The 115,343-nt window shown below is 71.2% G+C and carries 102 protein-coding genes, 1 tRNA gene and 1 pseudogene (1 of these 104 cut by a window edge); 50 read left to right on the plus strand and 54 right to left on the minus strand.

All coding sequences use genetic code 11. The features are described from left to right. Together CP967_RS19585 and CP967_RS19590 are read right to left on the minus strand one after the other, a co-directional pair. Positions 1-260, minus strand: the 5' portion of a protein-coding gene (locus tag CP967_RS19585; protein ID WP_150489205.1) for a Mut7-C RNAse domain-containing protein. The gene continues 478 nt to the left of window position 1, outside the view; the window shows 260 of its 738 coding nt (coding positions 1-260); the start codon lies at positions 258-260; the stop codon falls past the left edge of the window. 80 nt (positions 261-340) lie between these two features. Next, complete coding sequence (locus tag CP967_RS19590; RefSeq protein WP_150489206.1) at positions 341-1,153, minus strand: helix-turn-helix domain-containing protein; 813 nt, start codon at positions 1,151-1,153, stop codon at positions 341-343. 123 nt (positions 1,154-1,276) lie between these two features. Here CP967_RS19590 and CP967_RS19595 point away from each other — a divergent pair, with 123 nt between their 5' ends. Further along, the gene (locus CP967_RS19595; RefSeq protein WP_150489207.1) at positions 1,277-1,849 is read left to right on the plus strand and encodes a TIGR03086 family metal-binding protein; all 573 of its coding nucleotides are present in this window, start codon (positions 1,277-1,279) and stop codon (positions 1,847-1,849) included. 58 nt (positions 1,850-1,907) lie between these two features. Here CP967_RS19595 and CP967_RS19600 read toward each other — a convergent pair whose 3' ends face one another. Further along, positions 1,908-2,648: an esterase/lipase family protein gene (locus tag CP967_RS19600; protein WP_150489208.1), complete on the minus strand. Its 741-nt coding sequence runs from the start codon at positions 2,646-2,648 to the stop codon at positions 1,908-1,910. Positions 2,649-2,750: 102 nt separating this feature from the next. Next, positions 2,751-3,980 (minus strand): cation:proton antiporter, encoded by a 1,230-nt coding sequence (locus CP967_RS19605; RefSeq protein ID WP_150489209.1) that lies wholly within the window; start codon positions 3,978-3,980, stop codon positions 2,751-2,753. A 458-nt stretch (positions 3,981-4,438) separates the two neighbouring features. Here CP967_RS19605 and CP967_RS19610 point away from each other — a divergent pair, with 458 nt between their 5' ends. Continuing rightward, positions 4,439-4,924: a DUF1269 domain-containing protein gene (locus CP967_RS19610; protein WP_150489210.1), complete on the plus strand. Its 486-nt coding sequence runs from the start codon at positions 4,439-4,441 to the stop codon at positions 4,922-4,924. Between the two features lie 495 nt (positions 4,925-5,419). Here CP967_RS19610 and CP967_RS19615 read toward each other — a convergent pair whose 3' ends face one another. The 4 genes from CP967_RS19615 to CP967_RS19630 all read right to left on the minus strand — a co-directional run bounded on the left by CP967_RS19615 (position 5,420) and on the right by CP967_RS19630 (position 8,841). Further along, positions 5,420-5,800, minus strand: a complete 381-nt coding sequence (locus CP967_RS19615) for a hypothetical protein (RefSeq protein WP_150489211.1) — start codon at positions 5,798-5,800, stop codon at positions 5,420-5,422. Positions 5,801-6,123: 323 nt separating this feature from the next. Next, complete coding sequence (locus CP967_RS19620; RefSeq protein ID WP_150489212.1) at positions 6,124-6,753, minus strand: hypothetical protein; 630 nt, start codon at positions 6,751-6,753, stop codon at positions 6,124-6,126. A gap of 238 nt (positions 6,754-6,991) precedes the next feature. Beyond that, positions 6,992-7,561: a GNAT family N-acetyltransferase gene (locus tag CP967_RS19625; protein ID WP_150489213.1), complete on the minus strand. Its 570-nt coding sequence runs from the start codon at positions 7,559-7,561 to the stop codon at positions 6,992-6,994. Beyond that, the gene (locus tag CP967_RS19630) at positions 7,558-8,841 is read right to left on the minus strand and encodes an NsdA family TPR-like regulatory protein (protein ID WP_190175097.1); all 1,284 of its coding nucleotides are present in this window, start codon (positions 8,839-8,841) and stop codon (positions 7,558-7,560) included. Before CP967_RS19630 ends, CP967_RS19625 begins: the two co-directional genes overlap by 4 nt. Positions 8,842-9,067: 226 nt before the next feature. On the opposite strand from CP967_RS19630, the gene CP967_RS19635 reads away from it, so the two are divergent. From CP967_RS19635 to CP967_RS34730, 7 genes and pseudogenes are all read left to right on the plus strand, one after another. Continuing rightward, positions 9,068-9,514 carry an ATP-binding protein gene (locus CP967_RS19635; protein ID WP_150489215.1) on the plus strand — a complete coding sequence of 149 codons (447 nt, stop codon included), beginning with the start codon at positions 9,068-9,070 and terminating at the stop codon, positions 9,512-9,514. Positions 9,515-10,024: 510 nt separating this feature from the next. After that, on the plus strand, positions 10,025-10,204 hold the full coding sequence (locus CP967_RS19640; RefSeq protein ID WP_016825826.1) for an FxLD family lanthipeptide: 180 nt from the start codon (positions 10,025-10,027) through the stop codon (positions 10,202-10,204). Positions 10,205-10,430: 226 nt separating this feature from the next. Further along, on the plus strand, positions 10,431-13,385 hold the full coding sequence (locus CP967_RS19645) for a lantibiotic dehydratase (protein ID WP_150491949.1): 2,955 nt from the start codon (positions 10,431-10,433) through the stop codon (positions 13,383-13,385). Further along, positions 13,352-14,647, plus strand: coding sequence for a lanthionine synthetase C family protein (locus CP967_RS19650; protein ID WP_150489216.1), 1,296 nt, complete (start codon positions 13,352-13,354; stop codon positions 14,645-14,647). Before CP967_RS19645 ends, CP967_RS19650 begins: the two co-directional genes overlap by 34 nt. A gap of 21 nt (positions 14,648-14,668) precedes the next feature. Continuing rightward, positions 14,669-16,747: a methyltransferase, FxLD system gene (gene fxlM / locus CP967_RS19655; RefSeq protein ID WP_150489217.1), complete on the plus strand. Its 2,079-nt coding sequence runs from the start codon at positions 14,669-14,671 to the stop codon at positions 16,745-16,747. A gap of 85 nt (positions 16,748-16,832) precedes the next feature. Then, positions 16,833-17,957 carry a hypothetical protein gene (locus CP967_RS19660; RefSeq protein WP_167535413.1) on the plus strand — a complete coding sequence of 375 codons (1,125 nt, stop codon included), beginning with the start codon at positions 16,833-16,835 and terminating at the stop codon, positions 17,955-17,957. Between the two features lie 42 nt (positions 17,958-17,999). Next, positions 18,000-18,245 (plus strand): annotated as a pseudogene (locus tag CP967_RS34730) (site-specific integrase); the annotation flags it as partial. 48 nt (positions 18,246-18,293) lie between these two features. Here the strand turns inward: CP967_RS34730 and CP967_RS19670 are convergent. Beyond that, positions 18,294-18,878, minus strand: coding sequence for a hypothetical protein (locus tag CP967_RS19670; RefSeq protein WP_150489218.1), 585 nt, complete (start codon positions 18,876-18,878; stop codon positions 18,294-18,296). A 294-nt stretch (positions 18,879-19,172) separates the two neighbouring features. On the opposite strand from CP967_RS19670, the gene hemL reads away from it, so the two are divergent. The 7 genes from hemL (at position 19,173) to ccsB (ending at position 27,084) form a co-directional block, all read left to right on the plus strand. Next, on the plus strand, positions 19,173-20,480 hold the full coding sequence (gene hemL / locus CP967_RS19675; RefSeq protein ID WP_150489219.1) for a glutamate-1-semialdehyde 2,1-aminomutase: 1,308 nt from the start codon (positions 19,173-19,175) through the stop codon (positions 20,478-20,480). After that, entirely contained in the window at positions 20,477-21,181 is a 705-nt protein-coding gene (locus CP967_RS19680; RefSeq protein ID WP_150489220.1) for a histidine phosphatase family protein, read from the plus strand. Before hemL ends, CP967_RS19680 begins: the two co-directional genes overlap by 4 nt. Positions 21,182-21,556: 375 nt before the next feature. Then, positions 21,557-22,825: a polysaccharide deacetylase family protein gene (locus CP967_RS19685; protein ID WP_150489221.1), complete on the plus strand. Its 1,269-nt coding sequence runs from the start codon at positions 21,557-21,559 to the stop codon at positions 22,823-22,825. Positions 22,826-22,892: 67 nt separating this feature from the next. Then, on the plus strand, positions 22,893-23,498 hold the full coding sequence (locus tag CP967_RS19690; protein WP_150489222.1) for a TlpA family protein disulfide reductase: 606 nt from the start codon (positions 22,893-22,895) through the stop codon (positions 23,496-23,498). Between the two features lie 3 nt (positions 23,499-23,501). Next, complete coding sequence (locus CP967_RS19695) at positions 23,502-24,287, plus strand: cytochrome c biogenesis CcdA family protein (RefSeq protein WP_150489223.1); 786 nt, start codon at positions 23,502-23,504, stop codon at positions 24,285-24,287. 5 nt (positions 24,288-24,292) lie between these two features. After that, positions 24,293-25,999, plus strand: a complete 1,707-nt coding sequence (resB, locus tag CP967_RS19700) for a cytochrome c biogenesis protein ResB (RefSeq protein ID WP_150489224.1) — start codon at positions 24,293-24,295, stop codon at positions 25,997-25,999. Continuing rightward, positions 25,996-27,084, plus strand: coding sequence for a c-type cytochrome biogenesis protein CcsB (gene ccsB / locus CP967_RS19705; RefSeq protein ID WP_150489225.1), 1,089 nt, complete (start codon positions 25,996-25,998; stop codon positions 27,082-27,084). Before resB ends, ccsB begins: the two co-directional genes overlap by 4 nt. 89 nt (positions 27,085-27,173) lie before the next feature. Here ccsB and CP967_RS19710 read toward each other — a convergent pair whose 3' ends face one another. The 3 genes from CP967_RS19710 to CP967_RS19720 form a co-directional block, all read right to left on the minus strand. Beyond that, positions 27,174-28,490, minus strand: coding sequence for an aldehyde dehydrogenase family protein (locus tag CP967_RS19710; protein WP_150489226.1), 1,317 nt, complete (start codon positions 28,488-28,490; stop codon positions 27,174-27,176). After that, complete coding sequence (locus CP967_RS19715) at positions 28,487-29,182, minus strand: type 1 glutamine amidotransferase domain-containing protein (RefSeq protein WP_150489227.1); 696 nt, start codon at positions 29,180-29,182, stop codon at positions 28,487-28,489. The genes CP967_RS19710 and CP967_RS19715 overlap by 4 nt, the downstream gene beginning before the upstream one ends. A gap of 211 nt (positions 29,183-29,393) precedes the next feature. Next, the gene (locus tag CP967_RS19720) at positions 29,394-29,801 is read right to left on the minus strand and encodes a PLD nuclease N-terminal domain-containing protein (protein ID WP_150489228.1); all 408 of its coding nucleotides are present in this window, start codon (positions 29,799-29,801) and stop codon (positions 29,394-29,396) included. A gap of 91 nt (positions 29,802-29,892) precedes the next feature. Here CP967_RS19720 and CP967_RS19725 point away from each other — a divergent pair, with 91 nt between their 5' ends. Together CP967_RS19725 and mqnP are read left to right on the plus strand one after the other, a co-directional pair. Continuing rightward, a complete protein-coding gene (locus tag CP967_RS19725) occupies positions 29,893-31,350 on the plus strand; it encodes a menaquinone biosynthesis decarboxylase (protein ID WP_150489229.1) in 1,458 nt (485 codons plus the stop codon). After that, the gene (gene mqnP, locus CP967_RS19730) at positions 31,347-32,258 is read left to right on the plus strand and encodes a menaquinone biosynthesis prenyltransferase MqnP (protein ID WP_150489230.1); all 912 of its coding nucleotides are present in this window, start codon (positions 31,347-31,349) and stop codon (positions 32,256-32,258) included. The genes CP967_RS19725 and mqnP overlap by 4 nt, the downstream gene beginning before the upstream one ends. Here mqnP and CP967_RS19735 read toward each other — a convergent pair. Continuing rightward, on the minus strand, positions 32,248-32,850 hold the full coding sequence (locus tag CP967_RS19735; RefSeq protein ID WP_150489231.1) for a rhomboid family intramembrane serine protease: 603 nt from the start codon (positions 32,848-32,850) through the stop codon (positions 32,248-32,250). The genes mqnP and CP967_RS19735 overlap by 11 nt on opposite strands. 113 nt (positions 32,851-32,963) lie before the next feature. Here CP967_RS19735 and CP967_RS19740 point away from each other — a divergent pair, with 113 nt between their 5' ends. Next, positions 32,964-33,656: a UbiX family flavin prenyltransferase gene (locus CP967_RS19740; protein WP_150489232.1), complete on the plus strand. Its 693-nt coding sequence runs from the start codon at positions 32,964-32,966 to the stop codon at positions 33,654-33,656. A gap of 8 nt (positions 33,657-33,664) precedes the next feature. On the opposite strand, the gene CP967_RS34090 is transcribed toward CP967_RS19740, so the two are convergent. Then, positions 33,665-33,814: a hypothetical protein gene (locus CP967_RS34090; RefSeq protein WP_167535284.1), complete on the minus strand. Its 150-nt coding sequence runs from the start codon at positions 33,812-33,814 to the stop codon at positions 33,665-33,667. 122 nt (positions 33,815-33,936) lie between these two features. On the opposite strand from CP967_RS34090, the gene CP967_RS19745 reads away from it, so the two are divergent. The 5 genes from CP967_RS19745 to CP967_RS19765 all read left to right on the plus strand — a co-directional run bounded on the left by CP967_RS19745 (position 33,937) and on the right by CP967_RS19765 (position 38,622). Beyond that, positions 33,937-34,392 carry an Lrp/AsnC family transcriptional regulator gene (locus CP967_RS19745; protein WP_150489233.1) on the plus strand — a complete coding sequence of 152 codons (456 nt, stop codon included), beginning with the start codon at positions 33,937-33,939 and terminating at the stop codon, positions 34,390-34,392. 93 nt (positions 34,393-34,485) lie between these two features. Further along, positions 34,486-35,649, plus strand: a complete 1,164-nt coding sequence (gene mqnE, locus CP967_RS19750; RefSeq protein WP_150489234.1) for an aminofutalosine synthase MqnE — start codon at positions 34,486-34,488, stop codon at positions 35,647-35,649. A gap of 113 nt (positions 35,650-35,762) precedes the next feature. Further along, positions 35,763-36,290 carry a GNAT family N-acetyltransferase gene (locus tag CP967_RS19755; RefSeq protein ID WP_190175096.1) on the plus strand — a complete coding sequence of 176 codons (528 nt, stop codon included), beginning with the start codon at positions 35,763-35,765 and terminating at the stop codon, positions 36,288-36,290. Positions 36,291-36,537: 247 nt separating this feature from the next. Beyond that, complete coding sequence (locus CP967_RS19760) at positions 36,538-36,834, plus strand: DUF4229 domain-containing protein (protein ID WP_150489235.1); 297 nt, start codon at positions 36,538-36,540, stop codon at positions 36,832-36,834. Between the two features lie 432 nt (positions 36,835-37,266). Then, entirely contained in the window at positions 37,267-38,622 is a 1,356-nt protein-coding gene (locus CP967_RS19765; RefSeq protein WP_150489236.1) for a dicarboxylate/amino acid:cation symporter, read from the plus strand. Between the two features lie 72 nt (positions 38,623-38,694). On the opposite strand, the gene CP967_RS19770 is transcribed toward CP967_RS19765, so the two are convergent. Continuing rightward, a complete protein-coding gene (locus CP967_RS19770; RefSeq protein ID WP_150489237.1) occupies positions 38,695-39,909 on the minus strand; it encodes an alpha/beta hydrolase family protein in 1,215 nt (404 codons plus the stop codon). Positions 39,910-40,136: 227 nt separating this feature from the next. On the opposite strand from CP967_RS19770, the gene CP967_RS19775 reads away from it, so the two are divergent. Then, on the plus strand, positions 40,137-40,757 hold the full coding sequence (locus CP967_RS19775; protein WP_150491952.1) for a TetR/AcrR family transcriptional regulator: 621 nt from the start codon (positions 40,137-40,139) through the stop codon (positions 40,755-40,757). Between the two features lie 207 nt (positions 40,758-40,964). Here the strand turns inward: CP967_RS19775 and CP967_RS19780 are convergent, their stop codons facing one another. Together CP967_RS19780 and CP967_RS19785 are read right to left on the minus strand one after the other, a co-directional pair. Next, entirely contained in the window at positions 40,965-41,828 is an 864-nt protein-coding gene (locus CP967_RS19780) for a MaoC family dehydratase (protein WP_150489238.1), read from the minus strand. A gap of 3 nt (positions 41,829-41,831) precedes the next feature. Further along, positions 41,832-43,151: a 3-oxoacyl-ACP reductase gene (locus CP967_RS19785; protein ID WP_150489239.1), complete on the minus strand. Its 1,320-nt coding sequence runs from the start codon at positions 43,149-43,151 to the stop codon at positions 41,832-41,834. An 84-nt stretch (positions 43,152-43,235) separates the two neighbouring features. Between CP967_RS19785 and CP967_RS19790 the strand changes: the two genes are divergently transcribed. The 4 genes from CP967_RS19790 to CP967_RS19805 all read left to right on the plus strand — a co-directional run bounded on the left by CP967_RS19790 (position 43,236) and on the right by CP967_RS19805 (position 49,304). Next, positions 43,236-44,504 carry an acetyl-CoA C-acetyltransferase gene (locus tag CP967_RS19790; RefSeq protein ID WP_190175095.1) on the plus strand — a complete coding sequence of 423 codons (1,269 nt, stop codon included), beginning with the start codon at positions 43,236-43,238 and terminating at the stop codon, positions 44,502-44,504. 140 nt (positions 44,505-44,644) lie between these two features. Beyond that, a complete protein-coding gene (locus tag CP967_RS19795; RefSeq protein ID WP_150491953.1) occupies positions 44,645-46,561 on the plus strand; it encodes an AMP-dependent synthetase/ligase in 1,917 nt (638 codons plus the stop codon). A 268-nt stretch (positions 46,562-46,829) separates the two neighbouring features. Further along, a complete protein-coding gene (locus tag CP967_RS19800; RefSeq protein ID WP_150489241.1) occupies positions 46,830-47,675 on the plus strand; it encodes an LLM class F420-dependent oxidoreductase in 846 nt (281 codons plus the stop codon). 144 nt (positions 47,676-47,819) lie between these two features. Further along, a complete protein-coding gene (locus CP967_RS19805; protein WP_150489242.1) occupies positions 47,820-49,304 on the plus strand; it encodes a peptidoglycan D,D-transpeptidase FtsI family protein in 1,485 nt (494 codons plus the stop codon). A 62-nt stretch (positions 49,305-49,366) separates the two neighbouring features. Here CP967_RS19805 and CP967_RS19810 read toward each other — a convergent pair whose 3' ends face one another. The 4 genes from CP967_RS19810 to CP967_RS19825 all read right to left on the minus strand — a co-directional run bounded on the left by CP967_RS19810 (position 49,367) and on the right by CP967_RS19825 (position 51,819). Beyond that, positions 49,367-49,618: a type II toxin-antitoxin system RelE family toxin gene (locus tag CP967_RS19810; RefSeq protein WP_150489243.1), complete on the minus strand. Its 252-nt coding sequence runs from the start codon at positions 49,616-49,618 to the stop codon at positions 49,367-49,369. Next, entirely contained in the window at positions 49,615-49,869 is a 255-nt protein-coding gene (locus CP967_RS19815; RefSeq protein WP_150489244.1) for a type II toxin-antitoxin system Phd/YefM family antitoxin, read from the minus strand. The genes CP967_RS19810 and CP967_RS19815 overlap by 4 nt, the downstream gene beginning before the upstream one ends. Continuing rightward, positions 49,862-51,028 (minus strand): hypothetical protein, encoded by a 1,167-nt coding sequence (locus CP967_RS19820; RefSeq protein ID WP_150489245.1) that lies wholly within the window; start codon positions 51,026-51,028, stop codon positions 49,862-49,864. Before CP967_RS19820 ends, CP967_RS19815 begins: the two co-directional genes overlap by 8 nt. Before the next feature lie 146 nt (positions 51,029-51,174). Then, positions 51,175-51,819, minus strand: coding sequence for an HAD family hydrolase (locus CP967_RS19825; RefSeq protein WP_150491954.1), 645 nt, complete (start codon positions 51,817-51,819; stop codon positions 51,175-51,177). Between the two features lie 121 nt (positions 51,820-51,940). Here CP967_RS19825 and CP967_RS19830 point away from each other — a divergent pair, with 121 nt between their 5' ends. After that, entirely contained in the window at positions 51,941-54,523 is a 2,583-nt protein-coding gene (locus tag CP967_RS19830; RefSeq protein ID WP_150489246.1) for a bifunctional FO biosynthesis protein CofGH, read from the plus strand. 375 nt (positions 54,524-54,898) lie between these two features. Here the strand turns inward: CP967_RS19830 and CP967_RS19835 are convergent, their stop codons facing one another. Further along, positions 54,899-55,366, minus strand: a complete 468-nt coding sequence (locus CP967_RS19835) for a hypothetical protein (RefSeq protein WP_150489247.1) — start codon at positions 55,364-55,366, stop codon at positions 54,899-54,901. Positions 55,367-55,498: 132 nt separating this feature from the next. On the opposite strand from CP967_RS19835, the gene CP967_RS19840 reads away from it, so the two are divergent. Further along, on the plus strand, positions 55,499-56,944 hold the full coding sequence (locus tag CP967_RS19840) for an alpha/beta fold hydrolase (protein WP_150489248.1): 1,446 nt from the start codon (positions 55,499-55,501) through the stop codon (positions 56,942-56,944). A 263-nt stretch (positions 56,945-57,207) separates the two neighbouring features. Here the strand turns inward: CP967_RS19840 and CP967_RS19845 are convergent, their stop codons facing one another. The 10 genes from CP967_RS19845 to rfbB form a co-directional block, all read right to left on the minus strand. Next, complete coding sequence (locus CP967_RS19845) at positions 57,208-58,329, minus strand: winged helix DNA-binding domain-containing protein (protein ID WP_150489249.1); 1,122 nt, start codon at positions 58,327-58,329, stop codon at positions 57,208-57,210. A gap of 8 nt (positions 58,330-58,337) precedes the next feature. Then, a complete protein-coding gene (locus tag CP967_RS19850; protein WP_150489250.1) occupies positions 58,338-59,459 on the minus strand; it encodes an epoxide hydrolase family protein in 1,122 nt (373 codons plus the stop codon). 234 nt (positions 59,460-59,693) lie between these two features. After that, a complete protein-coding gene (locus CP967_RS19855) occupies positions 59,694-60,806 on the minus strand; it encodes a DegT/DnrJ/EryC1/StrS family aminotransferase (RefSeq protein WP_150489251.1) in 1,113 nt (370 codons plus the stop codon). Between the two features lie 55 nt (positions 60,807-60,861). Further along, positions 60,862-61,314, minus strand: a complete 453-nt coding sequence (locus CP967_RS19860) for a nuclear transport factor 2 family protein (protein ID WP_150489252.1) — start codon at positions 61,312-61,314, stop codon at positions 60,862-60,864. 37 nt (positions 61,315-61,351) lie between these two features. Next, complete coding sequence (locus CP967_RS19865) at positions 61,352-62,527, minus strand: macrolide family glycosyltransferase (protein WP_167535414.1); 1,176 nt, start codon at positions 62,525-62,527, stop codon at positions 61,352-61,354. A gap of 50 nt (positions 62,528-62,577) precedes the next feature. Further along, positions 62,578-63,180: a dTDP-4-dehydrorhamnose 3,5-epimerase gene (gene rfbC, locus CP967_RS19870; protein WP_150489254.1), complete on the minus strand. Its 603-nt coding sequence runs from the start codon at positions 63,178-63,180 to the stop codon at positions 62,578-62,580. Positions 63,181-63,193: 13 nt separating this feature from the next. After that, positions 63,194-64,108, minus strand: coding sequence for a glucose-1-phosphate thymidylyltransferase RfbA (rfbA, locus tag CP967_RS19875; RefSeq protein WP_150489255.1), 915 nt, complete (start codon positions 64,106-64,108; stop codon positions 63,194-63,196). Positions 64,109-64,287: 179 nt separating this feature from the next. Continuing rightward, the gene (locus CP967_RS19880) at positions 64,288-65,736 is read right to left on the minus strand and encodes an MFS transporter (RefSeq protein ID WP_150489256.1); all 1,449 of its coding nucleotides are present in this window, start codon (positions 65,734-65,736) and stop codon (positions 64,288-64,290) included. Between the two features lie 73 nt (positions 65,737-65,809). Beyond that, the gene (locus CP967_RS19885) at positions 65,810-66,835 is read right to left on the minus strand and encodes an MDR family NADP-dependent oxidoreductase (protein ID WP_150489257.1); all 1,026 of its coding nucleotides are present in this window, start codon (positions 66,833-66,835) and stop codon (positions 65,810-65,812) included. Between the two features lie 122 nt (positions 66,836-66,957). Continuing rightward, positions 66,958-67,926, minus strand: a complete 969-nt coding sequence (gene rfbB, locus CP967_RS19890) for a dTDP-glucose 4,6-dehydratase (protein ID WP_150489258.1) — start codon at positions 67,924-67,926, stop codon at positions 66,958-66,960. A 249-nt stretch (positions 67,927-68,175) separates the two neighbouring features. Between rfbB and CP967_RS19895 the strand changes: the two genes are divergently transcribed. From CP967_RS19895 to CP967_RS19910, 4 genes are all read left to right on the plus strand, one after another. Further along, complete coding sequence (locus tag CP967_RS19895) at positions 68,176-68,649, plus strand: carboxymuconolactone decarboxylase family protein (RefSeq protein WP_150489259.1); 474 nt, start codon at positions 68,176-68,178, stop codon at positions 68,647-68,649. Between the two features lie 183 nt (positions 68,650-68,832). Next, positions 68,833-69,381 carry a YciI family protein gene (locus CP967_RS19900; RefSeq protein WP_150489260.1) on the plus strand — a complete coding sequence of 183 codons (549 nt, stop codon included), beginning with the start codon at positions 68,833-68,835 and terminating at the stop codon, positions 69,379-69,381. 258 nt (positions 69,382-69,639) lie between these two features. Further along, complete coding sequence (argJ, locus tag CP967_RS19905; protein ID WP_150489261.1) at positions 69,640-70,815, plus strand: bifunctional glutamate N-acetyltransferase/amino-acid acetyltransferase ArgJ; 1,176 nt, start codon at positions 69,640-69,642, stop codon at positions 70,813-70,815. A 211-nt stretch (positions 70,816-71,026) separates the two neighbouring features. Next, entirely contained in the window at positions 71,027-72,145 is a 1,119-nt protein-coding gene (locus CP967_RS19910) for an ADP-ribosylglycohydrolase family protein (RefSeq protein ID WP_150489262.1), read from the plus strand. A 70-nt stretch (positions 72,146-72,215) separates the two neighbouring features. Here the strand turns inward: CP967_RS19910 and CP967_RS19915 are convergent, their stop codons facing one another. The 4 genes from CP967_RS19915 to CP967_RS19930 form a co-directional block, all read right to left on the minus strand. After that, positions 72,216-73,796 carry a sodium:solute symporter family protein gene (locus CP967_RS19915; RefSeq protein WP_150489263.1) on the minus strand — a complete coding sequence of 527 codons (1,581 nt, stop codon included), beginning with the start codon at positions 73,794-73,796 and terminating at the stop codon, positions 72,216-72,218. 660 nt (positions 73,797-74,456) lie between these two features. Beyond that, entirely contained in the window at positions 74,457-74,663 is a 207-nt protein-coding gene (locus CP967_RS19920) for a DUF397 domain-containing protein (protein ID WP_150489264.1), read from the minus strand. 217 nt (positions 74,664-74,880) lie between these two features. Continuing rightward, positions 74,881-75,738, minus strand: a complete 858-nt coding sequence (locus CP967_RS19925) for a helix-turn-helix domain-containing protein (RefSeq protein ID WP_150489265.1) — start codon at positions 75,736-75,738, stop codon at positions 74,881-74,883. Positions 75,739-76,013: 275 nt separating this feature from the next. Then, positions 76,014-76,736, minus strand: coding sequence for a GOLPH3/VPS74 family protein (locus tag CP967_RS19930; protein WP_150489266.1), 723 nt, complete (start codon positions 76,734-76,736; stop codon positions 76,014-76,016). 165 nt (positions 76,737-76,901) lie between these two features. On the opposite strand from CP967_RS19930, the gene CP967_RS19935 reads away from it, so the two are divergent. Together CP967_RS19935 and CP967_RS19940 are read left to right on the plus strand one after the other, a co-directional pair. Next, positions 76,902-79,577, plus strand: a complete 2,676-nt coding sequence (locus CP967_RS19935) for a D-alanyl-D-alanine carboxypeptidase (protein WP_150489267.1) — start codon at positions 76,902-76,904, stop codon at positions 79,575-79,577. Positions 79,578-79,801: 224 nt separating this feature from the next. Beyond that, on the plus strand, positions 79,802-81,628 hold the full coding sequence (locus CP967_RS19940; protein ID WP_150489268.1) for an MFS transporter: 1,827 nt from the start codon (positions 79,802-79,804) through the stop codon (positions 81,626-81,628). Positions 81,629-81,839: 211 nt separating this feature from the next. Here the strand turns inward: CP967_RS19940 and CP967_RS19945 are convergent, their stop codons facing one another. From CP967_RS19945 to CP967_RS19980, 8 genes are all read right to left on the minus strand, one after another. Then, complete coding sequence (locus CP967_RS19945; protein ID WP_190175094.1) at positions 81,840-83,942, minus strand: restriction endonuclease; 2,103 nt, start codon at positions 83,940-83,942, stop codon at positions 81,840-81,842. Positions 83,943-84,339: 397 nt separating this feature from the next. Then, positions 84,340-84,412, minus strand: a tRNA-Arg gene (locus tag CP967_RS19950). 1,093 nt (positions 84,413-85,505) lie between these two features. After that, positions 85,506-86,009, minus strand: a complete 504-nt coding sequence (locus tag CP967_RS19955; RefSeq protein WP_229888396.1) for a hypothetical protein — start codon at positions 86,007-86,009, stop codon at positions 85,506-85,508. A 10-nt stretch (positions 86,010-86,019) separates the two neighbouring features. Beyond that, positions 86,020-86,697 carry a hypothetical protein gene (locus tag CP967_RS19960; protein ID WP_229888395.1) on the minus strand — a complete coding sequence of 226 codons (678 nt, stop codon included), beginning with the start codon at positions 86,695-86,697 and terminating at the stop codon, positions 86,020-86,022. A gap of 117 nt (positions 86,698-86,814) precedes the next feature. Continuing rightward, entirely contained in the window at positions 86,815-88,467 is a 1,653-nt protein-coding gene (locus CP967_RS19965; protein ID WP_150489269.1) for an FG-GAP-like repeat-containing protein, read from the minus strand. A 407-nt stretch (positions 88,468-88,874) separates the two neighbouring features. Continuing rightward, positions 88,875-89,501: a VOC family protein gene (locus CP967_RS19970; protein WP_150489270.1), complete on the minus strand. Its 627-nt coding sequence runs from the start codon at positions 89,499-89,501 to the stop codon at positions 88,875-88,877. Positions 89,502-89,511: 10 nt separating this feature from the next. Then, positions 89,512-89,985 carry a helix-turn-helix transcriptional regulator gene (locus CP967_RS19975; RefSeq protein WP_150489271.1) on the minus strand — a complete coding sequence of 158 codons (474 nt, stop codon included), beginning with the start codon at positions 89,983-89,985 and terminating at the stop codon, positions 89,512-89,514. 146 nt (positions 89,986-90,131) lie between these two features. Further along, positions 90,132-90,542, minus strand: coding sequence for a VOC family protein (locus CP967_RS19980; protein ID WP_150489272.1), 411 nt, complete (start codon positions 90,540-90,542; stop codon positions 90,132-90,134). A gap of 198 nt (positions 90,543-90,740) precedes the next feature. Here CP967_RS19980 and CP967_RS19985 point away from each other — a divergent pair, with 198 nt between their 5' ends. Further along, entirely contained in the window at positions 90,741-91,379 is a 639-nt protein-coding gene (locus CP967_RS19985) for an RNA polymerase sigma factor (protein WP_229888394.1), read from the plus strand. Continuing rightward, positions 91,376-92,536, plus strand: a complete 1,161-nt coding sequence (locus CP967_RS19990) for a CU044_5270 family protein (RefSeq protein ID WP_150489274.1) — start codon at positions 91,376-91,378, stop codon at positions 92,534-92,536. Before CP967_RS19985 ends, CP967_RS19990 begins: the two co-directional genes overlap by 4 nt. A gap of 202 nt (positions 92,537-92,738) precedes the next feature. Here the strand turns inward: CP967_RS19990 and CP967_RS19995 are convergent, their stop codons facing one another. Then, on the minus strand, positions 92,739-94,016 hold the full coding sequence (locus CP967_RS19995) for a M6 family metalloprotease domain-containing protein (RefSeq protein WP_150489275.1): 1,278 nt from the start codon (positions 94,014-94,016) through the stop codon (positions 92,739-92,741). 248 nt (positions 94,017-94,264) lie between these two features. On the opposite strand from CP967_RS19995, the gene CP967_RS20000 reads away from it, so the two are divergent. Beyond that, entirely contained in the window at positions 94,265-94,927 is a 663-nt protein-coding gene (locus CP967_RS20000) for a TetR/AcrR family transcriptional regulator (protein WP_150489276.1), read from the plus strand. A gap of 543 nt (positions 94,928-95,470) precedes the next feature. After that, on the plus strand, positions 95,471-97,015 hold the full coding sequence (locus tag CP967_RS20005; RefSeq protein ID WP_150489277.1) for an MFS transporter: 1,545 nt from the start codon (positions 95,471-95,473) through the stop codon (positions 97,013-97,015). Positions 97,016-97,065: 50 nt separating this feature from the next. On the opposite strand, the gene CP967_RS20010 is transcribed toward CP967_RS20005, so the two are convergent. Continuing rightward, complete coding sequence (locus CP967_RS20010; RefSeq protein ID WP_190175092.1) at positions 97,066-97,578, minus strand: MarR family winged helix-turn-helix transcriptional regulator; 513 nt, start codon at positions 97,576-97,578, stop codon at positions 97,066-97,068. Between the two features lie 213 nt (positions 97,579-97,791). On the opposite strand from CP967_RS20010, the gene CP967_RS20015 reads away from it, so the two are divergent. The 3 genes from CP967_RS20015 to CP967_RS20025 all read left to right on the plus strand — a co-directional run bounded on the left by CP967_RS20015 (position 97,792) and on the right by CP967_RS20025 (position 100,580). Continuing rightward, a complete protein-coding gene (locus tag CP967_RS20015; RefSeq protein WP_150489279.1) occupies positions 97,792-98,574 on the plus strand; it encodes a dioxygenase family protein in 783 nt (260 codons plus the stop codon). Between the two features lie 118 nt (positions 98,575-98,692). Then, positions 98,693-99,223 (plus strand): GNAT family N-acetyltransferase, encoded by a 531-nt coding sequence (locus CP967_RS20020; protein WP_150489280.1) that lies wholly within the window; start codon positions 98,693-98,695, stop codon positions 99,221-99,223. Between the two features lie 355 nt (positions 99,224-99,578). After that, positions 99,579-100,580: a sigma-70 family RNA polymerase sigma factor gene (locus CP967_RS20025; protein WP_150489281.1), complete on the plus strand. Its 1,002-nt coding sequence runs from the start codon at positions 99,579-99,581 to the stop codon at positions 100,578-100,580. 110 nt (positions 100,581-100,690) lie between these two features. Here the strand turns inward: CP967_RS20025 and CP967_RS20030 are convergent, their stop codons facing one another. From CP967_RS20030 to CP967_RS20040, 3 genes are all read right to left on the minus strand, one after another. Then, positions 100,691-101,689: a helix-turn-helix transcriptional regulator gene (locus CP967_RS20030; protein ID WP_150489282.1), complete on the minus strand. Its 999-nt coding sequence runs from the start codon at positions 101,687-101,689 to the stop codon at positions 100,691-100,693. A gap of 242 nt (positions 101,690-101,931) precedes the next feature. After that, positions 101,932-102,678, minus strand: coding sequence for a DUF6227 family protein (locus CP967_RS20035; protein WP_150489283.1), 747 nt, complete (start codon positions 102,676-102,678; stop codon positions 101,932-101,934). A 119-nt stretch (positions 102,679-102,797) separates the two neighbouring features. Then, positions 102,798-103,877, minus strand: coding sequence for a P1 family peptidase (locus CP967_RS20040; protein ID WP_150489284.1), 1,080 nt, complete (start codon positions 103,875-103,877; stop codon positions 102,798-102,800). A gap of 302 nt (positions 103,878-104,179) precedes the next feature. Here CP967_RS20040 and CP967_RS20045 point away from each other — a divergent pair, with 302 nt between their 5' ends. From CP967_RS20045 to CP967_RS20070, 6 genes are read left to right on the plus strand one after another with little or no spacing between them, the layout of a single operon-like run. Then, complete coding sequence (locus CP967_RS20045; protein ID WP_150489285.1) at positions 104,180-105,343, plus strand: MFS transporter; 1,164 nt, start codon at positions 104,180-104,182, stop codon at positions 105,341-105,343. Next, positions 105,340-107,664, plus strand: coding sequence for a molybdopterin oxidoreductase family protein (locus CP967_RS20050; protein WP_150489286.1), 2,325 nt, complete (start codon positions 105,340-105,342; stop codon positions 107,662-107,664). The genes CP967_RS20045 and CP967_RS20050 overlap by 4 nt, the downstream gene beginning before the upstream one ends. Positions 107,665-107,671: 7 nt before the next feature. Continuing rightward, positions 107,672-108,274, plus strand: coding sequence for a 4Fe-4S dicluster domain-containing protein (locus CP967_RS20055; RefSeq protein WP_150489287.1), 603 nt, complete (start codon positions 107,672-107,674; stop codon positions 108,272-108,274). Then, the gene (locus CP967_RS20060) at positions 108,271-108,981 is read left to right on the plus strand and encodes a QcrA and Rieske domain-containing protein (protein WP_150489288.1); all 711 of its coding nucleotides are present in this window, start codon (positions 108,271-108,273) and stop codon (positions 108,979-108,981) included. Before CP967_RS20055 ends, CP967_RS20060 begins: the two co-directional genes overlap by 4 nt. Further along, the gene (locus tag CP967_RS20065) at positions 108,978-109,358 is read left to right on the plus strand and encodes a hypothetical protein (RefSeq protein ID WP_150489289.1); all 381 of its coding nucleotides are present in this window, start codon (positions 108,978-108,980) and stop codon (positions 109,356-109,358) included. The genes CP967_RS20060 and CP967_RS20065 overlap by 4 nt, the downstream gene beginning before the upstream one ends. Positions 109,359-109,379: 21 nt before the next feature. After that, positions 109,380-109,598, plus strand: a complete 219-nt coding sequence (locus CP967_RS20070) for a hypothetical protein (RefSeq protein WP_150489290.1) — start codon at positions 109,380-109,382, stop codon at positions 109,596-109,598. A 17-nt stretch (positions 109,599-109,615) separates the two neighbouring features. On the opposite strand, the gene CP967_RS35460 is transcribed toward CP967_RS20070, so the two are convergent. The 5 genes from CP967_RS35460 to CP967_RS20095 all read right to left on the minus strand — a co-directional run bounded on the left by CP967_RS35460 (position 109,616) and on the right by CP967_RS20095 (position 115,240). Then, a complete protein-coding gene (locus tag CP967_RS35460; protein ID WP_150489291.1) occupies positions 109,616-110,179 on the minus strand; it encodes an RcpC/CpaB family pilus assembly protein in 564 nt (187 codons plus the stop codon). Positions 110,180-110,546: 367 nt separating this feature from the next. Then, the gene (locus CP967_RS20080; protein WP_150489292.1) at positions 110,547-111,395 is read right to left on the minus strand and encodes an S-methyl-5'-thioadenosine phosphorylase; all 849 of its coding nucleotides are present in this window, start codon (positions 111,393-111,395) and stop codon (positions 110,547-110,549) included. A 133-nt stretch (positions 111,396-111,528) separates the two neighbouring features. After that, the gene (locus CP967_RS20085) at positions 111,529-111,858 is read right to left on the minus strand and encodes an FmdB family zinc ribbon protein (RefSeq protein ID WP_150489293.1); all 330 of its coding nucleotides are present in this window, start codon (positions 111,856-111,858) and stop codon (positions 111,529-111,531) included. Positions 111,859-111,924: 66 nt separating this feature from the next. Continuing rightward, on the minus strand, positions 111,925-113,205 hold the full coding sequence (locus CP967_RS20090; RefSeq protein ID WP_150489294.1) for an MFS transporter: 1,281 nt from the start codon (positions 113,203-113,205) through the stop codon (positions 111,925-111,927). A 484-nt stretch (positions 113,206-113,689) separates the two neighbouring features. Then, positions 113,690-115,240: a potassium/proton antiporter gene (locus CP967_RS20095; protein ID WP_229888393.1), complete on the minus strand. Its 1,551-nt coding sequence runs from the start codon at positions 115,238-115,240 to the stop codon at positions 113,690-113,692. Positions 115,241-115,343 lie beyond the last annotated feature (103 nt).

Raw genomic sequence — 115,343 nt, forward strand, 5'->3', positions numbered from 1 at the left:
GCCCCGGGGACGCGCTGCGGACGTTCCACGGCGCGTACCTCGACGTGTTCGCCCGCCCCGGGGACGTACGAGGCGGGCACGGGCCTGCCGTCCACCAGGAGCGAACCCGCCTCGGTGAGGGGGACGCCCAGGGACTCCACGACGTGGCCCAGCGTCGAGACGCCGTCGGTGACGACCCCGGTGCGCCCCCGGCGGCGCTCGTGCGGGACGAAGAGCCGTAGTTCCGGCGCCACTTCGAAGACGATCTCAGGTCCGTTCACCCGCACAGAATGCCATCGGGCGGGCTTGCGGGGCGAGGGAGCCGGTCTGCGGGGCGAGGGGGCCGGTCTGCGGCGGGATGTCAGTCCCGGGCGAACGCGGCCGGCGGGACGCCCACCGTCGCCGTGAAGTCGCGGACCAGGTGGGCCTGGTCGCTGTAGCCGAGGTCGGCGGCCAGCCCGGCCCAGTCGGCTTCCGGGCCGGCCGCCGCGCGTTCCAGCGCCTCGTGGATGCGGTGGCGGAGGATGACCCACTTGGGCCCGACCCCGACACGGGTGGCGAAGAGCCGCTGGAGCGAGCGCGCCGACATCCCGGCGGTCCGCGCGAGCGTGTCCACCCGGAGCAGGGCGCGGTCCGTGCGGACGAGCTCGGCGAGCGCCGTCACCTGGGCCGTACGCGGGTCGAAGGCGGGCACCAGAGGCAGCAGATACGCGTCGAGCGCGGCGACGCGGGCGTCCTCGCCGGGCGGGCCCAGCACCTCCCCGGACGGTGGGGCGGGCAGCAGCCCTGCCGCCGGGACATACCGCCCGGTCCACTCCGACACCGGCCGCTCCGGCGCGAACGGCCAGAAACCCCCGGGCCGGAACTTCACCCCGCACACCCTCCCCCGGCCCGTCAGGCGCCGGGTGAACAGCCCCCGCACGATGCCGTGGACCTCGGCGCGGTCGGCGGGCCCGGGGCCGCCGGGCTCCTCGTCCCGCTGGAAGACCAGATGGACGGACGGGTGCGGCACGACCCGCGAGGTGTAGGGCTCGGTGAGGTCCCAGTCGATCAGCCAGTAGTGCTCCACGAAGGGTCGCAGGGCGGGGGCCGGGTCACGGCGGCGGAAACGCACCCGGCTGAACAGAGCGGGTGCGTCGACGATGCCCCGTGTGTCACGTCGGGATCCGGCCATGGACGGATCCTAAGGGCTGTTCCGCCGGGGCCGCGGGGTCTTCGGGGGCTGCTCCGCGGGCCGTGCGGGGGCTGTCGCGTTTCTTCAAGACGGCCGGGCCTCCCCGGGGGCATCGTCGGCCGTATGAAGAAGATCAGTGAACTCCTGGAGACCGCCGCGGCGCTGACCTGCCCCGTCGTGCGGGGCATCGACGACGCCCGTCTGGACGCCCCCACACCGTGCGCCGAGTACGACGTACGCGCCCTGCTGAACCACCTCTTCCTCGTCGTCACCAACTTCCGGGCGCTGGCGGCCCGCGAGGAGGCCGACTTCAGCACCACACCGGACGTCGTCACGGGCGACTGGCGCGGCCGCTTCGAGAAGGAGACGGCGTCGCTGGTGGCGGCGTGGGACGCCTCCGGCGCGGAGGACGGCGTGGCCGGGAGGATGAACCTGCCCGCCCGGACGGTGGGCCTCATGGTGCTGGGGGACCTGGTCGTACACGGCTGGGACCTGGCGCGGGCGACCGGCCGTTCCTTCGACGCCGGCCCCGCCCTGGTGGAGGTGCTGGAGCCGGGCCTGGCCGGAATGGCCCCGCAGGCCCGCTCGATGAACGTGTTCGGCGAGCCCTTCCCCCTGCCCGCCGGCGCCCCGGCCTTCGACCGGGTGCTCGCCCTGACCGGCCGCGACCCGGGATGGAGCCCGGCGGGGGCATGAGGACGGGCACTCCGCCGGACGGCGGCCCGGCCGTCCGGCGGAGTGCCCACCGCCCTGGTCAGGAGGCGACGAAGCGGGCGATCTCGCCGAGCACGAGCGTGTCCGCGAGGAACCCGATGTGGGTCTGGCAGAGCACCGGGTTGTTCGTCGCACCGCTCAGCCGGGTGCTGGTGTACGGCAGGATGATGCCGTCGCACGCCGAGTACCAGCTGGCGTACCTGGTGCTGCCCGGCGTCTCGTCACCCGAGGTGATCTGCGCGATGAAGGAGGAGCCCGGGTACATCTGCTGGCAGGTCGTGTAGATCAGGCAGGCGCCGGCGAAGGTGGTCCCGTGGTTCGCGCCCGCGATCGAGGCGAGGTGGCTGACGCTGGAGTGGCCGCCCAGCACCTTCAGGTAGTACTGGCTGACCAGGCCGCCCATCGAGTGGTTGACGATCGCCACCTTGCTCGCACCGGTCCGAGACTTCACGTTGTCGACGAAGGAGGCGAGTCCCCGCGCGTTGCCGACGTTGTCGCCGTACGAGTCGTACTCGTAGGCGAAGAGGTTCGAACCGGACCAGCCGTTGAGCCGGAAGACGCTCATGGCGGTGACCCAGTTGGACGCGCTCCCCGTGTAGCCGTGGACGAAGACGACCGGTGTGCCGGTGGACAGCGGCGCGGCGGCCGAGGCGGAGGAGGAGACGGAGGAAGCGGCCGGGACCTCGGCCGCCCCGGCCGCCGACGCCGGGGAGAACAGGGTGAAAGCGATCGCGGCGGAGGCGAGGGCGCCGAGAAGCCGGCGCGGTGAACGACGACGCATGGGACTCTCCTGACGAGGAGGCGGGTGCCTGACCCGACCAGGGTCGTGGGACACCGCACGGGCGCCATCGGTGAAATCACCGGCGGCGCCCCGGCCACCGCCTCACCACGCCTCCGTCCCCTCCGCCGCGTCCGGACCGGGCCCCGGCTTCCTGCGGCCCGGACCGCCGAGCGCCGTCCGCAGCCGCGTCGCGGCCAGCGGGAGCACGAGCACGGAGATCATCGCGGCGCCGACGAGCGAGGCGGCCCGGTCGGTGCCCAGCAGTTCCTGGTCCACCCCGATGGCCGTGATCGCGACGACCAGCGGCAGACACGTCGAGGCGAACAGCGCGAGGGCGGCCCGGTCGCCCCGGCCCAGGTCCCGCGGGGCGAGCAGGTACACCGGCCCGCCGCGCACCAGCACGAAGAGCAGCAGGAAGACCGGCAGCAGCAGCAGGGCGACCGGATCGTGCAGCAACGCGTCCAGATCGAACTCGATGCCGGTGACGACGTAGAACAGCGGTACGAGGAAACCGAACCCCATGGCCTCCACCCTTCCCAGCACCTCCGCACTGCTCGCCGGGGCGGCCCGGTGGAGTACCAGGCGGGTGAGGACACCGGCGGCGAAGGCTCCCAGCAGCACGTCCAGGCCGAAGACCTCGGCCAGCCCCAGCATGCAGGCCAGCAGCAGCATGACGAACCGGACCGCGAACTGGCCGCTGCTGTGCAGGGTCCGTTCGGTGATCCGGCCGAACCAGGCCGGACGCGGCCGGAGCGCCCAGAAGACGGCCAGGACGGTGACCGCCCCGAACGCGGCCAGCAGAGCCGCCGACTCGGCCGGCCGGCGCCCGCTGAGCAGCAGCGCCATGGCGACGACGGGGCCGAACTCCCCGACCGCGCCGAACGCCGAGACCACCGTGCCGAAGCGGCCCCGCAGCTCACCGCTGTCCCGCAGCATCGGCAGGATCGTGCCGAGCGCCGTACTGGTCAGCGCGGTCCCGACGACGAACGCCTCGAACACCGCACCGCCGCTGATCAGGAAACCCAGTCCGATACCGAGGGCGAGTGAGAGCGGCCAGGCCCACAGCGAACGGCGCAGGGTGTCGCCGCGGACGGCGGCGAACTCGATCTCGTAACCGGCCAGGAAGATCAGCATGGACAGCCCGAGATCGGCGAGCGTGTCGATGACCTCGTCGGGATCCGCCCAGCCGAGGACCTGCGGGCCGATGAGGACGCCGAGCACGATCTCGAAGACGACCAGCGGTACGCGGACCCGGCTCCCGGTGGCATGGACGAGGAGCGGCGCCAGTGCGGCTGCCGCCAGGATCAGGACGAGGGTGCCGGGAGAGGCCATCGTGGACCGCCGGTCGCCGTGTCAGGGGGTGACGGTCGCGAAGCCGGGGCCCGGGGCTTTCGGAACACGCCCCAGGAGTACGGCCGGCTCCGCGGGCCCGGACCGTGTGGTGCTGGACATGGGCGTCTCCCTCGCCGGCGGTATGCGAAGACCGGTGGCCCGACGGCGCACACGGCCACCGCCACTCTCACCCGTGCGGGCGGCCGGGACGACCAGGCGTACGCCGTCGGGAGGAACGCCGCCGGATCCCGCCGCCGGTTTCCGCCGCCGGACCCTGCCGCCGGTTTCCGCCGCTGGTGAGAGCGGGGCGCGCGCGACGGCGCCGCGGCACGGCGTTCCACGGCGGCCCCTGGACGTACGTCCGCCGGGAAGGTCGGGAGTGTCCTGGAATGCGCAGGCGGTCGAGCCGACGTTTACTGGCGGTTCCCGTACCGGCCCGACCTGTTCCGGAGGTTCCCATGGCCACCCTGACCGTCTGGAAGTTCGACACGCCCGAGGGGGCGTCGGACGCCGAGGACACCCTGCTCCAGCTGCAGAAACAGGAACTGATCAAGGTCCTGGACGCGGCGGTCGCCACCTGGCCCGAAGGGGAGAAGAAGCCGAGGACCAAGCAGCTCCACGACCTGACCGGCGCGGGCGCGCTCTCGGGCACCTTCTGGGGGATGCTCTTCGGCCTGATCTTCTTCATGCCCCTGCTCGGTGCCGCGATCGGAGCCGCGGCCGGGGCGCTGGGCGGCAGGATGGCCGACATCGGCATCGACGACGACTTCATCGACTCGGTCAAGACGCAGGTCACGCCCGGGACGTCGGCGCTGTTCCTGCTCTCCCAGGACGCCGTGGTCGAACGCGTGCGGGAGGCGTTCCCCAGCGGTCACGCCCAGCTGCTCCAGTCGAACCTGGACTCCGCCCAGGAGGCCAGGCTGCGCGAGGTCTTCGCGGACTGAGCCGGGACCGGAGGTCTTCTGCGAGAGGGGCCGGGGCCACCGGTCCCGTGCCCCGTCGCGGCTCCCGGACAGGCGTGCGCCCGGGAGCCGCGCCCGTGCGCCGACCGCCCGTGCCGTTGCCGTCCGTGCCGTTGCCGTCCGTGGGCCGACCGTCCGTGCCGCTGCCGTCCGTGCCGGGCGGCCGCCGAGGGCGGTGAATCCCGGGACCCCGGGCTCAGGGCCAGACCAGGCAGTACGCCTGATGCCCCGCATCGTGCAGCCGGTGGGAGAAGTCCTGCCACTCGTGCAGCGATTGGGTGCGGGAGGGCACTGACCTGGGAGTTCTTCTGAGAGTGTGCGTTGACCTGGGAAAACTCCTCTCGGTAGTGCTCACGGATCAACGCCGTTTCCCAGGCTCATGTGCCCTGGATGCTCACTTTTTACCGACCTCTCTTGCTTGGAACGGGTCAGTGCGAGATCGGCGCCTGTGGTGACTGATGTTCTGCTTGTCGCGCCTCATGGCTGCTCCGGACAGCGGCTCTGACCGTCGCTCACTGCGTATGTCGAGACCTCTGCCGAGCGCACCGACATTACGGGATCGGGTCCGCCATGTTCCCGGACGCGCACCGGGTCCCATAGGTAGAGGACATCGCCCTCCGTGCTGAAAGCGAGCAGCGGACGATCGGTCGGGAGTGGTCCATTGTGCACGGAGAGCTTGCCTTTGAGCGGCTGTACGCAGATCCGCACTCCCTGGATGCCGAAGTAGGAATCCGGTGCAGTCGCGTTCACTACGTCACGGGCCGCGCGGTGGGCCGCATCGGAGGTCCGGCTCATGAACGCGACTCCTCCAGTGACGACGAGCACGACTGCGGCAACAGTGGACACGACGCTCACCATGCTCTTCTCCCAGGCCCAGTGGAAAAGGCGAGCCCAGCCGTAGAGAGCCAGAGGCGGCAGGAGTAGCCCCAAGCAGCCGAGAGTAGGGAGCAGTGCAGCTGCACCGGTCCAATAGACGGGGGCGGAGACCGAGTCAGCGGGGATTCCGAAAGCATCCTCCACGTACAGGAACTGCAAGAAAGAGCCGACGAACGGCAGGACCCACGGCAGGGGCAGGACGAGCACGGTAAGCAGGCCGACGGCGTGCCTGCTGATCCAGGTCTGGCGAACGGCGAACCAGCAGCCTCAAGGTACAGACCACAACGGGGGAAGGCCCGGCCGAGCTACCAGGGACTTTCGTCCTCATCCGTCTCATTGGCCTTGGGCCCCACGCTTTTGCGCACGCCGTGGCGCGACTCATCAAACTCGAAGCCTCCGAGCCGCTGTCGCCCAAGTAGCTCGCGGACCTCCGCTTCTTCGACGGATGGAGCAACACCGATGGTGCGCTGCTCGTCGGCGAGCCCTGACTGGGTACGCAGCGAGGCCAACCAGCCGAGGCCCCGCCTGTTTCGCCAGCTGGACTCCCGAAAGACGCGCCAAGTCACCATCGGGTCAGACGCCTCGGCACGGACGAGAGAGCCTCCCACGATGGTTACGGACACGTGCTTGCCCACAACCTCCAGCAGACGCTGGCGGGCACCGGTTTCAGCGCCCCTGCGCGAGCCGGGGAGCCGCACCTCTACGACGTATGTAATTTGGTCGTCCGGTCGTCCGGGATCTTCCTGCTCATCGGCCGGTCGGATGGCCCAACCTTGTTGCTCACACAACCCCTTGGCGAGCAACTGATCACGCCCACGCTTCGGGGCCCGAAAGACCAGATCTACCCGCTCGTCGAACCCCGCGGTCGGCAGAGGGACTTCCAACTCGCCGACAGCTGCGCTGATCGGAGACCCGCCGGACGGAGAATCGTCCATCGTCCTGCGTGGACCGGGAACCCCCCACCGTGTCTCCGTCCTCGTCCTCCGTTCACTATTCGACGACGTGAGACGGCGAATGAACAGCGTGTCGAACCGCATTGCTTTGACATTCCCTTTGTGGTCGGCGCTATGCCGGTGGATGGGGCGGGCGTGCATGGAGCCATGGCCGTCCCATAACCCAAGTGCGATTACGGTCGCACGGAGCACTGACAATGCCGCCCGACACTGCCGCCGCCTACTCCGCCATTCCCAACCTCCGCGGTGGTCGACGGTTGGTGTGGATCATGACGGTAAGCACAGGTGAGGCTGGCGATGGCTGGCTCTGCCCGATGTCCTCGTAACCCCACGACTTGTAGAGCGCGTGGACCTTTCCGTCGCCGGCGGCCCGGTTGACCATGAGCGTGACGTGCGGCTCGTCGCGGGTGGCGAGGAGGGCGTCGTGGATGCGGCGGGCCGTGCCGGTCTTGCGCCAGGCCGGGTGCACGCCGATCTCCTTCAGAGCCGTGGCCGGGCGCTTCGTGTACTTCTCCGCCGGCGCCGGGCTGGTGCGCTGCCAGTAGCGGTCCCCGTGCTCGATGGTGTTGCTGTACGCGTAGCCGACCGGTTGGCCGGCCGCGTACGCGAGGACGGCCGTAAAACCTGGTTCGGCGGAGTGCCGGTCGATGCGTTCGCCGAATGCGGTCACCGCGTAGTTCGGCAGGTGGAGCAACGGGGCGCGTACCTCGGCGTACACGTCGAGGAGGTCGCCGCGGATGGTGTCCAAGGTGGTGAAGGTGCGCAGCTCGGTGGCGGGTGCCGTGGTCATGCGGCCGTCCTCCAGGTGGTGGTGTGCTCGGTCCAGGTCTGGACGGTGGCGCTTCGCGGGGCGGTCGCGCGGAGCGCGGCCCCGAACTCTTGGAGCATGCGAGACACGCGGGCGTGGCGGGTGGCGGCGTCTGCGGGGACCTTCATCGCGGTGGCTGTTGCGGCCTCGGCGGCGCCCTGGGCGAGCAGGGCGTGTGCGAGACGGGTCGTGGTGATGGCCCGGGACCTGACCATGTGGGGCCGGAGCGAGGACAGGCAGCGGTGGGCGTGGTACTCGGCGGTTGGGTAGTCGCCGAGCGCCAGGTACGCAGAGAGGGCCAAGGAGTCCAGTTCGGCCTGGTCGTAGAAGGCGAGCAACCAGACCGGCCGGTGGTCGGCTGGATCGGCGCGCAGCATGGCGTCCTGCGCCTGCTCGAATGCGCGACGTGTATCGGTCCGGTTCTGGGCCGTACCGTGGATGGCGCCTTGGCGGGCCAGGCCGAGGGACGCGAACAGCGGGTCGCGACGGGTGAGGTGCAGGTTGCGGGCGACATCGTTGGCGGCGCATGCGTCGGCGGGGCGACCCATGTGGCGGTACATGGTGCCCGCGTGACTCCAGATACGGAACTTGATTGCTTGGTCCCCCGACATCTCGGCGAGGGCCTGGGCTTCGCGCATGTGCGCCTTCGCGACGTCGTAGCGCCGGCCGTCGATGGCGGCCCACATCGCAGACGAGCGGAATGCGGCTCCGGAGGCGTAGAGACTGCTGCGAACCCGCTGCGTGGCACTGCCGGCGTTCTGGAGGTTGAGCGCCTCGTCGGCGAGCGCGGCGGCCCGCTCCTCGATGCCAGGTTGCCCGCCGTGGCGGTGGTCGCTGGCGATGATCTCGGCGAAGCGCTTGTTCAGCCGGTTGACGTCGCTCATGCCGATTCGGCGCGGTGACGCGGTCCCTGGGGTTGCTGCTGCGGCAGCCGCAGCTGCGATGCCGCCGACGAGGGTACGGCGCTTCATGTCGGGCTCCTCCTGCTGCGATGGCGCTGGGGTGGGCGAAGGCCGGCCCCGTGGCACGAACCCTAAGGCGACGGCGGGTAATCCGGTGATGACCTCAAGTGCGGTACGTGTTGCTGACTTCGGCCAGGTGACTCGGCCCGCTTTCCACGCCCGGACCGATGACCCGTCGAGCCCGCCTACGCGTCCCGTCAGCTGTTCAACAGCTCTGTTCACGGCGTCGGCCAGGCTGTTTGAGCTGTATCCGTGCTCGGTCATCCACGCCTCAAGGACGGTGTTGCGGATCGCGTCCATGCGGGCACGGTAGCCCGCGCGCTCCCTGCCCACCAGGTAAAGAGCAGGTCAAAACGTCCTAGGACAGCCCGCCGGACGGGCACCTGAACGCCCTAACCGGCCCTCCAGGCAACGGAGTTATCTGGGTGTCAGCCACTCCCCGCGAGCGGCTGTTGACGGCTCGGTCCGCCCCTGAAAAGCCACAAGGGGTGGAGCGAGCGCCGAGACGACACGAAGGCTCCATCCCATGCCGATTCTGAAGAAAGCGGTTGAGACGGTCCTCGCCAGCCACCCCACGTACAGCGAGGTCTTCCCGTGCGTGCCGTCCACGGCCGAGACCGGACGCAGGCTCGTCCGGGGGGTTCTCGGGATGTGGCACCTCGATGTCCTCGCTGACCGCGCCGAGCTGATCGTCACTGAGCTGATCGCGAATGCCGCCAGGCATACCCCTTGCCCCGAGGTCCGTCTCGTTGTCGGGCGGCCAACTGCGACACGGGTACGCGTAGGGATCGTGGACGAGGAACCGTCGCGTCTGCCGGAGCTGAGCCACGCGGGCGAGGAGGACGAATCAGGTCGCGGGCTGTTCCTCGTCGAAGCTGTGGCCGACCGCTGGGGCTGTGACCTTCAGAGTGCAGGCGGACGTCTGCGGGGCAAAGAGGTCTGGGCCGAACTCCATACCGAGGGCGACGGGTGAGGGCCCGGACGCGATGCCCTCGCTTCTTCTGGGCCCTGCCCGCCCGCCCTTTCAGCTCTGGGCCGACACCGCCAGATACCAGGCTGCCGGATCGGCCGTATCGGTCAGCTGAGGGGAGGTCCGTTCCTCGATGAATTCATCGTGGATCACCGGTGACTGCCGGCTCGGCTGCGAACGGACCGGAGTGCGGGTGATCTGGCTCGGCCCGGTTCAGCGGGACGGGCAGCACGCCCCTTCTACGCATGTGAGCTGTGCCTTGATCGTCTCAAGGCACAGGCCCTCACCTACCTCATGGGGCATTGACGGGCCTCCGCTCGATCCGCCCCTCGTACATGACTTCCCAGCGTGAGCGGGCGGTCCGGCCAGCGCTTTCTGTGCGGGCCGCGCCCCCTCGTGCCGGGCGGCCAGGAGCTGGTCCGAGGGCCAGCCGTTCGGCATCGCTCTTCTGGCGGCTCCTGGTGGGCATTCCAGCCCAGCTCAGTAACAACCAACGATGAAGAGGAGTGCAGCATGACGCGCAGCACCGTGGTGCCCAGCCGTACCGAAGTACGACCGCAGATTCCGGGTGCATCAGACGGCTTCGACCTGGATGTCTCGCTCGTGGAGATCGCCGACCCGGCAGGTCTGGTCAACCTGACCGACGACAACTGCGGTTCCACCTGCGGCGCCTGCACCACCAACGTCGCCTGACGCCTGAATTGAAGCCCCAGGTCACCTTCGGTCTGGTGCCGTCGCGCTCCCGCGCGGCGGCACCAGCCGCCCATACCTTCGCCCATGGAGGTCATCGATGGTTGCTCAACCCACAGTGTTCCGGGCCGGTTCCACCGCTCTCGTGCGCGCCGTGGCCCGACTGTTTCTGCCGGTTCCTCCGTGCCCTGACCCGGATGACCACTCTTCCGACGGCTCCTCTGCCTGCGTGACGTGGCTTCGCGCGGTCTGGGCGGACCAGCACATCGCCGGCGCCGTGGAGCACTCCAGCCCAGCCTTGGCCATGCAGGTGCGGGTCGTGTGTACGACCGAGAATCCTCCCCTTCGAGACATACGGCGCGCGGCGCTGTCGGTGTCCCGTTACCTTCTGCGGGCCCAGCACCGGGCCACGCCCTTCGGCCTGTTCGCCGGAGTGGCTACTGTGGCTTTCGGCTCGCGGGCACGTGCGGAGTGGGGCAAGGCTCACGTGGCTGTGGGCCGCGCGGGTGCGGAGTGGCTCACCGCTGTGGTCGAACGGCTCGAGTCCTGCCCGGAACTCCTCGACCAGCTGCCCGTCGTCGTCAACAACACGGTGATGAGCCGGGGGGACCGGCTCATCGTGCCGTTCCAACCCGATCCGAATGACGACCGGATGCGCGCGGTCGAGGCATCCCTGGCTCTGACAGAGCCGGTGCGTGCGGTCCTCGCCGAGGCCCGGACGCCGATTCGCTGCGGAGCTCTCACGGAGAGGCTCCGGGCGGAGTTCCCCGAGGCCGATACGGAGAAGGTGCACCGTCTGCTTGCGGAGCTGGTCCGGAGGCGAGTGCTCATCACGAGCCTGCACGCTCCAAGTACCGAGACCGACGCCCTCGGGTATCTGCTCGACCAACTCGACACGATCGACGTCGACAACCTTGCGTCGGTAGCGGAGACGGCACGCGAGCTGCACGCGGTCCGAATGGGCTTGAAGGAGTGCGCCACGCGCGGCGGCCGGGACAGCACCGCAGCGCGGATGCGGGCCCTCGTGCCCGGCCTGCGGCGACACCCTGTTGCGCTTGACCTGCGGTTGGATGCGCGGCTCGTCCTACCGGAGGAAGTGGCTCGGGAGATCGAGCACGCCGCCTTCACCCTGACCCGGGTGAGCACCCGCCCGTACGGGACAGCCGCGTGGAACGCCTACCACCAGCGCTTCTACGAGCGGTACGGCATCGGCACGATGGTCCCGCTCGCGGAGGTCGTCGCGGACAGCGGGACTGGCTACCCCGACGGCTACCCGGGCAGTCCTGACGGTTCGCGTCGGCCCCGCGTCTCCGCTCGGGATGACGCCCTCGTACGCCTGGCGCAGGGTGCTGCGCTCGACCGCCGCGACGAGGTCGTACTCACTGACGGACAGATCGACGTCCTGGACGTGGGGCCCGACGAGCCACGACTGCCGCCGCACCTGGAGGTAGGGGTGCGAGTGCACGCCGCCAGTCTGGAGGACTTGCAGCGCGGACGATTCCAGCTGGAGGTCGTGAGCGTGTCGCGCGGGGCCGGCGTCTCGACAGGCCGGTTCCTCGACGTATTGGCGCCCTCCGAGCGTCAGGCCCTGGCCACGGAGCTGGCCGGTCTTCCGGCTGCGGACAGCGACACCGTGCCCGCCCAGCTCTCCTTCCCGCCGCTGCTCCCGGAGAGCGCTCATGTCACCCGCGCCCCGCAGGTCCTGCCTACCTTGATCAGCCTCCAAGAGCACTGCGCACCGAAAGACACCGTTCTCACCCCGAAGGACCTGGCCGTGGGGTGCGATGGCCGCCGCATGTACCTGGCCGCTCCGGAACGGGGGCACCGCGTCGAGGCCGTCGGCATGAACGCGCTGAACCTGCACACGCACACTCCGCCGTTGGCACGCTTCCTCACTGAACTGTCCCGTGCCCAGTGCGCGCAGGTCACCGCCTTTGACTGGGGCGTCGCAGCAGCGATGCCGTTCCTGCCGCGCCTGCGGTACGGGCGTACGGTGCTGACCCCGGCGCGCTGGCGTCTGGAGGCGTCCGAATTACCCGGCCGTGCTCGTCCTCGTGCTGAGTGGGACACCGCGCTCTCCGAATGGCGGGCACAGCGGGGATTGCCTCGCCGCGTGCTTCTTGTGGAAAACGACCGGCGTCTCTTCCTCGACCTCGACGAAGGCGGCCACCGGACGCTCCTGCTCCGACACCTCGACCGCGCTCACCAGGCCGTGCTCACTGAGGCCCCGGAACCAGAAGCGAACGGCTGGTGCGGCGGGCGAGCCCACGAGATCGTGGTGCCGCTCAAAGCGACCCGGCCGCCGTCCTGGCCGCCCCTGCCTGTTCCCACTGCGGCTCGCGCCCTCTCGTCGGCCCAACGGCAGACTCCCGCTGCTTCATCGGTGTTGCTCGCCGCCTTGTACGGAGATCCACGCCGCCAGGACCTCCTGCTTTCCCAACACCTCCCCGGACTCATCGAACGGCTGGGCAACCCGCGGTGGTGGTTCATCCGCTTCCGTGACCCGGACCAGCACCTCCGCGTCCGCATCGCTCTCCCTGACCGTAGAACTTTCGCTCAGACGGCGCGCACCGTGAGCGCGTGGGCCGACGACCTGCGCAACGCCGGCCTGCTGGCAGACCTGCGCTATGCCACCTCTTATCGAGAAATGGGCCGTTGGGGCTCCGGCGCTGCCTGGGAGGCGGCCGAGGATGTGTTTCGGGCAGACTCGCGCGCCGTTCTGGCCCAGCTCACAGAGCCGCAGAGGCCGACGCAACGCACGCTGGTGGCGGCCCACACCGTCGCCATCGTCTCCGCGTTCCTCGGCAGTGCCGAGGCCGCGATGCGCTGGCTGACCGACCACGTCCCGCCGACGGCGCCTGCGTCCGTTCCCCGCCCGCAGTTCAGCGAGGCCGTACGGCTCGCGAACCCAGCCGACGACTGGGCCGCCCTGCGTGAGGTCCAGGGCGGAGACGCCATCGTGTCGGGTTGGGCAGAGCGCGATGCGGCACTCGCCGCGTACCGGTTGCACCTTCCCGGCCCGGACACCCAGGGCATCGCCGTCGATGACGTCCTGACCTCTCTTCTGCACGTCCACTTCGTGCGGCACGTCGCGGTGAACTTCCCCGAGGAAGAGGTGTGCCTCTACCTGGCTCGCGCTGCTGCTCTGGCGTGGACTGCCCGCACCGCCAAGAGGCCGGCGTGACCGGGCTCCCGACGCTCGGCCTGGTCGATGCCGTTGCTGTGAGGCTCGCCGACCCCGGCACGGTGCCTTCCGTTCTCCAGACACATCGGCAACATCTCGCCTACGGCCCGCCCGGGATCGCGCTTCTCCACATCGAGCGGGCCGCGAACGGCCTCGGACCGTGGCAGCATGCGCACGGCTGGCTCGCTGCTGCGTCCCACGGATCCCTCACGAGTGGACCCGACAGCCACCCCTTCTACGGCGTGCCCGCCTTCGCCCACGCCCTTGCCTGCGCCGCCGACCATCTTCCTGGCTCCTACCAGCACGCCTTGGACTCGATGGACCGGCAGATCGGGCTCGACGTCAGACGCCGTCTCGACGTAGCGCATCGCCGCATCGATGCCGGATGCCTTCCGCAACTGGCCGAGTTCGACGCCATCCGGGGCCTGACCGGATACGGGGCTTACCTTCTACGCCGGAACCCAGACAGTCCTATGGTGCGCGCTGTCCTCGACTACTGCGTGCGCCTTATCGAACCGATCTGGGAATCTGGCGAGGACCTTCCGGGTTGGTGGACTGCGATGGGGCCCTCGGGCAGACCGGACGAACAATTCCCCGGTGGACATGCCAACACCGGCATGGCCCACGGCATCGCCGGAGTGCTCGTGCTTCTGGCCCTCGCCGCCCGGAAGAGCACCATTACGAACGGGCACCTCAGAGCGCTGCACACCATCCTGGCCTGGCTCGACCGCTGGCAGGAGGAGACAGGCCGAGGAGCAACCTGGCCGTACTGGATCACCCGGAGCGAGCTACGTACCGGTCGCTGCGCCGCGTCCGAACTCCGGCGTTCGTCATGGTGTTACGGAACCGCCGGCCTCGCCCGCGCTCAGCAACTCGCCGCGCTCGCTACCGGTGACACCGAACGCCAGATCACGGCGGAGAATGCGCTCGCCGCCGCCCTCTTCGACCCGGACCAGCTCGGAGCCATGACGGACCACGGCCTGTGCCACGGCTTCGCCGGCCTCACCCACATCGCCGTCCGCACGGCCGCAGACGCCCATCCCTCAACCGTCGGCCGACTCCGAGCCGCGATCCCGGGTCTTCTGGCCGCGATCTGCCCGGTGGACAACGACCTCGAACGCGCGGCCACGGCACTTGTCAGTGGCACCGGAGCGGGGCCCGGCCTGCTCGATGGAGCCGCCGGAACAGCCCTGGCTCTTCTCGCTGCCGATACCGCCGCACCGCCCCAGTCCGCCTGGGATTCCTGCCTGCTCATTGCCTGATTCACCGACCGAAGGACTTCGATGCCCCCTGACTGGCAGCAGCACAACATCACCTTCATCGATCGCGAGAGCGCCCGGCACGCCATCGACGAACGCCTCGGGCCCGCCCTGATCACAGCCGAGACCGAGGGGCAGCTCACCGGCTGGTGGTTCATGAACAAGCAGCCCTGGCCGCTGCGGTACCTCGCCGACGAGCCCTCCCCGATCATTGAGTCGCTGCTGAGCGATCTCGTGGGTGACGGGGCGGTCGTGTCATGGCTGCCCTCTGTCTACGAGCCCGAGTCCGGGGCATTTGGCGGTCCGGACGCTATGGACACGGCCCACGGACTGTTCCACAGCGACTCCCGCCACCTGCTCACCTACCAGCCGAGCCCGGACCACTTGGGGCGCAAGGAGACTGCGGTCCTGCTGGCGAGCGCCATGATGCGCGGCGCCGGACTCGACTGGTTCGAGCAGGGCGACGTATGGGCGAAGGTCTCGGCTCTTCGGCCGCCCACCGACCCAGCGCGCTCCGAGAGAGCCGCTGAATTGGTTCCGGCGATGCGGAAGCTCATGACCGCTGACGCCTACAGCCTCTGTAACCAGGGTGGTCCACTCCACGCACACGAGGAGTGGGTGACCGCCTTCGAACGGGCCGGTGCCGCGCTCGCCGCGCTCGCCTGCCGCGGCGTCCTCACACGCGGCCTGCGAGCCGTCATAGCCCACCACATCATCTTCCACGCCAACCGCGCCGGTCTCGTCAGGGACGACCAGAGCGCTCTGTCCGACATTGCACGAGAGGCAGTCATGGGAACGAGTGACCACACCGCGTCGCCGACCGAGTCGACGACCGACGCCGATAGCGTGAAAGGGGTGAACACCGACACGATCGCCACTCCGACATCCGATGCCGCGCGCCTCCGTAACGCCCTGGTGGACCAGCTCCGGGCTGACGGAAGCGCCCGCACTCCCGGCGTGGAGACCGCGTTGCGGACCGTGCCCCGTCACGTGTTCGTGCCCGATGTGCCGCTCGAAGACGCATACGCCAACGCGCCGGTGCACATCAAGTACGACACCGACGGCAGCTCGATCTCCTGCGCCTCCCAGCCGGGCGTGGTCGCCCTCATGCTGGACCAGCTCGACGCCCAGCAAGGCGAGCGCATCCTCGAACTTGGCGCAGGCACCGGTTACAACGCCGGCCTGCTCGCCCATCTGGTCGGTGAGAGCGGGCACGTCACCACGCTCGATGTCGACGACGACCTCGTAGAGGGCGCCCGCGCGCATCTCTCCGCCGCCGGAACCACCAACGTTGAGGCGGTCACCCGAGACGGGGCCCTCGGCTACGCGGAAGGTGCGCCGTACGACCGAATCATCGCCACCGTAGGCGTGCACGGCGTGCCGCACGCCTGGTTGCAGCAGCTTGCTCCCGGGGGCCGGCTTCTCGTCCCGCAGCGCCTCAAGGGCACGGTGTCCCGGTCCATCGCCTATGAGAAGCGCGATGGCCGGTGGATGTCCCTCGGTAGCGAGATGAACACCTTCATGCCGCTCAGGCGGGGCATCGCCGACGACGACCGCCGGGTGATCCCGCTCAGCACGGACGGAACCGTACGGCTCCAGGCCCCCGCCGGGCAGACCATCGACGCCGAGGCCCTCGACGGCGTCCTGCACGAGCCGCGCACCGAGGAGTGGACGGGCATGACGGTCCGCGCCATGGAGTCGCCGGAGTGGATGGAACTGTTCCTCACCTGTTCCCTTCCCTCCGGCCTGATCCGGATGCTCTTCCCGCAAGACGCCAAGGGCACTTTGCTCACCGAGGACCCCTACCCCTCCTCGACCGCAGCCGTCGACAAAGGCGCCGTCACCTACCTCGCACGGCGCCTGTCGGAGAAGAAGACCTCCGAGGGCGGCAAGCTGTGGGAGTTCGGGGTCATCGGCCACGGTCCCGGCAGCGATGAACTGGCCGCAAGGGTCGCTGCGGCCATCCGCGCGTGGGATCTGGGGTACCGGGGCCGTGGAGCCACGTTCGAGATCCAGCCTCTCGATGCCCCCGCGATCGAGCAGCGAGCCGGCCTCTTCGCGCTCGACACCCCGCTGAACCGCATCGTCGTCGAATGGAGTTGACACTTCACGCGTAGTGGGCGGTGGCCGCCGGCGCGCAACCGGCGGCCACCGTGGCTTACCCGTCTTCACACACCTGGGGGAGTCCATGGACCCGCACGGATCCACAGCTCAGCACTTTCCGCTCGTCGCCCGATTCCGGCCCGCCTGCCTTCCCCTGCCGAAGCGCGTGCGCGCGCTCGTCGACCTGGCCGACACCGCGATGGCGGAGACCGATCAGGGGGTGGCGTCCTCCGTCTACAACCAGGCTGCGCTCATCGCCTCCGATCTCGACCTTCCCGACCTCGCACGCGAGATGTGTCACCAGCATGCCGCCGCCTACCTCCACGCCTGCCCCCTACCCGGCATGACCGCGATCCGGGGGCTGGAGCCCGTCGTCAACCTCGCCCGCCTCCAGATCCGCGCCGGCCGCGCAGATGAGGGCCGTCGGCGACTGCTCGACCTCTATGGGGCCGTCGAGGCAGGCACGTCTGTTCGGTTCGAGGGCGTCACCGTGCCCGCGGACCTCACTGCGACGGACGAAGACCGCCACGAGGTTCGCGCGTGGCTGTGGCGCGTGCTCCTCGCCGACGGCACGCGCACTCTCACCACCGAGGGACGTTGGGCCGAGGCCCTGGCACACATCGAAGCTCACCATGGCGTCGGGAAACGGATGCTCGACGGGCGTCAGGTCGCTGTACTTGCCGCCCTCGTTGTGAGTGACACAGCAGGGGCCGCTGCTCTGCTCACTGAGACGATGCCCGGCGATCCGTGGGAGCAAGCCGTCACGGCCTGTCTGACCGCCCTGTCCCGGCGGGACGCCAGGCAGCCCGTCGACAGCCACCTGAGGGATCTGGCAGCCATCTGTCTTGAGCGGCAGGCCGAACCTGGGATAACCGTCTTCGACATCCGGCTTGGCCTTACCGTCCTCGACGCGATCGGCTCCGCCGAGGCGCCCGCTGCACACCGCATCGTCGAGGATCTCCACCGGAGGACAACGGACGCCGAAGACGGCTACGCGGCCCGCGAGAACCTGGCGCATCCTCTGTTCGTCGCGATCGCCACCGATCGGCAAGAACAGGATTGCCGCGCCCTGGTACGTGCCTGCGCCATCGGGGCAGGGACTATGCCGGACCAGCTGCAAGCAGAACTGAGAGCGGCATTGAGCGCCAGCGACAGCGTGATCCGGGAAAGCCTTGCACGCCTCTCCGACCCGAACGCACTGCCTCTGTGAAGTGAGCCTGATGGACACACAGAGCCCGACAAGCCGTTCCTCCCCCGCCAGCGCGGCCCGCGCTACCTGCAGGCGGCGCGGGAAGACGGCATGCACGCCCTCTGGCACGCCTACGCCTCCGTGCTACTGGACGCGGGCGAGAGCATCAAAACCCTATCCGAGTACCTCGGCCACTCGGACCCGGGCTTCACGCTGCGGACGTACACCCACCTGCTGCCGAAGGCCGCATCAGTGCCCCAAGCGAAACCAATGTGCCCTGGCTGCCTGACGGCCCCTCTCAGGCGCTAACGAGAGCGGGACCCGGAAGCCCCGCCCGAACCCACCGGAACCCCGGGCTCAGGGCCAGACCAGGCAGTACGCCTGATGCCCCGCGTCGTGCAGCCGGTGGGAGAAGTCCTGCCACTCGTGCAGCAGTTGGTAGACGTTGAACGCGTCACGCGGGCCGCCGCGGTCGGGGACCGTGGACCAGATGAAGGCCGCCGCGCCGACCGACTCCTCGCCGACGTCCCGCAGCGGGTCGACCACCGTCATCGGCAGCTTGACCACCGCGTAGTCGGGGTGGAGCACCACCAGCTCCAGGGGCGGGACCCTGTGCAGGGGTATGCCCTGTATCCCGGTGAGGACCATGGCCGCCACCGTCTCCGGCTTGATCTTGCTGAACATGCCGCCCATGCCGAGCTCGTCACCGCCCAGCTCCTCCGGGCGCATGGAGATGGGCACGCGTGCGGCGGTGGCGCCGTCGGGGGCACCGAAGTACCTGTAGGTCACCCCCACCCGTCCACCGCTCCTGATCTCCGGAGCGCGGGCATCGGCCGGCCGGGCGTCCCGCCCGCGTCCCGCCCCGCGCCGGTGCCGTCCCCGCCGGGCCGGCTCGGGACCCAGGTCGTCGGTCCCTTCGCCCACTCCGCCACCGCGATGCATATCTCTTCCACCCGACTACTTCTTAGGAGACACAGCCCCGCCGCGCAACCCGATCATCGTGTCAGTGACCTCCCCCACGTGCGTGCGGTGAAACACCTGTCCGCAAGACCGTGCGCGCCTCTGACAACATGGCATCTGTGAGCTTTCCCTATGACGCCCCAGTTTTGCAGACGCGAGGAGACTGACGCCTTTTCGTTGTACGAGCCTCATACGGGGAGAGTGCGCTCCCTGCTCACCGGCGGCCGGAAGGACCGGCCAGACCCCCGAACCCCCGAATCGCAGATCAGGACCAAAGTGGCGTATTCATACGAAGCCCCAGTTTCACAGTCGCTGTTCGACCGCGCGTCCCGCGTGACACCCGGTGGCGTGAACTCACCCGTGCGTGCCTTCCGGGCCGTGGGCGGTACGCCCCGGTTCATGGTGTCCGGTACGGGTCCGTACCTCACCGACGCCGACGGCCGCGAGTACGTCGACCTCGTGTGCTCATGGGGGCCGATGATCCTCGGCCACTCGCACCCGGAGGTCCTCGCCGCCGTCCAGGAGGCGGTCGCCCGCGGTACCTCCTTCGGTACGCCCGGTGAGGGAGAGGTCGCGCTCGCCGAGGAGATCGTGGCCCGGGTGGAGCCCGTCGAGCAGGTGCGGCTCGTGTCGTCCGGCACCGAGGCGACCATGTCCGCGATCCGGCTCGCCCGCGGGTTCACCGGACGGGCGAAGGTCGTGAAGTTCGCCGGCTGCTACCACGGACACGTCGACGCGCTGCTGGCCGCCGCCGGCTCCGGCGTGGCCACCTTCGGCCTGCCGGACACGCCCGGGGTCACCGGCGCCCAGGCCGGTGACACGATCGTGCTGCCGTACAACGACCTGGACGCCGTACGGGCCGCGTTCGCCGCGCAGCCCGGCGAGATCGCGTGTGTGATCACCGAGGCGTCCCCGGGCAACATGGGCGTCGTACCGCCCGGCGAGGGCTTCAACGCCGGGCTGAAGGAGATCTGCGCGCAGCACGGCGCCCTGTACATCTCCGACGAGGTGATGACGGGTTTCCGTACCTCCAAGGCCGGCTGGTACGGCGTCGACGGGGTCCGGCCCGACCTGATGACCTTCGGCAAGGTCATGGGCGGCGGCTTCCCGGCCGCGGCGTTCGGCGGGCGCGCCGACGTCATGGCGCACCTGGCCCCCGCCGGCCCCGTCTACCAGGCGGGCACCCTCTCCGGCAACCCGGTTGCCACCGCCGCCGGCCTGGCCCAGCTGCGGCTGCTCGACGACGCGGCGTACGCCAAGGTCGACGCGGTCTCCGCCGAGATCCGGTCCCTGGTGAGCGAGGCGTTCACCAAGGAGGGCGTCGCGCACACCGTCTCGGCGGCGAGCAACATGTTCTCCGTCTTCTTCACCGACGGGCCGGTCCGCGACTACGAGGACGCGAAGAAGCAGGAAGCCTTCCGCTTCACCGCCTTCTTCCACTCGATGCTGGCGCAGGGCGTCTACCTGCCCCCGTCCGCCTTCGAGTCCTGGTTCGTCTCCACGGCCCACGACGCCCGGGCCGTCGAGCGTGTCGCCGCCGCGCTGCCGGCCGCCGCGCGGGCGGCGGCGGAGGCCACGGCATGAGCGGGGAGAGCGTGAGCGAGGACAGGGGACAGGACATCACCGTCGTCCACCTGATGCGGCACGGCGAGGTGCACAACCCGGAGGGCGTGCTCTACGGCCGTCGCTCCGGTTACCACCTCTCCGAGCTCGGCCGGAAGATGGCCGACCGGGTCGCCGGGCACCTGGAGAAGCGCGACATCACCCATGTCGTGGCCTCCCCGCTGGAGCGGGCCCAGGAGACCGCCGCCCCCGTGGCCGCCTCGCACGGTCTGGAGGTGGCCGTGGACGAGCGCCTCATCGAGGCGGCCAACGTCTTCGAGGGCAAGACCTTCGGCGTCGGCGACGGCGCCCTGCGCAAGCCGGACAACTGGAAGCACCTGACCAACCCCTTCAAGCCCTCCTGGGGCGAGCCGTACATCGAGCAGGTCGTACGCATGATGGGCGCGCTGGACGCGGCACGCGACGCCGCGCGCGGACACGAGGCGGTCTGCGTCAGCCACCAGCTGCCGATCTGGATCGTGCGCAGCTTCGTGGAGCGGCGCCGGCTGTGGCACGACCCGCGCAAGCGGCAGTGCACGCTGGCTTCGCTGACCAGCTTCACCTACCGGGGCGACAAGATCGTCTCCGTCGGCTACACCGAGCCGGCCAGGGACCTGGTGCCGCCGCACCTGCGGGCGGGCGCCAAGCCGGTCAAGGGGAAGTCCAAGGCGTTCGGAGCCTGAACCGGCGTCCACACGGACACGGAGGACCGGGCCCGTCCGCACGGACGGGCCCGGCCGGGTTTCCCACCGGCCCGGGGCTCCCGCCGAGCCGCGCGGCGGCTGTCCGGCCCGCACACCCTGCCTGGCCCGCGCACCCTGCCCGGCCCGCCTGCCCCGCGCACCCTGTCCGGTCCGCGCACCCTGCCCGGCCCGCCTGCCCCGCGCACCCCGCTCCGGCCTCTGCCTGGGCCGTTCCCGTGATGTGGAGCTCCTGTAAGGGTCCGGTCACGTAGTTATTTTCTCCGATTATCGGCGGAACCCTCGTGTTGCTTCCCCCATCTAAGCCATCGCCAGTTTGTATGGCAATGAGGTAAAACCACCGCAGATGGGGACGCCATGCGTGAGATCAACCGAAGGGGTCTGCTCGGAGCCGGACTCGGAGCCGCGGCCGCACTCTCGATCGCCGGCTGCGACTCACTCGGACCGTCGGGCGGGGACGGTCCGGAGGCCGGTCCGGAGAAGAGCCCGAAGGGGGAAAAGGGAACCCAGGGCAACGGGAGCGGCCAGGGGGCTCCCAAGAAGAACGTACGGATCATCGGGGACGGCTCCACATCGGACACCGGTAAACAGCCGAATCAGCCGGCCGCCCCCGTCCCGCTCGAACCCGGGCAGAAGCCGCCCCAGTTCGTGATCTTCTCCTGGGACGGTGCCGGGGAGGTCGGAAACGGCCTCTTCCCCCGGTTCCTGGAGATCGCCCGGGAACACGACGCGAAGATGACCTTCTTCCTCTCCGGTATCTATCTCCTGCCCGAATCCAGGAAATCCCTGTACCGCCCGCCCAACAACCCCCGGGGCGCCTCCGACATCGGCTACCTGACGGACGGGCACGTCAAGGAGACCCTCACCCACGTCGGACGGGCATGGCTCGACGGCCACGAGATCGGCACCCATTTCAACGGGCATTTCTGCGCCGGTTCCGGATCCGTCGCCAACTGGACCCCCGCGCAATGGCAGAGCGAGATCGACCAGGCGGTCTCCTTCGTCACCCAATGGCGCACCAACAGCGGCTGGTCGGATATCGATCCGCTGCCCTTCGACTACCGCAAGGAACTGATCGGCGGCCGTACGCCCTGCCTGCTGGGCCAGGACAATCTCCTGCCCACCGCGAAACAGCTCGGCTGGCGGTACGACGCGAGTTCCCCCGGCGGCCGGCAGGTGTGGCCGGAGAAACGCCGGGGAATCTGGGACCTCCCCCTCCAGGGAGTTCCCTTCCCCGGCCACAGTTTCGAAGTCCTCTCCATGGACTACAACATCCTCGCCAACCAGTCGAAGAATTCCACCAAGGGCGTGCCCGCCCGCTATCCCGGCTGGCGCACCCAGGCCGTCGGCGCGTACCTCGCCGGTTTCGACCGCGCGTACGAGACGAACCGCGCGCCCTTCTACGTCGGCAACCACTTCGAGGAGTGGAACGGCGGCATCTATATGGACGCCGTCGAAGAAGTGATCAAACGCATCGCCGGCAAGCCGGATGTGCGCCTGGTCTCCTTCCGCCAGTTCGTCGACTGGCTCGACGTACAGGATCCGGCGGTACTCGCCAAGCTGCGCACCCTGGAGGTCGGAGAGTCCCCCGCGGGTGGCTGGAACACTTTCTTTAAACAGGCTTGACAAGGGGCTTTACGGGCACCGAGGGGGGTGCGGAAGATCTCCGGAACTGCCATGCGAAACTTTTCACATGAGCTCTGGCCGCGTAACCCGACGCCGCTCCACCCTGCTCGCCGCCACGGCGGTGGCCGGTGCCCTGACCCTGTCCGCGTGCAGTGACGACGGCACCATCACCACCGGGGGCGGCGACACGAACTTCGTCACCGGCAACAGCGGCATCGCGACCGTCCCCAAGGGGGAGCGCACCGCCGCCCCGGAGCTGGTCGGCACCACCCTGGACGACAAGCCGCTGGACGTCGCCGACTACAAGGGCAAGGTCGTCGTCCTGAACGTCTGGGGCTCCTGGTGCGCGCCGTGCCGCGCGGAGGCCCAGCACTTCGCCAAGGTCTCCAAGGAGACCGCGGACCAGGACGTCCAGTTCATCGGCCTGAACACCAGGGACCCCGAGAAGTCCCTGGCGATCAGCTTCGAGGAAGACCACGGCGTCACCTATCCGAGCCTGTACGACCCGAGGGGGAAGCTCATCCTCCGCTTCCCCAAGGGCACCCTGAACCTCCAGACCATCCCCTCGACCGTGGTCCTGGACCGCGACGGGAAGATCGCGGCCCGCAAGCTGGGCGGCCTCGACGCCGAGAAGCTGCACGAGATGATCGACCCGCTGATCGCGGAGAAGTGACCCGTGCTCCAGCTAGCCGCGCGCGGGGGTGAACTGGCCGCGCTCACGGGGGACAACGAGACCGTCCTCAGCGGGGCCCTCCTGATCGCCCTGCCCATCGCCCTGCTCGCCGGGCTCGTCTCCTTCTTCTCGCCGTGCGTCCTGCCCCTCGTGCCCGGCTACCTCAGCTACGTCACCGGGGTCAGCGGCACCGACCTGGCCGACGCCCGGCGCGGACGGATGGTCGCCGGCGCCTCCCTCTTCGTCCTCGGCTTCACCGCGGTCTTCGTCTCCAGCGGCGCGCTGTTCGGCTACTTCGGCCAGAACGTCATGGAGCACAGCGACGTCCTCACCAAGGTCCTGGGCGTGCTGATGATCCTCATGGGGGTCTTCTTCATGGGCCTGATGCCCTGGATGACCCAGCGCGAGTTCCGCATCCACCGGAAACCGGTGACCGGACTGCTCGGCGCGCCCGTGCTCGGCGCGCTCTTCGGGATCGGCTGGACGCCCTGCCTGGGTCCGACCCTCTCCTCGGTCACCGCGCTCGCGATGCAGCAGGGGACCGCGGGACGCGGTGCCGTCCTGTCCGTGGCGTACTGCGTCGGACTGGGGCTCCCCTTCGTCCTGGCCGCGGTCGCCTTCCGTAAGGCACTCGGCGCGTTCGGCTGGGTCAAGCGCCACTACGCATGGGTCATGCGGATCGGCGGCGGCATGATGATCGTGACCGGAATCCTCCTGCTGACGGGCGCCTGGGACACGCTCATCCAGGAGATGCGTGTCTGGTCCGACGGCTTCACTGTGGGGATCTGAGTCTCATGAGCAACCTGAACACGACGGACGAGCGCGAGATCGGCACCGCGGGCGAACAGCTCTCCACCGCCCCGCGCGAGGAGTCCGCCACCACCGTGCCCGCCCTGGGGGTCATCGGCTGGGCCCGCTGGTTCTGGCGGCAGCTCACCTCGATGCGGGTCGCCCTGATCCTGCTCTTCCTGCTGTCGCTCGGCGCCATCCCCGGCTCGCTGATCCCGCAGAACAGCGTGGACGAGATGAAGGTGGAGGCGTTCAAGGGTGACCACACCACCCTCACCCCGCTCTACGAGAAGCTGCAGTTCTTCGACGTCTACAGCTCGGTGTGGTTCTCGGCGATCTACATCCTGCTGTTCATCTCCCTGATCGGCTGCATCGTCCCGCGCACCGGCCAGTTCGTCGGACAGCTCCGCAGCCGCCCCCCGGGCGCGCCGAAGAAGCTGACCCGGCTGCCCGCCTACACCACCTGGCGCACCGAGGCGGAGCCCGAGCAGGTCCGCGAGGCGGCCCTCGCCGTCCTGCGCAAGCGGCGGTTCCGCTCGCACACGGCCGGGGACGCCGTCGCCGCGGAGAAGGGCTACCTCCGCGAGGCCGGCAACCTGCTCTTCCACATCGCGCTGATCGTCATGCTCATCGCCTTCGGCTGGGGGCAGCTCTTCAAGTTCGAGGGCGGCAAGCTGGTCCTCGAAGGCGACGGGTTCTCCAACACCAGGACGCAGTACGACGACTTCAGGCCCGGCACGCTCTTCACCGACGAGGACCTCGTCCCCTTCAGCTTCGGCCTCGACGCGTTCGAGGGCACCTACGAGCGCACCGGCCCGCAGCGCGGCACCCCCCGCACCTTCGAGGCCCATGTCACCTACTCCGAGGGTGTCGACGGGAAGCCGAAGAAGAAGGTCGTCCAGGTCAACAAGCCGCTCGTCGTCGACGGCACCAAGGTCTACCTCAACGCCCACGGCTACGCGCCGGTCGTCTCCGTCAAGGACGGCAGGGGCAAGGAGGTCTACCGGAACGCCGTGCCGCTGCTGCCGCAGGACGACAACATCACCTCCACCGGCGCGATCAAGGTGCTGGACGGCTACCGGGACGCGAACGGCGAGAAGACCCAGCTCGGCTTCCAGGCCTTCTTCGTCCCGACCTTCGCCGGCAACGGCAAGGGCACGATGTTCTCGCAGTTCCCCGCCCTGGACTACCCGGTCCTCGCCCTCAACGGCTTCCACGGCAGCCTCGGTGTCGACTCCGGGCTGCCGCAGAACGTCTACCAGCTCGACCCCTCCAAGATGGAGATGTTCAAGGACGGCAGCGGCAACCAGCTCAAGCAGCGGCTGCGTCCCGGCGAGACCATGACACTGCCCGACGGCGCCGGCTCGATCACCTTCGAGGGCGTCGAGGAATGGGCCAGTTTCCAGATCTCCCGCCAGCCCGCCGCGGGCTGGGCCCTCACCGGTGCGGTCGCCGCCATCGCCGGGCTCGCCGGATCGCTCTTCATCCAGCGCCGCCGCGTGTGGGTCCGGGCCGTGCCCGGCCCGGACGGGGTGACCGTGGTGGAGATGGCCGGGCTCGGCCGCAGCGAGTCCGCGAAGCTCCCCGAGGAGCTGGCCGATCTCGCGGTCGAGCTCCACACCCAGGCGCCCACCGCACCGGAACCCGAGTCCGGGACCGGGACCGAGTCCGACCAACCCTCAGAAGAACCTGCCGAAGGGGCTGAGAAGTGAATCTCGCCGCCGCAACCAACGAGAATCTGGCGACTGTCAGCAACACGCTGATCTATTCGTCGATGGCCGTCTACACCCTGGCCTTCTTCGCGCACATCGCGGAGTGGGTGCTCGGCAGCCGCAGCAAGGTCGGACGTACGGCCGCCGCGCTGAAGGAGGGCTCGGGCACCGCCGGCGGCGCGGCGGTGAAGGTGCGGGCCGCCCGGAAGAACGGCTCGACCGCCGTCCTCGACCGGCCCGAGGTCGTCACCCGGTCCGCCGCCGGCACCCGTGACCTCCCGGACGGCCCCGGAGCGGCGGGCGGCACCTTCAAGGGCGACCTGTGGGGGCGCATCGCGGTCTCGCTGACCGTCCTCGCCTTCGCCGTCGAGGCGGGCGGTGTCATCGCGCGCGCCCTGTCGGTGCGGCGGGCCCCCTGGGGCAACATGTACGAGTTCTCGATCACCTTCTCCACGGTGGCCGTCGGCGCGTACCTCGTCCTGCTGGCACTGAAGAAGAACGTCCGCTGGATCGGCCTGCTGCTGGTGACCACGGTCCTGCTGGACCTCGGCGTCGCCACCACCTGGCTCTACACCGACAGCGACCAGCTGGTGCCCGCTCTGCACTCCTACTGGCTGTGGATCCACGTCTCCACCGCCATCCTCTGCGGCGCCGTCTTCTACCTCGGAGCCGTCGGCACCCTGCTGTACCTCTTCCGCGACTCCTACGAGAACAAGCTGGCGAACGGCGGTACGCCCGGGAAGTTCGCCACCTCCGTCCTGGACCGGCTGCCCGCCGCGAAGACGCTGGACACGTTCGCCTACCGCATCAACGCGGCCGTCTTCCCGCTCTGGACGTTCACGATCATCGCGGGCGCCATCTGGGCCGGTGACGCCTGGGGCCGGTACTGGGGCTGGGACCCCAAGGAGGTCTGGTCCTTCATCACCTGGGTCGCCTACGCCGCCTACCTGCACGCCCGCGCGACGGCCGGCTGGAAGGGCCGCAAGGCCGCCTACCTGGCGCTCATCGCCTTCGGCTGCTGGCTCTTCAACTACTACGGCGTGAACATCTTCGTCAGCGGCAAGCACTCCTACGCCGGGGTCTGACCCGCACGGGTACGCACACGCGCCACGGGGGCGCGACCGCGGAACAGCGGTCGCGCCCCCGTCGCCGTACCCGGGGCCGGGCGGGGCGGTCAGCCGAGCGGTGTGTCCAGGACCGCCTTGCGGTGGCTGAACGTCTCCAGCGAGTACCGGCCGTGGTAGTTGCCCATGCCGCTCTCGCCGACCCCGCCGAACGGCAGGTCGGAGACGGTCAGATGGGCCAGCGGCAGCCCCATGCCCACCCCGCCCGACGACGTCTCCGTCAGCAGGCGCTCCCGTACCTCCGGATCGGTGGTGAACGCGTACAGGGCCAGCGGCTTGTCGCGGTCGTTGATGAAGCCGATGGCCGCGTCGAGGCCGTCGACGGTGAGGACCGGCAGGACCGGGCCGAAGATCTCCTCCGCCATCACCGGGGCGTTCGGGGACACGTCGGCCAGGACGGTCGGCGCGATGTACTTCGTCCCGCGGTCGTGGACGCCGCCCGTCACCGTACGGCCGGAGTCCAGGAGGCGCACCAGCCGGTCGAAGTGACGCTCGTTGACGATCCGGCCGTACTCGGCGGAGGTGGAGGGGTCGGTGCCGAACCGCTCCTCGACCGCCTCGGCGAGCGCCTTCGTCAGGGCGGGCGCGGTCTCCCGGTCGGTGAGGACGTAGTCCGGGGCGACGCACGTCTGCCCGGCGTTCAGGAACTTGCCGGAGACCAGCCGGGAGGCCACCGTCCGCAGATCCGTGCCGCGGTCGACGAAGGCGGGCGACTTGCCGCCCAGCTCCAGCGTCACCGGCGTCAGGTGCTTCGCCGCGGCCGCCATCACGATCCGTCCGACCGTGCCGTTGCCGGTGTAGAAGATGTGGTCGAAGCGTTCGGCGAGCAGAGCGGTGGTCTCCGGTACCGCGCCCTCCACCACGGCGACCGCGTCCGTGTCCAGATAACGCGGCACCAGCCGGGCCACGGCGGCGGAGGTCGCGGGCGCCAGCTCGCTGGGCTTGGCGACCACGGTGTTCCCGGCGGCCAGCGCCCCGGCGACGGGGGCCAGCAGCAACTGCACGGGGTAGTTCCACGGCGCGATGACGAGGACGACACCGAGCGGGTCCTGCACGGTCTGCGCACTCGCCCCGGCGAGGACGGCCGGTACGGGGGCGGGCTCGGGCTCCAGCCACCCCGCGAGGCGCTCCAGGGTGTGGTCGATCTCCCGGACCGTGAAGTCGATCTCGCTCCGGTAGGACTCCCCGCGGCTCTTGCCCAGGTCGGCGTGGAGCGCGTCGGCCAGCTCGTCACCGCTCTCGGTGAGCAGGTCGCGCAGCCGCGTCAGCTGTCCGGTGCGCCAGTCGAGGCTCCTGGTGCGGCCGGTGCGGAAGGTGGCGCGGAGGCGGGCCACCACCTCGGACGGGGACTCGGTGGCGGCGGTCACAGGGCCTCCGTGATCTCGCGCGCCAGCTGCTCGGAGGAGGCGGGGTTCTGGCCGGTGTGCAGGGTGCGGTCGTGCACCGTGTACACGCTCCACGGCTCACCCGCGGAGTACCGGGCGCCCAGCTCGACCAGCCGGTTCTCCAGCAGCCAGGGGGCCTTGCCGGCCAGCCCCGCCTGGGTCTCCTCGACGTTGCTGAAGCCGGTCATCCGGTAACCGGCGAAGGGCCAGGAGCCGTCCGCGCGGCGGGCGGGCAGCAGGGCGGCCGGCCCGTGGCACAGCACCCCCACGTGCGTACCGGCGTCCAGCGCCGCGGTGAGCAGCGCCCCGGACGCCTCGTCCACGGCCAGGTCCTCCATGGGCCCGTGGCCGCCGGGGAGGAAGACCACGTCGTAGGAGGTGGGGACCACGTCCTCCAGCCGGACGGGGATGCGGAGCGTCTCGTCGATCGCCGCGAGGTACGAGGCGACGGCGTCGGCCTGCTCCTGGCCGCCGTTGGATTCGGCGGTCAGGCTCGTGGAGTCCACGGTCGGGGCGACCCCGCCGGGAGTGGCCACGGTGATGTCGAAACCGGCCTGGGAGAAGATCCGGTGCGGGGCGGCGAGTTCCTCGGCCCAGAAGCCGGTGGGGTGCGAGGTGCCGTCGTTGAGGGTCCAGTGATCTGCACCGGTGAGGACGAAGAGTACGGAGGGCATGGGGTGCTCCCTGCGAGACGCGGACTGCGGTGGGCGGTGTCGTCTGCCGTGTCCGGACGGACGGGCCGGTGGAACGCGGGCGGCCGACGGTCCCAGGTTGACCCGTTCCCGGCGGCCGGGGCCGCACCCCGCGCCGTCCGTACTCCGGACGAACCTCCCGCGGCCCCACGCGGACGCACCCCGTGCGCCTACCCAGGCGTGCCGAGGGGATTCAGGAGGAGGCGGGCCCGGCCGCGCCGCCCTGGCCGGCCTCGCCCTCACGCCGCTTGATCTCCTCCTCGCGGCGGCGCAGGTCCGCCTCCCAGTCCTTGAGGAGCGCCTCGTCCTTCTTGTTCTCGTCCTTGAGGGACTTCAGGAAGTCGGGGTTGTCGTCCGGCGCCACCCAGGTGGTGCGGTGGCTGCGGTGCCACTCCGAGGGCGTGCGCCCCCCGGCCGGGGGACGCCGGACCTTGCCCGCGGCGAGCCAGACGATCGGCCCGACGATCCAGAACAGCAGGATGATGAAGACCCAGGCGATCTTCGGCAGGTGCTTGGCCTCGTCCTCCGGGGTGTTCAGGCAGTCGATGAACGCGAAGATCGTCAACGCCAGCGGCAGCAGATAGATCAAAGCCCTGAGCATCGTGGAAACATCCCCCGAGATGAGGTGAGGAGGCGCACGGTCCCGCCCCCGGTGACGGGCCCAGGGTAGCCGGTGGCCGATACTGGACCGCATGGCTTACGACGATCTCCGATCCCTGCTCCGGGCCCTGGAACGCGAGGGCGACCTCAAGCGCGTCAAGGCGGAGGTCGATCCACACCTGGAAGTCGGTGAGATCGTCGACCGGGTGAACAAGGCGGGCGGTCCCGCGCTGCTCTTCGAGAACGTCAAGGGCTCCTCCATGCCGCTGGCGATGAACGTCTTCGGGACGGACCGGCGGCTGCTGAAGGCGCTCGGGCTGAAGTCCTACGCGGACATCGGCGAGAAGATCGGCGGGCTGCTCAAGCCGGAGCTGCCGCAGGGCTTCGTCGGCATCCGCGAGGCGTTCGGGAAGCTGGGTTCGGTGAGCCACCTGCCGCCGAAGAAGGTGAAGTCCGACGACGCGCCCGTCCAGGAGACCGTCCTGACCGGCGACGACGTGGACCTGGAGAAGCTGCCCGCGCTCTTCACCTGGCCTAAGGACGGCGGTTCCTTCTTCAACCTGGGGCTCACCCACACCAAGGACCCCGAGACCGGCATCCGCAACCTCGGGCTCTACCGGCTCCAGCGCCACGACAAGCGCACCATCGGGATGCACTGGCAGATCCACAAGGACAGCCGCAACCACTACCAGGTCGCCGCCAGGCGCGGGGAGCGGCTGCCGGTCGCCATCGCGTTCGGGGCGCCGCCCGCGGTGACGTACGCCTCCACGGCGCCGCTGCCGGGGGACATCGACGAGTACCTCTTCGCCGGGTTCGTCCAGGGCAAGCGCATCGAGATGGTCGACTGCAAGACCGTGCCGCTCCAGGTCCCGGCGCAGGCCGAGGTCGTCCTGGAGGGCTGGCTGGAGCCGGGGCGGATGCTGCCCGAGGGGCCGTTCGGCGACCACACCGGCTTCTACACCCCGCAGGAACCCTTCCCCGCGCTCACCATCGACTGCGTGACCATGCGCAAGCGGCCCCTGCTCCAGTCGATCGTGGTCGGCCGGCCGCCGACCGAGGACGGGCCGCTGGGGCGGGCCACCGAGCGGTTCTTCCTCCCCCTGCTCAAGGTCATCGTCCCGGACATCGTGGACTACCACCTGCCGGAGGCGGGCGGCTTCCACAACTGTGCGATCGTGTCGATCGACAAGAAGTACCCCAAGCACGCCCAGAAGGTGATGAGTGCCATCTGGGGGGCGCACATGATGTCGCTGACCAAGCTGATCGTCGTCGTGGACGCCGACTGCGACGTCCACGACCTCCACGAGGTGGCCTGGCGGGCGCTCGGCAACACCGACTACGCCCGTGACCTCCTGCTCACCGAAGGCCCGGTCGATCACCTCGACCACGCCTCCTACCAGCAGTTCTGGGGCGGGAAGGCCGGGATCGACGCGACGCGGAAGCTGCCGGAGGAGGGGTACACCCGGGACGGGGGCTGGCCGGAGATGGTCGAGTCCGACCCGGGGACGGCGGCGAAGGTCGACCGCCGCTGGAAGGAGTACGGGCTGTGAGCGCCTCAGCTTCGGCCGCCGCGGTGCAGCGGCCGCGCAGCAGGTCCCGGGCGTTTCTGCGGCTGGTGATGATCGAGCACTCGGTCTTCGCGCTGCCCTTCGCCTACATCGCCGCGCTGACGGCGATGTTCCAGGTGGACGAGAACATCCACTGGGGCACGCTCCTGCTGGTGACCGTCGCCATGGTCGGGCTGCGGACGTTCGCGATGGCCGCCAACCGGATCATCGACCGGGAGATCGACGCCCGCAATCCGCGCACCGCGGGCCGCGAGCTGGTCACCGGGGCCGTCTCGGTGAAGGCCGCGTGGACCGGGGCGATCGTCGCGCTCGTCGTCTTCCTGGGTGCCGCGGCCCTGCTGAACCCGCTCTGCCTGGCGCTGGCGCCCGTCGCGGTGGTGCCGATGGTGGTCTACCCGTACGGCAAGCGGTTCACCGACTTCCCGCACGCGATCCTCGGCCTCGCCCAGGCCATGGGGCCGATCGGCGCCTGGCTGGCGGTGACCGGCAGCTGGTCGTGGGACGCGGTGATCCTGGGGCTGGCCGTCGGGATCTGGATCGGCGGCTTCGACCTGATCTTCGCCTGCCAGGACGTGCGGGCGGACCGGGCCCACGGGGTCAAGTCCTTCCCGGCGCGTTTCGGTATCCCGGCGGCCCTGTGGGGGGCGCGGGTCTGCCACGTGGTGACCACCGGGATGCTGGTCTGGTTCGGTCTGGCGACGGGCGCGGAGCTCTTCTACTGGATCGGCATGGCGGTGGTGGCCGTGGCGTTCGTGTACGAGCACCGGGTGGTGCGCCCGCACGACCTGTCCCGGCTGAACAGGGCGTTCTTCTCGGTGAACGGCTTCATCGGGATCGCCCTGTTCGCCTGTGCGCTGCTCGACCTGGTGGTGCGCGGCCTCACACCGTGAGGTGGCCGCCGGGCCGCGGGCGGGGCGGGCGGCGGAGGACGAACGCCGCCAGCACCCCGCCCAGCAGGCCGAAGAGGTGGCCCTGCCAGCTGATCCCGGAATCGGTCGGCAGTACACCCCACAGCAGGGAGCCGTAGACCGCGGCGACGACCAGGCCCACCACGGCGTCGAGCGGGCGGCGGTCGACGAAGCCGCGGACCAGCAGATAGCCGAAGAGGCCGAAGACCACGCCGGACGCGCCGAGTGTGACGGTGTGGTCCGGGGCGGTGAGCCACACGCCGAGTCCGCTCGTCAGGATGACCACCAGGACCACGGCGGCGAACCTGCGGACCGAGGCGAGCGCGGCTATGAAGCCCAGGACCAGCAGCGGGACGCTGTTGGAGGCGACGTGCTCCCAGTCGGCGTGCAGGAAGGCGGCAGGGACGACGTCGAGCAGTTCGGCCGGCTCGCGCGGGGAGACGCCGTGGGTGTCCAGGGCGTGGCCGGTCATGGTGTCGACGGCTTCGAGCAGCCACAGCAGGGCCACCCAGATGAGCATCACCGCGCCGGCCGTGGTGGCCCGCGCGGCGGCGCCGGTGCGTGCGGTGGTCATGATCACCCCCTGTCGAGGTGGGTTCCCTCGTCCGTTGCAACGCACAAGGGCCCTGGCTGGGTTCCTGCGGGGCGGTCCCGGATAGGCTCGGCGGTGTGGAATCCGGGACTTCAGTGAGTCGGCAGCAGCGCAGGCCTTGGATTGTCGGGGTCTCGGGCGCTTCGGGTACCCCGTTCGCGGCTTCCGTCCTGCGCGGTCTGCTGGCCGCGGGGGAGGACGTCGATCTGGTCGTCAGCCGGGCCTCGCGGCTGACCCTGCTGGACGAGACGGGCATCGCCTTCCGGGACGCGCACCGGCGCGAGGACCTGGGGGCGTGGCTGGCGCGGGGCGCCGACGGCAAGCCGGACACCTTCGCCGTCCGGGACGCGGAGCTGGACCGGGTGCGGCACTGGGCGGCCGGCGACCTGGCGGCGGGGCCGTCCTCGGGGTCGTACCCGGCGAAGGGGATGCTGATCGTCCCGGCGTCCACGGCCTGTGTGGCCGGGGTGGCGCTGGGGCTCTCCAAGGACCTGCTGCAACGGGCGGCGAGTGTGACGCTCAAGGAGCGGCGGACGCTGGTGGTCGCCGTACGGGAGACACCGCTCAGCGGGGCCACGCTGAAGCAGATGGTGGCGCTGGACGAGGCGGGCGCGGTGGTGCTGCCCGCCTCACCGGCGTTCTACGCGGGCGCGACGCACATCCAGGACCTGGTGGACTTCGTCGCGGGGCGGGTGCTGGACGCGGCGGATGTGCCGCACCGGCTGTACCGCCGCTGGGAGGGGGAGCTCGGGGCCGGCGCCCGGGAGAGTTCCCCGGGCGCCCCCTAGAGGAGGTGTCAGCGCTTCTTCGCGCGGGACCGCGAGGTGCGGGCGCGCTCGGCGGGGCGGGCGGCGGCCGGCTGGTGGGCACGCGAGCGGTTGGCCAGGTCCTGCAGCTCCCGCATCCGGGCGTAGGCCATCTCGATCGTGTACACGGTGTCGTTCACTCCTGAAGATTCGAAAGCGTTTTTCAACTGGCTGGGCAGATTTGCAGGGTCTGAACCCTGTTACGCCTTAGATTCTACATGTAAACTCGCGGGACTGCTGAGTAATGGAAGGTTTCAGTCATATGGACGCGGTGGACAGGCAGCTCATCCAGGCACTCAGGGAGAACGGCAGGGCCTCGTACGCCGAGCTGGGGCGGCTCGTCGGGCTCTCCGGACCCAGCGTCACCGACCGCATCAACCGGCTGGAAACCGCCGGTGTCATCACCGGCTACCGCGCGACCGTGGACGCGGCCTCGCTGGGCCTCGGTGTCACCGCGCTCATCGGCATCTCGCTCTCCGACGCCGCCGACCACGAGGACGTCGCCCACCGGCTGAAGGACCTCGCCGAGATCGAGGACTGCTGGTTCATCGCCGGCGACGACTCCTTCATGCTCAAGGTCCGGGTCGGTGACGTGGACGGGCTGGAGCGGACCATCCGCAGGCTCAGCGGCACGCGAGGGGTCTCCCGGACCCGTACGACGGTCGTGCTCTCCACCAAATGGGAGAACAGGGTCGGGGAGCTCCCCGAGGAGTCCTGACCGCGGGCGGCGGGCGTGGTGCTTTCGTCCGGAAGGCGGGGGAGTACGGTGGGCTGCCGGAACATGTCGTACGGAGATAGGGGAGGCGCCCTAGTGGACGCGGGACTCAAGCGCGAGCTGGAGGAGAAGGTCCGGGCGGGCGAGCGGCTCACCCGCGAGGACGGGATCGCGCTCTACGAGTCCGACGACCTGGCGTGGCTCGGCGGACTGGCCCACGAGGTGCGGACGCGGAAGAACGGCGACGTCGTCCACTTCAACGTCAACCGCCACCTCAACATGACGAACGTGTGCACCGCGTCCTGCGCCTACTGCTCGTTCCAGCGCAAGCCGGGCGAGAAGGACGCGTACACGATGCGCATCGAGGAGGCCGTCCGCCTCGCCAAGGCGATGGAGGGCGAGAACCTCACCGAGCTGCACATCGTCAACGGGCTGCACCCCACCCTCCCGTGGCGTTATTACCCGCGCTCGCTCAGCGCGCTGAAGGAAGCCCTGCCGGACGTGGCGCTCAAGGCGTTCACGGCGACGGAGATCCACCACTTCGAGACGATCTCGGGGCTGTCGGCCTCGGAGATCCTCGACGAGCTGATCGAGGCCGGTCTGGAGTCGCTGACCGGTGGCGGCGCGGAGATCTTCGACTGGGAGGTCCGGCAGCACATCGTCGACCACGACACCCACTGGGAGGACTGGTCGCGCATCCACCGCCTCGCCCACGAGAAGGGGCTCAAGACCCCGGCGACGATGCTGTACGGGCACATCGAGGAGCCCCGCCACCGCGTCGACCACGTGCTGCGGCTGCGGGAGATGCAGGACGAGACCGGCGGTTTCCAGGTCTTCATCCCGCTCCGCTACCAGCACGACTTCGTGGACATGAAGGACGGCAAGGTCCGCAACACCCTCCAGGCCCGCACGTCGATGGCGACCGGCGCGGAGGCGCTGAAGACCTTCGCGGTCTCCCGGCTGCTCTTCGACAACGTCCCGCACGTCAAGGTGTTCTGGGTGATGCACGGCGTGCAGACCGCGCAGCTCGCGCTCCAGCACGGCGCCGACGACATGGACGGCTCGGTCGTCGAGTACAAGATCACGCATGACGCGGACGACTACGGCACGCCGAACAAGCTCGGCCGCGAGGACCTGCTGGAACTCATCCGGGACGCCGGTTTCCGCCCGGTGGAGCGCAACACCCGGTACGAGATCCTGCGCGAGTACCCGGGTCCGGACCCGGAGCGGCGCGAGTCCCCGCAGCCGATGCGGGTCTGACGCCCGGCCGTCCCCTGGAGCCCGAAGGGTCCCGTCCGGAACGTTCCGGACGGGACCCTTCCACGTACCGGACGGCGTTTGTCGCTCCCTGTGGTAATGGTTAACCTTCGGCCATGGCTCTTACGTTTGAAGTGGATCCCGTGTTCGACCGTGCCCTGCGGGACGGCGTCACCGCGCTCTGGGCCGATGTCAGCAACGCGGGCGGGGCCGTCGGGTTCGTGCCGCCGGTGACCGAGGAGGACATCCGGCCCGAACTGGCCGGCCACCTCGTGGCGATGGCCGAGGGGCGTACCCGGCCGGTCGTCGGCCGCGACGGGGACGGGTCCGTCGCCGCCACCGCCTTCCTCACCCGCAACACCCACCGGCTGATGCGGCACTGGATCGGGGTGTACACGGTGATGGTCCACCCCCGGCACCAGGGCAAGGGGTACGGCCGCGAGCTGATGGCCGCCGTGGCCGGGGCGGCCCGCTCCGTCGAGGGCATCGACGCCGTCCGGCTCACCTGCCGGGGCGGGACCGGCGCCGACCGCTTCTACGCCTCCTGCGGATACAAGGAGGTCGGCCGGGTCCCGGGCGCCATCCGGGTCGCCGAGGACGACTACCGCGACGACATCATCATGTGGCTGCCGCTCTTCCGGTGACCGGGGCTTCCGGGGGCAGGGCTTTCCGGGGGCCGGATCTTCCGGGGGCCGGGCTTTCCGGCGGCGGGGGCTCCCGGTGGCAGGGGCTTTCGTCCGGTGCCAGGGCCTTTTGGGGGCCGGGCCGAGGGGCGGGCGACGGCTTCGGGGCGGCCCGGAGGACCGGCGGAATTCGGGGCATGCTTCACTGGTCGGGCGGAAAACCATCCCGCACGACCGCAGAGACGTCGGACGAGAGAGAAGGCCAGCCGTGTCCGCTGCCAAGCCGAGCGCAACGATCCGCTACACCGCGTTGCGCCTCCTGATCTTCGTCGGGTGCTTCTTCGTCGCCGGCGTGGCGGTCCACTTCGGACTGCTGCCCTCCGGGGTCGGCGGCTCCAACGCCGTCTGGGTCATCCTCCTCGGCCTGCTGCTCTCGGCCCCGCTCAGCTACATCCTGCTGCGCAAGCAGCGTGACGAGATGTCCGAGCAGATCGTCTCCACGGTCGACCGCACCAAGGCCAGGCTCGACGCGAACCGCACCCGCGAGGACAGCGTCACCCCGTAAGGCCCCACCGGTCCCACGGCCCGGCAGGGCCGGTGCCGCGTAACCTTTCTCACAGTCCATGCCCCTACGGGCCCGCCCCGGTACCCGAGCAGTGCGCTCCGGTGCCGGGGTTCCGCGTTTCCCGGGGTGGTCCCGGCCGCTTCGGTGATCAGTAGTCCCCAAGCGGACCTTTGAGATCCTCAAAGTACAGGTGTTAACGTATGCGGCATGACCACCGCAGTGCGCCCCCGCCATGCCATGAGCGTCCCGCTCGTGGCGCGCCTGCACGTGGATCTCTGCCGCTGTATGTCCGCGGTCTGTTGCCGCAACGTCTGAACCGGCATCATGCAGCGGCGTCGCCTTCAGCGCGGGCGCCGCACCCCCGTCCCCCTCGACCGCACGTCCGTACGTCTGTCCTCGTACGTCCCGATGCGTCTCAACTGGAGTGTGTCCGTGTCCGCGAACTCCGCGTCCCCCACGACCGACGCCGACGAGCCGTCCGGCTCCGGCCGCCGCATACCCGGTGTCCCCTTCTGGGCCCAGATCGTCATCGGTCTGCTCCTCGGTGTCCTGCTCGGCTGGCTCGCCCGCAGCCAGGACATCGACTGGCTGTACACCACGCTGGACCAGGTCGGCCACATCTTCGTCCAGCTGCTGAAGCTGGCCGTCGCCCCGCTCGTCTTCTTCGCGATCCTGGTCTCGATCACCAATCTGCGGAAGGTCAACAACGCCGCCCGGCTGGCCACCCGCACCCTGCTCTGGTTCATGATCACTTCGCTGATCGCGGTGGCCATCGGTCTGGCCATCGGCCTGGTGACCAACCCGGGTTCCGGCACGGGCCTCACCCCCAAGGACGGCGCCAAGCCCGAGAACGCCGGTTCCTGGCTCGACTTCCTGACCGGCATCATCCCCACCGACGTGATCACGCCGTTCACCGAGCTGAACGTCCTGCAGATCGTCTTCATGGCCGCCGTCGCCGGTATCGCCGCGCTCCAGCTGGGTGAGAAGGCCAAGCCGATCCTCGCCCTCAGCGAGTCGGTCCTGGAGCTCCTCCAGAAGGCCCTGTGGTGGGTCATCCGCCTCGCGCCGCTGGGCACCGTCGGCCTCATCGGCTACGCGATCGCCGACTACGGCTGGGACCTGATCGGCAAGTACGCGACGTTCACCGCCGACGTCTACATCGGCTGCGCGCTGGTGCTGTTCGGCGTCTACCCGCTGCTCCTCGCCACGGTCGCCAAGGTCAACCCGGTCCAGTTCTTCAAGGGCGCCTGGCCCGCGATCCAGCTGGCGTTCGTCTCCCGCTCCTCGGTCGGCACCATGCCGGTCACCCAGAAGGTCACCGAGCGCCTCGGTGTCCCGAAGGAGTACACCAGCTTCGCCGTGCCGTTCGGCGCCACCACCAAGATGGACGGCTGCGCCGCGATCTACCCGGCGCTGGCGGCGATCTTCATCGCGCAGATCTTCGACGTCCAGCTGGGCATCGGTGACTACCTGCTGATCGCGTTCGTCTCGGTCGTCGGCTCGGCCGCGACCGCCGGGCTGACCGGTGCCACGGTCATGCTGACGCTGACCCTGTCGACGCTGGGGCTGCCGCTGGAGGGCGTGGGCCTGCTGCTCGCCATCGACCCGATCCTGGACATGATCCGCACCGCCACCAACGTGGCCGGCCAGGCGCTGGTCCCGGTGATCGTCGCGGCCCGCGAGAAGATCCTCGACCACGACGCCTACAACTCGGCGTCCTCCTCCCCGGTGGACGACGTCACCGTGTCGGATGCCGAGCGGAAGGTGAACGTGCCCGTCGCGGTGTGATCCCTTCGGTACGTCGGCGAGGCGCCCCCGGACACCGGTCCGGGGGCGCCTTCCGTGTGTCCGGGGCGCGGGTCAGGGGTGGTGCCGGAAGACGACCTCCGGGTTGTCCGGGACGGGGCCGTCGAGGAGGGGCCGCGGCCGGCCCTTCAGGTGCAGGTCCAGGAAGGCGGCGACGTAGCCGCGGGTGATCCCGGTGGAGCGTGCGGCGGGGAGCGGGGCCGCGGGGTCCACCGGCAGGCCCAGCTGCCCGGCGAGGACGGGCAGGTCCGTGAAGGTGAAGTGGCCCGAGCCCTCGACGGTCAGCCAGCGCTTCCAGCCGTCCAGCCGGGACCAGCCCGTGTCCCAGGAATCGTCGGGCCCGCCGGGGTGGTGGAGGCTCTCGGTACCGAGCATCAGGAGCGGGCGGCCGTCGAGGCCCCGGCCGGGGACCGGGTCGAAGAAGGTGCCGTCCATGTCGATCCCGGCGTCGACGCGCCGGTCGGCCCGCATGGTGGAGACCGCGGCGTTCCCGCCGATGGAGTGGCCGGCCGCGGCGATCCGGCCGGTGTCGATCATCCCCGCGTGCCGCCAGGCGGGATGCCGGCCGGTCAGCCGGTCGAGTACGAAGGAGAGGTCGGCCGCGCGTCCGGTGGAGACGCTGCCCAGCAGCTCCCGCTCGGCCTCCTCCGTGGGGGCCGCCTCGACCCGGTCGCAGGCCGAGCAGGTGAGCACCCGCCCGCCGGGGAAGGAGGTGCCGCTCGACTCGTAGGCGTGGTCGACGCTCACCACGACGTATCCGCGGCCGGCCAGGTCCTCGGCGAGGGAGGTCAGGGTGGCGCGCGGTGTGCCGAAGCCGGGGGAGAGCAGCACCAGTGGGAACCGGCCCCGGGCCGGCCGGGCGCCGGAGCGGGCGTGTGTGCGGGTGGAGCTGACGGTGGTGGCGGGGACGACGCCGTCCAGGGCGCGTTGCGCCAGCATCAGCCGTGCTTCCTCGGTGCTCATGTACGGGGCGGTGCCGCCCGCCCCGCCGGAGCGGGCCGGGTAGTGCACCGACGCCATGAGCTCGCGGGCTCCGGCCGTGGGGACCCACGGGTCGGTGCGGCTGTGGTCGGTGAGGTGCAGCACCTCGGTGCCGATGGAGTAGGGGCCGGCCGGGAGGGGGAGTCCGAGGGACGGCGAGGCGGTGCGTCCGGACATGGTCGTGGGGACGGGGGCCGCCGGGGCGGGGGCGGCCGCGAGCGTGGACAGCAGGGCGGTCGCGGCGAGGGCCAGGGCGGCGGCCGTGCGGCCACGGGATCTGATCGGCATGGCTTCGACGGTAGGCGGGCAGGGCCGGGGGGACGTCGTGCCGCCGGTTGATCTCCGGCTACGACCGTGGTCCGACCGTTCGATACCACAGGGGGAGACGGGTACCGGCCATCGCGGCCGGGACGCCGCTGTGTACGCCGGGGGCCTGTTCCGCGCCGTACTCTTACCGAGGAGTACGGCAGCGGGGCGGGAGGAAGTCCGACGTGAGTGCAGTGAAGAGCAAACGCATGCCACGCGCCGTGCGGGAGCAGCAGATGATGGACGCGGCGGTGCGGACCTTCGGACAGCGCGGCTACCGGGCCGCCTCGATGGACGAGATCGCGGAACTGGCCGGGGTCTCCAAGCCGTTGGTCTACCTGTACCTGAACTCCAAGGAGGACCTCTTCACCGCCTGTATCCGCCGTGAGTCGGAATCCCTGATGGCGGCCGTGCAGGCGGGTGTGGAGCCGGGGCTGCCCGCCGACCGGCAACTGTGGGACGGGCTCCAGGCGTTCTTCACGCACACCGCCCGCAACCCGGACGGCTGGGCGGTGCTGCACCAGCAGGCGCGCGCGCAGGGGGAGCCGTTCGTCGGTGAGGTCGCGGTGCTCCGGGAGGAGATCGTTGCGTTCGTGACGGGTCTGATCGGGGCCGCGGCGCGTGAGGCGCACAGCGATCCCGCGCTGCCCGACCGGGACGTCGCCGGGCTCGCGCAGGCGCTCGTCGGGGCCGCGGAGGCGCTCGCCGGGTGGGCGAACGTCACCCCGGGGGTCTCGGCCAGGGAGGCGGCGACCACCCTGATGAACTTCTCCTGGGCCGGACTGGAGAACCTGATGCACGGGCGTGGCTGGCAGCCCCGGGGCGACTGACGGGGCGAGGGCGGTGGCCCCGGGGCCGGGCCGATGGGGCCGGGCGGGCCGCCGGATCCGGGGCGAGGAGGCCGGTACAGGCGGGTGAGCAGGCCGGCGCCGATGGGGCCGGGCCCGCCTGGTCCGTCTTGCCTGGCCCGTCTTGCCCGGTCTGGGCCCGCCTGGTCCGTCCCGCCTGGTCCGTCCCGCCTGGTCCGGCCCCCGCCGTCAGCCCTCCCGGAGGAGGGTGCCGGTGAGGTGGACGCGGCTGCCGGCGCGTACCTGGAAGTCCGGGCCGTCCGCGGCGTAGGCGACCGTGGCCGGCAGCAGGACCGGGGCCCTGAACTCCGCGCGCACCGCCCGGACCGGGGCCGGTCCCCCGGACGGCGTCCCGCTTCCCGCCGTGCCGGGCGCCGTTCCGCTCTCCGCCTGCGCGAGGCACCGGGCGACCGTCCACATGCCGTGGGCGATGTGCCGGGGGAAGCCGAACAGCCGGGCCGTCAGCGGGTGGAGGTGGATCGGGTTGCGGTCGCCGGAGACCGCGCCGTACCGTCGCCCGAGGTCACCGGGCAGCCGCCACTCGGTGACGGCGGGCAGGTCCCGCGGCGCGTCCGGGGCGGGGGGAGGGGGCGGGGCGTCCGTGGCGTGACGGGAGAGATAGCCGCTGCGCGACTCCCAGACCAGTTCGTCAGCCAGCCGTGCCTCGGTGACCACCGTGACCTCGGTGCCCCGCCGGTGGGGCGTCAACCGCTCCGCGTACACGGTGAGTCCGAGCGGTTCCGCCGCTCCGGTGGGCCGGTGGCGGCTGATCTCGATCCAGGTGTGCACGAGCCCCAGGACCGGCAGCGGGAAGGCCCGCGCCGTCATCAGCCGCATGGCGAGCGGGAAGCCCAGCACATGCGGGTAGGTGAGCGGCAGGGTGTCCGTGCGGGTGAAGCCGCAGAGGGTGCGGTACGCGCTGAGCGGGCCCGGCGCCGCGGGCGCCGGAGCGAGGACCGCCCGGCCGGCGGGCAGGGTGGCACCGGGGCGCCCCGCCCGTTTGAAGGGGGAGGTGACGGCGCCGCGCAGCATCGAGGTTCCCAGGCCGCTCATGGCTCAGGCCCCCAGCAGGCTCTGGCCGCAGACCCGGACGACCTGGCCGTTGACGGCGGTGGACGCGGGCTGGGCGAACCAGGCGGTGGTCTCCGCGACGTCGATGGGAAGGCCGCCCTGGGAAAGGGAGTTCATCCGGCGCCCCGCCTCCCGGATGAGCAGCGGCACGGCGGCCGTCATCTTCGTCTCGATGAAGCCGGGCGCGACCGCGTTGACGGTGACACCGTGGCCGGCGGCGGCGCGCGGTGCCAGGGAGCGGACCAGGCCGATGACACCGGCCTTGCTGGCCGCGTAGTTGGTCTGGCCGTTGTTGCCGGCGATACCGGCGATGGAGGCGGTGGCCACGATCCGTCCGCCGCGGTTCACCGTGCCCGCCTCCAGCAGGGCGTCCGTCGTCCGCAGCACGCTGTCCAGGTTGACCTCGATGACCTGGGCCCAGCGCTCGGCCGGCATGTTGGCGAGGCGGCGGTCCCGGGTGATACCGGCGTTGTGGACCAGCACGTCCAGGCCGCCCGGGACCGCCGCCGCGATCCGCTCGGCCGCGTCGGGCGCGGTGATGTCCAGCGGCAGCGCGGTGGCACCGAGCCGGTCGGCGGTGCGGCCGAGTTCCTCCCCGGCCTGCGGGACGTCCAGGCAGATCACCTGGGCGCCGTCCCTGGCCAGCACCGAGGCGACGGCCGCGCCGATGCCCCGGGCCGCACCGGTGACCAGCGCGGTGCGCCCGGTCAGCGGTGCCACCCAGTCGGCGACCGGATCGGGTGCGGCGCCGGTGAGTTCGACGACCTGGCCGCTGACATACGCGGAGCGGGGCGACAGCAGGAAGCGCAGGGTGGACTCGGCGGGGGCCGCGGACCCGGGGGCGAGCCGCACCAGCTGCGCGGTGGCCCCCCGGCCGATCTCCTTGCCGAGCGAGCGTACGAACCCCTCCAGCGCCTGCTGGGCCGCCGCCTGGTGGTGGTCCTCCGGGGACGGGTGCGTGCCGAGGACGACGATCCGGCCGCCGGTGACCAGTGAGCGTACGACGGGGTGCAGGGCCGCGTGGAGGCCGCCGAGGCCGGCGGCCGTGGTGATTCCCGTCGCATCCACGACGATGCCGGCCGGGCGGTCCGCCCGGCGGACGACCTCCAGCCCGGTCGCCGCGAGCACCGGAGCGAGGGTGTCCCCGAGGAGCGACCCACCGGCGGTGAGGTGCAGCAACGGGCCGTCGAGCGAGGGCGTCGCCAGCGACCAGCGGCGCAGCCCGACCGGTTGCGGCAGGCCGAGCCGGCGGGTCAGGAAGCGTCCAGGGGCTGTGCCGGTCAGGTGCAGATAGCGGTCGGCCATTGTCCAGACTCCTGCTCGGTCGTAGATTTACTCCGGAGTAATATTACTCAAGGGTCAGGAGCTGGTCGAGATGAGTTGGTCGAGATGATTCCCCTCGCGCTTCCCGCACCGCGCCGGGTCGCCGTCATCGGCGGGAGCCGCATCCCGTTCGCCCGTGCCGACGGCCCGTACGCCGAGGCGTCCAACCAGCAGATGCTGACCGCCGCGCTGGACGGCCTGGCCGAGCGCTTCGGCCTGCGGGGGCAGCGGGTCGGAGAGTTCGTCGCGGGCGCCGTACTGAAGCACAGCCGGGACTTCAACCTCGCCCGGGAGACGGTGCTGGGCTCCGTCCTCGACCCGCGCACCCCGGCGTACGACATCCAGCAGGCCTGCGGCACCGGCCTCCAGGCCGTGATCGCCGCCGCGAACAAGATCGCCCTCGGGGCGGTGGACTCCGCGGTCGCGGGCGGCGCGGACACCGCCAGCGACGCGCCGCTCGGTGTCAACGACCGGCTGCGCAGGATCCTGCTGGAGGCGCGCCGCGCCCCGTCGGCCGCGGCCCGGATCAAGGCCCTGGCCGCCGTACGCCCCCGTCATCTGGTGCCCGACATCCCGCGCAACGCCGAACCCCGCACCGGGCTCTCGATGGGCGAGCACGCGGCCGTCACCGCCCGGAAGTGGGGTGTCACCCGCGCGGACCAGGACCTGCTGGCGGCCACCAGCCATCAGCGGCTCGCCGCCGCGTACGAGCGGGGCTTCCTGGACGACCTGGTCGTCCCCTACCGCGGGCTGGAACGCGACCAGAACCTCCGGCCCGGCTCCACCGCCGGCGCACTCGCCGCCCTGAAACCGGTGTTCGGCACCGGACACCCGGACGCGACCATGACGGCGGGCAACTCGACCCCGCTCACCGACGGGGCGGCGACCGTGCTGCTGGCGAGCGAGGAATGGGCCCGGGAACGCGGCCTGGAACCGCTCGCCTGGCTGTCGCTGTACGAGACCGCCGCCGTGGACCACGTCGGCGGTGAGGACGGCCTGCTGATGGCGCCCGCCCACGCCGTACCGCGGATGCTGGAACGCGCCGGGCTGGGCATCGAGGACTTCGACCTCTTCGAGATCCACGAGGCCTTCGCCTCCCAGGTGCTGGCCACCCTGGCTGCCTGGGAGAAGCAGGGCCTGGCCGCGGTGGACCGGGAGAAACTGAACGTGGCCGGGTCCTCGCTCGCCACCGGGCACCCGTTCGCCGCGACCGGTGCCCGGATCGTGGCGACCCTGGCCAAGCTGCTGGCCGAACGGGACGCGCCGGGGCGCGGCCTGATCTCCATATGCGCGGCCGGCGGCCAGGGGGTGACCGCCGTCCTCGAACGCCCCTGACCACCCGCCGGGAACGCCCGCGCCCCCGCGCGGGTCCTCGGCGCCGCACACGTACGACCCCGCGCACCCAGCAGCCGCACCCGCGCCGGCCCACGGACGGGCCCGGTGCCGGACCCCATGTCGAGGAGCCGCCCGTGTCCATGCCCGCCTCCACCACCGCGCCCGCCGCCGCGCCCTCCGCTCCCGTCCTGGTCGAGCCGGCCAAGGTCAGGGCGGCGGACGGCACCGTTCGGGAGGTGTCCGTCCCGCCCTTCGCACCGGCCGTACGGCGCGGCTCGCTCGCCGAGATCCCGTTCGACAACGCCCGTGAGGCCCCCGCCGAGGCCGTGCTGAGCCGCAAACAGCCCGGCGGCGGCTGGCAGGACGTCACCGCGGCCGCCTTCGCCGACGAGGTCCGGGCCGTGGCCAAGGGCCTGATCGCCGAGGGCCTCCAGGCCGGCGACCGGATCGCGATCATGTCCCGTACGACCTACGAGTGGACCCTGCTCGACTTCGCCGCCTGGGCCGCGGGCCTGGTCACCGTGCCCGTCTACCCGACCTCCTCCGCCTTCCAGACACGCTGGATCCTCCAGGACTCCGGGGCCGTCGCCTGTGCCGTGGAGACGAAGGAGCAGGGGCGGCTGGTCAGCCAGGAGCGCCGGGAGCTGAGCGGACTGCTCCACCTCTGGCAGTTCGACACCGGTGCCATCGGCCGGCTGAAGGCGGCCGGCGAGGACGTCCCCGACGCGGTCGTCGCCGCCCGCCGCGCCACCCTGGAACCGGACAGCCCCGCCACCCTCGTCTACACCTCGGGCACCACGGGCCGCCCCAAGGGGTGCGTCCTGTCCCACGGCAACTTCTTCGCCGAGGTCGACAACGCCATCGAACTCCTCCACCCGGTCTTCAAGTCCGTCTCCAGGGAACCGGCGTCCACCCTGCTCTTCCTGCCCCTCTCCCATGTCTTCGGGCGGATGGTCGCGATCGGCTGCCTCCGCGCCCGGGTCCGGCTCGGGCACGCGCCGTCCATCAGGACCGAGGACCTGCTGGAGGACCTGGCCGGTTTCAAGCCGACCTTCCTGCTGGCCATCCCCTACGTCCTGGAGAAGGTCTACAACACCGGCCGGGCCACCGCCGAGAACATGGGCCGCGCCTCGTCCTTCGACCGCGCCGCCCGCATCGCGCAGCGCTACGGCGAGGCGGTCGAGGCCGCCCAGCACGGCACCGGACCCGGCCCCGGGCTCGGCCTGCGGGCCGCCCGCGCGCTGTACGACCCGCTGGTCTACCGGCGCATCAGGGCCGCCCTGGGCGGACACGTCCGGTACGCGATCTGCGGCGGCTCCCCGCTGGGCCACCGGCTCGCCGCCTTCTACGCGGGCGCCGGCATCCAGATATTCGAGGGGTACGGACTGACGGAGACCACCGCCGCCGCGACCGTCACCCCGCCCCTCAGGCCCCGGCTCGGCACCGTGGGCTGGCCGCTGCCGGGCACCGCCGTACGGATCGCCGACGACGGGGAGGTACTGCTCGGCGGCGGCCAGGTCTTCCGGGGCTACTGGGACTCCGCGCGCGGCGAGGCGGTGTCCGGACCGGACGGCGGCTGGTTCGCCACGGGCGACCTGGGGACGCTGGACGAGGACGGCTACCTGACGATCACCGGCCGCAAGAAGGACATCCTCATCACCTCGGGCGGCAAGAACGTCACCCCCGCACCGCTGGAGGACTGGCTGCGCGCCCACCCGCTGGTCGGCCAGTGCATGGTCGTCGGCGACGGCAAGCCGTTCGTCAGCGCCCTGATCACCCTGGAACCGGACGGCATCGCCCACTGGCGCCGGATGCGGAAGAAGCAGGACCTGCCGCTGCGGGAACTGGCCGAGGACGAGGAGCTGAGGGAGACGCTGCAACGCGCCGTGGACGAGGCCAACCGGCTGGTCTCACGCGCCGAGTCCATCCGCAAGTTCACCGTGCTGACCCGTGACTTCACCGAGGAGAGCGGCCACCTGACACCGTCCCTGAAGCTGAAGCGGGACGCGATCACCCGGGACTTCGCGGCGGAGATCGAGGCCCTGTACCGGAAGTAGGGGCCCGCACGGCACTCCGCACCCACGCGGCACTCCGCACCCGCACGGCACCCCGCACCCACGCGGTACGCCGCACCCACGCGGTACGCGGGCCCATGGCACTTTGGCCCCGTACCGCGGTCCGGCCGCCCCCGGCGCGGTGGCGGCCGGACCGGGGGGTGGCCGGAAACGGATGTGCGCGCGGGGTGCGGTCTCTCCGGTACGGCCCCCGTACGGGCCCGTACGGCATAGCGTGGGCCCGTCACGGCCGGCCATGGAGGTGCCTCGTATGCGGATCGCCACAACGATCTTCCTCACCGATGAGACGATCACACCGGTACGGCTCGCGCGAGAGCTGGAACAGCGGGGTTTCGGCGGACTGTACCTGCCCGAACACACCCACATCCCCGTCAGCCGGGAGAGCCCCTACCCGGGGGGCGGCGACCTCCCGGCGGAGTACGGCCGCACCCTCGACCCGTTCGTGGCCCTGGGCCAGGCGGCGGCGGTCACCGAACGGCTGGTCCTCGGAACCGGCATCACGCTGATCGCCCAGCACGACCCCATCGATCTGGCCAAACAGGCCGCCACCCTCGACCACCTCTCGGGCGGACGCTTCACCCTCGGCGTCGGCTTCGGGTGGAACGCGGAGGAGGCCGCCGACCACGGGGTGCGCTGGGCGACCCGGCGCGCCCTGGGCAGCGACCGGCTGGCGCTGATGCGGGCCCTGTGGGCGGACGAACCGACCGCGTACGACGGCGAGTTCGGTTCCGTACGGGCGAGCCACGCCTACCCCAAGCCGGTCCAGGCGCCCCGCGGCCCGGTGTCCGGCCCGCGCACCCTCATCGGCGGGGCGGCCGGCCCGAAGCTCTTCGCGCAGATCGCCCGGGACGCCGACGGCTGGCTGCCGATCGGCGGAGGCGGCCTGACCGAGGCGCTGCCGAAGCTGCGTACGGTGTGGGAGGAGGCCGGCCGTGACCCGGAACACCTCCAGGTCGTCCCCTACGGGGTCGTGCCCGGTCCCGGGAAGCTGGCGCACTTCGCCGGACTCGGTGTCGAGGAGGTCGTGCTCCAGCTGCCGTCCGCCGGTGAACGGGAGGTGCTGCGGGCCCTGGACGCGTACGCGGCGTACCTCTGAGCGGGGCGCGAGGGTGGCGGGGCTCACCCCCGGTCCGGCCGGGTGTGCAACCGGCAAGGCTAAAATCGCATCTATCACCTCCGGACATCGATGGTGCGGCCCGCGTGCGTGTGTGTGCTCGGCTGCCACGGGAGCGGGAGCACGATGAACAGGCCGTTGCGCCATATAGCCATCTTCTGCGGGCTGCTGATGCTGGCCCTGCTGATACGGACGAACTGGCTGCAGTTCGCCAAGAGTGAGGAGCTCGCCACCCACGAGCACAACCGCCGGGTGAAGATCACGCAGTTCGCGACCCCGCGCGGCGACATCATCGTGGGCGGCAAGGCGATCACCGGGTCGAAGGAGGTCGAGGGGACCGACTTCAAGTACCAGCGGACCTTCAAGCAGGGCAAGATGTACGCCCCGGTCACCGGCTACGCCTCGCAGGCGCAGGGCATGTCGCTGCTGGAGAAGACCTACGACAGCATCCTCAGCGGCGAGGACGAGCGCTTCGCCTTCCGGCACGCCAAGGACATCCTCACCGGGGAGCCCCGGCGCGGCGGCGACGTGATCACCACGATCGACCCGAAGGCCCAGGAGGCCGGCTACAAGGGGCTCTCCGAGCTGGACGCCCGGGGCGCGGTCGTCGCCCTGGAGCCGTCGACCGGCAAGGTGCTCGCCCTGGTCTCGACCCCCTCGTACGACCCGTCGGTCTTCGCCGGCAACTCCTTCAAGGAGGGCGACCGCTTCCAGGCGCTCGTCGACGCCAAGAGCAAGCCGCTGGCCAACCGCCCGCTGCGCGAGACCTTCCCGCCCGGTTCCACCTTCAAGATCCTCACGGCCGCCGCCGCCCTGGAGCACGGCGTCATCTCGGACGTGGACGCGCCGACCGACGCGAAGTCCCCGTACAAGCTGCCGATGTCCAGCACCACGATCAGCAGCGAGGCCGGCGACGCGGTGTGCGACAAGGCGTCGATGAAGACGGCCATGCAGTACTCCTGCAACAACGTCTTCCTGGACGCGGCGCTCAAGGTCGGCGACGAGAAGATGCGGGAGACGGCCGAGAAGTTCGGCTTCAACGAGGACGTCTACTCCGACGCCTTCGGTGACATGCTCGCCACGAAGAGCATCTACCCGGAGAAGCTGGACGAGCCCGGCACCGCCCTGACGGGTATGGGCCAGGGCAGCCTCACCAGCACCCCGATGCAGATGGCGATGGTCACGGCGGCGCTCGCCAACGGCGGCAAGCTGATGCAGCCGCACATCGTGGAGAAGCTCCAGGGCCCGGACCTCTCCACCCTGGAGGAGTTCGAGCCCCAGGAGATGAGCCAGGCGGTCTCCGAGGAGACCGCCAAGAAGGTCCAGGAGATGATGGAGTTCACCGCCAGGGAGGGCAGCGCGAAGCCCGCCCTGATCGACGGTGTGACGGTGGGCGGCAAGACCGGTACGGCGCAGCGCGGCAACGACGTGAGCAAGGAGGTCCCGTACGGCTGGTTCGTGTCGTACGGCAAGAACAGCGACGGCCGCGCGGTCGCGGTCGCGGTCTTCATCGACCCGACCGCGATGGACATCTCCCGCTCGGACATCTCCGGCGGCCGGCTCGGCGGCCCGATCGCCAAGAGGGTGATGCAGGCGGTGCTGGGCAAGTAGGCCGTGACACAGGAGGGCGCCGGCTCGGATTTGAGCCGGCGCCCTCGCGCGTGGGGGCGGTCTCAGCCGACGCGGCCCACATGGATGACGATGACGGTGATCTCCGTCTCCTTGATCTCGTACAGCACCCGGTAGCGCCCGACGTGCACGCGCCGCAGCGTGGGGGCGCCGTACGGGGCCGACCCCTCCGGTGAAGGGGCATGGGCCAGCAGATCGACGGCGTCCATCACCTGGCGCAGACCGTCGGGGTCGTCCTTGAGGAATCGCGCGGCCTGGTCGATGGCATGCTCGTCCCAGGTGATCAGGTACGTCAACGCTGCTCCAGGCCCAGTCGCGCGCGTACTTCCTCATGGGGAACGGTGGTCAGCGTGCCGGACGCCTGGCGCTCCCGGTACCGGGCGAGCGCGAGCGCGTCCTCGAGCTCGGCCAGTTCCTGCGGATTGATGAGTATGGCGGCGGGCTGACCGTGGTCGGTGATGGTGATGCGTTCCCGCGCGTGCGAGGCCCTCCGGACGAGGGATCCGAACCGGGCGCGGGCTTCGGTGAGGGGCAGCGTGTCACTCATGTGCAGAAGTGTACACTTCGCGCTGCTCCGGGTGGTCCGTGCCGCCCGCCGCCCGCAGCACCGCGGCGGCCACCACCCCCGCCACCAGGCCGGAGGTCAGGGCGGCCGGGACGCCGCTGCCCAGGAGGCCCGAGAAGCGGTCCAGGCCCCAGCGCGTGCCCGAGTCCACGCAGACGATCACGACGTGCAGCAGCTGGCTCGCCAGCAGGCCGATGACCGTCGCGCACACCGCCGCGGCGGCCGTCGCCGGGACGGTCACCCGGGTCAGCAGTCCGGGCAGCCACCGCAGCGCGCACCACACCACGGTGAGCAGCAGGACGTCGGCCGTCCGGTACAGCAGCCAGCGGCCCGCCGATCCGCCCGACGGGAAGTCCCAGCCGCCGAGCAGCAGCCACGTGCGCAGCAGTTCACCCGGTTCCGAGAACCGGCCGCCGAAGACCTCCACCCGCTGGACGGCCGCGGCCACCGGCTGGTACGAGAGCACCACCAGCGACAGGGCGACGACCGCGGTCCCGGCGGTGGCCGCCAGGAGTGCGGCACGCTTCGGCACGGCCCGCCGGGGCGGCTCGCCGGCGTCCTCGACGGAGACCCGGGCCACCAGCGCGGTGACCACCGCCGCGAGCAGTGCGGCCGGCACCGTGATCTGGTGCCCGGAGGAGACCGCGCTCGCCAGCTGCGGCAGGAAGCGGTAGCTGCCGCGCCCGTGCGAAGCGATCAGCCACGGCGCGGAGACCGCCGTCGCCAGCATCCCCGCCACCATGCCCCAGGCCCACACCGCGAGCAGCAGGGCGGGCATCCGGCCGTTCACCGGCGGCAGACGGCGGGCCAGGAGCAGCGCTCCGGGGACGAAGAGGAGGAGGACGCCGGCGAACCGTATCTGCATACCGGTCGCGTGGAGCGACAGGTAGTGCGCACCGTCCTCGGCGCCCGCGGGCTCCCCGATGTCACCCAGCACCCCGGCGCCGAACCGGACCGAGTCCGGCGGGTCGTACGACCAGGGGGTCAGCCACTGCTGGAGATCGGCGGTCATCCGTCCGCCGAGCGCGTCGGTGGTGCCCTGGAGGTGCAGCGCGTCCGCGCTCGCCCCCGCCCACCACAGCAGTGCCGTCAGCAGCAGGCCCCCGGCCAGTGCCGGTATCGCCGCGCGCCCGTATGTCATGAACCGCCCCCCCCGTGTCGGTGTGCCCGCGGGTCCGCCCGCTCGGCGGGGCACGCTGGGAGGCTACGGGGCGGTGATCACACGGGGGTCACGGCCGGGCAATGGCCTGTCCACGACGCGGGCCCGGCCGCGCCGCCCGGTCCTCTTCACCGGGCGGCCCCGACCAGCGCCGGGAGGTCGGTCAGCGCGTTCACGCACCAGTCCGCCGCCGCCGTCACATCCGGGTGGTCCGCCCACCAGTGCCCGTACGCGCCACGGCGGATGTGGGCGGTCCGCAGCCCGGACGACCTGGCCGGGAACAGGTCGTCGGCCGGGTGGTCGCCGACGTACAGCGTGTCCTCGGCTGCCGCGCCGGAGACCTCCAGCACACGTGCGTAGAACGCCGGTTCCGGCTTGCTGACACCCCACTCCCCGGAGGTGGCCACCAGGTCCACGGGAAGGTCCAGGGCGCGCAGCAGCTCACCGGCCCGCGCGGTCCGGTCGCCGGCGACGACCACCCGCAGACCCAGTGACCGGAGTTCGGCCAGGGCCGGACGCACGTCGGGGTAGAGGTCGGTCTCGTCCAGGTGTTCGCCCCGCCCGGCGGCCACCCGGGCCCGGTACGCCTCGGCGACGTCCATGCCGGGGCGCAGGACGAGCAACGCGTCCGTGGCCGCGCGCCCTTGCGCGACGGCGGCACCGACGAGCGCGCTGACCGTGTGCGGCGGGACGCCCAGCCAGTCGGCCCAGGAAGCCCAGCGGCGGTCGTCGCGGACCAGGGTCTCGCCGATGTCGAAGACGATCGTTTCCATCATCGTCCCGACCATAGGCGGCGATCGGCGCACGACGGGCGAGGCGCCAGGGGACGCGGCGGAGGCCGCACCGGACAGAGGCACTGGTCCGGGCGTCCGTCACCGCTCGTATGCTCGGATCATGACCGATCCTCAGCGCGGACGCCCCACGACCAACGCGATGCGGCGGGCCCTCCGGCGGGCCCGCGACGGAGTCGCCCTCGATGTGACCGAGGCCGCCGTACTCCTTCAGGCGCGGGGGGAGGATCTCAAGGACCTCGCGGCGTCCGCGGCCCGGGTGCGCGACGCCGGCCTGGAGTCCGCCGGCCGCCCCGGGGTGATCACGTACTCCCGCAAGGTCTTCATCCCGCTCACCCGGCTCTGCCGGGACACCTGCCACTACTGCACCTTCGTCACCGTGCCGGGGAAGCTCCGGCGCGAGGGGCACGGGATGTTCCTCTCCCCGGACGAGGTCCTCGACATCGCCCGCAAGGGCGCGGCCATGGGCTGCAAGGAAGCGCTGTTCACCCTCGGCGACCGCCCGGAGGACCGCTGGCCCGAGGCGCGCGAGTGGCTGGAGGCGGAGGGGTACGACGACACCCTGGCGTACGTCCGGGCCATGGCGATCCGGGTCCTGGAGGAGACCGGACTGCTCCCGCACCTCAACCCCGGGGTGCTGACCTGGACCGACCTCCAGCGGCTGAAGCCGGTCGCCCCGTCCATGGGGATGATGCTGGAGACGACCGCGACCCGCCTCTGGTCCGAGAAGGGCGGCCCGCACCACGGCTCCCCGGACAAGGAACCGGCCGTCCGGCTGCGGGTGCTGGAGGACGCCGGGCGTTCCAACGTGCCGTTCACCACCGGCATCCTGATCGGGATCGGCGAGTCCTACGAGGAGCGCGCCGACTCCCTCTTCGAGCTGCGCCGTACCGCCCGCGCCTACCACGGCATCCAGGAGGTCATCGTCCAGAACTTCCGCGCCAAGCCGGACACGGCGATGCGCGGGATGCCGGACGCGGAGCTGGAGGAGCTGGCGGCGGCCGTCGCGGTGGCCCGGCACATCCTGGGCCCCTCGGCGCGTATCCAGGCCCCGCCGAACCTCGTGGACGCCGAGTACGCCCTGCTGATCGGCGCCGGGATCGACGACTGGGGCGGCGTCTCCCCGCTCACCCCGGACCACGTCAACCCCGAGCGCCCCTGGCCGCACATCGAGGAGCTCGCCGCACGCACCGCCGAGTCGGGCTTCGAGCTGCGCGAACGCCTCACGGTCTACCCCGAGTTCATCCGGCGGGGCGAGCCCTGGATCGACCCGCGCGTCCTCCCGCACGTGCGGGCCCTCGCCGACCCGGAGACCGGTCTCGCGAAGGAGGGCGCGATCCCGGCGGGCCTGCCCTGGCAGGAGCCCGACGAGGAGTTCGGCTCGTCCGGCCGCACCGACCTGCACCGCACCATCGACACCGAGGGACGCACCGGCGACCGCCGCGAGGACTTCGACGAGGTGTACGGCGACTGGGAGGCCCTGCGCGAGGCGGCCGCTCCCGGCATGGTCCCGTCCCGTATCGACACCGACGTACGCCAGGCGCTCGCCCGGGCCGCCGACGACCCGGCGAAGCTCACCGACGACCAGGCCCTCGCCCTGCTGCACGCCGACGGCCCGGCGCTGGACGAACTGTGCCGGATCGCGGACGCCCTGCGCCGCGACGTGGTCGGTGACGACGTCACCTACGTCGTCACCAGGAACATCAACTTCACCAACGTCTGCTACACCGGCTGCCGTTTCTGCGCCTTCGCCCAGCGGCGCACCGACGCCGACGCCTACACCCTCTCCCTGGACCAGGTCGCCGACCGGGCCGCCCAGGCCTGGGACGTCGGCGCGGTCGAGGTCTGCATGCAGGGCGGCATCCACCCGGACCTGCCGGGGACGGCGTACTTCGACATCGCGCGGGCCGTGAAGGCACGCGTCCCGGACATGCACGTCCACGCCTTCTCCCCGATGGAGGTCGTCAACGGGGCGACCCGCACCGGCATGTCCGTCCGCGACTGGCTGACCGCCGCCAAGGAGGCCGGGCTCGACTCGATCCCCGGCACCGCCGCCGAGATCCTGGACGACGAGGTCCGCTGGGTCCTCACCAAGGGAAAGCTGCCCACGGCGACCTGGCTGGAGGTCGTCCGGACGGCGCACGAGGTGGGCCTGCGCTCCTCCTCCACCATGATGTACGGCCATGTCGACCAGCCCCGCCACTGGCTGGGCCACCTGCGGACGCTGGCCCGGCTCCAGCAGGAGACCGGCGGCTTCACGGAGTTCGTGACGCTGCCCTTCATCCACACCAACGCCCCGGTCTACCTGGCCGGTATCGCCCGCCCCGGACCCACCGACCGGGACAACCGGGCCGTCACGGCGATGGCCCGGCTGCTCCTCCACCCGCACATCACCAACATCCAGACCAGCTGGGTCAAGCTGGGCACCGAAGGAGCGGCCGAGATGCTCCGCTCCGGCGCCAACGACCTGGGCGGCACGCTGATGGAGGAGACCATCTCCCGGATGGCGGGCTCCGGTTACGGCTCCTACCGGTCCGTCCAGGACCTGACCGCCATCGCCGACCTGGCCGGCCGTCCGGCGAAACCGCGTACGACGCTCTACGGCGAGGTCCCCGAGGAGCGGATCGCGGCCGCGGCGGCCTCCGACGGGCATCTGCCGGAGCTGCTGCCGGTGTTGGAGGGGTGAGAGCCGGACACGTCGCCTCCGGCGTGGGCGACGCCCCGGCGGCCGGCTGCGAGGAGGCCGTGCTGTCCGTCCGGGGGGAGGCGGCGCCCGGCGGGGCCGGGTCCGTACGCGCCGGCGGGGCGGCGGGGAAGCGGGCCGTGCGGTCCGCGCCCGTACGGACGGCGAAGCCGCCGCGGGGCGTACCGCGGGCCTCGGAGTGCGGGGAGCGCCGGACGCGGCGGGGGAGGGGCTCCACCGCGCGTCGCGGTCCGCTCGCGGGAGGAGGCTCCTGGCGGCACGGTGCGGTCCGACCGTGGCACCGGCCGCCAGGAGGCGTGTCGTTTCACGGAGCGTCTGTCCGGCGCCTGTCGGTGGGGCCCGGGTGAGGGGGCGCCGTCAGGAGTGCGCCGCACACGAAAGCGGGGTGGAGGAGGTTTTGGTCGCCGTGACGTAGGAGGTCACCGACCCCTGCGGATTGCCGGCGAGGTCGTAGACCAGCGAGGTGCCGGAGCTGCTGAAGGCCGATCCCTGCTGGACGGCGTCCTGGTCGATGTGGATCCAGCCGAGCAGGGTGCCGTTCCCGTCGGTCAGCGCCTCCTTGATCTTGTAGTTGAAGTGGAGGAACCCGCTCTGCTGCCAGGCGCCGTAGCTGGTCGTGACCTCGTTCTCCATGGTGGTTATCAGGCACGCGCGTCCGGACGGGCCGAAGGCGAGCTGTATCTGGTCGCTGGCCCCGGGGCGCGTGACCGTGCCCGTCCAGGTCCCGACGGGGGAGAAGGAGCACGGGGTGGCTGCCACGGCGGTGGCCGAGGACGTCACGGTCAGCACGGCTGCTGTCACGATGAGGCGAAGTGTCATTCTCATAGCGGCAAGAATGGCTTGTTAACCTCTAGCGCCGCTGGAGTCGGCCGTACTCATCCAGGAGGGCACCACCGGCGCCCCGCAGCTCCATGTCGGCTCCGGGACACCTCTAGCAGGCGGCCGGAGCATACCCCCATGACATGGTGCGAAGCAGGGCTGCGACGTTACCTGACGCAGCAACTCATCTGGAAGACAAGCGAGTTCGACGACAGCCTCGAACTCGCCTCCATCGAGGTGCCGCTCGACTACGCCCAGCCCGACGGTGAGCGGATCGAACTCGCGCTCAGCCGGGTCCGGGTGGCGGACGAGGGCAGGCGGCGCGGTGTGCTGCTGTCCCTGAACGGGGGCCCGGGAGGCGACGGCGGGCTCGGCAGGCTGCTGCCGGCACGGCTGGCGCACACCCCGCCCCACGAGGTCTACGACCTGATCGGGTTCGACCCCCGCGGCACCGGCGCCTCCACCCGGATCGAGGGCGAGGCGAGCGTGACGAGCACACCGTTCGACTCGCGCCCCCCGGACTCCGCGTTCGCCGCCATCACCGCGGACATGCGGGAGAGGGACCAGGGGTGCGTGCGGGCCGGGGGCACTCTGCGCCGCCACATCACCACGGCCAACAGCGCCCGCGACATGAACGTGATCAGGATCCTGCTCGGCGAGGAGAAGATCAGTTTCGTGGGCTGGGCCTACGGAACCCTGCTCGGTGCGGTCTACGGGGCGATGTTCGGCGCGCACCTGGACCGCAACGTCCTGGACTCCTCGGTCCACCCCGACTGGGACTGGCGGCGGCAGTTCGCTTCCCAGGCGCTCGCGGTCCGCGAGAACGTGGACCGGTGGGCGGAGTGGGCCGGGCAGCGCGACCGGGTCTTCGGCCTGGGCGGCGACGCCCTCGGGGTGCTGGACACGGTGGAGCGGGTCGCGGCGGCGCTGGTCCCGCAGGACGGGAACACGTCGGCGCGCACCGCGCTGGACGGGATTCTCGGCACACTGAGCGCGCCTCGTGGACGGTGGCAGGAACTCGCCGTGCTGATCGGGGAGCTGAGGGACGCGCTGGACGCCGGGGACCAGGAGCGGATCGGCGGGCTGCTCGCACAGCGGACCCGGTGGCGTCCGGGCACCGCGGCGGGCGGGCTGCGCGAGGCCGTCCTGGAGGCCGTGACGTGCGAGACCCCGTGGCCGGACGACCTGGAGGTCTACTACCGCGACATGCGTGTCCACCGGGACCGCTTCCCGTACGGCTTCGGCGTGATGCGCGCCCAGCCCTGGGTGGCCGCCTTCGGCACGTGCGCCCCCGTCGAGCCCCGGCCCGCGATCACCCGGGGCGACTGCCCGCCCGGCCTCGTCGTGCAGGCCGACGGTGATCCCCTGGACCACTTCCCCGGGGCGGTGGCCATGGCCGAACGCCTGGGGCACTCGCTGATCGTGGTGACCGACTCGGGCGCCCACGAGATCTACCGCCTGGGCGGCCACCCGGAGGTGGACGCCCTGGTCGACGCGTACCTGGTCGACGGGGAACTGCCGCCCGCGCGGGTGGACCTCCCGGGTGAGCCCCGGCCGGACGTCCCCGCCGGGCCGGCCGTCTGAACCAGCCGGCCGGAGGGCCCGGCGGGGGCCGCCGGGCCCCCGCCCCGCCAGGTGCTCCGCCCCGCCATGACGCCCGGGGCGGGGTGCCGTTCCTCCCGGCTGTTCCCCCCGGCCGCCCCTCCCGGCTGTTCCCCCGGCCGCCCCTGCCCGTCGTCCCGGTCTGACGGCGCGGCCGGGACGGCGGGCCGGAGCCCACGGGCCGGGTTTCCGCGCCGTGGCCCCGGACCGGCCCGGTGCCGGCCTCCCGCCGGTCCCGCAGCCGGTCAGGGCCCGGTGATGCGCAGTTCGCGCGAGGCGGTTTCGTCCGAGGCGAAGGCCAGCAGCCGTTCCCCTTCCGCCTCCAGCTCCTCGCGCCGGCGCTTGTCCACCGGGGCGAAGAGCCGTACGTCCACCACGGTCGAGGCGCGCTCCCGCTCGATCCGCCAGGCCCCGGCGACGAACCCGTCGACCAGGATCGTCCCCGGGATCACGGCGTTCTTCGTCGCGATGGCCTTGCGGTACGCGTCGCTGATGATCCGGGTGCGGTCCGCGTGGGAGAGGATCGCGTTGTCGTACGGCGCCAGATAGCGGACCGGCGCGGGCACGTCGGCGCCCGGTCGCGGCGCGTCCGGCAGGTCCAGCAGCTCCCTGCCCTCCTCGTCGCGCAGGGAGACGAGCCGTGGGCGCAGCCGGTCGGCCACCGCGCGCAGCCGGGTGAGCCCCGACCACGCCTGGATGTCCTTGACGGTGGCGGGCCCGAAGGCCGCCAGATAGCGCAGGACCAGGTCGTCGACGTCCGGTTCCGTCTCCAGCGGGGCGCCCAGCCAGTCCTCCGCCAGGGCGTAGGTCGGCTGCCCGCTCTGCCCCCAGACCCCGCGGGGCGGGATCTGCACCACCGGCAGCAGACTGCGCACGACGTTGCTGAGGGCGGTGGCGGGGTGGGCGGGCCACGCGGCGCGCAGGGCGGCGGTCAGGTCACCGACGGTGTGCGGCTCCTTCGCCAGCAGCGCCCGGCCCGCCGCCGCGACCTCGGACACGTCCAGTCCGCTCAGGTCCTTGGCGAAGGTGGTGGACAGGCTCCGCTCCAGGAACGGCTGGAGCCACGGCCGCAGCCGTCGGCAGTCGGCCGCGGTGACCAGGTGGACGGTGCCGCGCATCAGCGCGATGCGTACGGCCTGCCGGCTGGTGAGGAGACCGGCCAGCTCCGCGGGGTGGAAGCCCTCCAGCCGGCACCACAGGCCGTAGTACGGCGGGAAAGGGGCCTGGGCCTGGAGGCCCACCAGGTGTTCGAGCGCGGCCTGCGCCGTCATCGTCCGCCTGTCCAGCAGTAACTGGCGTGCGAGGAAGGCGCGGTTGAGGGCCCGCCGGTCGAGTACGCCGGCGGGCCGGGACGGAGTGGTGGCCATCTGACCTCTCAGTTCAAAAGGGCGAAGAACGCCCGGAGTTCGTCGATGAGGACGGCCGGCCTCTCCCAGGCGGAGAAGTGGCCGCCGCTGTCGTGATCCTTCCAGTACCGCAGGTCCGTGAAGCGCTGTTCGGCCCACGCGCGGGGCAGCCAGGCGTCCTTGGGGAACACGGAGCATCCGACGGGCACGTTCGTGGGGTTCATCGGCTCCTTGCCGAAGCTCTCCCAGAACAGCCGCGCCGAGGAGGTGCCGGTGCCCGTCAGCCAGTAGAGGGTGGCGGTGTCGAGCAGGGTGTTCGGGGGGAGCGCCGTGTTCGGGTCGCCGTCGTGGTCGACCCAGGCCCAGAGCCGGTCCAGGATCCAGGAGAGCTGACCGGCCGGTGAGTCCGCGAGACCGTATCCGAGTGCCTGCGGGCGCGTGGACTGGATGACCGCGTAGCCCGAACGGTTCTGGCCGAAACTCGTCATACGGGCCATGGCCCGCTGGTCGCGTTCGTCCAGCTCCACCGGCTGCTCGGGCGCCTTGGCCAGCGGCATGGTCAGGTGGATGCCGAGGACGTGCTCCGGGTCCGCGGTACCGAGCTCGGCGCTCACCCACGACCCCCAGTCACCGCCGTGCGCGCCGTAGCGCTGGTAGCCGAGGCGGCTCATCAGCCGGGCCCACGCGCGGGCGGTCCTGGCGACGGTCCACCCCGAGGAGGCCGGCTTGCCGCTGAAACCGTGGCCCGGGAGGGACGGGCACACCACGTGGAAGGCGTGGGACGGGTCGGCGGGGTGGGTCAGTTCGGGGATCAGGTCCACGAACTCCAGGACCGAGCTGGGCCATCCATGGGTGAGCAGCAGGGGCGTGGCGTCGGGATGGGGGGACCTCGCGTGCAGGAAGTGCACGTCCAGTCCGTCGATCTCGGTACGGAACTGGGGGACGGCGTTGAGCCGTTTCTCGGCGATGCGCCAGTCGTGGTCCCGTTCCCACACGGCGCACAGCTCCTGCACGTACGACAGCGGGGGGCCCTGCTCCCACCCGTCGGCCGTTTCGGCGTCCGGCCAGCGTGTGGCGGCCAGGCGACGGCGCAGCTCACGCAACGCGTCTTCGGGCTGGCTCACCTGGAACGGTGTGATCTCTGCTCCCATGGGGGGATGCCTCCTCGGCGGTCCGTGACGTGAGGCCGAGGTTAGGGAAGGCCCCTACACCCCCGGTCGATCCGCCGTCGCGCCGGTGCCCGCCCCCGGGGCGCACGCGGAGGCGGGCGACGACACGGCGGCCGGGGTGCCCCGGCCCCGCGTCCCCGCCCGCGCCCCGCCCGTTTCCCCGCCCCCGTCCGGTTCCCTGCTCCCTCTCCGCGCCCCCGGAGCGGCCGGCGGCGGCTACCACCCGGCCTTGACGGTCTTCACGATGTGGGCCCGGTCCTCGTCGGTCACCCACCAGCCGACCGGCAGGGCGATCTGGCGCTCGGCGACACGGTCGAGTCCCGGCAGGAGGGCGCGGGACTCCCGGGTGGCGGTGTAGGCGTCGTTGCGGTGGTGGACCTCGCTCGTGGCGATCCCCGCCTCCCGCAGACGCTGTGCGAAGGCGTCGCGCCTGTCCACCTTGACGGAGTAGTACCAGAACGACGGCTCGCGGTCCGTGGCGCGTTCCGTCAGTTCCAGGCCGTCCACGCCGGCCAGTTCGGCGTCGTAGAACGCCGCGTTCTCCCGGTGCCGGGCGACGATGCCGTCGACGATCTCCAGGTTCGCCAGCCCGATGGCCGCGTTGATGTCGTTCATGTTGAACTTGAAGCCGTACTCCGGGATGTCGTTCTTGAACCGGGCCGCTCCGCCGTCACGGTCGATGCCGTACCAGCGCAGGGACCGCGCACGGTCCATCAGGCCGTCGTCGGGCAGCACGATCAGCCCGCCGTCCCCGGCCGTCAGGTGCTTGACCGCCTGGAAGCTGTAGACACCGATGGAGCCGTGACCGCCGAGCGGAACACCCTTGTACGTGGCGCCCCACGCGTCGGCGCAGTCCTCGACGACCCGCGGACGGACACCGTGCAGGCGCTCCGCCCGGTCCAGGACACCGCGCAGGCGGTCCAGGTCGACGGGGTAACCGCCCCAGTGCACCAGGACGATCGCCCGGGTCTCCGGGGTGATCTTCCGGGCCAGGTCGTCGAGGTCCATGTTCAGGGTGGAGGGATCGGTGTCCACCCAGCGGATCCGCATGCCGTTCGCCAGGATCGGCCAGTTGGTCGCCGTGCAGGTCAGCGCGGTCGCCAGGACCTCACCGTCCCGCCCCGACTCCGTCGCGACCAGGTGCAGGGCCAGGTGCAGCCCCGACGTGGCGCTGTTCACGGTCAGCACCCGGGGGTTGTCCAGCCGCTCGGCCAGGGCGCGCTCGAAGGCGTCGACCTTCGCGCCCTGCCCGATGTACCCGCTGTCCAGGACCTCGCCCACCAGCGACGACGCCTTCGGGGACATCGCCACCTTGAAGAGGGGAATCACGCGCCCCGCCCCCTCGGCGGCCCGGGAAGCCCGCGGTCCCCGCCGCGCCGGGGGCTCACTTGTACTCACCGTCCGTCTCGACGAAGCGCTTCCGTACCAGCCAGGTGCCGTTCGCGCGGACGAGTTCGTCCTCGCACAGGGTGTGGTGGCGGAAGTGCACCTCGCCGCTCAGGAGGGTGCGGTCGGGGGTCACGTACACCATGACGTAGCTCTGCGCGCGGACCGTGTCGTCGTCGATCCGCTCCACGGTCAGCTGCCCCGACCAGTGGCGCAGGACGAGTCCCTCGTGCCGGGCGCTCTGCCGCTCGATCGCCTTGACGAGGATCTCCCGGCCGACCAGCGGGTCGGGCATGTCCGCGGCCTGGAAGACCCCGTCCTCGGTGAAGGTGCGGGCCCACTGCTCGCCGTCACCGCGGTCGAGGATCTTGAGCTGGAGCGCGTAGAACTGCTGGATCTCCAGGTAGAGGTCGCTCGGGACGAGCGTGGTGCTGAGGTCGTGCGCGTTCATCGGTCTCTCCAGGTCTTCTCGGTGGGTACGCCGGTGGTCACTTCGCCGCGGTGCGGAGGTGGCCGAGGATCGCGTCGGCCGCGCGCGGAGCGCCGCCGGCCTTGTGCATGTGCTCCCGCATGGTGCGCAGGTTCTCCCGTACGACCGGGTCGGAGGCGACCTCCAGGACGGCCTCCCGCAGGGTCTCGGGGGTGACCTCCTCGGGGTCCAGGACCCGGCCGAGCCGCAGCTCCCCCGTCCGGCCGGCGATCATCTCCGAGTCGCCGTTGTGCGGTACGGAGACCAGGGGCACCCCCGCGTACAGGGCGTTCATGGTGTTGCCGGCACCGCCGTGGCACACGAACGCGCCGGCGTGCTCCAGCACCGCCTGAAGGGTCAGCCAGGTGTGGATCTCGGCGTTGGGCGGCAGTTCGCCCACCGCGTCCAGGTCCACCCCGGGGCCCGCCGCGATCACCACGTGCCACGGCAGCCCCTCGAACGCCTTGGCGCACATCGCGAAGAACTCGGGCTGGGTGTTGAAGGTCGTACCGAGGGAGATGAGGACGACGGGGTTGTCGCCGGACGGCCGCCAGGTGCCCCGCAGGTCGCTCTCCCGCAGCGTGATCCCGGCGAACGTGTACCGGTCCTCGGGAAAGGAGTCGCCGTCGGTCTGGAAGGCGCGCGGCATGAAGGAGATGTTGTGGGCGGCGTCCGCCATCAGCTCGTCCAGCGTGACCTCCCCCAGCCCGTGCGCGTCGGCGAACGCGCGCAGTTCCCGGGTCAGTTCACCGAACATCCCCTCGGCGGCCTCCTCCGCCTCGGAGAAGTACTGGCGGGAGATGAGGACCGGGTAGAGCTGGATGCCCGGTACACCGAGCTTCCGTGCCATCACCCGGCCGAGGAACTGCATCGAGATGTCGTAGACCAGGCAGTCCGGCGGGTCGTCGCCGAAGTGATCCTCCAGCACCGGGGCGGTGGCGGCCGCTTCGCGGACCGCGCCCAGCAGCACCCGGGCCAGCCAGTCCTCGGCGCCGGTCGGGGCGATCGTCCGGGGGTCGATGGTGGAGGTGTAGGGGATGACCTCGGCACCCGTCGAGGCGATCCGCTCGGCGAAGTCGCCGGCGGCCAGGTAGCTGACCCGGTGGCCGCGCCTGACCAGCTCCTCGACCACGCCGAGCGTCGGCGTGACGTGGCCCGCCGCGGGGATGTTCAGGAAGGCGATGTGTTTCTTCACGGGAACTCCAGCTCCTGGGATCGTCGGCTTGTTCGGGAACGCCGGCCGCGTCATCCGCGCGACCCGGCCGGCACCTGGGCCCGGAGGGCCGCGTGGTCCGGCAGCACGCCGAGGGCCTCCGTCTCCGCCAGCGTCGGCGCGTCCCTGTCCTTGTCGGACAGGACGATGTCGTCCATGGCGGGCCACGGCAGGGCGAGCCGCGGGTCCAGCGGGTTGATCGAGATGGCCTGGTGGGGGGTGTAGACGCGGTCGCACAGGTAGGTGACCACCGCCGTTTCGCTGACGGCCGCGAAGCCGTGCCCGAACCCCGCCGGGATGTACACGGCGTGCCGCCGCTCGTCGTCCAGCGGGACCGCGACGGACTTGCCGTACGTGGGCGAGCCGACACGGACGTCGACGACGACGTCGACGACCGAACCGCTCACACAGGTCACGTACTTCGCCTCTCCCGGAGGGGCGGCGGTGAGATGGATGCCGCGGATCGTGCCGCGCCGCGAGACCGAGCAGTTGACCTGCGCCACGTCCATGGTGCGGCCGGTCGCCTCGGTCAGCCGCCCGCCGACGAACAGTTCCAGGAACGCACCGCGCGCGTCACCGAACACCTTCGGTTCCACGAGGTGGACGCCTTCGAGGCCGAGCTCTGTGAAGATCACCGGTTTCCTCCCGTCACCCTGTGGCGCCGGCGCCGACCGGGACCATGCGCTGGATCTCCCGGCCCGCGGCGTCGGGCAGCTGCATCAGGTACTCCCCGTAGCCGCTGGGCATGAGCGGCTTCGCGAGTTCCCGGAGCCGGTCGCTGTCGATGAGCCCGCTCCGCCAGGCCACCTCCTCGACACAGCCGATCTTCTGGCCCTGCCTCTCCTCGATCACCCGGACGAACTCCGAGGCCTGCACCAGCGAGGAGAACGTCCCGGTGTCGAGCCACACGGTGCCCCGGTCGAGCACGGTGACGCCGAGCTCGCCCCGGCTCAGGTACGTCTGGTTCACCTCGGTGATCTCCAGCTCGCCCCGGGGGCTGGGCCGCAGCGACCGGGCGATGTCGACGGCGCGGTTGTCGTAGAAGTAGAGCCCGGGGACCACGTAGCGCGACTTGGGGTGCGAGGGTTTCTCCTCGATGGACAGGACACGTCCTTCGAGATCGAAGTCCAGGACGCCGAAATCGCCCGGATTCGCCACCGGGTAGGCGAAGATGTGGCCGCCTTCCGGAGCGGTGTGGGCCTTCAGCTGGTCCCCGAGGCCGACCCCGTGGAAGATGTTGTCGCCCAGGATCAGCGCCACCGGCTCGTCCCCGATGAAGTCCGCGCCGATCACCAGCGCCTGGGCGATGCCGGCGGGGCTGTGCTGGGTCGCGTACCGCAGGTGCAGGCCCAGGTGCGAGCCGTCGCCCAGCAGCCGCTCGAAGGAGTCCCGGTCGGAGGGTGTGGTGATGACGAGGATGTCCCGTACGCCCGCCAGCACCAGGGTGGACAGCGGGTAGTAGATCATCGGTTTGTCGAACACCGGCATGAGCTGTTTCGACATGGCTTGGGTGATCGGCCACAGGCGGGAGCCGGTTCCGCCGGCCAGAATTATTCCTCGCATGTCTCGGAAGTTAGTGACACCGCCTATAGGGCCTGTCGAGCCCGGGTGGTCCCCGGGCCGCACCGCCGAAAGCCGGCGGGCCGTGCGGTCCGGCGCCGCGCGGCACCGGGACGAGGACGGCCACAGGCCCGCCCGGAGGGGACCGGACGGGCCTGTGCGGCGGGGCTGGAGAAGGTCTGTCAGCCCGCCTTCCCGCTGCCGGGAGGCGTGCGGGGGACGGCCGCGGCCGCCGCGAGCGCGCACACGAGCAGCACCGCGGTCGCGAGGAACGCGACCCCGTAACCGGACGCGAACGCGTGGGCGTCGGGAGGACCGCCGTCGGCGACCTGGGACGTACGCATCTGGGCCAGGGCGACCATGACCGCGAGACCGGCCGCCCCTCCCAGCGCCTGGGAGGTGTTCAGCACCCCCGACGCCAGGCCCTGCTTGTCGTCCGGTACCCCCGCCGTCGCCGCGGAGGCCACCGAGGTCACCAGGATGCCGAGCCCCAGGCCGAACAGCAGGCTCGGCCCCAGCAGATCGACGGCGTAGGCGGCGTTCTCGTCGGCCGCCGACTGCCACAGCAGCCCGGCGATCATCGGGAGGAGTCCGACCAGCATCAGCGGACGGGGACCGACCTTCGGCCCCACCACCGAGGACGCGGCCGCGCCGGCGAACGCGCAGAGCGTCAGCGGCAGGAACACCAGCCCCGTGCGCATGGCGCTGTAGTGGAGCACCGACTGGTACAGCAGCGTCAGGAAGTAGAACGCCGTGGGCAGGGCCGCCCCCAGCGCCAGCATCGTGACGTTGGCCGCCCACACCGAGCGGTTGCGGAACAGGCTCAGCTCCATCAGCGGCTGCGCCGCCCACTTCGCCTGGTCCAGCACGAACACCACGAGCAGCACCACGCCGACCGTCAGCGCCGTGACGATGCGCGCCGACCCCCAGCCGTAGCGCTGCCCCTCGGCGAGGCCGTAGACGAGCGCGGCGATCCCCAGCGTGACCGACAGGGAGCCCAGCAGGTCCAGCTTGGTCCCCTTGCGCGTGCCGCGGCTCGGGGTCGGCGCGACGGACACGGCGGCCATCGCCATGATCACCAGGCACAGCGGCACGTTGATGAGGAGGACCCAGCGCCACGACATCCATTCGACGATCGCGCCGCCGCTGAGCACCCCGACCGCCCCGCCGCTCCCGGACGCCGCGCCCCACAGGGCCAGCGCCTTGGCGCGTTCCACCGGTTCGGTGAACGTGGAGCTCAGCACCGCCAGGGAGGCGGACGCCATGACAGCTCCGCCGATGCCCTGCCCCGCCCGGCCGATCACCAGGGTCGCCGCGTTCGGCGCGATACCGCCGACGAGACTGAACAGGGTGAACACGGCGAAGCCGACCATCAGCATGCGCCGGCCGCCCAGGAGGTCCACCATCCGTCCGGACAGCAGCAGGAAGCCCGCGAAGGGGATCAGGTACCCGTTGTACACCCAGGTCAGGCTGCCCGGTGTGAAGTGCAGCGCGTCCTGGATGGACGGGATGGCGACGTTCACGATGGACGAGTCGAGGATCACGGTCAGCTGGGCGAGGCAGCACACCGCGAGGACCAGTCCCGCCCGGCGCTGCCGGACCGGTACGGCCGGTGCCATCTGGTCGATCATCGAAGAGGAACCCTTCTCCTCGGGTGGGTCCGCCCCCGTACCGGCGGGCGGCGGGACTGCTCCGTGCCGGACATCAGGAGATCTTGACGAGGACGTTGCCCTTGTACGCGCCGCGGAGCAGGCCGATGAGCGCCTCGGGCGCGGCCTCCACGCCGCCCTCCACCACGGTGTAGGGCAGGACGATCTTTCCTTCCTGCAGCCACTGGGAGAAGTGCTGGTTCCACGCCTGGATCTGCTCCGGCGTGTGGTACGTCGAGAACGGCTTGATGACGATCTGCCGGATGATCCCGGCCATGATGTCCAGCCGGGGGAACGCCCCCTGGGCGTCGCCGGTCTGCGCGGAGACCGTGCCGCCCAGCGCCATCCGGGCCCCCTGCGCCGCCACCTGCACGGCGGCCTCGAACTGCTCCCCGCCGACCAGGTCGAAGAACACGTCGATCCCGTCGGGGGCGAGCTCCCGGAGCTGGTCGACCACCGGGCCGTCCTTGTAGTTGAACGCGGCGTCGTATCCCAGCTTCTCGGTCAGGTACGCCACCTTCTCGGCGCTGCCGGCCGAGCCGATGACGCGCTTGGCCCCGCGGGCCTTGGCGATCTGGCCGGCGAGCGAGCCGACACCGCCGGCCGCGTTCGACACGAAGACCACGTCACCCTCGCCGACCTCGGCGACGTCGGCCATGCCGTGGTAGGCCGTGATGCCCTGGTTCAGGAAGTACTCCAGCCCCGGGTACCACGAGGGGTCCACCTTGAAGTACTGGGCGGCGGGCCCGGTGGAGTACTCGGTCCAGCCGTCCATGTGCTGGACGGTGTCGCCCACGGCGAGGCTAGGGTCGGCCGAGGCCACGACGACGCCGATCGCACCGCCCCACGGCCGCTCGCCGACCTTGTAGGCCGGCATCATGGGCAGCCCCGGGTCCTCGGTCATCAGGTCGCGCATGACTGCGGTCACCTGGAGGTACCGGTTGTGCACCAGGACGTGGCCGTCCGCGGGTGCGGCGGTCTCCGCCTCGACGGTCTCGAAGTCGTCCTTCGACGGCTGGTCCGTGACATAGCGCGCCAGCCGTACTTCCTTGCCGGTCACGGGCGGAGTCTGGGCAGTCATGGGTAATCCCCTTCGGTTCATTTCTTCATTCGTTTCGATGCGGTCGGGACGTGCGCGGCCCGGCGGCCCCGCCACGGCGCCGGAGCGCCGCTCGGCCGGGGGGCGGGCCCCGGCCGGTCCCCTCATCCGTTCCACCAGGAGGCGTTCTCCCGGTACCACTCGACCGTGTCCTTGAGACCCGTGTCGAACGACTGCCGGGGGGTGAAGCCCAGTTCCCGCCGGATCTTGGCCATGTCCAGGGAGTACCGCTGGTCGTGGCCGAGCCGGTCGGCGACCCGCTCGACCATGTCCCACCCCGATCCGCAGATCTCCAGCAGGAGCGCGGTCAGTTCCCTGTTGGTCAGTTCCGTGCCGCCGCCGACGTTGTAGACGTGGCCGGACCGGCCGTTGCGCAGCGCCAGGTGGACCGCCGCGCAGTGGTCCGCGACGTGGAGCCATTCGCGGACGTTGGCCCCTTCCCCGTACAGCGGGACGCGCCGGCCCCGCAGGAGGTTCGTCACGAACCGGGGGATGACCTTCTCCGGATCCTGGTGGGGCCCGTAGTTGTTCGAGCACCGGGTGATCACGGTGTCCAGGCCGTGGGTCCGGTGCGCGGCCAGCACCAGCAGGTCGGACCCCGCCTTGGACGCCGCATAGGGCGAGTTGGGCGCCAGCGGCTGTTCCTCGGTCCACGAACCGACCGGGATCGAACCGTAGACCTCGTCCGTCGACACGTGCGCGAAGCGTCCGACGCCGTGCCGCCGCGCCGCGTCCAGCAGCACCTGTGTGCCGAGCACGTTCGTCGACACGAACGCGTGGGCGTCCTCGATGGACCGGTCCACATGCGATTCGGCGGCGAAGTGGACGATCGCGTCGTGCCCCCGGACCACCTCGTCGACCAGCTGTGCGTCACGGATGTCACCGCGGACGAACGTGAGCCCCGGATGCCCGGACACCGGTGCGAGGTTCCGCAGGTCGCCGCCGTGGCCGAGCACGTCGAGCACGGTCACCCGGGCGGCACCCGCGGGGGTCCCCGGGAGCTCGCCCGACAACAGGGCCCTGACGTACTGGGATCCGATGAAACCCGCACCACCGGTAACAAATATCCGCATGCCGGGGATCCTAGGTACCCGGACTTGAGACCGGGTCGAGCCGCGTACGGCGGGCGGGGCGGGGTTTTCGAACGGGGCACGGAGCGCGGGGCGGACGCACGGGGCGGACGCACGGGGCGGACGCGGTGGGATCCGGGCCGCGCGTATCCATGTCACGTGTATCCATGTCACGCGTATCCATGTCACATCCCGCGAAGTTGATCCGTCGAGTGTGTGTAAGCGGTATCGGCAACGACCTGGGAGCAGACCATGAACGCTCGTCTCGACCTCTTCGGCAACAAGACCGCCCTCGCCTTCCTGAAGCACATCAACATGGCGGGGAAGGCGGTCTCCGGCTCGGGCCTGCCCGCCGCGACGCAGGAACTGGTGAAGATCCGGGCCAGCCAGATCAACGGCTGCGGCTTCTGCACCGACATGCACACCAAGGACGCCGCGGCGGCGGGGGAGACCTCGGTGCGCCTGAACCTGATCGCGGCCTGGCGCGAGGCGACGGTCTTCACCGACGCGGAGCGGGCCGCGCTGGAGCTGACGGAGGAGGGCACCCGGATCGCGGACGCGGCCGGCGGGGTGCCGGACGAGGTGTGGGCGAAGGCCGCGGAGCACTACGACGAGGAGCAGCTCGTCGCCCTGGTGGGCCTCATCGCCGTCATCAACACCTACAACCGGCTGAACGTCCTCGTCCAGCAGCCCGCGGGCGACTACAAGCCCGGCATGTTCGGCTGACCCCGCCGCCGTGGTGGTGCCGGGGGACCGCCGCGGTGGCGGCCCCCCGGCCGCGGGCGGCGGGACCGGCCCGTACCGGTGGCCGCCGGACCGGCCTGTACCGGTGGCCGCCGACCGGTCCGCCGAGCAGGCGATGCGGTGAAACCGCTCGACCCGGCCGCCTTTGCGGCGAGATCCTTGGGCATGGAATTCCTCTGTTACCACCGAGACCGGCCCGGCTCCCTGCTGTTGCGCGAGGAGCTGCTGGAGGAGCACTGGTCGTACATGGACGGGTACGAGAAGGAGATGATCGCCCGGGGCCCCACCCTCGCCGACGACGGCGAGACCCCCACCGGCAGTGTGCACATCCTCGACCTGCCCGGGCCCGCCGCTGCCCGCGCGTTCGCCTTCGACGAGCCCAACTACCAGGCCGGTGCCTACCGGGACGTGCTGCTGCGGCGGTGGCGCAACACGCTGGGGCGCACCATGTGGGACTTCCCCGGCGGCCCGGAGGAGGGCAGCCGCTACCTGGTTCTCGGTCTGGGTGAGGGGGAGGCCGCCGACCTCGCCGTACCGCCCGGCCGTGACGAGCTGATCGCCTACGGGCCGCTGCTGTCCGACGACGGCGCCGTCTGGCTGGGGACGGCGGCGCTGGTCCGGGCGCCGGACCCGGACACGGCAGGTGCCCTCCTGACCCCGGACCGGTACGCCGGAATCGAGGTGCACAACTGGCAGTTCGGCGGGCGTTCGTGACGACCGGGGGCGTCCGGGCGGGCGCCACCGCCGGATCCCCCCGGGCCGCTCCGCACCCCGGCGTCCGGTCGCACCTCGGTGTCCGGCCGGATCCCGTGGACGCGCCGGCCTGACGCGCGGTGACGTGGCCGTGCGTCCGCTCCGGAAGACCTCCGGTTTCCGTGGACGCGCGGCTCCGTGCGGGTGCTGTCCGAAAAGGATGGACGGCCCACCACCCGTGATGCAAACTTATGCCTCATGACACATAAAGATGCAGTGATGTCGGGTTCCGGCGCCCTGGCATGGCCGACGGGCTTCAAGGCGTACACCGGCCACGGGGGGCTGCGCGACCACGGTGACGACATCTCCGTCGTCGCGTCCGACCGGCCGGCCACCAGCACCGCGATGTTCACCCGGAGCCTGTTCGCGGGCCCGGCCGTGGTCCTCAGCCGGACCCACGCGGCGGGCCGGTGCCTGCGGGCCGTGACGACGGTGGCGCAGAACGCGAACGTCGCGACCGGACGCCGGGGAGAGGAGAACGCCGCCGAGGTCGTCGGCCGCGTCGCCGGGATGCTGGGCATCCCGCCGGAGGAGGTGCTCATCGGCTCCACCGGTGTCATCGGACGCCCGCTGCCGATGGACACCATCCGTACGCACTTCGACGCGGCCGCCGAGCGGGGCCCCGCCGCGTTCACGGCGGAACCGCTGGACGTGGCCCGCGCGATGATGACCACCGACACCCGCCCGAAGACCGCCGTACGGACCGTGGGGCGGGCCCGCCTCGTGGGGGTCGCCAAGGGCGTCGGCATGCTGGAACCCGACATGGCCACGATGCTGGCCTACGTCTTCACCGACGCGGACGTCTCCCCCGCCGACCTGGACCGCGCGTTCCGCCACGCGGTGGACCACACCTTCAACTGCCTGAGCGTGGACACCGACACCTCCACCTCCGACACCGTGGCGGTCATCGCCAACGGTGCCGCCGGTCCCGTCGACACGGACCTCTTCTCCGAAGCCCTCGCCGACCTGTGCCTGGACCTCACCAGGCAGCTCGCCGGGGACGGCGAGGGCGCCACCAAGCTCCTGCGCGTCACGGTCGGCCGGGCCGCCGACCGGGAACAGGCCAGGCGCGTCGCCAAGAGCGTCCTCAACTCCCCCCTCGTCAAGACGGCCGTCCACGGTGCCGACCCCAACTGGGGGCGCGTACTGATGGCCATCGGCAAGAACACCGACGACACCCGCATCGCACCGGACAAGGTCACCGTGCGGTTCGGGGACACCGAGGTCTACCCCGGGGAACCCGAGGAGCACACCCTCAGCGAACTGGCCGAGGTCATGCGCCGGGACGAGGTGGACATCGTCGTCACGCTCGGCCTCGGAGAGGCCGAGGCCACGGTCTACGGCTGCGACCTCTCCGCCGGCTACATCCGCGTCAACGCCGACTACACCACCTGATCCGGCCGTCGGCCGCCCGACCGGGCGGCCCCGTACCGGTTCCGCACCGGCTTCGTACCGGCCCCGCACCGGCCGGAAACCGTGAGGAATGCCGTTCAACAGTGCTCAGGCGCACCAGTGCGTACATACTGTTCCGTCCCTGAGACGCTCCGTCCTGTTCGATTACAGTGCTTGCGCAGTCGCACACCGTAGATCGGACGGAAGGGGCACGGTGAGCACAGGGACCACCGCTGTCTGGGGCCGTGTCCAGCAGCAGGACTTCCGCAGCCGGGTCCGGGGCGCACTGCTCGGCGGCGCGATCGGCGACGCGCTCGGCGCGCCCGTCACCGGGCTCTCCCTGGAGGAGGTGCGCGCCCTGTACGGGGACGAGGGGCTGACCGGCTTCGCCGCTGCCGACGGGGGCCGGCGGGGCGCCGTCACCGCCGTCACCCAGCTCACCCTGTTCACCGTGGACGGGCTGATACGGGCCCAGGTGCGCCGGGACACCGGGGCCTGGCACCCGCCCACCGACGTCCACCGTGCCCATCTGCGGTGGGCGGCCACCCAGAGCGCCTGGGGACCCGACGAGCGCCGCGAGGACAACGGCTGGCTGGCCGGAGAGGAGTGGCTGTACGCGCGCCGCGCCCCCACCAAGGAATGCCTGGCCGGCTTCGGCGACGCGACCATGGGGACCCTCGCGGCCCCGAAGAACCCCTCCGCGCGGGACTCCGCCGCGCTCACCCGCTCCGCGCCGTTCGGACTGCTCGTGGGCTGGGAGCCGCAGCTGGTCCTCCAGCTGGCCGTGGAGTGCGCCGCCCACACCCACGGCCACGCCACCGCCCAGCTGGCGGCCGGGGCCTTCGCGCTCCTGGTGCACGCGCTGGCCCGCGGCGAGACCCTGGACGGCTCGGTCCAGCACGCGCTGGCCCTGCTCGCCGGCCGGCCGGGCGGCGAACAGGTCTGTGACGCGCTGCGGCAGGCCCTCGGGTCCGTACGGCAGGGGATCCCCGGCCCCGCCCTCATCGAGGCGCTCGGCGACACCGACTCGGCTGAGGAGGTGCTCGCTGTGGGGCTGTACTGCGCGCTGGTCGGCGAGGACGTGCAGCACGGGCTCCGGCTGGCCGTGAACCACTCCGGGCCGTCCGCGGCCACCGGAGCCGTCTGCGGGGCCCTTCTCGGCGCTCTGCACGGTGAGACCGCACTGCCGCCCGGCTGGCTCGCGGAGCTGGAGGGCCGCCCCACCGTCCTCGAACTCGCCGACGACTTCGCGATGGAGATGACCCAGGGCCCCGCCCTGCACAGCCCGGCCGCCGCCGCACCCGGCTGGCTGGCCCGCTACCCCAGGGCCTGAACGTCCGCGCCGGGGACGGCGGGCGGGCGGCGACCGCCGTCGCCGCCCGCCCACCGCGTTCCCGGGACCGTCAGTCCTTCACGCCTTTCGGTACGACCGGTCCGTCGGCGCCGGCGGGCTGGGACGGTACCGCCGCCGCGGCCGTACCCGCGGGGCCCTCGCCGTCCGTGTTGATCGTCTCGATGATCGCGTCGCGCTCCGGGGTGTCCTCGGGCCTGATGAACCCGACGACGATGTAGAGCACCAGCGAGATCGCCAGCGGGAGCGCCACCTGGTACTGCAGGGCGACACTCGTCTTCACCGAACCGTCGAAGTTGTAGTTGGTGAAGTAGAAAGCGAGCAGCCCCGCCGCCCAGCTGACGAGCGCCGCCGTCGGGCCGGACTTGCGGAACCTGCGCAGCATGCCCAGCATGAACGGGATCGCGATCGGGCCCATCAGCCCCGCCACCCACTTGATGACGACCGAGATGATGTCCTTGAACGTCGGCGAGTTGATCTGCGTGGCCAGGGCCATCGACAGGGCGAGGAACGCCAGCGTCGAGACCCGGGCGGCGAGCAGCCCGCTCCGGTTGTTCCAGGAGCGGGCGGACTTGGAGAGGACCGGTGCGATGTCGCGGGTGAACACGGCCGCGATGGCGTTGGCGTCCGAGGAGCACATCGCCATCGTGTGGGAGAAGAAGCCCACGACGACCAGGCCCAGCAGCCCGTGCGGCAGCAACTGCTCGGTCATCAGCGCGTAACTGTCCGAGGCGTCCGGCTTCTGGGCCTCCACGAGCAGCGGGGCGGCCCACATAGGGAAGAAGAGCACCACGGGCCAGACCAGCCACAGGACGGCCGACAGGCGGGCCGAGCGGGTCGCGGAGCGGGCGGAGTCCGTGGCCATGTAGCGCTGGGCCTGGTTCCACATCCCGCCGTTGTACTCGAACGTCTTGATGAAGAGGTAGGCCAGCAGGAACGTCACGGTGTACGGACCGGCAGTCGGTTCGGCGTGGCCCTCGGGCAGCTTGTCCCAGACGGTCCACAGCGCGCTGAATCCGCCCAGTTCCTTCAGGACGATGACCAGCATGGCGATACCGGCGAACAGCTGGATGATGAACTGCCCCAGCTCGGTGAGGGCGTCCGCCCACAGACCGCCGACCGTGCAGTAGATGGCGGTGATGGTGCCGGTGATGAAGATGCCCTGGGTGAGGCTGATACCGGTGAACACCGAGAGCAGAGTGGCGATGGCCGCCCACTTCGCCCCCACGTCCACGATCTTCAGCAGCAGCCCGGACCAGGCCAGCGCCTGCTGGGTCGGGACGTTGTAGCGGTTCTTCAGGTACTCCAGCGGCGAGGCGACGTGCAGGCGCGAGCGCAGCCGGTTGAGCCGGGGCGCGAAGAGCTGCGCACCGATGCCGATGCCGATCGCGATCGGCAGCGACCAGGTGACGAACGAGGTCACACCGTACTGGTACGCGATGCCGGCGTAACCGGTGAACATCACCGCGCTGTAACCGGACATGTGGTGCGAGATGCCGGACAGCCACCACGGCATCTTGCCGCCCGCGGTGAAGAAGTCGCTGACGTTGTCGACGCGCTTGTGCGACCAGATTCCGATCGCGACCATCACGCCGAAATAGCCGATGAGCACGGCCCAGTCGAGACTGTTCATGTGCCCCCTCCAGGGGTCCGCCATGTGAACGGGAACGCACTTCGTCGGTACGGCCGTTCAGCGGGGCCCCGTGCGGGAAGGGGACTGCGGGGATTGAACCGTCTGGCCACACCCCCGGTCAAGGTCGCAACGGTCAGAGATGTGAACACAGATCAGCAAGCAGAACGATTTTACTTTTTCTTGACCTTGGGGGGCGTTGTCGTGAACGTGACCGCGGCCACACGATGAGCGGGCACTTCGTCAGGCTGTGCAGAGATGTGAGCAACAGCAACAGCAACAGCAACAGCAGCGACAGCGACAGCGGTGACCGGCAGGGCAGTGGCTGCCGGGCAGGCGGCGATACCGCGGGGTCCGACCGGACCCGGCGCCGCCGGAACGTGGAACGGCCGCACGGGATGCGGGTCCCGTGCGGCCGGAGGAAGGGGAGAGCTTCACGATCCAGCTCCGGTGCGCCGGAGCCGCCCGGCGCACGCGCGCCGGAACGCCGACGCGCCTGGCGCAGTGGCCGTGCGCGGCCGGCCGGGCCGGACGGCGTGGGCCGGACGGCGTGGCTGTCCGCTGACGGGCCGAGCCCCCTCGGCCAGGACGGCGAACCAGTCGAGAGGGCTCTTGGGCGCGTCTGTGACGCGGGCCGGTGCCGTGATGCCCGGCCGGGTGGTGTCAGGCGTCCACGGAACCCGCGGCGACGTCACGCACGAAGGCGTTCCACGCGCCGGGGACGAAGGTGAGCGAAGGCCCTTCGGGGGCCTTCGAGTCACGGACGGCGACGGACTGCGTGACAGGCGACTTGACCTCGACACACGCTCCGTTGCCGCCGGAATACGACGACTTGGTCCACGTGTCCGTAGCGCCCTGGAGGATAGCCATGGTGACTCCGGTTCAGAGAGTTGTGTAGGGGCACCAACGCTTTCTGTTGGCGTGATCGACGCTACTCGCCAACAACCTTGCGCGGTGCTGCCGTTCACTCGACCGGATGGCATATTCCAGCCAAGGCTTCCGTGTGAGGTGAAGGCGGTGTATCGTCCCGCCCCCACCTCATCCGGACGCTTCTGCCGCACGGAAACGGCCCATGGGGTCCGGGACGTCAGCCGGTGTAGCCCTTGATGATTCCGCCGATGAATTCGCGTGTCTGATCGGCGTTCAGCGCCTGGGCCCGCAGGTGTTCGTACATGACGCTGTAGCGCTGTACGTCGTTGGCCTTCTCCAGGTACAGGTCACTGGTGACGCCCTCGATGTACACCACGCTGGAGTCGGCGGCGTCGGGGAATTCCAGAATGGCGTACTGCCCGTTGATACCCGGATGGGCACCCATCTCGAACGGCAGGACCTGCACGGTGACATGGGGCAGCTGCGACTGCTCGATGAGGTGTTCCAGCTGCTCGGTCATCACCTGCTTGTCGCCGACCTGCCGGCGCAGTGCCGACTCGTCGATGACCGCCCACAGCCGCAGGGGATTGTCCGGGGAGCTGACCCGTTCCTGCCGCCTGAGACGGACGCTGACCCGCTTGTCGATGTCGGACGGCGGCGCCTCGGGAAGCGCCCCGCTGATCAGCGCCTCCGCGTAACTCCTGGTCTGGAGGAGACCCGGGAGGACCTGGGGCTCGTACACCCGCAGCGACTCGGCGTCCGTCTCCAGGCCGATGTAGACGCTGTACGGAATGTCACCGAACGCGTGCCACCAGCCCTGCTGGCGGGAGTCCTTGGCCATTTGCATGAGCGAGTCGACGACGCGGTGGTCCTCCACTTCGTAGACCCCGCAGAGATCGCGCACGTCGCGCTGGCTGATGGAACGGCGGCCGTTCTCCAGGTGGCTGATCTTCGACTGGGAGACCAGGAGCCGCTCCGCGACTTCTTCGGCCGTCATGCCTTTGAGTTCGCGAAGGCGGCGCAATTCCTGCCCCAACCGCCGTCGCCTGACGGTGGGATTGACATTGGTCGGCACGGGAACGGCACCTCCGGGCTATGCAGCTGTTGTAGCTGTGCGTGTCTGCTGTTCAGCAGATTGCCACCCGGAGGGCCGGCCGCGCTGGGAAACGGCCACACGCGGAAACGCGGGGCAGCCGGTGGATCCGGCTGCCCCGCGCCTGGTGCGGCTCCCGAACCGGGTCTGGGGGACGTCGGTGCGGCGGTATTCGGTACTGATTCTCGGTGCTCCGCGAAAGTGTCCGCGCGGTCGTGCTGTCATTCGTGTTCCGGTTCGCGCTGCCGTTCGTACGCTCAGTGAACGGCCGAGGTGTGCGCCATACTGCCGCGCCGCGCGGGTGCCTGCGGTTGCGACGGCATGCCTGCTGCTTGCTGGTTACGGCGCGGCTGGACCGCCACACCGTTCTGGACGTCCATCACCGCGTGTGCGACGAGGCCGCCCATCGGGTCGTGCCTGATCAGATCCCGAAGCCGGGAGCGTGATGAACGCCCCTCGTTCCCCGGGTAGAGGTGCTTGCCGAGACCGACCGCGTGGGCCAGCGCGGCGAGCGCCGCGGTCCGCGGGTCCGGCGGTACGCCGGTGCGGATCGCACTGTCCAGCCGGGACCGGATGTCCCGGCTGACCGCCGTGTCCGTCGCCTGGTAGCGAGTGGTCGGCAGTACTCCGCACATCTGGCCCGCCACGGCATGCACCATGCCGCACCGCTCCAGATGAGCGAGATAGATCTGACGGAGCCCCAGCCGGGGTCCGCCGATCCAATGGACGGCCCGGACCGGACTGCCACGACGGCGCAGCAGTTCCAGTGCGGAGTCCAGAGTCGGATCTCCTGTCGGCCGTGGCATCACCACGGCGATACGATCCCCGTCAGGGGCTATCCGTCCTGCCAGAGCCAGCTCCACTAGCTGTGCCCCGGCCAGGCCGAGGTCGAGCGACTGCGGCTGCGCTGTGGTACCCGTGGTCGGGTCCAGAGCGAGCAGCAGAAGCTCCTCCGGAATTGTTCTGCGGCTCCTGCCCATCCATGCCTCCCCGCGTGGATGAATGACAGGGTGACCCCTCTCACAATGGTCTGTCGAGAGTGCCTGGGTGCTTTGTGAGGGAACCGTTAGGTATGTCGTTCCCGTCTAGCAGCCGAGCCCAGGGTTTCGCACAGGACACTGGGAGATGGTTCGGACAGTGCGGGCATGTCCCCGCGGCGCATCAAGGAGGCATCGGTGGCGGGCGAGTCCCCCGACAAGTCGGAGCAGCGGAAGTCGTCGGGGACGGCTGGAGCACGCGATCCGCGTCTCACCGTACTCCGTGAACCGGCGGCTTCCGGGAGCAGCGGAAGCGAGGCGGACGAGACGGCCGAGGGCGTCGGCGGTGTGACGACGGACACCGCGACCGCGGTCTTCCGGACACCGGACCCCGCGGACGGCGACGAAGGCGGTCCGGACCGTGAGGACGGGGCCGCCGGGTCCACCGGTGCCGCGGGCCTCCCCGCGTCCCTCGGCGCCGAGGAGGGCGCGGGGGACGCCGAGGACGAGGCGTCCGGGGCGGAGGAGGCGCCCGGGGGCCGGGACGACTCCTCCGGGCCCGTGGCCGACGACGAGGCCCTTCCGGAGCGCTTCGCCCGGGCAGACGGCCCGGACGAGGGCCCGGCCGACGGCCCGGACGGTGACGGGGCCGCGAACGCCGACGCGGGTGCGGACGCCGGCGCGGACGACGCGGAGGGTTCCGGCACGCCGGCCGCCGGGAAGCCGGAGGCTCCGGGCGACGTACGCCTGCGTGCCGCGGTCGCGGCATGGGTGGCGGGCGACGACGAGGCCCCCGAGGGAGGGGACACCGCTTCCGGGGAGGAGAAGGCCCCGGCCGACGTCCCGCGGGTGCCCGCGAGCCGCGAGGAAGCCAAGCCTTCCGAGATCAAGGAATCCGGCGAGGAAGCGCCCGGCGAAGAGACCTCCGGCGAAGACGCCTCCGCCCGGTCCGGCCGGTCCGCCCGGGAAGAGCCCGCTTCCGGGGCGTCGGCCTCCGTGCCGGTCGCCGCGCGCCCCGGCGACGACGAGACGAGCGCGAGCGGCCCCACGCCGGACGGCGACGGACCGGACGCCCCGGAGGAGAGCGACGGACCGGACGCCCCGGAGGCGACGGAGAAGCCCGCGAAGACGGCGGAGAAGTCCGCGAAGGCGGCGGAGGAGTCCGCGAAGGCCGAAGAGCGCGTCGTGGACCAGCCGACGACCGCCTTCAAGGCGGTACGCCCCCGCCAGGTCGACCAGCCGACGACGGCGCTGAAGCTCCCCCCGCGCGCCACCGGCGCCGAGCCCGGCGCGGAGGAGGGGGCCGAGCCCCCGGCCAAGTCCTCCACCGGGCCCGAGGCCGGGTCCCGGGCCGAACCCCCGGCCGAGTCCTCCGGAGAGCGGACCAGCCAGTTCGTGCCCCTGCGGTCGGACGACGTACGGGCGGCTCCCGCGCCCCGTACCCCCGGCGCGTCCACCGGCGCCGCCGTCGGGCCGACCGTCACCCCGGACCTCACCGCGCGTCCCGCCGGTGAGCCGGCCGGGCCGTACGAGGCCGAGCGGACCAGGCAGCAGCCCATGCCGCCCAGGCCCCCGCTCGACCTGCTCGCCGAGCTGACCAACACCCCGCCGCCCCCGGAGACCCCGGTCCGTACCGTGGTCCGGCGTATCAAGATCTGGACGCCACTGCTCCTTCTGGTCGTGGTCATCTTCGCGATCGCGCAGTCGGTACGCCCGCTCCCCGAGCCGGTGCTCCAGCTGACGACGAAGCCGACGTACACCTTCGAGGGGGACAAGCCGTCCCTGCCGTGGCCCGATGAGGGCCAGGGCTTCATGGCGGCCACCGGCCTCGGCACGGTGGACTCCTTCGGTGAGCAGGAGGCGGTGCCGATCGGCAGCGTCGCCAAGGCGATGACCGCCTACATCGTGCTCAAGGGCCACCCGCTGAAGAAGGGCCAGGACGGGCCGGCCATCGAGATCGACGCCAAGGCGGAGAAGGAGGGCAAGCTGGATTCGGTGGGGGAGTCCACCCTCAACACCGTCAAGGCGGGGGACACGCTCACGGAACGGGAGGCCCTCTCGGCCATCATGATCCCCTCCGCGAACAACATCGCCCGGCTGCTCGCCCGCTGGGACGCCGGTTCCGAGGAGGCGTTCGTCAAGAAGATGAACGACACCGCCAAGGAACTCGGTATGACGAACACCACCTACACCGACCCGTCGGGGCTCAACGCGACGACGGTGAGTTCGGCCGAGGACCAGGTGAAGCTCGGCCAGAAGCTGGTCGAGATCCCGGCACTGATGGACATCACCAAGCTGCCCTCCTGGACGGACCCCTCGGGGAAGTACCACCGGAACTACAACACCCTCGTCCCGTACAACGGTGCGCTGGGTATCAAGACGGGTTCCACCACCAAGGCCGGAGGCAACCTGCTCTTCGCCGCCCACAAGATGGTCGGCGACACCGACCAGCTGATCGTCGGCGCGATCCTGGGGCAGCACAAGCCGTCGATCATCGACACGGTCAACGCGGTGAGCAAGGAAGCCATGACCGCCACGCAGGACCTGCTGGAGAGCCGGACCGTCGTGAAGAAGGGCCAGGTCGTCGGCAGCGTCGACGACGGTTTCGGGCACACCACCGACGTGGTCGTGGCCGAGGACGTGAAGGCGGTCGGCTGGGCGGGGCTCACGGTCAAGCTGGAACTGGCCGACGACGGCGGGGCGATCTCGCACACCGCCCCGGCCGGTACCCGTGTCGGCACGATGACCATCGGTGAGGGAGCGAGTCAGGTGAAGGTCGCCGTCCAGCTCGCCGACGCGCTCGCCGAGCCGTCCTTCGGGGACAAGCTGACCCGCGTCGGCTGATCGCCGGCCGGTCCGGGCCCGGCCTCCCGCCGCAGTCCCCTGCCACAGCCCTCCCGGCCTCCCCGGGAGGGCCGTGAGGGAAGGGGCAGCGCGTGGAAAATGCCGCGTGCTAGCGTCCCGAAAGCAACGGAAGGGCGCCAGGGGCGCGTCCTTCCCCATACGGACGAGGCCCGTGCGCCGCATCGGGGGGTCGGCAGGCCCGGGCGAGGACGGGGAGAGCCGCAGTGACCACCGCTGAACCGACGCGGGCCGACGGGCGTGTCGAGACGCGTGTCGAGACGCCGGTCAGGATCCCGGCGCAGGCGGCCGGTGACCGGGACGTGCCGCTCCGGCCGGCCCGCCGCCCGCTGTGGCGCCACCCGGTCGTGCTGACGACCGCGGTCGCCGCCGTGGTCCATCTGCTCTGGTTCTTCTTCTTCGCGAACAGCGGCGGGGACATCGCCGCCCAGGACGCCTGGGCGGAGTTCGTCGGCCGCCACCCCGGAACCGCGTACAACCTCGCCTGGTACGGCGGGATGCACCCCGTGTCGTACAGCGTCGTCTCCCCGTATCTGATGTCGGTGCTCGGGGTCCGGACGACGATGATGGCCGTCGGCACGGTGTCCTCGGCCCTCACGGCGCTGATCCTGGTCAGGGTCCCCGCCGTCCGCAACCCGCTGGCCTGTTCGCTGGCCGGTGTGTTCGCGTACCTGTGCAACGCGCTGTCCGGCCGGGTGACCTTCGGGCTCGGCATGATGTTCGCCGTGGGCGCCGTGGCCGCGGTGTTCTGCTGGCCCCACCGCTGGCGGCACAAGCGGTGGGCGAAGGCGGCCGTCGCCGCGCCGCTGGCCGCCCTGGCCACGGCGGGAAGCCCCGTGGCCGGGCTGTTCCTCGGAGTGGTCGCCGCGGCGCTCTTCCTGAACAAACGGCGCCCCGGCGCGTACGCGATCGGCCTGCCGCCCGTCGCGGTGGTGGCGCTCTCGGCCTGGTGGTTCCCCTTCTCGGGTACGCAGCCGATGTCGCTGGGCACGCTCTCGCTGCCGTTCCTCTTCGCTGTCCTGGTGTTCGTCCTGGTGCCCCGGGACTGGAGCACCGTGCGTACGGCCGCCGTGGTCTACGGGGTGGGGACGCTCCTCACCTACGTCATCGATTCGCAGATCGGCTCGAACGTCTCGCGCATGGCGATGCTGTTCGCCGGTGTGGCCCTGCTGGCCGCACTGCCGTACACGGCGCCCCGCACCCGCCGCTGGTACGCGCTGCTCCTCGCCTTCGCCGGGCTGAACCTGTGGATCGGCTTCAAGGGGGTGGACGACATCGTCCGTACCGCCCCGACCGCCTCCTGGACCCGCGAGCTGGCCCCCTTGGTCAACCAGCTGCAGAAGGTGGGCGCGGAGCGGGGCAGGGTGGAGGTCGTGCCCGCCAGCAGCCACCGGGAGGCCTCGGCGCTGGCGCCGTACGTCAACCTGGCCCGCGGCTGGAACCGCCAGGCCGACATGAAGCGCAACCCGCTCTTCTACGACGACACCCTGAACTCGATGAACTACCGGGAGTGGCTGGACCGCTGGGCCGTGCACTACGTGGTGCTGCCGACCGGGAAGCCCGATTCGAGCGGGGCCGTGCAGGAGGCGGAGCTGGTCGACAAGGGGCTGCCGTATCTGGAACCGGTCTGGAGCGACGCCAACTGGCGGCTCTTCCGGGTGCTGGACCCGGTGCCGATGGCCGACCCCCCGGCGACGGTCGAGAAGGCGGGCGCGGAGGAGCTGACCATCCGGGTGCGGTCCGCGGGCCGGGTGCTGATCAGGATTCCGTACTCCCGGTGGCTGGCCGTCGTGGACGACGAGGGCAGGAGCGTGGAGCGCCCGCAGGAGACCGAGGCGTCCAGGAAGCGCTCGGAACAGGACGAGGAAGCCCCCAAGGACTTCACCAACGCACACGGCTGCCTGATCAAGCTGGAGGAGGACCCGGAAGGGGTCGAGTGGACGGAACTGCTCGTCCCCCGGCCGGGTGTCTACCGACTGGCCGCGCCCTACCAGCTGGACCCGGGCACCCCGTGTCCGGACGAACTGCGCTGAGCCGCCGCCCGGCCGTACGGGCGCGTGCGGCGGCGGACAGCGGGCGGGCCCCGGGACGGGCCGGGGGATGAACGGGCGGGCGGGTGAACGGGCCGCCGGATGAACGGGCGGGCCCGGACTGCCGACGCCCGTCCCGCCGTTGGCCGGGCCCACCGTTGGCCCGGCCCGTCGGCAGCCCTGCCCCGCCTGTAGCCCCGTCCCGTCGGCAGCCTCAGGCGACCTCGATGCCGTACCCCTGGACCAGCTCCTCCAGACCGCCCCGGTATCCCCTGCCCCCGGTGACGAACTCCCAGTCCCCGTTGGCACGGCGGCGGAAGGACCCCAGCACGAGGGCGGTTTCACCGGCACGGCCGTCCGAGACCTCCAACCGGTCGAGCGGCTCCCCCTCGGAGTCCAGCAGCCTGATACCGGCACCGGTGAAACCGGACAGATCCGCCGACGGGCCGGCCACCGGATCGACCGCGGCGACGACCACCAGGCGGTCGGCCCGCGCGGGCAGGGCGTCGAAGGAGACCCGGAGGGCAGCGCGGTCCGGCGGCACGGGAGGCAGGGTGCTGACCGCGCCACCGGGCGTACGGGGATTGTTGAAGAAGACGAAGTGGTCGTCGTCCAGCACCCGGTTGCCCTCGCAGACGAGAGCGCACACGTCCAGGGCGACGCCCCCCGACCAGTACATGCCCAGCAGGTTGTAGTCGTCCGGGCCCGCCCCGCCACCGCTGCCGCCACCGGCCCCGGTGTCCGGCTCCGTCCGCCGGGCCGGCGCCGGGCGCCCACCGTCACCCAGCCGCCCCCGCAGCCCGTGACGGTGCAGCAGATCGACCAGTTCGGGACCCGACACCAGCTCCAGGGGCTTGCCGTTGGCGAAGGTGTGCGAACCGGGGCCGAACCCGGACGTGGTGACCAGCACACCCTTGTTGGCGCCGGCGTCCTGGACGGTCCCGTACAGGTCGCGCACGGCCGTCGGCGGAACGGTGTTGCGGTAACGCTTCACCTGCACCACGATCTTGCCGCCGCGGATCGGGGCCGGGTCCAGCGCGTCCACGTCCACACCGCCGTCGTTCGACCGCTGAGTGGTCACCGCCTGCATGCCCATGGCCCGGAACAGATCCGCGACCAAGGTCTCGAAGGCGAGGGGATCCATCTCGTACAGATCCGGTTCACCGTCGCCGCCATGGGTGACGACACCGTTGCCGACGTCCTCGGGGACCCGGCCGGGCCGTACGGGCACGTACTGGTCGGGACGCGACGACAGCTGGCCCCGGAGCCCGTCCACCAGGCAGTTGACGGCGTTCACCTGCTCCAGTCGCAGCGAGGCGAAGGCCGCGCGCGAGGCCATGACGGTGCCGAGGAACAGGGCCGTACGGTGGCCGGTCACCGGGTCGTGGTCGTCCACGAACCCGTTCAGCGCGACCGACTCCAGGGCGCCGAACTCGTCGGCCGCGAAGAGATCACGCAGAACCAGCAGAAGGCACTGCGCGAGGACGTCCCGGTACAGGGCGCGGCGCTGTGTGACCGGCCGGGGCGACTCCTTCTCCTGATCGGCGTTGACCATGTAGCGCACCGACTTCGCCTCGGGGACGATGCCGTACCCGGGCAGCTCCCAGTTCAGCACCAGCTGGCGCGCCCCGGAGTCGTACGCCGCGGACACCTGGCGGGGCAGGTCCTCGGGCCATCCGGCCGAGGCGTAGAGCGCGGCGGAGAAGTACTCCACCGCGGCCTCGGGGTCCCCGCCGCGCAGCGCCCGCGTCATCCCGGCGATACCGGCGTTGTGCGCCCGTATCTCCGCCAGCCGGGCCCCGGCCCACTCCTCGTACCGGAACCGGTAGGCGGCCAGCTGCTGCACACGCTGAGCCTCCGCGGCCTGGGCGGCCCGCAGGTCCCGCTCGTAGTGGGACCGGGCCTCCGCCTCCGCCTGGGCCCGCCGGGAAGCGGTCCAGCCACCCTGCGGCTGGTACCGGCCCGGATCCGGCATGTGCACCGGATACGCGAGCTGCCCGGGGGCGAAGGGCTCGATCAGCTCGGACCGGGTCAGCATCTCCGCCCTGAAGGCCGGAGCCCGGCATCCCTCCACCAGCAGCCCCTGCAACGCCTCCACCCGGGCGTCGAGTTCCTCCGTACGCCGCCGCGCCTCCGCCTCGCGCTGCTGCCGGTACGCGGCCTTCTGCTCCCGGTGGCTGCGGGCGATTTCACGCTGCCGGTCCCGCTGCTGCCTCTCCTGGTCCCGCTGGTACCTGGCTTGCGCCTCGTGCTGTCGTTGCTGTTGGCGCTGGGCTTCGGCCCAGACACCGGCCAACCCGTTGGAGCGACGGCTCATCCTCTACAGGCCCTCCCCACCAGCGTCCCGGCACACACGCACCGGCCCCTGGCCCCATAACCAGCAGTGATGAGGCGACTCTAGTCGGCGACCGCCCACCCGCCCATGCCCTTGCGCGAACGCCCGCCCGCAGCACGGGACCTGGGCGCGACGGGCCCAGGCCGCCGAAGCCGGAGACCGGTCACGCGCGCCGGCGGGAGCGGCCCTCCGGCTGTGCGCGGAGCGAGAGGAGCGGATGACCTCAGCCACGTGAAACGGCCCGATCACCTCTCCCACCGTCACCGGACCCGCGTCTCCCCGCACGGCCCCCCGCCCTCCCGGCGCAGCACACGCGCCACACAGCGGGAGCCCTCCCGCCTCTACGGGCGGAAGGGCTCCTGACCTGCTGTCCAGCTTGTGCCCCCGGCAGGATTCGAACCTGCGACACCCGCTTTAGGAGAGCGGTGCTCTATCCCCTGAGCTACGAAGGCAGGGGCTTGTCGAAAACCCTGCCGGAAACCCCAGTGGGGAATCCCGGCGGAGTAAGACAAACGCCCTGGTCAGACTTCTCTCGGGGCGGCACTGGGAAGAGTCCGGAGGGACGCTTTCCCGGGCGGGTGCCCTGAAGGTCGACTGACCGCTGACAGCCTAGCGGATAGGGATTGCGGAGGTCGCCCCCGTTGCCGCTGTGCGCGGCAGTACCTTCGCGTCTCGGCTTCTGACCTGCGGTGTTCGGGTGAGGAGCATGGTGACAGGAGCTGGCGTGATCAAGGTGCCGACAGTGGGCGGGCGAGACGGGGTGTCCGTTCTGGGGCGGGATGTCGACCGGTTGCACGGGGAGCTCGAAGGGCTGCGCCGGGATGTCGGAGAGGTACTGGCGTTGCCGCATGCCGTGGCACTGCCCGCCGTGGACTTGGAGGCGGGTGACGGCCTCGGGGGCGAGCCGGGCCGCTGTCCGAGCAGCGGGAGAGGGCGGAGGAGGAAGGGGACGCGGCAGGAGACGGCGATTCCGCTGAGGTCGGCTTCCTGGTGGGGTCGGAGCCTGAGCAGCCGCAGGATGACGAGTTGGCCGCTGTGACCGAGGAAGAGCCGGTCTCGGATGCGGCGGCAGCCCCGGGGGTGGACTCCTCGGACGGACCGGTGGGGAGGGGCGCCGTTCACTGTGGGAGGCCGGCGTCGAGTCGACCACGGGAGAGACCACGAAGGAGCCGTATCCCTTCAGTTCGGCGGGACGGGTCTGGGCGATCATGAGGGCCGGAAAGGTCGCTTCGGTGACCCTGGTCTGCCACCGGGATGCCTGGGGGTGCGTGGCCGCTCAGGTCGGCAACCACGCGCACTTCCGGACACCCGCTCTGGAAGAGCGCGAAGGCGGCCTGGTGGCCGCGGTGCTTTCGGGTCGGTCCCTGGTCGCTGTGCTCCTGTCGCTCTATCGCGTCGCGGAAACCCGCCGCCATGGAGAGGGCGCCGACGAACTGGTCACGTACGCCGACTGGGCCATGGCCTCACAGGTCTACGACGCGACGGCACGTGTGCCATCTCGTCCTGGGAAGAGTCGGCCATCGGACTCTGTCCATTCGAGCGGGGTCAGAATGCGTGGAGGTACACCCGGGCCTTGCCGCCCGCCATGTCGTACACGTAGACGTCGATCCACTGGACGCTGCCGCGGCGGTGGTCTTTCACGCACGGCGGACACACCCCCGCCCAACGGGCACCCTTCAGCGTCTGCGGCTCCGGCAGCCCCAAGTGCCCGAAGAGTTCCTGGTCGGGCGGGAGATCCACTGCCTTGGTGTGGATCGGTTTCTCGGAGCGAAGGTCTTCCGCGATCTGAACAGCCTTCTCCGCACCGGTGACGAAGGAGAGGAAATAGACGCCCTCCTGCGGGTTGGCCTGAACGGCGCCCTTCACTTCCGTCGCGCCTGCCGGCACATTGACCTTCATGAAGTCGGCGGCCTCGGATGCGCCTGCTCCCTGTTCCCAGTACGGGTAGGGGTCGCGCGTGACGCGGTCCCGGTCGGCGGCGGAGCAGGAGCTCACGAGCAACGAGGCGGCCAACACCATCAGCAGGCGTCGGGCGGTCTTGTACGACATGTTCACCTGTTCACCTGTTCTCTTCATCGCCCCGCGAGACGTCCCCGCGGCCGCCGTCGCGTCCGGGGTCTGAGGGGTTCACCGCAGGCGCTGAGTCGCTGTTCATGTCGTGACCGAACGTCGAGCTGCTGCCTCGCATGTCGAATTCCTGGGCGAAGCCCACCTTGTGCAGTCGGCCCATCTCGTCGTCCCGGATCACGGTGCCGTCGGGGAAGGTTGTTGACTTGCCCTCGTCCCAGTTGTACCGGTCCCAGACGTTGACCTGGTAGTCGAGTGAGACCTTGGGCTTGCCGTCCGCGCCTGGGCTGACCGTGACCATGTCCGAGATGTTCTGTTCGTGTGCGCCGACCGCGTGGAACCACTCGTCGCTCCGGAAGCTCTGTCCCTCGTGGTCGCTCTCCACCGGAATGACGACCGTCTTGTCGCCCCCGGCCTGTGCGAACGCGTCGAGCGCCTGCTTGCGCCATGCCTCCTGGTTACCGGCGATGTGGTTCGCTTCGACCTGAGCCCTGAAGGTGGGGTCGTCGTGCAGGATGCGGTCCACGTCAAGGTTCAGGGGTTCACCGGTGGCGTGCAGGTAGTGCAGCATGTTGCGGGAGGCCGCGTTCTCTCCGACGCCATCGCCTGCCGTCGCGATGGCCAGGGCCCGGGCATGGAACCACAGGTCCTGGGGGGCGGGATCTTCCACGTTGAACTGGCCGGAGCCGGGGTCGGGTGAACCGTGGGCGTTGAACGGGCCCGAGGGCCCCGTTCCGGTGCCCCGTCCCGGTGCCCCGGGCGGACGGCCCGGAGCACCGGGACGAGTTCAGCCGAGGTGGGAGAAGTACCCCCAGCCGCCGGTGCCGACGGTCACGGAGCCGGTCTCCGTGAAGGGGGCGCCCCCTGGGTGGAAGGCGAGACCGGCCGCCGATGTGGTGTACCAGAGGTCGGGCAGGCCGTCCCCGTCACCGTCGCCCGCCGACAGTCCGAGCAGGCGGGAACCCGTCGGCAGGTTCCCGATGGTCTCGGGTGGGCCGAGGGTCTTCGCGAGATCGTCGTAGCCGTACTGCTTGATGTCTCCCGCGGCGTCACGGGCCCAGAGCTCCGCCTTGCCGTCCCCGGTCACGTCACCGGGGACGAGGATCTCCTGGTCCTTCCACTCCTCGGCGCCGATACGGACGGCCTTGTACGACAACCAGCCGCCGTCGGCCGTGATCCGGCCGCGGTGCAGCCACAGCCCGGTACCGCTCGCGGCCACGAGGTCGGGGCTTCCGTCGCCGTCGAGGTCCCCGGCGGCGACCGGTACCGTGTGGGCCCAGCCGGTCTCCGAGACCTTCATCTCCACCGCGGTCGCGAGGCTGCCGTCGCCGGTGTTCCTGTGGAGGAGCAACTGGTCGCCCTGGCGGGCGACGACGTCCTCGTCGCCGTCACCGTCCCAGTCCCCGCGATGGCTGACCACCGCGCCGTTCCACTGCGGGCCGCTGCCGATGACACGCGGAGAGCCGAACGCGCCCCTGCCCGCGCCGGGATACAGCCGCAGGGTGTCGTCCTTGCGGACGGCGAGCATGTCGGGGCAGAGGTCGCCCGTGAGGTCGCCCGGCACGTGTACCGCGGTCCGCTCCAGCGGCTGCGCCTCGGCCCACAGCAGTTTGTGGTCCTCGACCGGTGTCAGGTCGATGTCGGCGGTCTTCGCCCGCAGACCGGTGAAGTCCCTGCCGCCGAAGAAGGCGTGGTCGTACTTGAGCCGGTACGCGTAGGGCTCCGCGCTCGCCCACGCGGTCGGGCTGTTCCTGCCGGCGTCCGCCTCGGCGAAGGGCCCCGTGGCGCAGAGGCCGGCCCGCACCGGGACGAGCGCGGGATGGCTCGGCACGGCGTTGAAGTCGCCAATGACCAGCGCGGGAGCGCCCGCGGCCCATCGCTCCATGGCGCCGAGCATCACCGGTGTCCCGTTGGACGGGAGGGAAGTGGCCAGGTGGGTGCCGCAGGCCAGCGTGGTCCGGTTGCCGATGGGGCCCTTGACGCACAGCACCCACCGCTGTTCCGGCACATCGGTCTCATCCGGGTTCACCAGTGCCTGGTACGAGGTGAAGTCGGCTGCCGCGCCCTTGACGAAGACCGCCTGCCCGAACTTCGTCGACGACCCTCCCCAACGCGCGCACCCCGGGGGCTCCTGCTCACCGGCCCGTACAGATGTGTAGCCGGCCAGCACCTTCCGCAGTGCCTCGTACTGGCCGGCACAGATCTCCTGCAGTGCGATCACATCGGCGGTCCCGGCCTCGGAGTTCATCCGCGACAGGAACTTCGCCGCCCACCCGTCCGCGCTGTCGACGGTGTTCTGGCAGGCGCTGTGGGCACCGCACGCGTTGTACGACACCGTGCGTACGGCCTGTGGTCCGGCCGGGTCGGCCACCACCGGCCGCGCACTCGCGGTCACGGCGCCGAGCAGGAGCACCAGGCCGAGGAGCAGCCGTGGCGCCACGCTGCCGAGTGTTCTCCGTATGACTCTCAACGGACCCCCTGGGGAAGTGAAGATCAGGACCCGGGTGATCGTAGAAGGCCGGTCGAGGGGACCTGCGCCGAGCGGGCGGGTCTGCCGCGTCGGCCGGCCCCGTGGTGCTGCCGGTGCGGTGGCCGTCCAGGGGCGGGGGTACGGCGGGGCGGACGGAGGGAACCGGTCCGGTTCGGCGCCAGGCCGGCCGGCGGCCTTCTCGCACGAGGCCGCGTCCGCGGGGTTCGCCCGCTCCGTGCCGGGCATGGTCACGGTGCGGGCGGGTCAGGACGTACCGGTGGGAATGGCCGGAAGCCGCCCGGTCCGAAAGGCCGGAGCCGCCGGCCGTGTGGTCGGTAGGGGTACGGGCCCGGGCGGGTGGGGCCCGGCGGCTCTGCTCACGGCGCGGGCACCGGTGACGCGGCCTCCCAGGCGAAGCCGTCCGGGTCGGCGAAGTCGCCTGCGGTGCCGCCCAGTACGAGACGGTGGGAACCGGATCCGTCCTCGGGAACACCGGCGTCCTTGGCCAGGGCGCGGCGTCCGTACAGGGCCAGCTTGACGGGGCTCGACGGGGTGGCTGCGAACTCGACGTACTTGCGGCCGAAGCTCTTGGCCACGGTGAGGCCGTGACCGACGTAGAACCGCTTGGTCGCGACCACATCGGCGGCGCCCAGCAGCAGCACCATCTGGTCGATCCGCCGGGTGGCCGGGCCGGTGTCCTTCTTCGCCGACGTCGCGATCTTCCAGATCGTTCCGTCCGGGGCGCGTACGACACCGCCGTAGCCCCAGAACGACTTGGCGGCGGGCTTCAGCGCCGTGGCCCCGGCGTCGAGGGCGGCGTCGAAGAAGGCGGTGACGGTGGACGGCTGGGACACCGTGAGCGACAGCGTGAACCCGCGGAAGCCGGTCGTCGGTGCCTGGGAGGCCCGCAGGCGCAGCCGGGTGTCCAGACCGATGGCGGTGTAGAAGCGTTCGGCGGCCGTGGTGTCGTCCACCTCAAGGGTGACGGATTCGAAGGAGGTCATGTCCGTCACGCTACGGGCGGCCCGGCAGGCTGTGCTTCTCGATTCCTGACCGGTCCGGCAGCCTCTTTTGCGGCCCGGCCGGTGCCGTGTCGTCGACGGGTTCCGCGCCGCCGCGGGCACGGAGCCGGTAGGCGTCGGGTGTCATGCCGACGAGTTCGGTGAAGAGCGCGTCGAAGGCGTCCGGTGACGGGCGGCCGACCGCGGAGCGGAGTTCGGTGGTGGTGCCGAAGTCCCCGTGGAGCATGAGGAAAGCCGCGCGTTCGACGCGGCGTGCCATCAGATAGGCGTGGGGGGACTTCCCGTAGGCGAGCCGGAACAGGTCGCTGAGGCGCCCGGCCGGCATGTTCGCGTCGCGGGCGAGCGCTCCGACGTCCAGCGGGCGCGCGTACTCGCGGTCGATCCGGTCGCGGACGGGACGCAGACGCGTGAGGTCCTTCAGATGCTGGGCGGTTGTCAGCGCGTGCTTCCACGCGGGGTGGCACATGGGAGGGCCCTTTCCGTCCGTATGCGTGGCCCCCGGGCATCCGGCCGGGGGGTGGAGACGTTCTCGGCGTGGTGGCCGGCCCGCCGTGGCGTGAACCGCCGGGCCCGGGCCGTGGGCGGGGTACCGGCCGCCGGTGGCCGGATCGCTCAGCGGAGTTCCTGGATGCGGATCAGGTTGCCCGCGGGATCGCGGAAGGCGCAGTCGCGGACGCCGTAGGGCTGTTCGGTCGGCTCCTGGACCACCTCGGCGTCCCCGGCCCGGACCTTCTCGAAGACGCCGTCGAGGTCACCGGTGGCCAGCAGGATCCAGCCGTAGGTGCCCTTGGCCATCATCTCGACGACGGTGCGGCGCTCGTCCTCGGTGATCCCGGGGTCCGAGGCCGGCGGTGTCAGGAGGACGGAGGTACCGGGCTGCCCGGCCGGGCCGACCGTGATCCAGCGCATCCTGCCCTGGCCGACGTCGCTGCGGACCTCGAAACCGAGTACGTCACGGTAGAAGACCAGGGACGCGTCAGGGTCGTTGTGCGGGAGGGCGGTCGTGTGAATGGTGATGTCCATGGCCGTCACGTTAGCTTCGGCCCTCCGGTGGGGCTTCTCGATTCCTGACCCGTGCCGTTCGCCTTCCCGGCTCGCTCTTCGACGGCACGGCATGCGGCACCGTCCCGGCGTGGGGCGGTTCGGGGTCCGGGCCCGAGAGAGCACCCATGTGTGATGCGGGTCACAGGAACTGGGGCGCGAGGGCGGACAAGACAGGAGGTGAACTACTCGTTGCATGCCCGCATCCGCGCAGGCGATCCGGACGCCTTCCGGGAGCTGTTCCGTGAACACGCGCAACTGGTCTACCGGCACGCGGTGCGGACCACGGGCGACTGGGCCGCGGCCGAGGACGTCGTGTCGCTGACCTTCCTGGAGGCGTGGCGGCTGCGCGAGAAGCTGCGGGACGAGGGGGACAGTCCGCGCCCGTGGCTGATGGGAATCGCGGTCAACGTGTTGCGCAACACCGGCCGCGCGGCCCGGCGTCATGACAGGGCGCTGGCCCGGTTGCCGCTGCGGGACGTGCTGCCCGACTTCGCGGACGAACTGGTCGGGAGGATCACCGACTCCGAGGAACTGGCGGCGGTGAAAGCCGCGTTGAGCCAGTTACGCAGGGGCGAGCGTGAGGTGTTCACCCTGTGCGTGTGGTCCGGCCTTGAGTACGCCGAGGCCGCGGAGGCGTTGGGCGTCCCGGTGGGCACGGTGCGTTCACGGCTGTTCCGGGCGCGGTCCAGACTGCGCAAGCTCACGGACGGGGAGCTGCGCCGTCGACGTGGAAACGTGGAACCCGTCCGGCCGGGCGGACAAGTACAGGGTGGCCGCATCGGTGTGGCCCGGTCGACCGAGGAGAGGAACCGATGAATCGCACCCCTTGGCGGCGGCGCCGAGAGCCGCTCGACCATGTGGACATGGCGGGGCTGCTGCCGGCGCCTGGCGACCCGGTGCTCTCCCGTGACCGCCTCTCCACGCTCGAGGAGCACCTGATGAACGAGATCCGGCAGGCAGGGGCACAGAGGGAAGCGGACGTGGACGAGGGGCTCCGTGCCCACCCGCCGCGCCCCGGCTCGAATCCGGAAACGGGAGCAGTGGCGTCCGGCGCGCCACGCCGTACCGGACGGCGGCTCGCGCTGATCGGCGCCGCCGTGGCCGTCGCGGTGCTGGCCGGTGCGGCGGGGGCCGCACAGCTGACGGGCGGGGAGGCCGCCGAGGCGGGTGGTCCGCCACCCGGATCCGTCCGCGCGTCGGTCGTTCAGGTGGCCCAGGGCACGACGGAAGGGCTGGGCGGCACGGTCGACCGGATCTCCGGGGCTGCCGTGCGGGAACAGCTGCCCGACCCCCGGCCCGGTCAGTTCATCTACATCGAGAGCGAGGTCTCCTGGCTGACGATCTCGGAGGACGCCGACACGGGGAAGAGCGAGACCTATGTGCAGAAGCTGCACCCCCGCCAGGTCTGGATGTCACCGGACGGGCGTAAGGGCTGGCTGATCGAGCCGGGAAACGGCACCACCTCCGAGGAAGGGATGACCCTCGAGGGCGATGGCGAGACCCCGGAGCCTTCGCTCAACGCCCCGAGCTACGACTATCTCAAGACGCTGACCACCGACCCGGACGTCCTCCTGAAGAAGATCTACGAGGAGACGGAAGGGCAGGGCAACAGCCCTGACCAGCAAGCCTTCACGACGATCGGCGACCTGGTGATGGAGCAACTGCTGCCCGCAGAGCTGACGTCCGCGCTGTACAGGGCCGCGGCGAAGATCCCGGGTGTGGTTGTCGTCAAGGACACGACGGACGCGGCGGGGCGGCACGGGATCGCCATAGCGCGTACCGACGAGACCTCCGGTGACCGTACGGAGTGGATCTTCGATCCGAAGACCTTCAGTTACCTGGGGGAGCGGACGGTGCAGATGCGGGACGCCGAAGGGATCAAGGCCGGCACCGTGATCGGCCACACGGCGATCACGGAGCGGGCGGTGGTCGACGGGATGAAGGAACTGCCGGGTTCCGGAAGCAGGGCGTGAGCCGGACGGCCGGGGCGGGGCGGTCGGCCGACTGGGGCAGGCGGGGCGGCCGGGGCAGGGCGGGTGAGCCGGGCCGGGTGACCGAAGCCGAGGGGGAGGAGCGAGCCTTGCCCGTGAGCCCGTGAGCCCGTGAGCCCGTGAGCCCGTGAGCCCGTGAGCCCGTGAGGGCTGCGTGAGTCCCATGGGCCGGCTTCCGTACCGGTCAGGGGCGGGTGATCCGTATTCGGTAGGTGTCCTTGGCGTCTTTTCCGAGGACGGATATGCGTACGCCGTTGGACCGGTCGGTGAAGGTGTCGCCGGGGCCGAACGCGGCATCGGACAGCTCTGCGTGGACGTTGGGCTGCCGGGTGCAGCCCCCGCTGTCCTCGGTGCTGTCCGCGACGGAGACGGGTCCCTGCCCGGTGTCCACGTCGGAACTCACCTTGTAGATGAGGACACCGGGCCGGCACACGGCCTCGTCGTTGCCCGCGGCGGTGCGTACCTCGACCGCGTAACCGGACCGGTCGGTCAGGGGTACGAAGGCGAGCTTCGGACCGCCTCGCGTGGCCAGCGGCTCCAGTGTGTGCTCGCTGGTCCCGGTCGCCGAGGCACAGGAGACCTGGTCGTTGGTGAGCCAGCCGAGTTTCCACTTGTGCCAGCCGAGCAGGTCGTTGTTGGCCCCCCAGTCCTCGGACATGATGTCCCAGTGCCCGACGGCGCCCCCGCCCTCCATCGTGTACAGGTCGGGAAGGCCGAAGACGTGGCCGTTCTCGTGCGGGAGTACCCGGTAACCGGTCTCGGCGTACGAGCCGGAGCCGTCGTCCTGGCGGCTGTAGACGAAGGACGTGTTGGCGAGTGGCACCCCGTCGGCGGAGGGGGCCTTGTCGTTGCCGGAGAAGGTGACCGACAGGACGGTGTCCAGCGCGGAGGGGCCCGCGTTCGGGGTGACCAGCACGTTGACGAGGTCGTAGGAGGAGAAGTCGACCTTCGGGTCGGCGACGGCGACGAGGTCCCTGACCAGCTTGCGGTAGCCGGGTTCGTAGGGTGAGCCGCGCTCGATGCCGTACTCCGAGAAGGGGCGCGGCATCCGCAGCCAGTCCTTCACCGGGGCTTCGGGGACGTAGGTGAGGCGGCCGTAGGAACTGGTGTGGAACCAGTCGGAGGTCTGGGGGAAGAATTCGGCGAGCCGGTCCCCGGCCGGTCCGGCCGCCTCGGCGTCCGGGAAGTCGATCATCAGGTTCAGGGCCCTGACCTCCCCCGTCGAGTGGGTGTACCCGGCCGCTGTCGGTATGCCTTCCGACATCTGTACCCCCATGGCCGTCGCTATCCGGCACGGGGCGAGGCCTGTGCCCCGGGGGGCGGCCACCGGTCCGGCCGACGCACTGCTGGCCGGTGGGAGGGTGGAGCTGGCCGTGGCCATCGTCGCGAGGGCGAGGGCGGTCGCTCCGGCGAGGGTGAGAGGGCGACGGGAACCGCGTATCCGGTGGCGGGGCTGCTGCATAGGGCTCGCCTTCGGGTCGGCGGCAGCCGGCCGGCCCTGGCTGCGCTCTGGCGATCAGCCTCTGCGGGGCTGCGGGGCCCCGCCCGCTGGGTGGGCTGTTGGAGGGGTTTCCTCGCCCAGATCGTGTGACGCAGGTCTCATTCATGTGTGAAATAACTGGGGACTCTTTCTCCGTTCACCCCTGTGTCCCCCGTAAACGGGGACGCGCTCCCCGGTTGTGGGGTGTCCGAGACAGAAGGAAGGCCGTCGTGGAGACCGTCGTCGAACCCGCCGTCTGCGGAACGCAGCGCCGTGCGCCTCGTCCGAGGGCCGACGCGCTGCGTAACCGGGAGCGAATCGTCACGGCCGCCCGCGAGATGTTCGTCGAGTTCGGGCCGGACGTGCCGCTCGACGAGGTCGCGCGCCGCGCCGGGGTCGGCAACGCCACGCTCTACCGGAACTTCCCCGACCGGGCGGCACTGGTCCACGAGGTCGTCCTCGCGGTCACGTGCCGGACCACCGAGCGGGCGGAGGAAGCCGCCGCGGCGGAGTCGGATCCGTTCGACGCCCTCAGCCGCTTCGTACACGCGGCTGCCGACGAGCGGATCGGGGCCCTGTGCCCGATGCTGTCCGGTGGCTTCGACAAGGACCACTCCGAACTGCTCGCGGAGCGCCGTCGCCTCGAAGAGGCCGTCGAGGGCCTCGTGGAGCGCGCCATGTCCGCAGGGCGGCTGCGTACCGACATCGCCGTCGGTGACGTACTGGTCGCCCTCTCCCAGCTCACCCGGCCGCTGCCCGGCATCGCCTGCCCGGGAATCGACCGGTTCACCCACCGTCATCTGCAGCTGTTCCTGGACGGCCTGCAAGCTCCTGCCCGTTCCGAACTGCCTGGATCGGCGGCGACCTTGGAGGATCTGCGCCGCGGGAACTGACACCCGCGACCTCGAGAAGACCCGTCCGGAAGAGACCGAGAGAGTCGAGAGACCGAGAGATCCGAGAGATCCGAGAGATATGAGCGACTTGAACGAGCAGGGAGGCCGGTAGACCGGCTGGACCGACGGCCGGACGGCCTGAGGCCGACCGGGTCTGAGGCCTGACAGTCCCGGCGGTCGGCCGGGCCGGTCAGGCCCCGGCGGACACGGGCACAGAGGACGGGAGCGGCCCGGCAGGCGTCGGCAGCGTGACGCCGGCAGTCGGCAGCAGACAGCCGGCAGCCGGCAGAACCCGCGCTCTCCGCCTGTGGTCAGGTCCGGTTCCTGCGGCCTCCTCATACCTCCCTCCAACGCCCTCACCCAGACCTCCACCCAGCACTTCAGCTCAGCGGTCGGACCTGTTCAGCAGGTCCGACCGCAGGAGCGGCACACCCTTTCAGCGGTTCGCCCGCCGGCCCGTGGAACACGGCCCGGCGTGGAACCGGCCATGACTCACCGACCATGACTCTTCGCGTCCACGCGCGTCCTTAGGTGGCTACCTCCATGTCCAAAACAGCCGACACCCGGCTCCCCGGCCCCGATACCCGGCTTCCGGATCCCAGTCGCTGGAAGGCCCTGGCCTTCATCGCCCTCGCCCAGCTGATGGTCGTGCTCGACGCGACCATCGTGAACATCGCCCTGCCTTCCGCCCAGACCGATCTGGGCATCTCGGAAGGCAACAAGCAGTGGGTGATCACCGCGTACGCGCTCGCCTTCGGCGGGCTGCTCCTCTTCGGCGGCCGCATAGCCGACCTCTGGGGACGCAAGCGCACCTTCGTGGTCGGCCTGCTCGGTTTCGCCGCGGCCTCCGCGCTCGGCGGTGCCGCCCAGGGCGAGGCCATGATGTTCGGTTCCCGCGCCCTGCAGGGTGTCTTCGGGGCCCTGCTCGCCCCGGCCGCCCTGTCCCTGCTCGCGGTGATGTTCACCGATGCCAAGGAGCGGGCCAAAGCGTTCGGCATCTACGGGGCCATCGCCGGTGGCGGTGGCGCGGTCGGCCTGATCCTGGGCGGTTTCCTCACCGAGTACCTGAACTGGCGCTGGACCTTCTTCGTGAACATCCCGTTCGCCGTGCTCGCCGCCGCGGGGGCCTACTTCGTCATCCGCGAGCCGGCCGGCAGCCGCAACCGTTCGCCGCTCGACATCCCGGGCGTCGTCCTGTCCACGCTGGGGCTCGTCTCCCTGGTGTACGGCTTCACCCGCGCCGAGTCGGCCGGCTGGTCGGACTCGCTGACCATCGGCACGTTCGTCGCCGCCGGTGTCCTGCTGCTGGCCTTCGTCGTCACCGAGTCACGGGTGAAGTCGCCGCTGCTGCCGCTGCGCGTCCTGACCGAGCGCAACCGTGGCGGGGTGTACCTCTCGCTGGGCCTGGCCGTCATCGCCATGTTCGGGCTCTTCCTCTTCCTGACGTACTACCTCCAGGTCGTCAAGGGATACTCGCCGGTCAAGACCGGGTTCGCGTTCCTGCCGATGATCGCGGGCATGATCACCGGGTCCACGCAGATCGGGACCCGGCTGATGACCAGGATCCCGCCCCGGCTGCTGATGGGCCCGGGCTTCCTGGTCGCCGCCGTCGGCATGCTGCTGCTGACACAGCTGGACGTCGACACCTCGTACGCGGCCGTCATCCTGCCCGGTCAGCTGCTGCTCGGCCTCGGTATGGGTACGGCGTTCATGCCCGCGATGTCGCTCGCGACGCACGGCATCGAACCGCGTGACGCCGGCGTGGCCTCGGCGATGGTGAACACCTCGCAGCAGGTCGGCGGAGCCATCGGTACGGCGCTGCTCAACACCATCGCCGCAGGCGCCACCACCGCCTACATCGCCGACCACGCCGCGGGTGCCGCCGACCCGGAGCTCCTGCAGCTGCAGGCGATGGTCAGCGGTTTCGCCACCGCGATCTGGTGGGCGGTCGGCATCCTGGTCGTCGCCTCGCTGGTCGCGGTGACGTTCATCAACACCGGGCGCCCCGGTGCCGGGCCGGCGGGCGGCCGGAGCGGAAGCGCGGACGGTGCCGAGGACGAGATCCGGATCCCGGTCGTCGCCCACTGACCGGCCCTCGGTGACGCCCCGGACCGCGTGAGATCTGCCCTGGTTCCGCTTCAGCGGAGCCAGGGCAGATCCGCGTCCGTGTCCTCGGGCTGCAACCCGGCGGCGATGACCCGCATGATCTCCCCGAGGCTGCGCACCTGGTCGGGGGTGAGACGGGCGAACATCGCGTGGCGGACGGCGTCCACGTGTCCGGGGGCCGATCGCGCGAGCATGGCGTAACCGTCGTCGGTCAGCACGGCGTTCTGCCCCCGTTTGTCGGAAGGGCAGTCCTCCCGGCGGACCCAGCCGTTCTTCTCCAGCCGGGCCACCGCGTGGGAGAGCCGGGAACGGGTGATCTTGGCATCCTTCGCCAGCTCCGTCATCCGCTTGCGGCGCCGGGGCGCCCGGGAGAGCTGGACGAGCAGTCCGTAGTAGATGTGCGGCATACCGGCATCACGCTGCAGCTGGCGGTCGAGATGGTCCTCCATGAGCGTGGTGGCGTGCAGATAAGCACTCCACACACTCTGTTCTTCGTCGGTGAGCCAGCCGGGCCCGCCGGTGGATGCCGTGGTCATGTACTCCACTGTACGACCTTTTCTTGAATGTTTAACTAAATAGAGCTAAGGTCTGCGGTAGTAGGACCTTGAATTTTCAAGGAAATAGCTTTCCGTCGTCCAGGACCCGTTCACCGAGCAGTCCACCGGATCCCGGTACACACCGCAGATGCCTGTGTCCGGCGCTCACGCGGGACGCTTGCATAGAACACATACCTTGATCGGCCGAGGAATGGGAGTGTCATGACTGTCAGCGCGGAACGCATGCCCGCCCTCTACCTCTCCCACGGCGCCCCTCCGCTCGCCGACGATCCGGTCTGGCCGGACGAACTGGCCGCCTGGGCGGCGGACCTTCCGCGCCCCAAGGCGATCCTGATGGTCTCCGCGCACTGGGAGGAGGCCCCGCTGGCCCTCGGAGCCACCGAGACCGTCCCCCTCGTCCACGACTTCTGGGGATTCCCCGAGCACTACTACCGTGTGCGGTACGCCGCTCCCGGTGCGCCACAGCTCGCGGACGACGTCCGCAAGCTGCTGCGCCGTGCCGGCACGCCGGTCCAGGACGTCCCCGGCCGCGGCCTCGACCACGGGGCGTATGTGCCGCTGGTCGAGATGTATCCGGACGCGCGCGTCCCGGTGCTGCAGATCTCCATGCCGACCCTGGACCCGCAGAAGCTGATGGACATCGGGCGCAGGCTCGCCCCGCTGCGGGACGAGGGTGTGCTGATCGTCGGGAGCGGGTTCTTCACGCACAACCTGGCTGCGCTCCGCCACGCCGGCGGTGGTGTTCCGGGCTGGTCGGCGGAGTTCGACGACTGGGGACACCGTGCCCTCGGGGCCCGGGACATCGACGCCCTGCTGGACTTCGAGCACAGGGCGCCGGCCGGAAGACTGGCCCACCCCCGGACCGAGCACTTCGCCCCCCTCTTCGTGACCCTGGGCGCTTCCGAGGCGGAACTGGACCAGGGGCGCAGTGTCATCGACGGCTTCTGGATGGGCCTGGCGAAACGCTCCCTCCAGTTCGGCTGATCCGAGGACACCCGGGCACCCGGGCTCTTGGCACCCGGGCCCGGCGCTCCGGCTCCCCGGGGCCGTTCCGGTGCCGGGCCTCGTCGTAGCGTGTGGCCTCCAGGAAAGGGGCGGCACCGTGAACACGTGGACCGAAGTGATCATCCGGCCGGGGACCGAGGCCGACCTCGAGGCGCTGACGGACATGTACAACGGGTACATCCGTACGACGGCGATAACCTTCGACACCGAACCCCTCACCGTCGAGGCGCGGCGCCCCTGGCTGCTGGCGCACCCGGAGACCGGTCCGCACCGGCTGCTCGTCGCCACGGTGCTCCAGGGCGAGGGGCGGGGCGAGCGGCTTCTGGGCTACGCGACGTCGGGCCCGTTCCGTCCCAAGGCGGCGTACTCCACCTCGGTCGAGGTCAGTGTCTACTGCGCCCCCGAGGCGGGCGGACGCGGCATCGGGACCCGGCTGTACGAAGCGCTGTTCGAGGCCCTGGAGGGCGAGGACGTGCACCGTGCGTACGCCGGCGTGACCATGCCCAACGAGGCATCCGTCCGTCTGCACGCCCGTTTCGGGTTCACGGCGGTCGGCATCTATCACGAGGTCGGCAGGAAGTTCGGCCGCTACCACGACGTCGCCTGGTTCGAGAAGCGCATCGGCTGAACCGTCCACGCTCCCGCGCCGTGCCCCGCGGACCGCCGGGCGTCACTCTCTGCGAGAGCGGCGGGAGCGGACCCGCAGAACGGGGGCCGCCGGTGAGCGTTCCGTGTGACCGGGGTCTCGCGGGGAAGAGGGAGAGCATCGGTGGCGAGGGCGGCCGTCCGGTCTCGAACCCGGTCCTGACCTGCGCTTCTGTGGGCATCTGTGCCATCTGTCCCACCGATGGGGCCGACAGGGTACTGCATGATCAGCAAATTGAATGGTCGGTGTGGGAATTCTGTCCGGATTCCAGTCGTTGTTTCCATCGGATGCAGGGCACCCGGAAGGGTGTCGCGACCTACTCAGCAAGGGAGCACGCATGGCAACCCGTGCCGTCGCCCGTCGTTCGTCCGCCTCCACCGGCGGGACCGACCGGGCAAGCAGTGTTCGCGCCGGGGGCGGGGAGATCGCCGATCGCGACCTGGTCGGCATGTACCTGGACGAAATCGCTCGTACCCCACTGCTCGACGCCGCCAGGGAGGTCGAGCTCTCGCAGACGATCGAGGCGGGCGTCTACGCCCAGCAGATACTCGACGGCGAGGTGGAGAGCGAAGCCGGCGGAGCGAAGCGTGAGGAACTGGAGGCGCTCGTCGCCCAGGGCGAGCGGGCGAAGGACGTTTTCATCCGTTCCAACCTCCGGCTCGTCGTTGCCGTGGCCCGGCGCTACCCGAGGGCCGGCCTGCCCCTGCTGGACCTGATCCAGGAGGGGAACGCGGGCCTGGTGCGCGCGGTCGAGAAGTTCGACTACGCCAAGGGCTTCAAGTTCTCCACCTATGCGACCTGGTGGATCCGGCAGGCGATCACCCGGTCGATCGCGGACCAGTCCCGGACCATCCGGCTCCCCGTGCACCTCGTCGAGGAGCTCGGCAGGATCCGCCGGGTGCAGCGCGAGTTCAACCGCGAGCACGGACGCGACCCCGAGCACGCGGAGATCGCCGAGGAGCTGGGTTCCAACGCCGAGCGCGTCGGCAACGTCCTCGACTGGGCCCGCGACCCGGTCAGCCTCAACATGTCCGTGGACGACGACGGTGACACCCAGTTCGGTGACCTGCTGGAGGACACCTCCGCAGTGTCGCCCGAGCAGTCCGTGATGACCCTGCTCCGCAGTGAGGAGCTGGAGGACCTGATCGGCAAGCTGGACAACCGCACCGCCTCCATCATCCGGATGCGTTACGGGATCGAGGACGGCCGCGAGCGGACCCTCACCGAAGTGGGCAAGCAGCACGGCCTCACGCGGGAGCGGATCCGCCAGATCGAGAAGCACGCACTGCTCGAATTGAAGAAGATGGCTCACGACACGGGCTTTGACGCTGCGGCGTGAGCCGATAACCCGTAATCTCCCCATCAAGCCGGTTCGCACCGGCGGACAACCGGTCCCGTGCCGGTTCCCCGAGCTGAGCCCCGGCGCCCACCCCCCCCCGGCGCCGGGGCTCACCCCTGTCCGCCTCGGCCCCGGCCCGGGGCGGAGGCGACGGCGCGGTCCAGGCGGGCGCCCAGGGACTCCAGGTGCTCCACCAGCTGAGGCGGTTCGTGCGCAACGAACTCGCAGCCCAGGGCGGCCAGCCGCAGGGCCACCCACTCCATGGCGTCGGTGGTGACGGTACGGAGCCGGCAGCTGTCCTCGCCCGTCGGCTCCACCGTGCCGATCGAGGCGGGCAGCCGTGCCGTCACGAAGCCCGCCGGTGCCCGGAAGGTCACCTCGACACGCAGTTCCTCCTGTTCCCACTTCATCGCCCGGACCAGCAGGCCGGCCGCGTCACCGCCGCCCCCGGGGAGTTCGCGAGGGCCGAACCGGGCGCCGGTGGCGAAGGGCTCACTCACCCGGTCGACCCGGAAGGTGCGCCAGTCCTCCCGCTCCAGGTCGTACGCCACCAGATACCAGCGGCTCCCCGTGCTCACCAGCCGGTACGGCTCCACCTGGCGCTTCGACTCGGCGCCCTCGCCCGAGCGGTAGCCGAAACGCAGCCGCTCGCAGGCGGTGACCGCGCCCGCGAGCGTCGTCAGGACACCCGGATCGATCATCGGACCGTCGCCGCGTGTGAGCGCCGATGTGGCGTGCTGCAGGGAGGAGACCCGGTGCCGCAGGCGCGACGGCAGCACCTGCTCCAGCTTGGCCAGGGCCCGTACGGAGGCCTCGTCCATCCCTTCGATGGCGTGCCCGGCGCCTGCCCGGAGCCCCACGGCGATCGCCACCGCCTCCTCGTCGTCCAGCAGCAGCGGCGGCATCGCGGCGCCCGCCACCAGGCGGTATCCGCCGACCGAACCGCGCGACGCCTCGACCGGGTAGCCGAGGCCGCGGAGCCGGTCGATGTCGCGGCGAATGGTCCGCGCACTGACATCGAGCCGCTCGGCGAGTTCGCTGCCCGGCCACTCGCGTGGAGTCTGGAGGAGTGACAGCAGGGTCAGCAGCCGTGCCGGGGTGTTGGTCATGGAACCAGGATGAGGCCCCATCAGGTCAGAAACAGGCCTGATGGATCTTCCACCTCGCACACTGCCGTCCGCCGGCCCTCTGCCGTGCCGGGCTCGTCGGCCCTTGTGCTGCGCCAGGCGTCGTCGGCCTCGCGAAGCCGCGCCGGGGCCCGACGGCCCGGGGCCCGCCGGTCCGGGCCCGAGTGCCCGCCGGTTCGGTCCGGGGGCCTGCGGAGCGGCGCCTCTCCAGGGCTGCCCCGGGGTCAGCAGATCTGGGTGCGGGCCTCCATGGCCAGCCGGGCGGCCTGCTCGTCGGTGTACACCTCGCACATGTGGCGGCCGTCCGGGGTGGCGGTGTGCTCCACCTCCCACAGGCTCGTCTCGCTGCCGTCCAGCAGCAGGAACGCGTGCTCGTAGAGGGTGAATCCCGCGTCCCGGCCGTCGATCCGGCACTGGCGTCCGAGGATCTGGGTGATGTGGTGGGCGAACGCGGCGCGCAGCAGTCCCGCCGTCTCGGCCCCCGGCCGGTCGCCGTTCTCCGCGCGGCGCAGCACCCGGCGGGCGTGGTCCGCCGAGTTGTCCGGCGCGTACATGCGGGGGAGCGGGGCCGGGGGAACGGCCGACAGGAGGGTGAGGATCTCCATGTCGTCCCGCGCGTTCTCGTCGGTGAGGGCCCGTGTGTCCCAGAAGCTGCCGGACAGCCGGGCGGCGGCGACCTGGGCGTCGCCCTCGTCGTCGTACAGCTCGTGGCGGCGGGGTGCCTCCGCGTCCCGGCCGCCGCTGTGCACCAGCTCCCACAGGGTGAGCGCGGAGCCGTCGGAGAGCAGGTAGGTGTGCCGGTACGTCTCGCGGTGGAGGGCGGCACTGTGGTGGGACGAGTGCAGCGCACTGCTGTGCGCCAGTGCCGTCCCGAGACGTTCGATGGTGTGGTCGGACAGGTCGAAGGAGTTGAGGGCGCATCGCAGGAGTCGCTCGAGGTGCTGCTCGGTTGTCTCGTACGGATCGCTCAAGGTGCTGTCTCCAGGCCGTCGCCGCGCGTTACTCGATGCGTGCATAACGTAGTCCCTGGGTCCGACATCGTGACCGGGGTTCGCGAAAAACGTACCGCCCGGGTGAAAAGTTCCCGCCCTCAGGGAGTGCCGGGATGATGATCGTCCCGGCTCCCGTAGAGCTCGCTATAGGAGGGGAATGTTCCGCCCGGGCCCTCTGCTCCACGGGCGGCCCGGATCGCCTTGACGACAGCTCTGGCCAGGACGTCCGCGCCCGCCGCCAGGATGTCGTTCATCGCGGCCGTGGGCTCCGGCGGCAGCGGGCGGGCGCCGGTGGCCAGGGCGAAGACGGTGTCCCCGTCGGTCAGCAGATGCACCGGACGGACGGCGCGCGCCAGTCCGTCGTGCGCCGTGCCCGCCAGCTTCTGCGCCTGGGCGCGGGTCAGTCCGGCGTCCGTGGCGACGACCGCGAGCGTGGTGTTGAAGGGGCCGTCGCCGCGCGCCTCCCGCAGCCGGGCCAGCCGCCGGAGCGCGGCTTCGCGCGTCGCGCGGCCGGGTGGTGACGAAGGCTCGGCGGTGCCGTACTCGCCGTACAGGATCCCGGTCCGCGGATCGACGACCGAGCCGGCCGCGTTGACGACGGCCAGCGCGGCGACCGTCGTCCCGGACGCCAGCCTCCGGCTCGCCGTGCCGACCCCGCCCTTGAGGTCTCCGGCGACCGCGCCCGTGCCCGCCCCGACCGAGCCCTCGGCGACCGGGTGGCCCGCCCCGGAAGCGGCGGCGGCCTCCACGGCGGCCCGCCCGGTCGAGGCGTCGGGGCGGGCCCGCCAGTCGCCGCCCCGCCCCAGGTCGAAGAGGCACGCGGCCGGCACGACGGGGACGACCCGGCCGGGCTCCGCCCCGACCGGGACCCCGCGTCCCTGTTCCTCCAGCCAGGCCGTCACCCCGGACGCCGCGTCCAGGCCGAACGCGCTTCCACCGGTGAGCACGACGGCGTCCACCCGCTGCACCAGGTTCCGTGGGTCGAGCGCGTCCGTCTCCCTGGTGCCCGGGCCGCCGCCGCGTACGTCGACGGCGGCCACGGCCCCGCCCTCGGGCGCGAGCACCACGGTGGTCCCGCTCAGCGCCAGGCCGCCGGGTACGCGGGCGTGGCCGACCCGGATGCCGGCCACGTCGGTCAGGGCGTCCAGCGGACCGGCGGCGGACAGGTCGTCGGGCATCGTGTGCTCCTCGGTCGCGTACGGCGGCGGGCGGGGAAAGGCGGTCGGGTGTCACGCGGCGCGGTGACGGCCTGTCCGTCCCCCGGCGAACGTACAGCGGACCGCGGGGGCCGGGGGAGTGCGGCGGCGGCCCCGGTGCGACGGGCCGCCCGCGTCGGGGCCGCCTGCGCCCGCGTCGTGGCCCGGCAGGCGCCCACAGGAGAGGCCGCTCGACAAGCGGGTCTGTGCCGTGCGGGCGACGCGCCCACCCTCTCAGTGCGCAAAAAGGGACTAAGTGCATTATCCGGACCTACGGTGGCTGGGTGACCGAGCCACCAGAAGCGCCTGCCGCAGCCGAGCAGCCCGATCCCGGCGCCCGTACCGGGCCGCCCACGCACGGCCCCGGAGACGGGTGGCGGAGCCGGGGTTCCGCCCTCGCCACGAGAGCCGTCGACGCCCTTCCGCGGTCCGTCAAGGGCCGGGCCACCCTGGCCGGCGCCGTCGTGTCCGCCCTGCTGATCCTCGCCATCGTGTTCGGCAGCCGGATGCTGCACAACTTCGACTCCGCCCTGCTGCCCTATGCCGTGGCCAGCGTCTTCCTCGCCTTCGGCGTCGCCTACCGCTACACGGTCTGGGTGTCGGCGCCCGGAGCCCGGCGGCTCTTCGTCAACGGCTGGCGCAGCTTCTTCTCGGCCGACAACTTCCGCCGGGCCCCCACGGCGCTGCCGAAGATGATCGCGACCTACCTGGGCTTCCAGAAGTTCCTCGGTGCCAGGTCACACGCCCGGTGGGCGGCCCACCAGCTGATCTTCTGGGGCTGTGTCCTCGCCGCGCTGATCACCTTCCCCCTCACCTGGGGCTGGTTCACCTTCACCTCCGGCACCGGCTCGGGACCGGGTTACGAGATGAGGATCTGGGGATTCAAGATCCTCGGATTCGACTCCCTGGACTTCGTCGGCTGGGTGATGTTCCACGGCCTGGACCTGGCCGCCGTCCTGGTGATCCCGGGCGCCGCCTACTTCCTGTGGCGCCGGATGAAGGACCGCGGGGCGATGACGGGACAGCGCTTCGCCTACGACATGGTGCCGCTGCTCGCGCTGATCATCATCTCGGTGACCGGCCTGCTGCTCACCTTCTCGTCGATCTTCCTGCACGGCGGCGGTTACGAGTTCCTCGCGATCCTGCACATGGTGTCGGTGGTCTTCACGCTCATCTACATCCCGTTCGGGAAGTTCTTCCATATCGTGCAGCGGCCGGCCGCGGTCGGCATGCAGCTCTTCAAGTACACGGCGCGGCAGGGCGACGAGATCTTCGCCTGCCGGCGCTGCGGGGAACCCATCGACACCGGGCCCTACGTCGAGAACCTGCGCGGCACCATGCGCGACCTCGAACTCGGTTTCGACCAATGGGCCGAATACTGCCCGCGCTGCAAGCGGGTGCTGCGGGGCAGCGCCTATCTCACCCAGGTCAAGAAGGGCTTTCAGTGACCGCGGATCCACACGCAGTCGACCGCCGTACGCTCCTCCCCCTCGATCCGTCCCTCACTCCGCCGGGGACCGGCGGCTTCCGGGACGCGGGCGGGATCCCGGCGGACCGGTGGCACGCCGACCAGCACGGCGAAACGCTCGTCCCCACCCACTGCTGCTTCTGCGGTGTCCAGTGCGGCATGTATCTGCGCGTCGACCGGGGCGGCAAGGTCTTCGGAGTGGAGCCCCGCAACCACGACATCAACCGCATGCGGCTCTGCCCCAAGGGTGTCAACGCCTACCAGCAGGTCAACCACCCCGACCGGCTGACCGCCCCGCTCATGCGCCGCTCGCGCGACGAGGAACTGCGCGAGGTCTCCTGGGACGAGGCGCTCGACTTCACGGTCTCCGAGATCAGGCGCATCCAGGAGGCCCACGGCAACGACGCCTTCGGCGTGCTCGGCGGCGCCAGCCTGTTCACCGAGAAAAGCTACCTGGTCGGCAAGTTCGCCAGGGTGGCGGTCAGGACCCGGCATGTCGACTACAACGGCCGGCTGTGCATGGTCAGCGCGGCAGGCGCCAACAAACTGGCCTTCAACATCGACCGGGCCGGCAACCCGTTCGCCGACATCCTGCTCACCGACTGCCTGCTGCTGGCCGGAGCCAACGTCGGGGAGTGCTTCCCCGTGCTCACCCAGTACGTCTGGGGGGCGCGGGACCGCGGTGCCACCCTGATCGTGGTCGACCCGAGGGAGACGGCGGTGGCCCGCACCGCCGACATCCACGTCGCCCTCAAGTCGGGCACCGACTCGGCCTTCTTCAACTCCGTGCTGAACGTGGTGATCGAGGAAGGCCTCACCGACGAGGACTTCCTCGCCGCCCACGCGACCGGCTGGGAGGAGGTCAAGGCCAACGCCGCGCACTACCCGCCGTCCCGCGCCGCCGAGATCTGCGGGATCCCCGCGGAGCAGATCGTCCAGGTGGCACGCGCCTTCGCGCGGGCGCCCAAGGCCATGGCCTTCCACGCCCGGGGCATCGAGCACCACACCCAGGGCGTCGAGAACTGCCTCACCGTGATCAACCTGTGCACCGCCACCGGGCATCTCGGCAAGCCCGGGGCCGGCTACGGCACCCTCACCGGCCAGGGGAACGGCCAGGGGGGCCGCGAGCACGGCCAGAAGGCCGACCTCCTCCCCGGGGGCCGCTCCATCCTCAACGAGGAGCACCGCCGGCAGATCTGCGAGATCTGGGGCATCGAGGAGTCGGAGCTCCCGGCCGCAGGGACGTCGATGATGGAGATGGTCTGGCAGATGCAGCGCCGCGAGATCCGCGGGCTCATCGGCATCTGCAACAACCCCTTCGTCTCCCTCCCCAACTACTCCGTCGTCAAGGACGGGTACGACAGCACCGAGTTCCACGCGCAGTTCGACTTCTTCCTCTCCGAGACGGCGGCCAACGCGCACGTCGTCTTCCCCGTCACCATCTGGGCCGAGGACGAGGGCGTGATGGCCAACGCGGAGGCGCGCGTCGTCAAGCACAACAAGGCCCAGGAGCCTCCGGCCGGTGTGCGGACCGACACCTGGGTGATGTGCGAACTGGCCCGGCGCCTCGGCGCCGGGGACAAGTTCGCCTTCGGCGGTTCCCGCGACGTCTTCGAGGAACTCCGCAGGGCCTCCGCGGGCACGATCATCGACTACTCCGGGATCACCTACGAGCGGCTCGAGGAGACCGGCGGGATCGTCTGGCCGTGCCCCTCCACCGACCATCCGGGCACCCCCCGCCTGTTCGAGGACGGCACGACCTACCACACCGACGGCAAGGTCCACATGCAGGTCGTCGAATGGCACCCGCCGGCGGATCCGTACGACGAGGAGCACCCGATGACGCTCACCACCGGGCGTACCGTCGCCCACTTCCTGTCCGGCAACCAGACCCGGAGGCTGGGGGCCCTGGTCGAGCAGACCCCGCGCCCCTGGGCGGAGGTCCACCCCTCCCACGGCTTCCGCAACGGCGAGCCCGTCCGTGTCGTCACCCGGCGCGGCAGCGAGGTGTTCCCCGCCCTGGTGACCGAGGCGATCCGGCCCGACACCGTGTTCATCCCGTACCACTGGCCCGTCCCCACTGCGGCGAACGCGCTGACCATCGACGCGCTCGACCCCCGCTCCAAGATCCCCGAGTACAAGGTCTGCGCCTGCCGCATCGAGCACGCCGAAAGCATCGACGAGGTCCCCGCGCCACCGGTCGCCCCCGGCCACGTCGCCTACCCCGAGACCCAGGTCTCCCGGACCGACCCGCTGCCGCCCACGGCCCCGCAGGGCCGCGGCACCTCGGAGAGGAGCTGATGCCCGGATGATGGGCAGAACGATGTTCATCGACCCGGGGCGCTGCATCGGCTGCCAGGCCTGTGTCTCCGCCTGCCGGGAATGCGACTCCCACCGGGGCAAGTCGATGATCCACCTCGACTACCCCGACGAGGGGCACAGCGTCGCTTCCCTCCCCACGGTCTGCATGCACTGCGAGGACCCCGTCGCCCCGTGCGCCGAGGTGTGCCCGGCCGACGCGATCCTGGTGACGGCCGACGGGGTGGTGCAGGAGGCCGACACCACCCGCTGCATCGGGTGCGCCAACTGCGTCAACGCCTGCCCCTTCGGCGTACCCAAGATCGATCTCCAGGCGAAGCTCCAGCTGAAGTGCAACCTCTGCTACGACCGCACCGCCTACGGGCTCGCCCCCATGTGTGCCACGGTCTGCCCCACCGGTGCCCTGTACTACGGCACCGTCGAGGAACTCCAGGCCGAGCGGCCGGGTGTGCAGGTCGCCGACACCTTCGTCTTCGGCGAGAGCGAGGTCCGGACCGGGGTGGCCATGGTCGTGCCCGCGGAGCGGGTCCGGTGGCCGGTGCCCGGCGGGCTTCCCGTCGTCGAGATCAACGGGAAGGACGTCCGCCGATGAGCGTCACCGAACAGCCCCAGCCGGGCGGCGACGGCACCGCCACCGACGGTGGAGGCGCCGACGGAGACGCCAGGGAAGCCCTCCACGACAGGATCGCCGCCGACTCCCTGACCACCCGGCGTGACTATCTCCGGATCGTCACCACGGTCTCCGGCGGTCTCGCGGTGGGCGGCCTGGGCGTGGCGGGCGGAATCCTCCACCGCCACGGTGACACGGACGACGGCAAGGCACCCGCCCCGAAGCGGATCGCCGCCGGACTGCTGCCCGGGGAGTCCCTCGCGTTCCGCTACCCCGGGGACGAGGACCGGGCGGTCGCCGTACGCATGGACGACGGCACCCTGGTCGGCTATTCCGCCGTCTGTACCCATCTGGCCTGCGCCGTGCTCTGGCGCAAGGACCGGGGCACGGAGGGGGAGCTCTACTGCCCGTGCCACGAAGGCGTCTTCGACGCCCGCACCGGAGCCGTCACGGCCGGACCACCGCCCAGAGGACTGCCCAAGGTGGTCCTGACCGAACTGGACGACGGCAGCATCTGGGCCGTGGGCACCACCCGGTCCGAGGAGAGCGTCGAGGCGGGGCTGTGCCGCCAGCTCGCCGATGACCGCCCCGATCTCGCAGCCCGGATCGGATGTCCGGGGACCGGGGGCGGAGCCGAGGCCCCACCAGGACCCGGACAGTCCGGCACCACCCCGGGGAGCCGGACATGACCGAGCCCCTGGAACCCGCCGAACCGCCGCGGCCTCCCACCTACCACCCCGGGAGCGCCCACGCCGAACTGAACCGCCCCGTCCACGAGCGCTACCCCCAGATCCGCCCCACCAGCGGCTACGGCGATCCGCGGGTGCGCCACACAGGCCCCGGCCCCGGCGCCGGAACCGAACAGGAACCCGAACGCTCCTCCAAGCTGACGGCCAGGCTGGTGCTGGCGCTGAGTGTGGTCGTCGGACAGCTGTGGGGGCTGACGGTGATCGTCGACGAGTGGATGGAGGGCAACACCGGCACGGCCTGGTGGGGAGCGGGCTTCCTGTGCCTGTCGTTCCTCGCCGTCCTGGGCCTGTGGGCGCTCGACCCGAAGGACCGCTGAACACCCTCGTATCCTGGAGGTATGAGTACCGCCCCCGCCCATGGCCCGCGAGACCCGAAGCCGTCGCGGCAGGAACCGCGGCAGGAGCCCGGGCCGAAGCCCGCTCTGGTCTTCGACGATCCGCTGGACCGGCAGTCCACGGACGACACGGACCAGGGGTGGGGTGAGCGGGCTCCGGCCGGCAACAGCGCGGCCGACCTGGCGCGCTTCCTCGACGAGAAGCCGCCGCACCACATCTGACCACCCCTGGGCCGTGCTCAGCGGCCACGGGACACCGCCACGACGAGCCGCCCGGACGCGCCCGCCCCCGCCAGGGCCGCAGCGGTCCGGCGCTCCACGGCGAGGACCACCAGCGCACCGTCCTCCACGCGGGCACCGTCCGGGGCCGCCGGGTCGGCCGGCCCCGGCACATCCGCCACCCGTACGTCCTCGGCGACCAGCCGGGCCTTCGCGTCCGACCCGCTCGCCGCTATCACGTCGACGCGGTCGCCCGGCCGCAACAGCCCGACCGTGGCGGCGTCGGCGATCCGCACCGGGGCGGACACCAGCCGGGAGGGCTGCCGCTCGGGGTGCCGGGCGGCCTGCGCGGCGGCCACCGGCCGCTGCTCCGGCGAAGACCCGGACCCGCCTGCCCCGGACCCGCCTGCCCCGGTCACGGCGAGCACCGCGCAGCACATCGCGAACCCCGCCGCCGTCGCGCGGCGCGAGCCCCGGACCGCTCGCCGCACCCGGCCCCCGCCGCGCACCCTCAGAGGGGCGAAGAGCGGGATCCCGAGAGGCGCGGGAGGCGCCGGACGCGTATCGGGCACCGAGGGGAACACGGGCCATCACCACCTGCCGTGAGAGACGTACACAGGAACGTCCTCACCATGCCGCGGCCCCGGGAATCCCGCCGGGGCCTGTGGACAGCCGCCCCGATGTGGACAACTCCACCGCCCGCACGGGTGGACGGCGCCCGGCCGGTGGCATCCGGCCGGTGACGCCCGGCCAGGCAGTGCGCCCCCGTGCGTGCCGCGGGAAGTACGGGCCCGTGCCACCGGCAGGAGACCCCTGTGGCACGGGCCGCACAGGCCGCACGCCCCCACGCCGCACCACCGGTAGCAGGTTCCCCGCGCCGCACCACTGGCCGCAGGTTCCCCGCGCCGCACCACCGGTAGCAGGCTCCCGCGCCGCACGTCCCGCACGGCGTCAGGGCAGCTCGACCCCGGTGTCGATGCCGTCCAGCGCGTGCGCGCAGCCACAGGTGCGGTCCTCGGTCGCGGGAAGCTGTGCGACCGCGTCGAAGAGCACCGAACGGAGCCGGCCGACATTGGCGGCGAACACCGCCAGCACCTCCTCGTGGCTGACGCCCTCGCCCGCCTCCGCACCCGCGTCCAGATCGGTGACCAGCGTCATCGTCGAGTAGCAGAGGCCCAGTTCACGCGCCAGCACCGCCTCCGGGTGCCCCGTCATCCCGACCACCGACCAGCCCATCGCCGCGTGCCAGCGGGACTCCGCGCGGGTGGAGAAACGGGGCCCCTCCACGACGACCAGGGTGCCGCCGTCGACCGGCTGCCAGTCACGCCCGCGCGCCGCCGCGAGCGCCGCCTCGCGGCCTCGGGGGCAGTACGGGTCGGCGAAACCGAGGTGCACCACGTTGGACCGGACCCCGTCCGCCCGGACCTCACCGTCGTAGTACGTCTGCGTACGGGACTTGGTGCGGTCCACCAGCTGGTCGGGCACGAGCAGGGTGCCCGGACCGTATTCGGGGCGCAGTCCGCCGACGGCACACGGGCCGAGCACCTGGCGTACGCCCACCGAACGCAGGGCCCACAGGTTGGCGCGGTAGTTGATGCGGTGCGGGGGGAGATGGTGGCCGCGGCCGTGCCGGGGGAGGAACGCCACCCGCCTGCCCGCCAGTTCACCCAGGAAGAGCGAGTCACTGGGCGCTCCGTACGGGGTGTCCACCCGGACCTCGGTCACCTCCTCCAGGAAGGAGTAGAAGCCCGATCCGCCGATGACACCGATGTCCGCTGTGGCCGCTTCCGCATTCATCATGCGGTCACACTATCGGGGCGACAGGAGCGGCGGACATGCCGAGGCGCGACGAGGACCCCGCCGGTGCGATCGGATGATCGCACCGGCGGGGTCCTCGTGAAGCCATGGGGCGTTCGTCCGTCCCGGTGGGGCCTCAGGCGGCGGACGTACCGCTCGTGGAACTCGGGGAACTCGACGCCGAGGAGGCCGAAGCGGCGGGCTTCGACTCCGCACCCGACGAGGCCGGGGTGGACGAGGAACCGGACGCCTTCGCGGGCGACGTGGCCGGCGTGCTGCTCGACGAGGAGCCGCGGCTGTCGTTCCGGTAGAAACCGGAGCCCTTGAAGACGATACCGACCGCAGAGAACACCTTCTTGAGGCGTCCGTCGCAGTTCGGGCACACGGTCAGGGCATCATCGGTGAACTTCTGCACCGCCTCGAGGCCCTCGCCGCATTCGGTGCACTGGTACTGATAGGTCGGCACTTGCTCCTCCTGGCACTCTCACTCAATGAGTGCTAACGACGCTCCATACTGACGTATTCCGCGCCGTCAGTCCACCGTGACCGGCTCGCGGTGACCGATCCCACGTGCCACGGCCCCGTCCCGGTGCGGCGGTACCAGCCGTGAACGCAGGCTCAGCAGGGTCACCAGGGCCAGCGCCGTCCCGGCCAGCGGCACCAGGAAACCGGTGCTCGCCCCATGCGCGTCGGCGAGCTGCCCGGCCACCGTGACGGCCGCCGCCTGGCCGAGGGCCACCGCGCCCGTCAGCCAGGTGAAGGCCTCCGTCCTGGCGGACCCCGGCACCAGGGCGTCGACCAGGGTGTAGCCGCTGATCAGCGCGGGCGCGATGCAGAGGCCCACCAACAGGCCGAGCCCGGCCAGCAGGGGGATGGAGCCGACCGCCCAGAGCCCGGACGCGGTCAGGGTCAGGGCCACGTACCCGGCGATCAGCCGGCGGCGCGGACCGCTCTTCCACGCGATGGCCCCGCAGGCGATCCCGGCTAGCATGTTGCCCGCCGCGAAGACGCCGTACAGGAGCCCGTTCATGCCCGGATGCCCGGCCTCCTCGGCGAACGCGGTCAGCGAGACCTGCATGCCGCCGAAGACGGACCCGATGCCGAGGAAGGCGACCGCGAGGACCCGGACCCCCGGCACCGACAGCGCCGACCGGTGCGGTGCCGCGGACGCCGAGGTCCTGCGGGGTGTGGGCTGGGTCGCGCGCCGTGCGGCGAAGACGACGCCGCCGGCCAGGGTGAGCACGCCTTCGGCGACCAGTCCGGCCGCCGGATGCACGCCGGTGCACAGCGCCGTGGCGATCACCGGCCCGAGGACGAAGGTGAACTCGTCCGTCACGGACTCGAACGCGGCGGCGGTCCCCAGCAGCGGGGACGCCTTGCGCCCCGGCGCGGCGCCCAGCAGCTCCGCCCAGCGCGCCCGGACCATCGGTCCTATCTGCGGGATCGAGGCGCCGGTGGGCACAGCGGCCAGGAAGAGCGCCCACAGGGGCGCTCCGGCCAGCGCCAGCGCGGTGAGCGTGCCGACGGACACGGCGTGCACCAGCACGCCGGGCAGGAGCACCGCACGCTGGCCGAAACGGTCGGCGAGCCGGCCGCTCTGCGGTCCGAACAGTGCCATCGAGACGCCGGAGACGGCCGCGACGGCGCCCGCGCTGCCGTACGAACCGGTGGTGTGCTGCACCAGGAGCACGATGCTGATGGTCAGCATCGCGAAGGGCTGCCGGGCGGCGAAGCCCGGGACCAGGAAGGTCCACGCACCCGGGGTGCGCAGCAACTGCCCGTAACCGGGGCGGTCGGAGACCGTGGACGCCACGGTCCATGCCTTTCTGCCGCCTGGTGGCCGTGCTCCCGGGGCGATCCGCACCGGGGTGCGGGGGCCGTGCGGAAGCTGCCGAGAGCTGTCCTCTTCGCGCGGGACTGCGGTAGATGCCGGGCGGCCCGCTCCGGGGCGGGAAGGCGCCACGACCGCCATACGGTCGCGCCAGCTCTGCGTCAGGCAGAGTTGGTCGATCACGTCAGATCGAGTCGATCAGGTGTAACAAGACCCGATGTTACAGGCAGGTGTCCATGTCCTCTCCGGGTCGCGGACCGGTACCCGCAGCCCGTCGCGGGTGACGCCCGCACCCGGCCCCGAACGGGCACCCGCGCCCCACCGCGGGTGATGCCCGCGCCCGTCGGGGACGGACGCCCGGCCCTGCGAGGGCCGGGCATCCGGTCGTCGGTGACCCGGTGACCCGGTGACCCGGTGGCCCGGTGACCCGGTGGCCCGGTGGCCCGGCGGCCCGGCGGTCCGGTGGTCAGCGGCGGGCCGGCGTGTTCCCCGTCCGGCCCTCGTCGGATCCCGACCTGCCCAGCTTCTTGGCGAGCTTCACCACATGGGGGACGTCCACGAGGGGCGTGGCCTCCTGGCCCGCGGTCCCGCCCGTCCCCAGCCAGCCCGCCAGCTTGCCGCCCTCGGCGACCGCCCGCAGTCGTGCCTCCGCGGCGTCGCGTACCGGATCGGTCGCGACGACCAGCAGTTCGTCCCCGCGCCGGAGCACGGTGGAGGGCGCGGGCACGAAGCTCTTGCCGTCGCGTACGACGAGGGTGACGGCCGCTCCGGCTGGCAGGCGCAGTTCGCCGACCTCCACGCCGTGCATCTTCGACTTCCCCGGCACCGAGACGGACAGCAGATGTCCGCGCAGCCGCTCCAGCGGCGCCGACTCGATGCCCAGGTCGGATGCCTCGGACGGGTCGTCGCCGATCCTGAGCGCCTTCGCCAGCCAGGGCAGGGTCGGTCCCTGGATCAGGGTGTAGACGATGACCAGTACGAAGACGATGTTGAAGACCCGGGTGCTGCCCTCGATGCCGGACACCATGGGGATGGTCGCCAGGATGATGGGGACGGCGCCGCGCAGTCCCGCCCAGGACATCAGCGCCTTCTCCCGCCGCGGCAGGCGGAACGGCGCGAGGCTGATGAAGACCGACAGCGGCCGGGCGACGGCGGTGAGGACCAGGCCCACCACCACGGCGGGCCAGAAGTCGTCGATCAGGTCGTGCGGGGTGACCAGGAGGCCGAGCAGGACGAACATCCCGATCTGGGCCAGCCAGCCCAGCCCGTCGGCGAAGCCCCGGGTGGCCGGCCAGTGCGGCAGCTTGGAGTTGCCGAGGACCATCGCGGCCAGGTAGACGGCGAGGAACCCGCTGCCGTGCGCCATGGCACCCGCCGCGTAGGCGGACACCGCGATGGCCATCACGGCGATCGGGTAGAGCCCGGACGCGGGCAGTGCCACGTGCCGCAGTCCGAAGGAGCCGAGCCAGCCCACCGCGAGGCCGATGGCCGCGCCGATGGCCAGCTCCAGGGCTATCTCGCCGACCAGTACGTACCAGTGCTCGACGGGGCCGACGGCGGAGAAGGCGACCACCAGGATGACGACGGGGGCGTCGTTGAACCCGGACTCGGCCTCCAGCACGCCGGTGATGCGGGAGGGCAGCGGCACCTTGCGCAGGACGGAGAAGACGGCCGCGGCGTCGGTGGAGGAGACGACGGCCCCGATGATCAGCGCCTGCCGCCATTCCAGGCCGACGAGGTAGTGCGCGGCGGCCGCGGTGACGCCCACGCTGATGCCCACGCCGACGGTGGACAGCACGGCCGCCGCCGGGAGGGCCGGGCGCACCTCTTTCCACTTCGTGCCCAGACCGCCCTCGGCGAGGATGACGACCAGGGCGGCGTAGCCGATCACCTGGGTCAGCTCGGCGTTGTCGAACTTGATGTCGAAGAGGCCGTCCTGTCCCAGGGCGATGCCGATGCCCAGGTAGAGCAGCAGGCTGGGGAGCCCGCTGCGGGACGAGACGCGTACCGCGGCCACGGCGACCAGCAGGACGAGCGAGCAGGCGAGCAGAAGTTCGTTGAGCGCGTGGACAGTCAGGGTCCGTTCCTTCCCTGCGTACGCCTCCCGGATCGGCCTCCGG

It is taken from the genome of Streptomyces nitrosporeus, from assembly GCF_008704555.1.
Lineage (GTDB): Bacteria > Actinomycetota > Actinomycetes > Streptomycetales > Streptomycetaceae > Streptomyces > Streptomyces nitrosporeus.

Bases quoted from the DNA above. Each gene is read 5' to 3' on its own strand.
- CP967_RS19590 (WP_150489206.1), bottom strand. From the start codon at position 1,153: ATGGCCGGATCCCGACGTGACACACGGGGCATCGTCGACGCACCCGCT.
- CP967_RS19595 (WP_150489207.1), top strand. From the start codon at position 1,277: ATGAAGAAGATCAGTGAACTCCTGGAGACCGCCGCGGCGCTGACCTGC.
- CP967_RS19600 (WP_150489208.1), bottom strand. From the start codon at position 2,648: ATGCGTCGTCGTTCACCGCGCCGGCTTCTCGGCGCCCTCGCCTCCGCC.
- CP967_RS19605 (WP_150489209.1), bottom strand. From the start codon at position 3,980: ATGGCCTCTCCCGGCACCCTCGTCCTGATCCTGGCGGCAGCCGCACTG.
- CP967_RS19610 (WP_150489210.1), top strand. From the start codon at position 4,439: ATGGCCACCCTGACCGTCTGGAAGTTCGACACGCCCGAGGGGGCGTCG.
- CP967_RS19615 (WP_150489211.1), bottom strand. From the start codon at position 5,800: ATGGTGAGCGTCGTGTCCACTGTTGCCGCAGTCGTGCTCGTCGTCACT.
- CP967_RS19620 (WP_150489212.1), bottom strand. From the start codon at position 6,753: ATGGACGATTCTCCGTCCGGCGGGTCTCCGATCAGCGCAGCTGTCGGC.
- CP967_RS19625 (WP_150489213.1), bottom strand. From the start codon at position 7,561: ATGACCACGGCACCCGCCACCGAGCTGCGCACCTTCACCACCTTGGAC.
- CP967_RS19630 (WP_190175097.1), bottom strand. From the start codon at position 8,841: ATGGACGCGATCCGCAACACCGTCCTTGAGGCGTGGATGACCGAGCAC.
- CP967_RS19635 (WP_150489215.1), top strand. From the start codon at position 9,068: ATGCCGATTCTGAAGAAAGCGGTTGAGACGGTCCTCGCCAGCCACCCC.
- CP967_RS19640 (WP_016825826.1), top strand. From the start codon at position 10,025: ATGACGCGCAGCACCGTGGTGCCCAGCCGTACCGAAGTACGACCGCAG.
- fxlM (WP_150489217.1), top strand. From the start codon at position 14,669: ATGCCCCCTGACTGGCAGCAGCACAACATCACCTTCATCGATCGCGAG.
- CP967_RS19660 (WP_167535413.1), top strand. From the start codon at position 16,833: ATGGACCCGCACGGATCCACAGCTCAGCACTTTCCGCTCGTCGCCCGA.
- CP967_RS19670 (WP_150489218.1), bottom strand. From the start codon at position 18,878: ATGCATCGCGGTGGCGGAGTGGGCGAAGGGACCGACGACCTGGGTCCC.
- CP967_RS19680 (WP_150489220.1), top strand. From the start codon at position 20,477: ATGAGCGGGGAGAGCGTGAGCGAGGACAGGGGACAGGACATCACCGTC.
- CP967_RS19685 (WP_150489221.1), top strand. From the start codon at position 21,557: ATGCGTGAGATCAACCGAAGGGGTCTGCTCGGAGCCGGACTCGGAGCC.
- CP967_RS19690 (WP_150489222.1), top strand. From the start codon at position 22,893: ATGAGCTCTGGCCGCGTAACCCGACGCCGCTCCACCCTGCTCGCCGCC.
- resB (WP_150489224.1), top strand. From the start codon at position 24,293: ATGAGCAACCTGAACACGACGGACGAGCGCGAGATCGGCACCGCGGGC.
- CP967_RS19715 (WP_150489227.1), bottom strand. From the start codon at position 29,182: ATGCCCTCCGTACTCTTCGTCCTCACCGGTGCAGATCACTGGACCCTC.
- CP967_RS19720 (WP_150489228.1), bottom strand. From the start codon at position 29,801: ATGCTCAGGGCTTTGATCTATCTGCTGCCGCTGGCGTTGACGATCTTC.
- CP967_RS19725 (WP_150489229.1), top strand. From the start codon at position 29,893: ATGGCTTACGACGATCTCCGATCCCTGCTCCGGGCCCTGGAACGCGAG.
- CP967_RS19735 (WP_150489231.1), bottom strand. From the start codon at position 32,850: ATGACCACCGCACGCACCGGCGCCGCCGCGCGGGCCACCACGGCCGGC.
- CP967_RS19745 (WP_150489233.1), top strand. From the start codon at position 33,937: ATGGACGCGGTGGACAGGCAGCTCATCCAGGCACTCAGGGAGAACGGC.
- CP967_RS19755 (WP_190175096.1), top strand. From the start codon at position 35,763: ATGGCTCTTACGTTTGAAGTGGATCCCGTGTTCGACCGTGCCCTGCGG.
- CP967_RS19770 (WP_150489237.1), bottom strand. From the start codon at position 39,909: ATGCCGATCAGATCCCGTGGCCGCACGGCCGCCGCCCTGGCCCTCGCC.
- CP967_RS19775 (WP_150491952.1), top strand. From the start codon at position 40,137: ATGCCACGCGCCGTGCGGGAGCAGCAGATGATGGACGCGGCGGTGCGG.
- CP967_RS19780 (WP_150489238.1), bottom strand. From the start codon at position 41,828: ATGAGCGGCCTGGGAACCTCGATGCTGCGCGGCGCCGTCACCTCCCCC.
- CP967_RS19785 (WP_150489239.1), bottom strand. From the start codon at position 43,151: ATGGCCGACCGCTATCTGCACCTGACCGGCACAGCCCCTGGACGCTTC.
- CP967_RS19790 (WP_190175095.1), top strand. From the start codon at position 43,236: ATGATTCCCCTCGCGCTTCCCGCACCGCGCCGGGTCGCCGTCATCGGC.
- CP967_RS19795 (WP_150491953.1), top strand. From the start codon at position 44,645: ATGCCCGCCTCCACCACCGCGCCCGCCGCCGCGCCCTCCGCTCCCGTC.
- CP967_RS19800 (WP_150489241.1), top strand. From the start codon at position 46,830: ATGCGGATCGCCACAACGATCTTCCTCACCGATGAGACGATCACACCG.
- CP967_RS19805 (WP_150489242.1), top strand. From the start codon at position 47,820: ATGAACAGGCCGTTGCGCCATATAGCCATCTTCTGCGGGCTGCTGATG.
- CP967_RS19815 (WP_150489244.1), bottom strand. From the start codon at position 49,869: ATGAGTGACACGCTGCCCCTCACCGAAGCCCGCGCCCGGTTCGGATCC.
- CP967_RS19820 (WP_150489245.1), bottom strand. From the start codon at position 51,028: ATGACATACGGGCGCGCGGCGATACCGGCACTGGCCGGGGGCCTGCTG.
- CP967_RS19825 (WP_150491954.1), bottom strand. From the start codon at position 51,819: ATGGAAACGATCGTCTTCGACATCGGCGAGACCCTGGTCCGCGACGAC.
- CP967_RS19830 (WP_150489246.1), top strand. From the start codon at position 51,941: ATGACCGATCCTCAGCGCGGACGCCCCACGACCAACGCGATGCGGCGG.
- CP967_RS19835 (WP_150489247.1), bottom strand. From the start codon at position 55,366: ATGAGAATGACACTTCGCCTCATCGTGACAGCAGCCGTGCTGACCGTG.
- CP967_RS19840 (WP_150489248.1), top strand. From the start codon at position 55,499: ATGACATGGTGCGAAGCAGGGCTGCGACGTTACCTGACGCAGCAACTC.
- CP967_RS19845 (WP_150489249.1), bottom strand. From the start codon at position 58,329: ATGGCCACCACTCCGTCCCGGCCCGCCGGCGTACTCGACCGGCGGGCC.
- CP967_RS19850 (WP_150489250.1), bottom strand. From the start codon at position 59,459: ATGGGAGCAGAGATCACACCGTTCCAGGTGAGCCAGCCCGAAGACGCG.
- CP967_RS19860 (WP_150489252.1), bottom strand. From the start codon at position 61,314: ATGAACGCGCACGACCTCAGCACCACGCTCGTCCCGAGCGACCTCTAC.
- rfbA (WP_150489255.1), bottom strand. From the start codon at position 64,108: ATGCGAGGAATAATTCTGGCCGGCGGAACCGGCTCCCGCCTGTGGCCG.
- CP967_RS19880 (WP_150489256.1), bottom strand. From the start codon at position 65,736: ATGATCGACCAGATGGCACCGGCCGTACCGGTCCGGCAGCGCCGGGCG.
- CP967_RS19885 (WP_150489257.1), bottom strand. From the start codon at position 66,835: ATGACTGCCCAGACTCCGCCCGTGACCGGCAAGGAAGTACGGCTGGCG.
- rfbB (WP_150489258.1), bottom strand. From the start codon at position 67,926: ATGCGGATATTTGTTACCGGTGGTGCGGGTTTCATCGGATCCCAGTAC.
- CP967_RS19895 (WP_150489259.1), top strand. From the start codon at position 68,176: ATGAACGCTCGTCTCGACCTCTTCGGCAACAAGACCGCCCTCGCCTTC.
- CP967_RS19900 (WP_150489260.1), top strand. From the start codon at position 68,833: ATGGAATTCCTCTGTTACCACCGAGACCGGCCCGGCTCCCTGCTGTTG.
- argJ (WP_150489261.1), top strand. From the start codon at position 69,640: ATGTCGGGTTCCGGCGCCCTGGCATGGCCGACGGGCTTCAAGGCGTAC.
- CP967_RS19915 (WP_150489263.1), bottom strand. From the start codon at position 73,796: ATGAACAGTCTCGACTGGGCCGTGCTCATCGGCTATTTCGGCGTGATG.
- CP967_RS19920 (WP_150489264.1), bottom strand. From the start codon at position 74,663: ATGGCTATCCTCCAGGGCGCTACGGACACGTGGACCAAGTCGTCGTAT.
- CP967_RS19930 (WP_150489266.1), bottom strand. From the start codon at position 76,736: ATGGGCAGGAGCCGCAGAACAATTCCGGAGGAGCTTCTGCTGCTCGCT.
- CP967_RS19935 (WP_150489267.1), top strand. From the start codon at position 76,902: ATGTCCCCGCGGCGCATCAAGGAGGCATCGGTGGCGGGCGAGTCCCCC.
- CP967_RS19945 (WP_190175094.1), bottom strand. From the start codon at position 83,942: ATGAGCCGTCGCTCCAACGGGTTGGCCGGTGTCTGGGCCGAAGCCCAG.
- CP967_RS19955 (WP_229888396.1), bottom strand. From the start codon at position 86,009: ATGTCGTACAAGACCGCCCGACGCCTGCTGATGGTGTTGGCCGCCTCG.
- CP967_RS19970 (WP_150489270.1), bottom strand. From the start codon at position 89,501: ATGACCTCCTTCGAATCCGTCACCCTTGAGGTGGACGACACCACGGCC.
- CP967_RS19975 (WP_150489271.1), bottom strand. From the start codon at position 89,985: ATGTGCCACCCCGCGTGGAAGCACGCGCTGACAACCGCCCAGCATCTG.
- CP967_RS19980 (WP_150489272.1), bottom strand. From the start codon at position 90,542: ATGGACATCACCATTCACACGACCGCCCTCCCGCACAACGACCCTGAC.
- CP967_RS19990 (WP_150489274.1), top strand. From the start codon at position 91,376: ATGAATCGCACCCCTTGGCGGCGGCGCCGAGAGCCGCTCGACCATGTG.
- CP967_RS19995 (WP_150489275.1), bottom strand. From the start codon at position 94,016: ATGCAGCAGCCCCGCCACCGGATACGCGGTTCCCGTCGCCCTCTCACC.
- CP967_RS20005 (WP_150489277.1), top strand. From the start codon at position 95,471: ATGTCCAAAACAGCCGACACCCGGCTCCCCGGCCCCGATACCCGGCTT.
- CP967_RS20015 (WP_150489279.1), top strand. From the start codon at position 97,792: ATGACTGTCAGCGCGGAACGCATGCCCGCCCTCTACCTCTCCCACGGC.
- CP967_RS20025 (WP_150489281.1), top strand. From the start codon at position 99,579: ATGGCAACCCGTGCCGTCGCCCGTCGTTCGTCCGCCTCCACCGGCGGG.
- CP967_RS20030 (WP_150489282.1), bottom strand. From the start codon at position 101,689: ATGACCAACACCCCGGCACGGCTGCTGACCCTGCTGTCACTCCTCCAG.
- CP967_RS20040 (WP_150489284.1), bottom strand. From the start codon at position 103,877: ATGCCCGACGACCTGTCCGCCGCCGGTCCGCTGGACGCCCTGACCGAC.
- CP967_RS20055 (WP_150489287.1), top strand. From the start codon at position 107,672: ATGATGGGCAGAACGATGTTCATCGACCCGGGGCGCTGCATCGGCTGC.
- CP967_RS20060 (WP_150489288.1), top strand. From the start codon at position 108,271: ATGAGCGTCACCGAACAGCCCCAGCCGGGCGGCGACGGCACCGCCACC.
- CP967_RS20065 (WP_150489289.1), top strand. From the start codon at position 108,978: ATGACCGAGCCCCTGGAACCCGCCGAACCGCCGCGGCCTCCCACCTAC.
- CP967_RS20070 (WP_150489290.1), top strand. From the start codon at position 109,380: ATGAGTACCGCCCCCGCCCATGGCCCGCGAGACCCGAAGCCGTCGCGG.
- CP967_RS20080 (WP_150489292.1), bottom strand. From the start codon at position 111,395: ATGATGAATGCGGAAGCGGCCACAGCGGACATCGGTGTCATCGGCGGA.